At 62.7% G+C, this 94225-nt stretch carries 92 protein-coding genes and 4 tRNA genes (1 of these 96 only partly in view); 89 read left to right on the top strand and 7 right to left on the bottom strand.

Features of this window, described 5'->3' with window-relative positions; translation table 11 throughout:
• Positions 1-329 precede the first annotated feature (329 nt).
• The 21 genes from PSUB009319_RS16335 to recQ all read left to right on the top strand — a co-directional run bounded on the left by PSUB009319_RS16335 (position 330) and on the right by recQ (position 28236).
• Positions 330-415 (top strand) — tRNA-Tyr (locus PSUB009319_RS16335).
• 61 nt (positions 416-476) lie between these two features.
• Positions 477-550, top strand: a tRNA-Gly gene (locus PSUB009319_RS16330).
• A gap of 19 nt (positions 551-569) precedes the next feature.
• Positions 570-644, top strand: a tRNA-Thr gene (locus PSUB009319_RS16325).
• Positions 645-687: 43 nt separating this feature from the next.
• Complete coding sequence (gene tuf, locus PSUB009319_RS16320) at positions 688-1878, top strand: elongation factor Tu (protein ID WP_124383252.1); 1191 nt, start codon at positions 688-690, stop codon at positions 1876-1878.
• Between the two features lie 88 nt (positions 1879-1966).
• A tRNA-Trp gene (locus PSUB009319_RS16315) sits at positions 1967-2042 on the top strand.
• 59 nt (positions 2043-2101) lie between these two features.
• On the top strand, positions 2102-2482 hold the full coding sequence (secE, locus tag PSUB009319_RS16310; protein ID WP_024977901.1) for a preprotein translocase subunit SecE: 381 nt from the start codon (positions 2102-2104) through the stop codon (positions 2480-2482).
• Positions 2483-2494: 12 nt separating this feature from the next.
• Positions 2495-3079: a transcription termination/antitermination protein NusG gene (gene nusG / locus PSUB009319_RS16305; RefSeq protein WP_124383251.1), complete on the top strand. Its 585-nt coding sequence runs from the start codon at positions 2495-2497 to the stop codon at positions 3077-3079.
• A 184-nt stretch (positions 3080-3263) separates the two neighbouring features.
• On the top strand, positions 3264-3695 hold the full coding sequence (rplK, locus tag PSUB009319_RS16300; RefSeq protein ID WP_004634453.1) for a 50S ribosomal protein L11: 432 nt from the start codon (positions 3264-3266) through the stop codon (positions 3693-3695).
• A gap of 2 nt (positions 3696-3697) precedes the next feature.
• On the top strand, positions 3698-4393 hold the full coding sequence (rplA, locus tag PSUB009319_RS16295) for a 50S ribosomal protein L1 (protein WP_004634454.1): 696 nt from the start codon (positions 3698-3700) through the stop codon (positions 4391-4393).
• A 377-nt stretch (positions 4394-4770) separates the two neighbouring features.
• The gene (gene rplJ, locus PSUB009319_RS16290) at positions 4771-5277 is read left to right on the top strand and encodes a 50S ribosomal protein L10 (protein ID WP_124383250.1); all 507 of its coding nucleotides are present in this window, start codon (positions 4771-4773) and stop codon (positions 5275-5277) included.
• 63 nt (positions 5278-5340) lie between these two features.
• The gene (rplL, locus tag PSUB009319_RS16285; RefSeq protein WP_124383249.1) at positions 5341-5715 is read left to right on the top strand and encodes a 50S ribosomal protein L7/L12; all 375 of its coding nucleotides are present in this window, start codon (positions 5341-5343) and stop codon (positions 5713-5715) included.
• A gap of 450 nt (positions 5716-6165) precedes the next feature.
• Entirely contained in the window at positions 6166-10272 is a 4107-nt protein-coding gene (gene rpoB, locus PSUB009319_RS16280) for a DNA-directed RNA polymerase subunit beta (RefSeq protein WP_124383248.1), read from the top strand.
• Positions 10273-10408: 136 nt separating this feature from the next.
• On the top strand, positions 10409-14638 hold the full coding sequence (gene rpoC, locus PSUB009319_RS16275) for a DNA-directed RNA polymerase subunit beta' (protein WP_124383247.1): 4230 nt from the start codon (positions 10409-10411) through the stop codon (positions 14636-14638).
• Positions 14639-14863: 225 nt separating this feature from the next.
• A complete protein-coding gene (locus PSUB009319_RS16270) occupies positions 14864-16702 on the top strand; it encodes a DUF2138 domain-containing protein (protein ID WP_124383246.1) in 1839 nt (612 codons plus the stop codon).
• Entirely contained in the window at positions 16699-17418 is a 720-nt protein-coding gene (locus PSUB009319_RS16265) for a DUF1175 domain-containing protein (protein WP_124383245.1), read from the top strand. Before PSUB009319_RS16270 ends, PSUB009319_RS16265 begins: the two co-directional genes overlap by 4 nt.
• Positions 17419-17426: 8 nt before the next feature.
• The gene (locus PSUB009319_RS16260) at positions 17427-22229 is read left to right on the top strand and encodes an alpha-2-macroglobulin (RefSeq protein WP_124383244.1); all 4803 of its coding nucleotides are present in this window, start codon (positions 17427-17429) and stop codon (positions 22227-22229) included.
• A gap of 7 nt (positions 22230-22236) precedes the next feature.
• The gene (locus PSUB009319_RS16255; protein ID WP_124383243.1) at positions 22237-23958 is read left to right on the top strand and encodes a DUF2300 domain-containing protein; all 1722 of its coding nucleotides are present in this window, start codon (positions 22237-22239) and stop codon (positions 23956-23958) included.
• 8 nt (positions 23959-23966) lie between these two features.
• Positions 23967-24758: a YfaP family protein gene (locus PSUB009319_RS16250; RefSeq protein WP_260393008.1), complete on the top strand. Its 792-nt coding sequence runs from the start codon at positions 23967-23969 to the stop codon at positions 24756-24758.
• A gap of 5 nt (positions 24759-24763) precedes the next feature.
• Positions 24764-25603, top strand: a complete 840-nt coding sequence (locus PSUB009319_RS16245) for a YfaP family protein (RefSeq protein ID WP_124383241.1) — start codon at positions 24764-24766, stop codon at positions 25601-25603.
• Between the two features lie 25 nt (positions 25604-25628).
• Positions 25629-26219: a bifunctional 2-polyprenyl-6-hydroxyphenol methylase/3-demethylubiquinol 3-O-methyltransferase UbiG gene (locus tag PSUB009319_RS16240; protein ID WP_124383240.1), complete on the top strand. Its 591-nt coding sequence runs from the start codon at positions 25629-25631 to the stop codon at positions 26217-26219.
• Positions 26220-26322: 103 nt separating this feature from the next.
• Positions 26323-28236 (top strand): DNA helicase RecQ, encoded by a 1914-nt coding sequence (gene recQ / locus PSUB009319_RS16235; protein WP_124383239.1) that lies wholly within the window; start codon positions 26323-26325, stop codon positions 28234-28236.
• Here the strand turns inward: recQ and PSUB009319_RS16230 are convergent.
• A complete protein-coding gene (locus PSUB009319_RS16230) occupies positions 28233-29147 on the bottom strand; it encodes a LysR family transcriptional regulator (protein ID WP_124383238.1) in 915 nt (304 codons plus the stop codon). The two genes, recQ and PSUB009319_RS16230, sit on opposite strands and share 4 nt — an antisense overlap.
• Positions 29148-29246: 99 nt before the next feature.
• Here PSUB009319_RS16230 and PSUB009319_RS16225 point away from each other — a divergent pair, with 99 nt between their 5' ends.
• The 36 genes from PSUB009319_RS16225 (at position 29247) to dsbD (ending at position 52711) form a co-directional block, all read left to right on the top strand.
• Positions 29247-30506, top strand: coding sequence for an MFS transporter (locus PSUB009319_RS16225; RefSeq protein ID WP_124383237.1), 1260 nt, complete (start codon positions 29247-29249; stop codon positions 30504-30506).
• A 297-nt stretch (positions 30507-30803) separates the two neighbouring features.
• On the top strand, positions 30804-31181 hold the full coding sequence (gene rpsL / locus PSUB009319_RS16220; RefSeq protein ID WP_003265519.1) for a 30S ribosomal protein S12: 378 nt from the start codon (positions 30804-30806) through the stop codon (positions 31179-31181).
• A gap of 186 nt (positions 31182-31367) precedes the next feature.
• The gene (rpsG, locus tag PSUB009319_RS16215) at positions 31368-31838 is read left to right on the top strand and encodes a 30S ribosomal protein S7 (protein ID WP_004634470.1); all 471 of its coding nucleotides are present in this window, start codon (positions 31368-31370) and stop codon (positions 31836-31838) included.
• A 114-nt stretch (positions 31839-31952) separates the two neighbouring features.
• Positions 31953-34079, top strand: coding sequence for an elongation factor G (gene fusA / locus PSUB009319_RS16210; protein ID WP_124383236.1), 2127 nt, complete (start codon positions 31953-31955; stop codon positions 34077-34079).
• 83 nt (positions 34080-34162) lie between these two features.
• The gene (gene tuf / locus PSUB009319_RS16205) at positions 34163-35371 is read left to right on the top strand and encodes an elongation factor Tu (protein WP_102067425.1); all 1209 of its coding nucleotides are present in this window, start codon (positions 34163-34165) and stop codon (positions 35369-35371) included.
• 106 nt (positions 35372-35477) lie between these two features.
• Positions 35478-35789, top strand: coding sequence for a 30S ribosomal protein S10 (gene rpsJ, locus PSUB009319_RS16200; RefSeq protein ID WP_004634473.1), 312 nt, complete (start codon positions 35478-35480; stop codon positions 35787-35789).
• Positions 35790-36074: 285 nt separating this feature from the next.
• The gene (gene rplC / locus PSUB009319_RS16195) at positions 36075-36728 is read left to right on the top strand and encodes a 50S ribosomal protein L3 (RefSeq protein ID WP_004634474.1); all 654 of its coding nucleotides are present in this window, start codon (positions 36075-36077) and stop codon (positions 36726-36728) included.
• Positions 36729-36739: 11 nt separating this feature from the next.
• Positions 36740-37360 carry a 50S ribosomal protein L4 gene (gene rplD / locus PSUB009319_RS16190; protein ID WP_124383235.1) on the top strand — a complete coding sequence of 207 codons (621 nt, stop codon included), beginning with the start codon at positions 36740-36742 and terminating at the stop codon, positions 37358-37360.
• Positions 37357-37671 (top strand): 50S ribosomal protein L23, encoded by a 315-nt coding sequence (gene rplW / locus PSUB009319_RS16185; RefSeq protein ID WP_039598701.1) that lies wholly within the window; start codon positions 37357-37359, stop codon positions 37669-37671. The genes rplD and rplW overlap by 4 nt, the downstream gene beginning before the upstream one ends.
• Before the next feature lie 2 nt (positions 37672-37673).
• Positions 37674-38504 (top strand): 50S ribosomal protein L2, encoded by an 831-nt coding sequence (gene rplB, locus PSUB009319_RS16180; RefSeq protein ID WP_004634477.1) that lies wholly within the window; start codon positions 37674-37676, stop codon positions 38502-38504.
• Between the two features lie 21 nt (positions 38505-38525).
• A complete protein-coding gene (rpsS, locus tag PSUB009319_RS16175) occupies positions 38526-38801 on the top strand; it encodes a 30S ribosomal protein S19 (protein ID WP_004634478.1) in 276 nt (91 codons plus the stop codon).
• A gap of 9 nt (positions 38802-38810) precedes the next feature.
• Positions 38811-39140, top strand: a complete 330-nt coding sequence (gene rplV, locus PSUB009319_RS16170; protein ID WP_124383234.1) for a 50S ribosomal protein L22 — start codon at positions 38811-38813, stop codon at positions 39138-39140.
• Positions 39141-39149: 9 nt separating this feature from the next.
• The gene (gene rpsC / locus PSUB009319_RS16165) at positions 39150-39941 is read left to right on the top strand and encodes a 30S ribosomal protein S3 (protein WP_124383233.1); all 792 of its coding nucleotides are present in this window, start codon (positions 39150-39152) and stop codon (positions 39939-39941) included.
• A 2-nt stretch (positions 39942-39943) separates the two neighbouring features.
• The gene (gene rplP / locus PSUB009319_RS16160) at positions 39944-40360 is read left to right on the top strand and encodes a 50S ribosomal protein L16 (RefSeq protein ID WP_003264123.1); all 417 of its coding nucleotides are present in this window, start codon (positions 39944-39946) and stop codon (positions 40358-40360) included.
• Between the two features lie 12 nt (positions 40361-40372).
• A complete protein-coding gene (rpmC, locus tag PSUB009319_RS16155; protein ID WP_004634481.1) occupies positions 40373-40567 on the top strand; it encodes a 50S ribosomal protein L29 in 195 nt (64 codons plus the stop codon).
• On the top strand, positions 40564-40833 hold the full coding sequence (rpsQ, locus tag PSUB009319_RS16150; protein ID WP_004634482.1) for a 30S ribosomal protein S17: 270 nt from the start codon (positions 40564-40566) through the stop codon (positions 40831-40833). The genes rpmC and rpsQ overlap by 4 nt, the downstream gene beginning before the upstream one ends.
• A 267-nt stretch (positions 40834-41100) precedes the next feature.
• Positions 41101-41469, top strand: coding sequence for a 50S ribosomal protein L14 (rplN, locus tag PSUB009319_RS16145; protein WP_124383232.1), 369 nt, complete (start codon positions 41101-41103; stop codon positions 41467-41469).
• An 11-nt stretch (positions 41470-41480) separates the two neighbouring features.
• Positions 41481-41789 (top strand): 50S ribosomal protein L24, encoded by a 309-nt coding sequence (gene rplX / locus PSUB009319_RS16140; RefSeq protein ID WP_009241893.1) that lies wholly within the window; start codon positions 41481-41483, stop codon positions 41787-41789.
• Between the two features lie 26 nt (positions 41790-41815).
• Positions 41816-42358, top strand: a complete 543-nt coding sequence (gene rplE / locus PSUB009319_RS16135; protein ID WP_009241894.1) for a 50S ribosomal protein L5 — start codon at positions 41816-41818, stop codon at positions 42356-42358.
• Between the two features lie 9 nt (positions 42359-42367).
• Positions 42368-42673, top strand: a complete 306-nt coding sequence (gene rpsN, locus PSUB009319_RS16130; RefSeq protein WP_004634486.1) for a 30S ribosomal protein S14 — start codon at positions 42368-42370, stop codon at positions 42671-42673.
• Positions 42674-42700: 27 nt separating this feature from the next.
• Complete coding sequence (gene rpsH / locus PSUB009319_RS16125; RefSeq protein ID WP_004634489.1) at positions 42701-43096, top strand: 30S ribosomal protein S8; 396 nt, start codon at positions 42701-42703, stop codon at positions 43094-43096.
• A 12-nt stretch (positions 43097-43108) separates the two neighbouring features.
• Positions 43109-43642: a 50S ribosomal protein L6 gene (gene rplF / locus PSUB009319_RS16120; RefSeq protein ID WP_124383231.1), complete on the top strand. Its 534-nt coding sequence runs from the start codon at positions 43109-43111 to the stop codon at positions 43640-43642.
• Between the two features lie 11 nt (positions 43643-43653).
• Positions 43654-44010 carry a 50S ribosomal protein L18 gene (gene rplR, locus PSUB009319_RS16115; protein ID WP_124383230.1) on the top strand — a complete coding sequence of 119 codons (357 nt, stop codon included), beginning with the start codon at positions 43654-43656 and terminating at the stop codon, positions 44008-44010.
• A gap of 21 nt (positions 44011-44031) precedes the next feature.
• Complete coding sequence (gene rpsE, locus PSUB009319_RS16110; protein WP_004634493.1) at positions 44032-44550, top strand: 30S ribosomal protein S5; 519 nt, start codon at positions 44032-44034, stop codon at positions 44548-44550.
• Between the two features lie 22 nt (positions 44551-44572).
• Positions 44573-44755 carry a 50S ribosomal protein L30 gene (gene rpmD, locus PSUB009319_RS16105; RefSeq protein ID WP_003264137.1) on the top strand — a complete coding sequence of 61 codons (183 nt, stop codon included), beginning with the start codon at positions 44573-44575 and terminating at the stop codon, positions 44753-44755.
• Positions 44756-44773: 18 nt separating this feature from the next.
• Complete coding sequence (rplO, locus tag PSUB009319_RS16100) at positions 44774-45205, top strand: 50S ribosomal protein L15 (protein ID WP_124383229.1); 432 nt, start codon at positions 44774-44776, stop codon at positions 45203-45205.
• 57 nt (positions 45206-45262) lie between these two features.
• Positions 45263-46585 (top strand): preprotein translocase subunit SecY, encoded by a 1323-nt coding sequence (gene secY / locus PSUB009319_RS16095; RefSeq protein WP_009277656.1) that lies wholly within the window; start codon positions 45263-45265, stop codon positions 46583-46585.
• A gap of 26 nt (positions 46586-46611) precedes the next feature.
• A complete protein-coding gene (infA, locus tag PSUB009319_RS16090) occupies positions 46612-46830 on the top strand; it encodes a translation initiation factor IF-1 (RefSeq protein WP_003264140.1) in 219 nt (72 codons plus the stop codon).
• Positions 46831-46860: 30 nt separating this feature from the next.
• Positions 46861-46977: a 50S ribosomal protein L36 gene (gene rpmJ, locus PSUB009319_RS16085; RefSeq protein WP_003264141.1), complete on the top strand. Its 117-nt coding sequence runs from the start codon at positions 46861-46863 to the stop codon at positions 46975-46977.
• A gap of 21 nt (positions 46978-46998) precedes the next feature.
• A complete protein-coding gene (gene rpsM / locus PSUB009319_RS16080) occupies positions 46999-47364 on the top strand; it encodes a 30S ribosomal protein S13 (RefSeq protein ID WP_004634501.1) in 366 nt (121 codons plus the stop codon).
• A gap of 24 nt (positions 47365-47388) precedes the next feature.
• A complete protein-coding gene (rpsK, locus tag PSUB009319_RS16075; protein WP_003264143.1) occupies positions 47389-47790 on the top strand; it encodes a 30S ribosomal protein S11 in 402 nt (133 codons plus the stop codon).
• 203 nt (positions 47791-47993) lie between these two features.
• A complete protein-coding gene (gene rpsD / locus PSUB009319_RS16070) occupies positions 47994-48617 on the top strand; it encodes a 30S ribosomal protein S4 (protein WP_024977879.1) in 624 nt (207 codons plus the stop codon).
• A 239-nt stretch (positions 48618-48856) separates the two neighbouring features.
• Positions 48857-49837: a DNA-directed RNA polymerase subunit alpha gene (locus PSUB009319_RS16065; RefSeq protein WP_004634508.1), complete on the top strand. Its 981-nt coding sequence runs from the start codon at positions 48857-48859 to the stop codon at positions 49835-49837.
• A 141-nt stretch (positions 49838-49978) separates the two neighbouring features.
• Positions 49979-50377, top strand: coding sequence for a 50S ribosomal protein L17 (rplQ, locus tag PSUB009319_RS16060; RefSeq protein ID WP_124383228.1), 399 nt, complete (start codon positions 49979-49981; stop codon positions 50375-50377).
• A 144-nt stretch (positions 50378-50521) separates the two neighbouring features.
• Entirely contained in the window at positions 50522-50860 is a 339-nt protein-coding gene (cutA, locus tag PSUB009319_RS16055; RefSeq protein ID WP_124383227.1) for a divalent-cation tolerance protein CutA, read from the top strand.
• 18 nt (positions 50861-50878) lie between these two features.
• On the top strand, positions 50879-52711 hold the full coding sequence (gene dsbD, locus PSUB009319_RS16050) for a protein-disulfide reductase DsbD (protein WP_124383226.1): 1833 nt from the start codon (positions 50879-50881) through the stop codon (positions 52709-52711).
• Here the strand turns inward: dsbD and hemB are convergent, their stop codons facing one another.
• Both hemB and yihA read right to left on the bottom strand, forming a co-directional pair.
• Positions 52712-53707 (bottom strand): porphobilinogen synthase, encoded by a 996-nt coding sequence (gene hemB, locus PSUB009319_RS16045; RefSeq protein WP_124383225.1) that lies wholly within the window; start codon positions 53705-53707, stop codon positions 52712-52714.
• A 150-nt stretch (positions 53708-53857) separates the two neighbouring features.
• Entirely contained in the window at positions 53858-54559 is a 702-nt protein-coding gene (gene yihA, locus PSUB009319_RS16040) for a ribosome biogenesis GTP-binding protein YihA/YsxC (RefSeq protein WP_124383224.1), read from the bottom strand.
• 258 nt (positions 54560-54817) lie between these two features.
• On the opposite strand from yihA, the gene PSUB009319_RS16035 reads away from it, so the two are divergent.
• From PSUB009319_RS16035 to msrQ, 8 genes are all read left to right on the top strand, one after another.
• Entirely contained in the window at positions 54818-55477 is a 660-nt protein-coding gene (locus PSUB009319_RS16035) for a cytochrome c (protein WP_124383256.1), read from the top strand.
• 112 nt (positions 55478-55589) lie between these two features.
• On the top strand, positions 55590-57785 hold the full coding sequence (locus PSUB009319_RS16030) for a cytochrome c biogenesis protein ResB (protein ID WP_124383223.1): 2196 nt from the start codon (positions 55590-55592) through the stop codon (positions 57783-57785).
• Positions 57786-57792: 7 nt separating this feature from the next.
• Positions 57793-58992 carry a c-type cytochrome biogenesis protein CcsB gene (gene ccsB / locus PSUB009319_RS16025; RefSeq protein ID WP_124383222.1) on the top strand — a complete coding sequence of 400 codons (1200 nt, stop codon included), beginning with the start codon at positions 57793-57795 and terminating at the stop codon, positions 58990-58992.
• A 120-nt stretch (positions 58993-59112) separates the two neighbouring features.
• Positions 59113-59547, top strand: coding sequence for an ATP-binding protein (locus tag PSUB009319_RS16020; RefSeq protein WP_124383221.1), 435 nt, complete (start codon positions 59113-59115; stop codon positions 59545-59547).
• Between the two features lie 25 nt (positions 59548-59572).
• Positions 59573-60127 (top strand): RNA polymerase sigma factor, encoded by a 555-nt coding sequence (locus PSUB009319_RS16015; protein WP_124383220.1) that lies wholly within the window; start codon positions 59573-59575, stop codon positions 60125-60127.
• Positions 60128-60135: 8 nt separating this feature from the next.
• A complete protein-coding gene (locus PSUB009319_RS16010) occupies positions 60136-60996 on the top strand; it encodes an anti-sigma factor (protein WP_124383219.1) in 861 nt (286 codons plus the stop codon).
• 96 nt (positions 60997-61092) lie between these two features.
• On the top strand, positions 61093-62097 hold the full coding sequence (gene msrP / locus PSUB009319_RS16005) for a protein-methionine-sulfoxide reductase catalytic subunit MsrP (protein ID WP_124383218.1): 1005 nt from the start codon (positions 61093-61095) through the stop codon (positions 62095-62097).
• A 7-nt stretch (positions 62098-62104) separates the two neighbouring features.
• On the top strand, positions 62105-62761 hold the full coding sequence (msrQ, locus tag PSUB009319_RS16000) for a protein-methionine-sulfoxide reductase heme-binding subunit MsrQ (protein WP_124383217.1): 657 nt from the start codon (positions 62105-62107) through the stop codon (positions 62759-62761).
• Positions 62762-62827: 66 nt separating this feature from the next.
• Here the strand turns inward: msrQ and lysA are convergent, their stop codons facing one another.
• Positions 62828-64087, bottom strand: coding sequence for a diaminopimelate decarboxylase (gene lysA / locus PSUB009319_RS15995; RefSeq protein ID WP_124383216.1), 1260 nt, complete (start codon positions 64085-64087; stop codon positions 62828-62830).
• 70 nt (positions 64088-64157) lie between these two features.
• The gene (locus tag PSUB009319_RS15990; RefSeq protein WP_124383215.1) at positions 64158-64391 is read right to left on the bottom strand and encodes a lipoprotein; all 234 of its coding nucleotides are present in this window, start codon (positions 64389-64391) and stop codon (positions 64158-64160) included.
• Between the two features lie 136 nt (positions 64392-64527).
• Between PSUB009319_RS15990 and cyaY the strand changes: the two genes are divergently transcribed.
• Positions 64528-64872: an iron donor protein CyaY gene (gene cyaY, locus PSUB009319_RS15985; protein ID WP_124383214.1), complete on the top strand. Its 345-nt coding sequence runs from the start codon at positions 64528-64530 to the stop codon at positions 64870-64872.
• 70 nt (positions 64873-64942) lie between these two features.
• Here cyaY and PSUB009319_RS15980 read toward each other — a convergent pair whose 3' ends face one another.
• Positions 64943-67357, bottom strand: a complete 2415-nt coding sequence (locus tag PSUB009319_RS15980) for a penicillin-binding protein 1A (protein ID WP_124383213.1) — start codon at positions 67355-67357, stop codon at positions 64943-64945.
• A 450-nt stretch (positions 67358-67807) separates the two neighbouring features.
• Between PSUB009319_RS15980 and pilM the strand changes: the two genes are divergently transcribed.
• The 9 genes from pilM (at position 67808) to PSUB009319_RS15935 (ending at position 76686) form a co-directional block, all read left to right on the top strand.
• Positions 67808-68878, top strand: a complete 1071-nt coding sequence (gene pilM, locus PSUB009319_RS15975; protein ID WP_185453489.1) for a type IV pilus biogenesis protein PilM — start codon at positions 67808-67810, stop codon at positions 68876-68878.
• Positions 68879-68888: 10 nt separating this feature from the next.
• On the top strand, positions 68889-69521 hold the full coding sequence (locus tag PSUB009319_RS15970) for a PilN domain-containing protein (RefSeq protein WP_124383211.1): 633 nt from the start codon (positions 68889-68891) through the stop codon (positions 69519-69521).
• 2 nt (positions 69522-69523) lie between these two features.
• A complete protein-coding gene (locus PSUB009319_RS15965; RefSeq protein WP_124383210.1) occupies positions 69524-70183 on the top strand; it encodes a type 4a pilus biogenesis protein PilO in 660 nt (219 codons plus the stop codon).
• Positions 70180-70725 (top strand): pilus assembly protein PilP, encoded by a 546-nt coding sequence (locus PSUB009319_RS15960; RefSeq protein ID WP_124383209.1) that lies wholly within the window; start codon positions 70180-70182, stop codon positions 70723-70725. The genes PSUB009319_RS15965 and PSUB009319_RS15960 overlap by 4 nt, the downstream gene beginning before the upstream one ends.
• A 2-nt stretch (positions 70726-70727) precedes the next feature.
• Entirely contained in the window at positions 70728-72872 is a 2145-nt protein-coding gene (pilQ, locus tag PSUB009319_RS15955; RefSeq protein ID WP_306308034.1) for a temperature dependent type IV pilus secretin PilQ, read from the top strand.
• 139 nt (positions 72873-73011) lie between these two features.
• Positions 73012-73584 (top strand): shikimate kinase, encoded by a 573-nt coding sequence (locus tag PSUB009319_RS15950; protein ID WP_185453488.1) that lies wholly within the window; start codon positions 73012-73014, stop codon positions 73582-73584.
• The gene (aroB, locus tag PSUB009319_RS15945; protein ID WP_124383207.1) at positions 73581-74687 is read left to right on the top strand and encodes a 3-dehydroquinate synthase; all 1107 of its coding nucleotides are present in this window, start codon (positions 73581-73583) and stop codon (positions 74685-74687) included. The genes PSUB009319_RS15950 and aroB overlap by 4 nt, the downstream gene beginning before the upstream one ends.
• Before the next feature lie 19 nt (positions 74688-74706).
• On the top strand, positions 74707-75873 hold the full coding sequence (locus PSUB009319_RS15940; protein WP_124383206.1) for a deoxyguanosinetriphosphate triphosphohydrolase: 1167 nt from the start codon (positions 74707-74709) through the stop codon (positions 75871-75873).
• 84 nt (positions 75874-75957) lie between these two features.
• Positions 75958-76686, top strand: a complete 729-nt coding sequence (locus PSUB009319_RS15935) for a carbonic anhydrase (RefSeq protein ID WP_185453487.1) — start codon at positions 75958-75960, stop codon at positions 76684-76686.
• 145 nt (positions 76687-76831) lie between these two features.
• Here PSUB009319_RS15935 and PSUB009319_RS15930 read toward each other — a convergent pair whose 3' ends face one another.
• Positions 76832-77515 carry an OmpW family protein gene (locus tag PSUB009319_RS15930; RefSeq protein WP_124383204.1) on the bottom strand — a complete coding sequence of 228 codons (684 nt, stop codon included), beginning with the start codon at positions 77513-77515 and terminating at the stop codon, positions 76832-76834.
• Positions 77516-77764: 249 nt separating this feature from the next.
• Between PSUB009319_RS15930 and PSUB009319_RS15925 the strand changes: the two genes are divergently transcribed.
• From PSUB009319_RS15925 to murA, 14 genes are all read left to right on the top strand, one after another.
• Positions 77765-78490: a transposase gene (locus tag PSUB009319_RS15925; RefSeq protein ID WP_124383203.1), complete on the top strand. Its 726-nt coding sequence runs from the start codon at positions 77765-77767 to the stop codon at positions 78488-78490.
• Between the two features lie 261 nt (positions 78491-78751).
• Complete coding sequence (locus tag PSUB009319_RS15920) at positions 78752-83464, top strand: glutamate synthase-related protein (RefSeq protein ID WP_124383202.1); 4713 nt, start codon at positions 78752-78754, stop codon at positions 83462-83464.
• A 110-nt stretch (positions 83465-83574) separates the two neighbouring features.
• Positions 83575-85050, top strand: a complete 1476-nt coding sequence (locus tag PSUB009319_RS15915; protein WP_124383201.1) for a glutamate synthase subunit beta — start codon at positions 83575-83577, stop codon at positions 85048-85050.
• 173 nt (positions 85051-85223) lie between these two features.
• On the top strand, positions 85224-86267 hold the full coding sequence (locus tag PSUB009319_RS15910; RefSeq protein ID WP_124383200.1) for a tripartite tricarboxylate transporter substrate binding protein: 1044 nt from the start codon (positions 85224-85226) through the stop codon (positions 86265-86267).
• Between the two features lie 265 nt (positions 86268-86532).
• Positions 86533-87366 (top strand): ABC transporter ATP-binding protein, encoded by an 834-nt coding sequence (locus tag PSUB009319_RS15905; protein ID WP_124383199.1) that lies wholly within the window; start codon positions 86533-86535, stop codon positions 87364-87366.
• Positions 87363-88130 (top strand): lipid asymmetry maintenance ABC transporter permease subunit MlaE, encoded by a 768-nt coding sequence (gene mlaE / locus PSUB009319_RS15900; protein ID WP_124383198.1) that lies wholly within the window; start codon positions 87363-87365, stop codon positions 88128-88130. Before PSUB009319_RS15905 ends, mlaE begins: the two co-directional genes overlap by 4 nt.
• Positions 88131-88158: 28 nt before the next feature.
• On the top strand, positions 88159-88680 hold the full coding sequence (gene mlaD, locus PSUB009319_RS15895) for an outer membrane lipid asymmetry maintenance protein MlaD (RefSeq protein ID WP_124383197.1): 522 nt from the start codon (positions 88159-88161) through the stop codon (positions 88678-88680).
• A gap of 3 nt (positions 88681-88683) precedes the next feature.
• Positions 88684-89487, top strand: a complete 804-nt coding sequence (locus PSUB009319_RS15890; protein WP_124383196.1) for a VacJ family lipoprotein — start codon at positions 88684-88686, stop codon at positions 89485-89487.
• Between the two features lie 152 nt (positions 89488-89639).
• Entirely contained in the window at positions 89640-90275 is a 636-nt protein-coding gene (locus tag PSUB009319_RS15885) for a phospholipid-binding protein MlaC (protein ID WP_124383195.1), read from the top strand.
• Positions 90276-90349: 74 nt separating this feature from the next.
• On the top strand, positions 90350-90661 hold the full coding sequence (locus tag PSUB009319_RS15880; RefSeq protein WP_124383194.1) for a lipid asymmetry maintenance protein MlaB: 312 nt from the start codon (positions 90350-90352) through the stop codon (positions 90659-90661).
• 241 nt (positions 90662-90902) lie between these two features.
• Complete coding sequence (locus tag PSUB009319_RS15875; RefSeq protein WP_124383193.1) at positions 90903-91868, top strand: ABC transporter ATP-binding protein; 966 nt, start codon at positions 90903-90905, stop codon at positions 91866-91868.
• On the top strand, positions 91865-92653 hold the full coding sequence (locus PSUB009319_RS15870; RefSeq protein WP_124383192.1) for an ABC transporter permease: 789 nt from the start codon (positions 91865-91867) through the stop codon (positions 92651-92653). Before PSUB009319_RS15875 ends, PSUB009319_RS15870 begins: the two co-directional genes overlap by 4 nt.
• Before the next feature lie 58 nt (positions 92654-92711).
• Positions 92712-92948, top strand: coding sequence for a BolA family protein (locus tag PSUB009319_RS15865; protein ID WP_024542178.1), 237 nt, complete (start codon positions 92712-92714; stop codon positions 92946-92948).
• 83 nt (positions 92949-93031) lie between these two features.
• Positions 93032-94225, top strand: partial view of a UDP-N-acetylglucosamine 1-carboxyvinyltransferase gene (gene murA / locus PSUB009319_RS15860; RefSeq protein ID WP_124383254.1) — the 5' portion only. The gene runs 72 nt beyond the window's last position; 1194 of the gene's 1266 nt are visible here — the first part of the coding sequence; it begins with the start codon at positions 93032-93034; its stop codon lies beyond the right edge, outside the window.

The following is a 94225-nucleotide window of genomic DNA, read 5'->3' as shown; positions in this document are numbered from 1 at the left end:
GGTGTTTGCTTTACTGCTCCTCACCCCACAGCACTGTACCAACCAGTCACGGATCGCCGGCGCGAGCCCGTCCTGAATGGAGTGTCATCGGTCTGATCGCGCTGGCAAGCCTCTCCGGTCGCCGCAACGTAGACGGGTGATCTGTGCGGCTTCCGCAGTCTCTGTGCCGGCTATCCATCTCGGGCCTCGCACGTTGAAGTATTTCTTGTGCCGGGCTGTCGAGGCCTGATGCCGTATAGGATGAGAGCGTCAACGCTCGAAATCTGGCGATTTCATCAACCATCGCTTGACAGGGTGGCCTGATGGTCCCATAATCGCAAGTTCTCTTCGGAGAGGTGCCCGAGTGGCTAAAGGGGGCAGACTGTAAATCTGTTGGCTTACGCCTACGCTGGTTCGAATCCAGCCCTCTCCACCAGAATTAAGCAGTGAGTTCGATCCTTAGCCGGGATCGGGCGGCAAGGGAAGAAGTAACCCGGGCGGGTGTAGCTCAATGGTAGAGCAGAAGCCTTCCAAGCTTACGACGAGGGTTCGATTCCCTTCACCCGCTCCATTCACTGTTCGTAAGTTTCGCCCATGTGGCTCAGTGGCAGAGCACTCCCTTGGTAAGGGAGAGGTCGGCAGTTCGATCCTGCCCATGGGCACCACGCATCCACCAACGCAAATCGCTACCGAGACAGGAGTCGCGACATGGCAAAGGAAAAGTTCGAGCGGACTAAGCCGCACGTGAACGTTGGTACGATTGGTCACGTTGACCACGGCAAGACGACGCTGACGGCAGCGATCACGACCGTGCTGGCGACCAAGTTTGGTGGCGCCGCCAAGGCATACGACCAGATCGACGCAGCGCCGGAAGAAAAGGCACGCGGCATCACGATCAACACCGCGCACGTCGAGTACGAGACGGCTAACCGCCACTACGCGCACGTTGACTGCCCGGGCCACGCCGACTACGTCAAGAACATGATCACCGGCGCCGCCCAGATGGACGGCGCAATCCTGGTGTGCTCGGCCGCAGACGGCCCGATGCCGCAAACGCGTGAGCACATCCTGCTGGCTCGTCAGGTTGGCGTGCCGTACATCGTCGTGTTCCTGAACAAGTGCGACATGGTGGACGACGCTGAGCTGCTGGAACTGGTCGAAATGGAAGTGCGCGAACTTCTGTCGAAGTACGACTTCCCGGGCGACGACACTCCGATCATCAAGGGTTCGGCCAAGCTGGCGCTGGAAGGCGACAAGGGCGAACTGGGCGAAGTGGCCATCATGAACCTGGCCGACGCACTGGACACCTACATCCCGACGCCGGAGCGCGCTGTTGACGGCACGTTCCTGATGCCGGTGGAAGACGTGTTCTCGATCTCGGGTCGCGGCACGGTGGTGACCGGCCGTATCGAGCGCGGTATCGTCAAGGTCGGCGAAGAACTCGAAATCGTCGGTATCAAGGCTACGCAGAAGACCACCTGCACGGGCGTTGAAATGTTCCGCAAGCTGCTCGACCAAGGTCAGGCAGGCGACAACGTCGGTATTCTGCTGCGCGGTACGAAGCGCGAAGACGTTGAGCGTGGCCAAGTGCTGTGCAAGCCGGGTTCGATCAAGCCGCACACGCACTTCACGGGCGAGGTCTACATCTTGTCGAAGGACGAAGGCGGCCGTCACACGCCGTTCTTCAACAACTACCGTCCGCAGTTCTACTTCCGTACGACGGACGTGACCGGCTCGATCGCACTGCCGGAAGGCAAGGAAATGGTTATGCCGGGCGACAACGTGTCGATCACCGTCAAGCTGATCGCCCCGATCGCCATGGAAGAAGGTCTGCGCTTCGCTATCCGTGAAGGCGGCCGTACCGTTGGTGCCGGTGTCGTCGCTAAGATCATCGAGTAAACACCGTAAATCTTCCGTGCGGCTGCCAACCGGCCGCACGTGAAGTGCCAGAGTGGGGTTGACCGAATGGCAACCCTAAAGCTGTTTTAGGGGTATAGCTCAACTGGCAGAGCGTCGGTCTCCAAAACCGAAGGTTGGGGGTTCGATTCCCTCTGCCCCTGCCAATTCATCAGCCGCGTCGCGCAGGGAAACGCGCCACGCGGCTTAGTCTCGTTTGGGAAACATGGCCAATCCGAACGTCGAAACCGTCAACACCGCCAGCGGCAAATGGCTGCTGGCCTTGGCGTTCCTGTTGCTGGTCGCTGGGGTGATCGGTTTTTACCTGCTGGCACAACAGCCGAGCTATGTCCGTGCTGCCTCGCTAATCGGCGGGCTTGTGCTGGGCGCAGGAGTCGCTCTGGTGTCCGCACCTGGGCAAGGCTTTATCGAGTTCGCGCGCGAGTCGTATCGTGAAGTTCGCAAGGTGGTGTGGCCGACGCGCAAGGAAGCGGGGCAGATGACTGGCTTGGTGTTCGCGTTCGTCGTGATCATGGCCTTGTTCTTGTGGTCTGCGGACAAGCTCATCGAGTGGGTGATCTTCTCGCTCGTATTGGGCTGGAAATAATCGGGTGAAGCCATGACGGATAACGTAGCGAACAACACGTCCACGGATTCGTCCGCACCGGCCTCGAAGAAGCGCTGGTATGTCGTGCATGCCTACTCGGGCATGGAAAAGAGCGTGCAACGCGCGCTGCAGGAGCGCATCGAGCGCGAAGGCCTGCAACATCTGTTCGGTGAAATTCTGGTGCCGTCGGAAGAGGTGATGGAAAGCAAGAGCGGTCGCAAGACCGTGACCGAGCGCCGCCTGTTTCCCGGCTACGTCTTTGTCGAAATGGAGATGACCGACGAGACCTGGCACTTGGTGAAGAACACATCCAAGGTCACCGGGTTCATCGGAGGTACGGGCAATCGGCCATCGCCGATTTCGAAGAGCGAAGTCGACAAGATCATGGCTCAGATCCAGGAAGGGGTCGAGAAGCCACGTCCTAAGACGCTGTTCGAAGTGGGCGAAATGGTGCGCGTGAAGGAAGGTCCGTTCACCGACTTCAACGGCAATGTCGAGGAAGTGAATTACGAGAAATCGCGTCTGCGCGTTTCCGTGACGATCTTCGGGCGTGCGACGCCGGTCGAACTCGAGTTCGGTCAGGTCGAGAAGGTGTAAGAAATTCGGTGTGGCGGTGCAAGCCGTCGCGCTAATCGCCCGGTCCACAGGACTTGGCGGACAGCGGTGGCGCAATTCAATGCGCACCCGCGTCAACAGAGGAGCGTCAGTTTCGTGCTGATGCGTTACCACTCAACAGGATTGCCGCAGTTGTCTCAACTGGGCGATCTGGATTGGAGTCAAGATGGCCAAGAAAATTATTGGCTTTATTAAGCTGCAAATTCCGGCTGGTAAAGCAAATCCGTCCCCGCCCGTCGGCCCGGCCCTGGGTCAGCGCGGTCTGAACATCATGGAGTTCTGCAAGGCGTTCAACGCGCAGACTCAAGGTATGGAACCGGGCCTGCCGGTGCCGGTGGTGATCACCGCCTTCGCCGACAAGAGCTTCACCTTCGTGATGAAGTCGCCGCCGGCGACCGTGCTCATCAAGAAGGCGGCCGGTATCCAGAAGGGTTCCGCCAAGCCGCATACCGACAAAGTCGGCAAGATCACCCGCGCTCAGGCTGAAGAAATCGCCAAGGCGAAGAACGCAGACCTTACCGCAGCTGATCTCGACGCCGCCGTGCGTACGATCGCCGGTAGCGCCCGTTCGATGGGTATCACGGTGGAGGGCCTGTAATCATGGCAAAGATTTCGAAGCGTGCGGCCGCGAACAAGGCCAAGGTCGAGCGCACCAAGTTCTATCCGATCGACGAAGCGCTGAGCCTCGTCAAGGAATGCGCCAGCGCCAAGTTCGATGAGTCCATCGACGTGGCTGTGCAACTGGGCATCGATGCGAAGAAGTCGGACCAAGTGGTTCGTGGTTCGGTTGTGCTGCCTGCTGGTACCGGCAAGTCGGTGCGCGTGGCCGTGTTCGCCCAAGGTGACAAGGCTGAGCAAGCCAAGGCTGCTGGTGCAGAGATCGTCGGCATGGAAGACCTGGCCGAGCAGATCAAGGCCGGCAAGATGGACTTCGACGTGGTGATCGCTTCGCCGGACACGATGCGCGTGGTCGGTACGCTGGGTCAAATCCTGGGCCCGCGCGGCCTGATGCCGAACCCGAAGGTCGGCACCGTGACGCCGGACGTCGCTACGGCAGTGAAAAACGCCAAGGCCGGTCAGGTGCAATTCCGTGTCGACAAGGCCGGTATCATCCACGCCACCATCGGCCGCCGCTCGTTCGAGCCGGCAGCGCTGAAGAGCAACCTGGCTGCACTGCTTGACGCACTGACCAAGGCCAAGCCGGCATCGAGCAAGGGTGTGTACCTGCGCAAGGTCGCCGTCTCGTCGACGATGGGCGTGGGCGTGCGTGTTGACCAGGCAACTCTGGCTGCCTGATCGCTTTCGATCAATCACGCCGGGTGGCCCGATAACCATCCTGGCGGTAGCAGTTTTCTTGCGAGTGGCCTTGGCCACGCGAGCCCTTGAAACCTAAGGGACTGAACTTTGGGCAGTGGCAGACGTTTGTGTAAGCAGACCGACGCCGCTGGTTATCAAAGACCGTTGGCGGTCCAGGGCTCCTTTGGAGTCAGCGCCTTAATCGCAGCCCACTCCGGAAACGGAGGCGGTGCTTAGCCAACGCAGATGGCGCCCCCGAAGGGAATAAGTGACTTTGGTATTGCCGAAGTGATTTGTGCCAATCGGACGCCGTACTTTTGGACTGACCGAGGTGACTGCAGTGACTGTGGAAACCAAAGTCGTTTTGGAGCTTAACCGTGGCACTCAATCTCGAAGATAAGAAGGCCGTCGTGGCCGAGGTAACGGCGCAAGTCGCCAAGGCCTCGACCATCGTCGTTGCTGAATATCGCGGTATCACGGTTGGCGATCTGACCAAGCTGCGCGCGCAAGCGCGCCAGCAGGGCGTCTACCTGCGCGTTCTGAAGAACACGCTGGCACGCCGCGCTGTTGAAGGCACGCCGTTTGCCGAACTCGCCGAGCAACTGACTGGTCCGCTGATCTACGGTATTTCCGAAGACGCAGTGGCGCCGGCCAAGGTGCTGAACGATTTCGCCAAGGGCAATGACAAGCTGGTGCTGCGCGCCGGTTCGTACGATGGCAAGGTTCTCGACGTCAACGCCGTGAAGGCGCTGGCAACGATCCCGAGCCGCGAGGAACTGCTCAGCAAGCTGCTGTTCGTCATGCAGGCGCCGGTGTCGGGCTTTGCCCGCGCCCTGGGCGCCCTGGCTGCCAAGCAAGGCGAAGGCGAGGCTGCCGCAGCCTAATCCGCTGCTGCACCGCGTACAGATCGCACGATCGATACCGAATCACATTCTGGAGTTATTCAAATGGCAATCACCAAAGACGACATCCTCGAAGCCGTTGGCGCGATGTCCGTGATGGAACTGAACGACCTGGTCAAGGCGTTCGAAGAGAAGTTTGGCGTGTCGGCTGCTGCCGTGGCTGTGGCCGGTCCGGCTGCTGCTGGCGGTGCTGCTGCCGTTGAAGAGCAAACCGAATTCACCGTGACGCTGAAGAGCGCCGGCGCGAACAAGGTTGGCGTCATCAAGGCCGTGCGTGAAATCACCGGCCTCGGCCTGAAGGAAGCCAAGGACCTGGTCGATGGCGCACCGAAGCCCGTGAAGGAAGGCGTCGACAAGAAGACCGCCGACGAGCTGGTGAAGAAGCTGGTGGAAGCCGGCGCGGAAGCCGAAGCCAAGTAAGTGCAGGTCTCGCGTGCCGTACTCGGTACGCGATGGAGGCTGGCAAAGGGACATTTCCCGGCGCCAGCCTTTTTGCGCTTGTGGGACCGGTTGTTGAGCGATCCCGCAATCACGCTGTAAGTATCGTTAAAGTCTCTTTGCCGGGTTTTCCGGCGGCCGGCCGAGTCAAGAGCCAGCAGAGGCCAAACATCAGTGGCACACTAGGTAGTTCGCAGTCCGCTGATGTTTGTCTTCTGAACCGACTGCAGAAGGCAAGTTTGGTCGGGTACTCCCCCGTCCGTAGCATGGGCTCCATGGGCTCATGTGCGGGTGGCGCGCGCAGTACCGTCAGCCAGAGGTTGGTAGCGGCCAACCGCCAAATCCCGTCACCAGTCGCTGAACACCTCGAGTGCCAGGCGTGCTTTATCGCCTTAAGTCCGTCGCGCGCACTTGCGATGATTCGGAGATCCCATGGCGTACAGCTTTACCGAGAAGAAGCGTATTCGCAAGAGTTTCGCGAAGCGCGCAACGGTTCATCAGGTTCCCTTCCTGCTTGCCACCCAGATTCAATCGTATGCCCAGTTCTTGCAGGAGAACGCTCCTGTTGCACAACGCAAGACCGAAGGCCTGCAAGCGGCGTTCAACGCCATTTTCCCCATCGTGTCGCACAACGGTCTGGCACGTATGGAGTTTGTGTCGTACCACCTGTCCAACCCGCCGTTTGACGTCAAGGAATGTCAGCAGCGTGGTCTGACCTTCCACTCGGCGCTGCGCGCAAAAGTGCGCTTGATCATCAACGACCGCGAGAACCCCACCAAGGTCAAGGAGATCAAGGAGCAGGAAGTTTACATGGGCGAAATTCCGCTCATGACCTCCACCGGTTCGTTCGTGATCAACGGTACGGAACGTGTGATCGTGTCCCAGCTGCACCGTTCGCCTGGCGTGTTCTTCGAGCACGACAAGGGCAAGACGCACAGCTCGGGCAAGCTGCTGTTCTCGGCGCGCATCATCCCCTACCGCGGCTCGTGGCTGGACTTCGAGTTCGACCCGAAGGACATCCTGTACTTCCGCGTTGACCGCCGCCGCAAGATGCCGGTGACGATCCTGCTGAAGTCGATCGGCCTGACGCCGGAGCAGATCCTGGCGCACTTCTTCGTGTTCGACAACTTCACGCTCAAGACCGAAGGCGCACTGATGGAATTCGTGCCCGAGCGTCTGCGTGGTGAAGTCGCTCGCTTTGACATCTCCGACAAGAACGGCAAGGTCGTCGTCGAGAAGGACAAGCGCATCAACGCCAAGCACATCCGTGATCTGGACTCCGTCGGCACCAAGCTGATCAGCGTGCCGGAAGACTACCTGCTGGGCCGTGTGCTGGCGAAGAACATCGTCGATCCGGATACCGGTGAAGTCCTGGCCAACGCCAACGACGAACTGACCGAAGGCGTGATCGAGAAGCTGCGCGACGCCGGCGTGAAGGAAATCCAGACGCTGTACACGAACGACCTGGATCAGGGTCCGTACATGTCGGCCACGCTGCGCACGGACGACACGGCTGACCAGACCGCCGCGCGTATCGCGATCTACCGCATGATGCGCCCCGGCGAGCCGCCGACCGAAGACGCCGTCGAGGCGCTCTTCCAACGCCTGTTCTACAGCGAAGATTCGTACGATTTGTCCCGCGTTGGCCGCATGAAGGTCAACAGCCGCCTGAATCGCTCGGAAGGCACTGGTCCGATGGTGCTCACGGATGACGACATCCTCGAAACCATCAAGCTGCTGGTGAACCTGCGTAACGGCAAGGGCGAAGTGGATGATATCGACCACCTCGGCAACCGTCGCGTGCGTTGCGTCGGCGAACTGGCGGAAAACCAGTTCCGTGCTGGTCTGTCGCGCGTTGAGCGTGCTGTGAAGGAACGTCTGGGTCAGGCCGAGACGGAAAACCTGATGCCGCACGACCTGATCAACTCGAAGCCGATTTCGTCGGCGATTCGTGAGTTCTTCGGTTCGTCGCAGTTGTCGCAGTTCATGGACCAGACCAACCCGCTGTCGGAAGTCACGCACAAGCGTCGTATTTCAGCACTGGGCCCGGGCGGTCTGACGCGCGAGCGTGCGGGCTTTGAAGTCCGTGACGTGCACCCGACCCACTATGGCCGCGTGTGCCCGATCGAAACGCCGGAAGGTCCGAACATTGGTCTGATCAACTCGCTGGCACTGTATGCGCAGCTGAACGACTATGGCTTCCTCGAGACGCCGTATCGCAAGGTTGAGAACGGCAAGCTGACCGACCAGGTCGACTACCTGTCGGCCATCGAGGAAGGCAAGTACGTGGTGGCACAGGCCAACGCGACGGTGGACGAAGCCGGCAACCTGGTTGACGAACTGGTCTCCGCACGTGAAGGCAGCGAGCGTGAAACCCGTATGGTCACGCCGGACCGCGTGCAGTACATCGACGTGGCGCCGTCGCAGATCGTGTCGGCTGCTGCGTCGCTGGTGCCGTTCCTCGAGCACGATGATGCAAACCGTGCACTGATGGGCGCAAACATGCAGCGTCAGGCCGTGCCCTGCCTGCGTGCGGACAAGCCGCTGGTGGGTACCGGTGTCGAGCGCACCGTGGCCGTGGACTCGGGTACGGCTGTGCAGGCCACCCGTGGTGGCGTGGTTGACTACGTTGATGCGAACCGCGTGGTGATCCGCGTGAACGACGCCGAAGCCGTCGCAGGTGAAGTCGGTGTCGACATCTACAACCTGATCAAGTACACGCGTTCGAACCAGAACACGAACATCAACCAGCGTCCGATGGTCAAGGTGGGCGATATCGTTGCCCGCGGTGACGTGATCGCTGACGGCGCCTCGACCGACATGGGCGAGCTCGCGCTCGGCCAGAACATGCTGGTCGCGTTCATGCCCTGGAACGGCTACAACTTCGAGGATTCGATCCTGATCTCGGAGCGCGTGGTTGCTGAAGACCGCTACACCTCGATCCACATCGAGGAACTGTCGGTTGTTGCCCGCGACACCAAGCTCGGACCGGAAGAAATCACGCGCGACATCTCGAACCTGGCTGAAGCCCAACTGGCTCGCCTGGACGAATCGGGCATCACGTACATCGGCGCAGAAGTTGAGGCTGGCGACGTGATGGTCGGCAAAGTCACGCCCAAGGGCGAGACCCAACTGACGCCGGAAGAGAAGCTGCTGCGCGCGATCTTCGGTGAGAAGGCGTCCGACGTGAAGGACACCTCGCTGCGCGTGCCTTCGGGCATGAGCGGTACCGTGATCGACGTGCAGGTCTTCACGCGTGAAGGCGTGGTGCGCGACAAGCGCGCCCAGTCGATCATCGATGAAGAACTGAAGCGCTACCGCCTGGACCTGAACGACCAGCTGCGTATTGTGGAAGGCGACGCCTTCCAGCGTCTTGAGCGTCTGCTGGTGGGCAAGGTTGCCAACGGCGGCCCGAAGAAGCTGGCCAAGGGCGCTGCGCTCACGAAGGAATACCTGGCCGATCTGGACAAGTGGCATTGGTTCGACATCCGCCCGGCGGAAGACGAAGTGGCACTGCAACTGGAAGCCGTGAAGGTCGCCATCGAGCAGAAGCGCCACGACTTCGACCTCGCGTTCGAAGAGAAGCGCAAGAAGCTCACGCAAGGCGACGAACTGCCGCCGGGCGTGATCAAGATGGTCAAGGTGTACCTGGCCGTGAAGCGCCGTCTGCAGCCTGGCGACAAGATGGCCGGCCGTCACGGTAACAAGGGTGTTGTGTCGAAGATCACCCCGATCGAAGACATGCCGTACATGGCTGACGGTACGCCGGCGGACATCGTGCTGAACCCGCTGGGCGTGCCTTCGCGGATGAACGTGGGTCAGATTCTCGAAACGCACCTGGGCTGGGCCGCGCGCGGTCTGGGCGAGCGCATCGGCAACATGCTCAAGGCGCAAGCCAAGGCGGCCGAAGTGCGCAAGCTGCTCGGTCAGATCTACAACGAAAGCGGCAAGGTCGAAGACCTGGACAGCCTGTCCGACGCGGAAGTGCTGGAGTTGGCCGAGAACCTGAAGAAGGGCGTGCCGTTTGCGACGCCGGTGTTCGATGGTGCGCATGAGGACGAAATCCGCCGCATGCTGGACCTGGCCTATCCGGAAGACATCGCCAAGGAAAAGGGCCTGACCGCTTCCAAGCAACAGGTCACGCTGTTCGACGGCCGCACCGGTGAAGCCTTCGAGCGTCCGGTCACGCTGGGCGTGATGCACATGCTGAAGCTGCACCACTTGGTCGACGACAAGATGCACGCGCGTTCGACCGGTCCGTACTCGCTGGTGACGCAGCAGCCGCTGGGCGGTAAGGCCCAGTTCGGTGGCCAGCGTTTCGGTGAAATGGAAGTGTGGGCACTCGAAGCGTATGGCGCGTCCTACGTGCTGCAGGAAATGCTGACCGTGAAGTCCGATGACGTGAACGGCCGGACCAAGGTGTACGAGAACATCGTCAAGGGTGAGCACTCGATCGATGCCGGCATGCCGGAATCGTTCAACGTGCTGGTGAAGGAAATCCGCTCGCTGGGTATCGACATCGACCTCGAGCGCAACTAAGTGCCGATGCGGTGAGGGCATGGCAGCACGGGTTTCCCAACCTGCCATGCCCTGGTAACAGCAGCCATTGACGAAGATTTAGGGTCGGCGCCTTGGGTTACACCAAGACGTCAGCCTCAAACTCAAGGAGTTTGGAATGAAAGCATTGCTCGACCTATTCCGTCAGGTACAGCAAGAAGAGCAGTTTGACGCGATCAAGATCGGCCTCGCGTCGCCTGAGAAAATCCGTTCGTGGTCGTTTGGTGAAGTCAAGAAGCCCGAGACCATCAACTACCGCACGTTCAAGCCCGAGCGTGACGGCCTGTTCTGCGCCAAGATCTTCGGCCCGATCAAGGACTACGAGTGCCTGTGCGGCAAGTACAAGCGCCTGAAGCACCGTGGCGTGATCTGCGAGAAATGCGGCGTTGAAGTGACGCTGGCCAAGGTGCGCCGCGAGCGCATGGGCCACATCGAACTGGCTGCGCCGACCGCGCACATCTGGTTCCTGAAGTCGCTGCCGTCGCGTCTGGGCATGGTGCTCGACATGACGCTGCGCGACATCGAGCGCGTGCTGTACTTCGAAGCATTCGTCGTGGTCGAGCCGGGCATGACCGCGCTCAAGAAGAGCCAGATCATGTCGGAAGACGACTACCTGGCCAAGTGCGACGAGTACGGCGAGGGCGAATTCGTCGCCATGATGGGCGCCGAAGGCATTCGCGAGCTGCTGCGCGGCATCGATATCGAGAAGCAGATCGAGACGATCCGCGCCGAGCTGCAAGCGACCGGCTCGGAAGCCAAGATCAAGAAGTTCGCCAAGCGCCTGAAGGTGCTCGAGGCATTCCAGCGTTCGGGCATCAAGCCGGACTGGATGATTCTCGAAGTGCTGCCGGTGCTGCCGCCCGAGCTGCGTCCGCTGGTGCCGCTGGACGGTGGCCGTTTCGCCACGTCGGACTTGAACGACCTGTATCGCCGCGTGATCAACCGGAACAACCGTCTGAAGCGTCTGCTCGAGCTGAAGGCGCCGGAGATCATCGTGCGCAACGAAAAGCGCATGCTGCAGGAAGCAGTGGACTCGTTGCTGGACAACGGCCGTCGCGGCAAGGCGATGACCGGTGCCAACAAGCGTCCGCTGAAGTCGCTGGCTGAAATGATCAAGGGTAAGGGCGGCCGTTTCCGTCAGAACCTGCTGGGCAAGCGCGTGGACTACTCGGGCCGTTCGGTCATCGTGGTGGGCCCGACGCTGAAGCTGCACCAGTGCGGTCTGCCCAAGCTGATGGCGCTCGAGCTCTTCAAGCCGTTCATCTTCCACAAGCTGGAGACGATGGGCATCGCCACCACGATCAAGGCGGCGAAGAAGGAAGTGGAAAGCCAGACGCCGGTGGTGTGGGACATCCTCGAAGAGGTGATCCGCGAGCACCCGGTGATGCTGAACCGCGCGCCGACGCTGCACCGCCTGGGTATCCAGGCGTTCGAGCCGGTGCTGATCGAAGGCAAGGCTATCCAGCTGCATCCGCTGGTTTGCGCGGCGTTCAACGCTGACTTCGACGGTGACCAGATGGCTGTGCACGTTCCGCTGTCGCTCGAAGCGCAGATGGAAGCGCGCACGCTGATGCTGGCGTCGAACAACGTGCTGTTCCCGGCCAACGGCGATCCGTCGATCGTGCCGTCGCAAGACGTGGTGCTGGGTCTGTACTACACGACCCGCGACAAGATCAACGGCCGCGGTGAAGGCATGACGTTTGCCGACATCTCGGAAGTGATTCGCGCCTACGAGAACAAGGAAGTCGAACTGGCTTCGCGCGTGAACGTGCGCATCACCGAGTACGACCTGGTCAACCCGGAAGCCGATGGCGACGCACGCTTCGCACCGAAGATCACGCTGCAGGCCACCACGGTCGGCCGCGCGATCCTGTCGGAAATTCTGCCGAAGGGTCTGCCGTTCTCGGTGCTGAACAAGCCGCTGAAGAAGAAGGAAATCTCGCGCCTGATCAACACGGCATTCCGCAAGTGCGGTCTGCGCGAGACGGTGATCTTCGCTGACAAGCTGCTGCAGTCGGGTTTCCGCCTGGCAACGCGCGCCGGTATCTCGATCGCCATCGACGACATGCTGGTGCCGCCGGCCAAGGAGAAGATCATCTCCGACGCTGCCGCCAAGGTGAAGGAATACGACAAGCAGTACATGTCGGGTCTGGTGACCGATCAGGAGCGTTACAACAACGTCGTGGACATCTGGGGCGCCGCTGGCGACCAGGTGGGCAAGGCGATGATGGAGCAGCTCCAGACCGAAGACGTGGTCGACCGCAACGGCAAGACCGTCAAGCAAGAGTCGTTCAACTCCATCTACATGATGGCCGACTCGGGCGCACGGGGCTCCGCGGCGCAGATCCGTCAGTTGGCCGGTATGCGTGGCCTGATGGCCAAGCCGGACGGCTCGATTATCGAGACGCCGATTACCGCGAACTTCCGCGAAGGCCTGAACGTTCTGCAGTACTTCATCTCGACCCACGGTGCACGTAAGGGTCTGGCTGATACGGCACTGAAGACCGCAAACTCGGGTTACCTGACCCGTCGTCTGGTTGACGTGACGCAGGATCTGGTGGTGGTGGAAGACGATTGCGGCACCTCCAACGGCGTGGCCATGAAGGCGCTGGTCGAAGGCGGTGAAGTGATCGAAGCCCTGCGCGACCGTATCCTGGGCCGCGTGGTCGTCAACGACGTGGTGAACCCGGAAACGCAGGAAACCGCGATCGAAGCTGGCACGCTGCTCGACGAAGACTTGGTGGATCTGGTCGACGCGCTGGGCGTTGACGAAGTCAAGGTCCGCACGCCGCTGTCTTGCGATACGCGCTACGGCCTGTGCGCCAAGTGCTACGGCCGCGACCTCGGCCGCGGTGTGCTGGTGAACTCGGGTGAAGCAGTGGGTGTGATTGCTGCGCAGTCGATCGGTGAGCCGGGCACGCAGCTGACGATGCGTACGTTCCACATCGGTGGTGCGGCATCGCGTGCGGCAGTGGCATCGAGCGTGGAAGCAAAGGCGACCGGTACCGTGCGTTTCACGGCGACCATGCGTTACGTCACCAACGCGAAGGGCGAGCAGATCGTCATCTCGCGTTCGGGCGAAGCGCTGATCACCGACGACCACGGCCGTGAGCGTGAGCGCCACAAGATCGTCTACGGCGCGACGCTGCTGGTCAAGGATGGCCAGTCCATCAAGGCTGGTACGCAGCTCGCCACGTGGGATCCGCTGACGCGTCCGATCATTTCGGAGTACTCGGGCACGATCAAGTTCGAGAACGTCGAAGAGGGCGTGACCGTTGCCAAGCAGATGGACGAAGTGACCGGTCTGTCGACGCTGGTGGTGATCGATGCCAAGCGCCGTACTGCCGCCACGAAGGGCATCCGTCCGCAGGTGAAGCTGCTCGACTCGTCGGGTGCCGAGGTGAAGATCCCGGGTACGGATCACTCCGTGACCATCGGCTTCCAGGTGGGCGCGCTGATCACCGTGAAGGACGGTCAGCAAGTGCACGTGGGTGAAGTGCTGGCACGTATCCCGACCGAATCGCAGAAGACGCGCGACATTACCGGTGGTCTGCCGCGTGTGGCCGAGCTGTTCGAAGCGCGTTCGCCGAAGGACGCCGCCGTGCTGGCGGAGGTCACCGGTACGACGTCGTTCGGCAAGGACACCAAGGGCAAGCAGCGCCTGGTGATTACGGACCTCGACGGCAATGCCCACGAGTTCCTGATCGCCAAGGAAAAGCAGGTGCTGGTGCACGATGGCCAGGTGGTCAACAAGGGCGAGATGATCGTCGAAGGCCCGGCCGACCCGCACGACATCCTGCGTCTGAAGGGCGTGGAAGAGCTGGCGACCTACATCGTCGACGAAGTGCAGGACGTGTACCGTCTGCAGGGCGTGAAGATCAACGACAAGCACATCGAAGTGATTGTTCGTCAGATGCTGCGCCGCGTGCAGATCGCCGATGTGGGCGACACCCGCTTCATCCCGGGTGAACAGGTGGAACGCTCGGACCTGCTCGACGAGAACGACAAGGTGATCGCGCTGGGCAAGCGTCCGGCGACCTACGAAAACCTGCTGCTGGGTATTACGAAGGCATCGTTGTCGACCGACAGCTTCATCTCGGCGGCGTCGTTCCAGGAAACCACGCGCGTGCTGACCGAAGCCGCCATCATGGGCAAGGTCGACGACCTGCGTGGTCTGAAGGAAAACGTCATCGTTGGCCGTTTGATCCCGGCCGGTACCGGCTTGGCTTACCACCGCGCCCGCAAGGCGAAGGAAGTGGCCGACCGCGACCGCGCTGCGGCGATTGCCGAAGAAGAAGCCGCTTCGATCTTCGAAACGCCTGCTGTCCAGCAGGAAGGCGACGCGTAAAGCGAACCCTGGCAACACCATCAAAGCCCGGCCATGTGCCGGGCTTTTTTTTGTCCATCTTTTGGGCGCCCTGCGTGCAGACGCTGAACAACACCGGTGTCGACCGATTCCGATTTTCTCGAAACGTTAACCCGCCTTAACATGCCAGTCGCTATGATTTCGCGGTTATAGACCGGCACTTTTTACAATCTGCCGGCCCTCTCCAGTCTTGCCGACGATTCCTCCATGAAGCTCACACGCAAGCAGATCGCCGTTGGCGCGGTCGCTCTGGTCGCGGCCGGCGCGGCGGTGGTTCAGATGGTCTGGCACCCGTTTGGCCGCACGCGCGCGCTGCACGCCCGCCAGGTCCGGCTCGACCTGACTTACCCCGATGCTCTGATCGACAGCCAAAGCCTGTCGCAACTGCCGCGCGACGTGCTGCGCGTGCCGTTGCTGCGCGATGTTCTGACCGAAGATTTCGTCGCCTATTACGAAGGCAATGAAGATCGCCTCTCGGTGGCTGGCGCGTTGCGCCGCCTGGCCTACGAGCAGAAGCTTGACTTGGCGGAGACGGTGCTCAAGCACGTGTTTGACGAGCCCGCCCGTGTGATGCTGTGGCGAGGCCCGGATGACAAGCTGCGCTACTGGGTACTTTCCATGCAACGCAACGGCTTGGCCAAGGCACTGGAAGCCGTCGCTACCGTGGCCTCGGGCGATACGCAACTCAGCAAGGTCGCCGATGCGCTGGGTGACTCGGGTGCGCCGGTCTATGCGCTCAAGCTGTCGGGCACGCGCTCGATCCTGATCGCCAGCAAGGGCGACCGGCTGATCGCGCTGTCGGAGCCGGGCATCCTGCTGGACAAGGACGGCAAGCCTGTGCCCAAGCAGGCCAGCGCGCTGGCTGCGCTGCTGTCGGACGACGCCAGCAAACGCAACGTGCAGGGCACGGCGTACGCGCTGCCCGCGCAGGAGCCGACGGGCCACCACGTTGTGGTGAGCGCCAACTATCTATCGTTCGGTTATCAGCAGTATTTCCCGGGCATCGAAGCGTTGCGCTTCGACTTTGGCTCGGGCAAGGACTGGCAGAGCGCCGCCCTGATCGACCCGGGCCGCCTGAGCGGCAAGTGGGATAGCGCCGGCCTGTGGCGCGCGCTGCCGTCTGACCCGGCCGCCTGCGCCACACTGCCGGTCGACTGGAAAGCCGCCGGCGCGCTGCTGCGCTCCGTGGCTGGCGACGCGAAGGAGATCCGCGAAGCCGCCGGGAAGATCGGCGATGCGTTTGCGGGGCCGGCTGCGGCGTGCTGGTACGGCAAGTCGTCGCTGGTGGCGCCGCTGTTCGTGGCGAAGCTGTCGTCGGCGTCGCAGACGGAGGCGGTCAAGCCGGCGCTGGCTGCGCTGTTTGGCCAGATCGTTGGGTCGTACGAATCCAAGGCGCAAGCGGACGACAAGTCTGGCCCGTATAAACGCTTGCCGGTAACGACGCGCCAGGGTCCGGCCAACGCCACGCTGTGGCAGCGCCCGGTGAGCGCGCGCTACGGTACGGCGCAATCCGCTGGTGCACCGTTTGCGGCACAACTCTCGTCGGATCGCTATTTCCCGGTCACGCTGGCCATTGCGGGGGATGTGGTGGTGTTCTCGCCGGACGCCCGCCTCGTCGACGACGCACTGGCCGTGCTCGCCAAGCGCTTCCCGGCGGTGGCGGATAGCCTGCCGCGCGACAAGGCCGAGCGCATCGTGTTGACGATGACGCCGGCTGCGCTCGCGCCGCTCGTGCGCCGCGAAGCGGGTGCCGCGCTGCCCGCCGACCAGGAGGCCGTGTTCCTGAACGCCGCGCAGACCCATCTGTTCCCGAAGCTCAAGGCGCTGGCGCGTTATGCGCCGGTGTCGCTGGCGCTGGACGGCGGCGTGCCGCCGTCGCGTGGCTGGGCGCCGGTGACGTGGCTTTCGAGCGGACGCGGTCTGCCTGCCGGTGGCAACGGTACGCCACCGTCGGCTGACCCGGCAGCAGCGTTGGCGACGCCCGCTGAGGCGCCGACCACCGAGGCGGCGGCTCCGGTTCCTGCAGACAACACCAGCACGCAATGACGCTGCGCGCCCCCAGGGGCGTTCACACCCGTGCCGCGCTGAACCGCCGCCGTTGGTTGACGGCGGCGGGCGCCTGCCTGCTCGCTCCGTCGGTGCATGCGTTGTCCGGCTGGGCTGATGCCGCGCCGGTGGACGCTGATGCGCTCTCCCCGGATCAATCCAGCGTGTTCCGCGCGTGGTTCGTGCGAATCGTCAACGAGCAGCTTCGACAAGGCCCGACGCCGCGTTGGATGCATCGCGACTGCGCCGGGCTTGTGCGCTTTGCCGCCGGCGAAGCCCTGCGCACGCACGACGCCCGCTGGCTGCGTGCCAACGGCATGCGCGACGCGGAATCCGCACGCCAACTACCGCCGGAGCTGAACCTAACGCCCGCCCAGCGCACGCTCACACAGCGGTGGGCACGCATGGATGGCAGTACCGGCGCGTATGTCTCCGCGCTCGGGCTCATTCAGCAGAACAGCCGCTTCATCGCCCAGGATGTGAACCAGGCGCTGCCCGGCGATCTGCTCTTCTTCGATCAAGGCGACGACCAGCACCTGATGATCTGGATGGATCGCTACATCGCTTACCACACCGGCACCGTCACCCGCACCGACAACGGCCTGCGCGCGGTCCCGGTCTCTGAACTGATGCAATGGAAAGACTCGCGCTGGCGGCCGCAGAGCGGCAACCCCAACTTCATCGGCGTGTTTCGTCTGGCCTTTTTGACACGGTAGAAAAACGCATGCGCAACCGCGGATGGTCATTCATTTCGTTCAATCTCGTTGCCGTCGTCTGCCTGACGGTGTTGGCGTTCGCTGGCCCTGCGCACGCGGCTGACGCGCCCGAGACACCGAACCCCACACTCGCTGATGTGCCCGGCAGCGGCTATGAGCCGTTCAAGGGCCAGCCGTTCTTTCTGCTGTCGGATGCGAGCTACGGCACCGATCAGGAGGCGACGGTGCGCCTGGAAGCGCCGGGCCGCGAATACAGGGACGAGCTTTCCCGCTACGGTGGCGCCGACATCCTCGTCTATCGGGTGCCGCAGCCGCTCGAATTCCTGAAGGCGCAGAAGAACGTGCACCGTATCGACGTCAAGGCCAACTACACGGGCGAAGGCCTGGCCAACACGCTGGCGTATCTCTGGGACAACTGGACGCGCCAGGCCCGCCGCGCCTGGCAGCGCGTGCTGTCGTTTGCCACACGCAGCAAGGCCGTGGAGCGCGCACCGCAGTTCAGCATGGGCGACCAGATGACCGCGCCCACGCGCTTCTCCAACAACCCGCAGTACGCACCGCTCAAGGGTTATGCGCTGCTCGGCCGCTTCCGCTACCCGATCTGGGACGCCAAGCCCATTGCACCGCCCAAGGACGTGAAGCTCGAAGGCAGCAGCAGCGAGTGGATGCCGCAGAACGCCGGCAACGTGATGATTCCAGTCGGCAAACTGCCGGCGGGTTTGTATATCGTAGAAGCGGTGATTGGCGCGTACCGTGCGCACACGCTGCTGTTCGTGTCAGACACCGTGGCCGTCACCAAGGGCACCTCGCAAGGGATGATGGTGTGGACGGCCGAGCGCAAGAGCGGCAAGCCCGTCGGCGGCGCATCGGTGAACTGGACGGATGGCGTTGGCGTGCTGGCATCCGGCAACACCGAGGCGGATGGCACGGCCGACCTGCGCCACGTGTCGCCGGAGCGCAGCTACGTGATCGGCAACGATCGCGCGGGCGGTGTGTTCATCTCCGAGAATTTCTATTACGACAGCGAGATCTACAACACCAAGCTGTACGCTTTTACCGATCGCCCGCTGTATCGCCCGGGCGATGAAGTGCGCGTCAAGTTTATCGGCCGTCACTTCAAGAACGCGACCGAATCGACCGTGCCCGCAGCCGGCGACATCAAGCTACAGGTACTCGACCCGAACGGTGCGCCGGTGACCACTTCCACCACGCGTCTGGCTGGCGAGACTGGGGCCGACGCGCGCTTCACGCTGCCATCCAACGCACCGGCCGGCGGCTACAGCCTGCGCTTCGACTACAACGGCGGCACGTACGGCGGCGCCTTCCGCGTGGCCGAATACATCAAGCCGCACTTTGACGTGAACCTGTCGCTGGACAAGACCAGCTACGGCACGGGTGAAGCGGTCAAGGGCAAGATCAGCCTGCGCTATCCGGACGGCAAGCCGGTCAAGGGCGGCAAGGTGTCGGTCAGCCTGCGCGCGCAGCAGGTGACCATGGTGGAGGGCGAGCTGCGTTATGCGGGCCTGTTCCCCATCAAGCTCGAGCAGCAGGAGCTGACCACCGACAGCGATGGCAACGCCAAGCTGGACCTGCCTGCCGCCAAGGAACCGAGCCGCTATGTGGTGACAGTGTTTGCCAACGATGGTGCGGCCTACCGTGTGAAGGTCACGCGCGAGTTGCTGATCGCGCGCGGCGCCACGCCGTACAAACTGTCGAGCGTCTCGAACTTCACGACGCCCGGGCAGAACGTGTCCTTCACGCTCGTGCCGATGCCGGTTGCGGGCGGCGCAAGCGGTGGGATCGGTGCAAGCGCGCTGCCCGCCAAGTGGGATCTGGTGCGGCTTGAAACACGCGCCCGCACCGAAGGCACGCTGACGCCGGACGCCAGGGGCAACGCCACCTTCCCGGTCAAGTTTGACCAGCCAGGCTCATACACGCTGTCGGTGCGCGACGCTGCCGGCAACTTGCTCGCAGCATCAAGCCACTGGGTGGCCGGTGACGGCGTGCAGACTGTGCCCGGCAGCATCGAAATGGTGTTCGACCGCGATCGCTACCAGATCGGCGACACCGCCGAGGCGCTGATCACCTTCCCGCAGCCGGTGGACGACGCGTTGCTCACGCTGGAGCGTGACAAGGTCGAGCGCCACGCGCTGCTGTCGCATGGTGGCGAATGGCTCAGCCTGCAGAAGGTCACGCCATCGCAATACCGCGCGCGCATCAAGATCGGTGCCGAGTTCGCCCCGAACATGACGTTCTCGGTGCTCTACGTGCGCGACGGCGACATGGTGTTCCAGAACGCAGGCATCGTCGTCACGCAGCCGACGCTGGATTTGGGCGTGCATGCCGACAAGGCCGTCTATGCCCCGGGCGAAACCGTCACCCTGGACTTGACCAGCGCGCTGGCAGGCAAGCCCGTGCAAGCCAATCTGACCGTCTCCGTGGTCGACGAGATGATCTATGTGCTGCAGCCCGAAGTGGCGCCCAGCATCGTCGATTTTTTCTATCACCCGCGCCGCAACAGCGTGCGCACCACGTCGAGCCAGAGCTTCATCAGCTACGACCTGGCGCTCGCGTCGCTGCCGGGCAAGCCGGGCGGCACGTACGGCCGCCACAACGAGCGCGGGGTGAAGGTGCTCGAGCGGCCGCGCCGCGACGAGCAGGACACCGCAGCCTGGGTTGCCAACCTGCAAACGGGTGCTGATGGCCGGGCGCGCATGACCTTCAAGATGCCGGATTCGCTGGCGCGCTGGCGCATCACCGTGCGCGCAGTGTCGACGACCGGCGCATCGGACGGCATCGTCGGCCAGCGCACCGCGAGCATCCGCTCCGACAAGCCGCTGTACCTGAAGTGGACCGGCCCGCAGCGCTTGCGCGAGACCGACCAGCCGCGCCTGGACATGGTCGCCTTCAACCAGACCGACAAGGACATCACCGCCGACTGGATCGTCTCGGGCGCCGGCCTGAACATCAACCAGCGCGTGACGCTCAAGCGCGGTGCCAACTATCTGCGCGCGCCGCTGTCCGGTACTCATGCATTGCAGGCAGGCGTCGTCAATGCGGAACTGAAGCAGGGGGATGCGGTGTCCGACCGCCTGCAGACCACGCTCAAGCTGGATGCAACCGGCTGGCTGGCGGACCGCGAAAACGTCGTCCCGCTCACGCAGTTGCAAGGCACGCGCTTGCCGCTTGTTTTGCCCGCTGATGCGCGTGACGTGCGCTTGCGCGTGGTCGGCAATACGGCCAGCCAGTTCGCCCGCGTGGCCGATGACTTGATCGAGTATCCGTACGGTTGCGCCGAGCAGACCGCCAGCCGCCTGATCCCGCTGGCCCTCGCTCAACAGAGCCTGGCCGCCACGGGCACGCGCCTGAGCGACGGCGGCCCCGCCGGCACGCAAGGCGTCGACGCGCTGCTGCGCACGCAGCGTCAGCGTCTGGCCTTGCTGGCTGGCACCAACGGCACCTTCGGCTGGTGGGGCGAGCTGACCACCAGTAGCGCGCTGATCACGTCGTATGCGTATTACGCGGATTGGCTCGCCAGCCGCTCGGTCGGCATCAGCCTGCCGGCGGACAACTGGAAGCAGGTGCTCGAAGCCTACAAGCGCACCAGCCAGAACGAGCCACTGCTCCATCGCGCGCTGGCGCTGTGGTTTGCCAACGAGATGGGGCTGCCGGTAGCGACGCCGCTGTCCGGTGTGGCCAACGAACTCGCGCCTAATAGCATCAAGGCGGCCAAGGCCCCAGCCGATGCTGAACCCGCGGCGGGCGATAGCCTGATCTTCGTCGCGCCGGACTCCAGGCGCGGCCGCCAGGTGGCGGCGGTGCTGACGGCGCAGTTGATGCGTCAGATCGGCCAGCCGGTGCCTGAAACGCTGGTCTCGGCTGACATCGCCGCGCGCAACGCGTTGGCCGCCGACAACTCCCCGCTGGTACAGAGTCTGCTGCTGATGGGCGGTGGCCGTTCGGCCGCAGACCCGGCACCGCTGCTGGCTCGCGCCAGCGCCGCCACGCCGACCATGGACCGCGCCGTTGCGCTGGTCTGGTTGCAAAAGAGCTTGGGCGGCCTGCAGGGCGCAAGCGTCGCCGCGATCCAGCCGGTGGTTTCGGCAGGCGGCTGGCAGGCGACGCGTTCGCCGGTGGGTGTGCCGACGTGGCGCTGGACCGGCGCGCAAGCGCCCGCCGCGCTGGACCTGACGACCGCACCGACCGACGTGACCACACAATCGGCCATCGTGTCGTACCGCAGCCGTGCAGCGGAGGCGTCCAAGCTGCCGATTACGGTGGAGCGCAAGCTGTACCGCCTGGAGGCGATCGATTCGACGCTGGCCAAGCCGGACCCGAAGGCGTCCAGGAAGCCGGCGGCCGATGCCAACAACAGCGGCATTGCCTTCACGGCCAAGCCGGTCAAGCCGGGCGACACACTCGACAGCAACGCACTCTACGTCGACGAAGTTGTGTTGACGCCGCGCCAAGGCACGTACCGCTATGGCCTGGTCGAAGTGCCGTTGCCGCCGGGCGCCGAAGTGGAAGCCACCACCTGGGGCATCCAGATCGACGGCCTGAAAGGCGAGCCGAACGAAGGCAACGGCCCGCAGGCATTCGAGCGCAAGGCGGCTTACGAAATGGGCCAACTGTCTTACAACCAACCGGTGCCCGTGCTGGAGCGCCCGACCGTGCTGCGCCAGCTTGTGCGCTTTTCGCTACCGGGCCGCTTTGCGCTGCCCCCGGTGCGCTACTTCCGCATGTACCAGCCGGAAGCCAAGGCGTTCCAGGGCGACGGCAAGACGGTCAGCTATCCGTTCAAGGTGGAGTGATCTGGCGATGCGTTCCCGCCTGCTTGCGCGTGGTGTGCTGACCAGCCTGCTCTGGGCTGTCGGCACACTCGCGCTTGTTTGGCATGCTGAGCACGCCACCGCCGCGCCGGCTGGCGAGCCGCTTCGCTACGCCGCGCTGCAAGGCGACGAGGCCAGACTCTGGCAGTTCAGTGTGGAGCCCGCTGCCGGCATGCCGCAAGCGACTGCGTTGCCGCGCGATACCGAAACACCGCTCGGCAGCGTCTGGAAGCTTTTCGTCTACAGCTACCTCGTTTCGCGCCGCATCAGCACGCCCGACTACACATGCCACGGCAACGACGCAGAAGAGGTCTACTGCTGCACCGCAGGCAATAGCATCGACCGCGAACGTGCGCTCATCCAATCGTGCGGCCGCTATTTCGAGCCCGCACGTCTCGGTTTGGACCGCGCAGATTGGCGCCGCTTCTGGCAGCAGGCTGGATCGCCCATGTGGCTGCGTGACCTGCGCGCCATGCAGCCGACGCACCGCGTTCGTGTCACGGATCTGCTCACCGCGTTGCGCACCGTTCCCGCTGATGGTCGGGAGACCGCCGCGCAAACGCTCATCTCCGTGCTGACCGTTGGGCGCGGCGAGGGCACCGTGTCGAACTTCGGCGGTTTGCTGCGCGCCAAGACCTGGACAATGCCCGACCCGCAGCGCCCCGGAGCGTCTATCGGTGGCGCGGCCGGCTGGCTGGCCGATGGCACGCCCGTCTGGTTGGGCGGCGCAGGCTCGAGCAACCAAGTGCTGGCCGCCGCCGCACCACGCCTCACCCCGCTGATCGAGCAGACGCCCGTGCCCGACGACGATGCCTGCGTGGCGGTGGATTTCTTCGCGCGCTATCCCATCCGCGAAGTGCGCGACGCCAGCGGCAGACCGGTCGCTCCTGGCCGTCTGGAAGGCCGCTACGCCGTCCGCTTTGTCAACGGCAACACGTTGCCCATCGAGAGCAAGGGCGAATTGACGCTCGCCCGCGCGAACAACACACCCGTCATCACCGGTCGCCTGGGCATAAACGACTACGTGGCGCGCGTTGTCGAGCGCGAGGGCGAACTCGCTGAGCCGCAAGCCGCCCGCGCGCTGGCCGTGGCCGCACGCAGCTACCTTGTGCAACAGGCCTCGCGCGATAAGGGCTGCTACCGTATCGCCGACAGTTCGCGCACACAGCGCGTGCTGCCGCGCCCGCCGCGGACCAGCGCGCGCAACGCGGCCGAATTTACCGACACGCTGGTGTTGACCGGCCAAGCCGTGCAGTACCACGGCACCATCAGCGCACGCGGCCAGATGAGTTGGACCGCCGCGCGTGCCGCCGCTCAGCGCGGCCAGAGTTTCGACGCCATCCTCGCCCAGTGGTGGCCGCAGGCAACGCTTACGTCGTTCCAGAGCCCGGTGGCGGGGGATTGCTCGGCGGTGGCGGGCGCGCAGCGGTGGTTGCAGGCGCGCGCGCCGGGTTGGTCGGCGCGCTTGGTCGCCGAGCCCGGTTACGAGGCGCCGCCATTGCCCGCTGTATGCGTCGTGCACGAAGGCCGGCCGTACGCCGATGCGCGCCGCAACCGGCTCTATGTCCACCGGTTTGCCACCGAGGAGGACCGCATCGCGCTGACACACGAATATCTGCATCTGGCTTTTGCGCGACACCCGCGCGGCCAGGACGAACAGTTTGTCGAGGCGATGGCGCGTCGCCTGATCCGAGGGGAGGGTTTGCTGTGAAAAGTGGGATGACGCGCCTGGGGCTGGGGGCTGTCGCTTTGCTGCTTGGCGCCTCCGCGCTGGCTGAGCCGGTGGCTGATCTGGAGGGCCCGATCGGCGGCTGGCGTAACAGCAAGCTGACCAACGAGCTGGAGCAGTACACCGCCGCGTACCCGAAACCGCCGGTGGATCGGGGCGCGCAGAAGTACCGCACGCTCATCGCCGGGCGCATTCGTGCCGCCGGCAAGCAGCGCCGTCCGCCGGTGCTGGTCGTCAACGGCAACGCCATGCCGCTGTATGGCGACGGCGAAGGCCGCTTCGCGCGCCCGTGGGCATTCGGCCCTGGCTCGAACAGTGTGGAGATCGTCAGCCCCGACGGCCAGTCGCACCAGCGCCTGCAGTTCTATGAGGCCGACACCACCAAGACGTCGGCCAAGCTGCGCGCCATCCTCACCTGGGACGACCCGCGCGCTGAAGTCGACATGCACGTCATCTCGCCGATTGGCGATCACGCGTTCTGGGCGCAGCCGTTGCTGTCTGACGGCGGTGGGCTCGACGTTGACAGCGTCGATGGCGCCGGCCCCGAGATTTTCTCCACCGCAGCCCCGCGCCCCGGCGTCTGGCTGTTCTACGTGAACTACTGGGGCAACTTCAACGCCGGCGGCTACAACTTCGATGAAAAAGCGCACGACCGCGATCTCATCACCGCGCAACTGACGCTGATCTATAACGAGAACACGCCCAACGAGCGGCGCGAGTTCGTCAGCGTGCCGCTGCGCAAGATCGGCGAGCTGGCGCTGATGAGATCGATCCGCTTCTGACGCACATGACGCTTTTCACTTTCCGCCTCGCCGTTGCCATCGCATTCGCCACGCTTGGTGTGGGCAGCGTTTTTGCGCAAAACGATGCCGGCAACGTCGAGATCACCGCGCCGCTCAACGGCTGGCGCAACTCGGCCGGCGACGATTCACGCTACACGCAGGATGTGCATTACCCAGCCGTGTCGGTCTCGACGCCGCAGGGGCAAGGCACCGCCTCCATGATCGCTGGGCGCATCCGCAACCAGCCCAAGGCTGCCGCAGCAACGGATGACAGCAAGCCGCGCCGCCGCCGTGGTGCAGACGGTTCGTCGGTCGGCACGCTGGTCGTCAACGGCGTGGCGATGCCGCAGCGCATCGAGGCCGATGGCGCGTTCTCACGCCCGTACGCATTTGGCGCCGGCAGCAACAGCGTCGAGGTGCGCAGCGCGCGCGGCGACGCCAAGCGCGTGCAGTTCTACGACAGCTACGCTGGCAAACAGCGTCCGCGCCTGCGCGTGGTTCTATCATGGGACACCGATGGCACCGACCTCGACCTGCACGTCATCTCGCCCGACGGCCAGCACGCCTGGTACGGCAACCGCGTAGTCGAAAACGGCGGCGCGCTCGACGTGGACGTCACCACCGGCTACGGCCCCGAGATCTATTCGAACCCGGCGCCCGTGCCCGGCACGTACCTCGTCTACGTGAACTACTACGGCAGCGGCAATGATCGCAGCGCCATCACCACCGCCACCGTTACCATCATCACCGACGAGAACACGCCGTCCGAGCGCCAGCAGACCTTTGTTGTGCCGATGCGCAAGGCCGGTGATCTGACGCTGTTACGCAGTTTCACGATGAAATAGGAACCCAGGCACAGGAGCCGCCGCCATGGACACGCAGACCGTTGCCACCTACGACACCCTCGCCGAGACCTTCGCGCAGGAATGGCGCGAGCAGCCGGTGCCGGAAGACATGTACGCGCTGCTGCGACGCGAGTTCACGGTGGGTGGTGCCACCGCCGATATCGGTTGCGGCAGCGGGCGCGAGGTAGCGTGGCTCAATGCCAATGACTATCCGGCCGTCGGCTACGACGCCTCCGCAGGGCTGCTCGAAGCGGCGCGCACGCAGTATCCGGGGCTGTCGTTCCGGCAGGCGCAGTTGCCGGAGCTGGTGGGCATCGCCGAAGGTGCGTTCGACAACGTTGTCTGCGAGACCGTCATCATGCATCTGCCGCCCGAGCAGATCGGCACGGCGGTGCAGCGGCTGGTGTCGTTGCTCCGCCCGGGCGGTACGCTGTATCTGAGCTGGCGCGTGACGCCCGATGCCGATCAGCGCGATGGGCGCGGCCGGCTGTTCACGTCATTCGATGCGGCGCCTGTGCGTGAGGCGCTGGCCGGCACCGAGCTCGTTTTCGACGAGGCGGCCGTCAGCCAATCGTCGGGGCGGACGATCCATCGGATCGTTGCGCGCAAGGTTTGAGCGGCATCATCCGATTCCCCTGATTGACCACCCCTCGGCGGGGTTTGTCACAATAGCGGTTTCGCCCAGCCCGCGCGTGACATCGCGCGCACCCGCCGTCCCGATGTACGACTCTCCCGCCATAGATAACGCGCTGCAGGCGCTGCCCGAAGACACCGCCGCCGCCACGCACGCGGTGCTGCACGACGTGTTCGGCTATAGCGCCTTCCGCGGCCCGCAGGCGGAGATCGTCACGCACGTGGCCGACGGCGGCGATTGCCTGGTGCTGATGCCGACCGGTGGCGGCAAATCGCTCTGCTATCAGATTCCGGCGCTCGTGCGGCATCGGCGCGGGCAGGGTGCGGGCATTGTCGTTTCGCCGCTGATCGCGCTGATGCAGGATCAGGTGGCCGCGCTGGAAGAAGCCGGCGTGCGTGCGGCGTACCTCAACTCCGCGCTGACGGGTGCCGAGGCCGCCCAAGTCGAGCGGGATCTGGCGGCGGGGCGGCTGGATCTCGTCTACGTCGCGCCCGAGCGGTTGATGACGCCGCGCTTTCTGGATCTGATTGAACGTTCCCGCATTGGCCTGTTTGCCATCGACGAGGCGCACTGCGTGTCGCAGTGGGGGCACGATTTCCGCCCCGAGTACATCCAGCTCTCGGTGCTGCACGAGCGCTTTGCGCACGTGCCGCGCATCGCGCTCACGGCCACGGCCGATGCCGTGACGCGCGACGAAATCGTTGAGCGGCTGGCGTTGACGGATGCGCGCGTCTTTCTCTCCAGCTTCGACCGCCCGAACATCCGCTACACCATCGTCGAGAAGGACAGCGCGCGCAACCAGCTCCTGCGCTTCATCCGCGCCGAGCACATGGACGGCGATACCTGCGACGCCGGCATCGTCTACTGCCTGTCGCGCAAGAAGGTGGAAGAAACCGCGCAGTGGCTGGCCGAGCAGGGCATCCGCGCGCTGCCGTATCACGCCGGGATGGACTCTGAAGTGCGTGCCCGCCATCAGGCGATCTTCCGCAAGGAGGAGGGCGTTGTGATGGTGGCGACCATCGCCTTCGGCATGGGCATCGACAAGCCCGACGTGCGTTTCGTTGCGCATCTCGACCTGCCCAAAAGCCTGGAAGGCTATTACCAGGAAACGGGCCGCGCTGGCCGCGATGGCATGCCTGCCAACGCGTGGATGGCTTACGGTCTGGCTGATGTGGTGCAGCAGCGCCGCATGATCGATGAATCTGATGCCGACGACGTGCACAAGCGTGTATCGACGGCCAAGCTCGACGCGCTGCTCGGTTTGGCGGAATCGGCCGGCTGCCGGCGCGTGGCGTTGCTCGCCTACTTTGGTGAAGCGAGCGAGCCGTGCGGCAACTGCGACACCTGCCTCACACCGCCGCAAACGTGGGATGCCACACGCGAGGCGCAGATGGCGCTGTCCTGCGCGTACCGCGTGCAGCAGGCCAGCCGCATCAGCTTCGGCGCGGGGCAGCTCATTGACATCCTGCGCGGCAATGCCACCGAGCGTGTCAAGCAATGGCATCTCGAAACAGTGTCGACCTTCGGCATAGGCAACGAATTGTCGGAAGCCGCGTGGCGCAGTGTGTTTCGTCAATTGGTCGCGCAGGGTTTGTTCGCTGTCGACCACGGTGGCCATGGCGCGCTGATCCTGACGGATGCGGCACGCCCGGTGCTCAAGGGGGCGCAGTCGGTGATCCTGCGCCGCCAAGCCGAGAAGGTGCGCGGCTCGTCGGCGTCCTCGTCGAAGAGGGAGCGTCGCGCTGATCCGGCCGCAGAGCTTTCGGCGGACGCGCAGGTGCGCTGGCAGGCGTTGCGCGCCTGGCGCACGCAGGCTGCGCGCGAGCACAGCGTGCCGGCCTATGTGATCTTTCACGACAGCACGCTCGCACGCATTGCGGAGACTGATCCGGATTCGCGCGAGGCGCTTGGCGAGCTGCCGGGCATCGGAATGGCCAAACTGGACCGCTACGGACAAGCGCTGCTCGACGTGCTGGAGAAGTGCCGGGAAGCCGCCTAGTCCGGCAGCGGCCCCATCACCCCGGTGTGAGCCAGATGCTCCGCCAGGAAATCGACGAACGCCCGCACCTTTGGCAGCAGATGCACGCGCTGCGTGAACACCGCATGCAGCGGCACCTCGCGCGCCGCGTAATCCGTCAGCACCGCCTGCAACTGTCCTGCCGCAATGTCATCGCGCACCAGATACGCCGGCCCCAGCGATACTCCCAATCCTGATCGCGCCGCCTCGCGTAGCACGAGGCTGTTGTTGGCCAGCATCGAACCGCTCACGTGCGCAATGTGCCGCTGTCCGGCCGCGTCCGTCAGCGCCCAATCGTACGGCCCATCGTAGTTGGCGTAGACGAGGCAGTTGTGGTCGCGCAGCTCGTCCGGTGTTTTCGGAATGCCCCGCTCACGGAAGTACGTCGGCGCGCCGTAAATGACGTGGGCGCAGTTCGCCAGCCGCCGTGCCACGAGCGAGGAGTCCTCCAGCATGCCGATGCGGATTGCCACATCGATCCGGCCCGCTACGAGATCGGCGTAGCGGTCGTTCATGTCCAGATCGATCTGGACAGCGGGGTAGCGCGCTTGGAATGCGCCCAGCAACGGTGCCAACAGCGTCACCGCAAACGACGCTGGCGCCGACACCCGTAGCGTGCCGCGCGCCTCATCACGCAAAGCGGTGACCGTTTGCTCGGCCGTGTCGATCAGTGCCAGGCCCTCGCGGCTTTTCTCGAAGAACGCGGCGCCCGCTTCGGTCAGCGATAGGCGCCGCGTGGTGCGTTGCAGCAGGCGCGTTTCCAGCCGCGCCTCCAGCCGCGCCAGCGCCTTGCTGATGACGCCGCGCGAGACACCCATCGCATCGGACGCACCCGACAGGCTGCCGCGCTCCACCACCTGCACGAAGATCACCACATCGGAGAGCCGGTCCATATTTGCTCGCTTATGGAAACAATATGGCGCCAGAGGCTACCTTATTCTGCGCGAATCGATTGGCTACGATGGGGCGCTCTGACTCCTCGTCCCGACATCATGACGACCGAAGCGCCTGCTGTTGCCGTTTCCAACGCCCCGCCTATCGACCGGCTGCCACGCAGCGCCACGCCACTGTTTGCCGCTGCCGTCGGGCTGATCGTCATTAACCTGTTCGGCATCCAGCCGCTCGTCGCCGAAATTGCCACCAGCATCGGCTGGAGCACCGCCGCCACCGGGCTGCTGGTGACCGCCACGCTCATCGGCTACGGCATCGGCCTTTTGCTGCTGATGCCGCTGACCGATCTGCTGGACAATCGGGCGCTCGCCTCGCGCACGTTGTGGGGCGCGGTAGCGTCGCTGGCCCTGACCACCATCGCACACAGCGGTCAGGTGCTGATGCTGGCTGCCTTCGCCATCGGTCTCACGTCAACCGTCATTCAGATGCTGATTGCGCTGGCCGGGCGCCTGGCCGCCGACCACCGGCGCGGGCGCGTGCTCGGCGACATCATGATCGGCCTGAATCTGGGCATCCTGCTGTCGCGCCCGGCCGCCAGCCTGATTGCGGCGCAGTGGGGCTGGCGGGCGTTTTATGCTGCGTCGGCGGTGGCGATTGCCGCGCTGGCCGTCCTGCTGCCGCGCGTGATGCCGACCTTCGTGCCGCCGCGCACACTGTCGTACGGCGCACTGCTGGGTTCGTACGGTCGACTACTGCGCAACGAGCCATTGTTGCGCCGTCGCGCCACCATCCAGGCCCTGCTGATGGCTGCGTTTACGCTGTTCTGGACGGCCGTGGCTTTGCGGCTCGCAGCGGCGCCGTTCCATCTGTCGCAGAACGGCATCGGTATCTTCGCGCTGTGCGGGGCGGCGGGTGTCGTGGCGGCGCCCATTGCCGGGCGACTGGCGGATCGCGGGTTGGTACGCATGGGTACGCTGCTCGCGCATGGCAGTGCAGCGATGGGGCTGCTGCTGGCGTTGGCGTCGGCGCTGGTGCCCGGCCTGAGCGTCCCCGTCTTGTTGGCGATGCTGGTGGGCGCCGCTTTGCTGCTCGATTTCGGCGCCATTGGCGACCAGGCGCTCGGCCGCTACATCGTCAACACGCTGCCGCCGGAGATTCGCGGGCGCGTGAATGGCCTGTACACGGGGGCGTTCTTCTTTGGCGCAGCCGCAGGCGGCGGTTTAGCCGGAGTGGCTTGGGCGCGAGCCGGCTGGGTCGGTGTATCTGTTCTGGCGCTTGGGTTTGTGGCGACGGCCGCACTCGTATTCGTGTGGCCCGCACGTGTGCCGCGTGCCATTAGCACCACACCGCGCCGCTGCTGACCTGCATCGCGCGCCGTCAGACTGGTGGCGCGCTTGACGCTTGCCAGACAGGTCGCTATAGTGCCAGATTCGAGTTTTTGGCTTCTGGCTTCGCACGTCCATGCCCGGCAAAGCGCTGTGCAAGGCATCTGAACCAGACGGGCTCGCGCTCTTTGGTCTTGATCTGTTCCCGCAGATCCTCCCTCCAGAGCGTTCTGCTCGCCACTTCCATCAACTCGATTGCGCCGTCCGCCTCACAAATGAGGCGTTCACGTTATGTGAGCCGGCGATTTTTCAAAAACCAAGCTGGATTGAACAATGCCAACCATCAATCAACTGGTTCGCAAGCCCCGCGTCTCTGAAAAGCTGAAGAGCAAGAGCCCGGCACTTGAGAACTGCCCGCAGCGTCGCGGCGTGTGCACCCGCGTGTACACCACGACGCCGAAGAAGCCGAACTCGGCACTGCGTAAGGTCGCCAAGGTGCGCCTGACCAACGGTTTCGAAGTCATTTCGTACATCGGCGGTGAAGGCCACAACCTGCAAGAACACAGCGTCGTGCTGATCCGCGGCGGCCGTGTGAAGGACTTGCCGGGTGTGCGTTACCACATCGTGCGCGGCTCCCTTGACCTGCAAGGCGTCAAGGACCGTAAGCAAGCGCGTTCGAAGTACGGCGCGAAGCGTCCGAAGGCGGCCTAAGCCGTCACTGGGATCGGCCCGCGTTTGCGGTCACGGTCTTGTCATGAGCAGGCGGTACAACGGTGCGTTTTTTGACCGCACTGGCACCGTCGAGTAAGTGGTCACCCGGCTCAGATTGTTGGAAAACAAGCTAGTTGGTGGCCGGAGAACCGAAACGGTTCTCAACTGAACAGAGAAGGAAAGAAGATGCCACGTCGTCGTGAAGTCCCCAAGCGGGAAATTCTGCCGGACCCGAAGTTCGGCAATGTGGAAGTCGCCAAGTTCATGAACGTCCTGATGCTGGACGGCAAGAAGTCGGTGGCTGAGCGTATCGTCTACGGTGCGTTCGACCAGATCGAGAAGAAAGCAGGCAAGGCGCCCATCGAGGTGTTCACGCTGGCAATCGGCAACATCAAGCCGGTGGTCGAAGTGAAGAGCCGCCGCGTTGGTGGTGCTAACTATCAGGTGCCGGTCGAAGTCCGGCCGTCGCGTCGTCTGGCATTGGCGATGCGTTGGCTGCGGGAAGCTGCGAAGAAGCGCAGCGAGAAGTCGATGGCCCTGCGTCTGGCTGGTGAACTGCTCGAGGCCTCGGAAGGCCGTGGCGGCGCCATGAAGAAGCGCGACGAAGTGCACCGTATGGCGGAAGCCAACAAGGCGTTCTCGCACTTCCGCTTCTAAGCGACTCACGCACGTTGTTGGTTGCTGGGCGGGCTGTGTGCGCACATCTCGCCCATTTGTATTAGGGGCGTTCGCCATGTGGTGGCGCCCCGTTGACGAATCAGAGGATTAACCGTGGCTCGTAAGACCCCCATTGAGCGCTACCGTAACATCGGTATTTCCGCTCACATCGACGCCGGCAAGACCACCACGACCGAGCGGATCCTGTTCTACACCGGTGTGAACCACAAGATCGGTGAAGTGCATGATGGCGCTGCCACCATGGACTGGATGGAGCAGGAGCAGGAGCGCGGCATCACCATCACCTCGGCTGCTACCACCGCCTTCTGGAAGGGCATGGGCGGCAACTACCCCGAGCACCGCTTCAACATCATCGACACCCCGGGCCACGTGGACTTCACCATCGAGGTGGAGCGTTCGATGCGTGTGCTGGACGGCGCGTGCATGGTGTACTGCGCAGTGGGTGGCGTGCAGCCGCAGTCGGAAACCGTCTGGCGTCAGGCCAACAAGTACAAGGTGCCCCGTCTGGCGTTCGTCAACAAGATGGACCGTACCGGTGCGAACTTCTTCAAGGTCTACGACCAACTGAAGACCCGCCTGAAGGCCAATCCGGTGCCCGTGGTGGTGCCGATCGGCGCCGAAGACGGCTTCCAGGGCGTCGTCGATCTGCTGGAAATGAAGGCGATCATTTGGGACGAAGCCAGCCAGGGCGTGAAGTTCGAATACCAGGACATCCCGGCCGAACTGCAAGCCACCGCTGAAGAATGGCGCGAGAAGATGGTCGAGTCCGCCGCCGAAGCCAGCGAAGCGCTGATGGAAAAGTACCTGGGCGGCGAAGAGCTGACCCGTGCTGAGATCGTCAAGGCACTGCGCGATCGCACCATCGCCTGCGAAATCCAGCCGATGCTGTGCGGCACCGCGTTCAAGAACAAGGGCGTGCAGCGCATGCTCGACGCCGTGATCGATTTCCTGCCGTCGCCGGTCGACATTCCGCCGGTTCAGGGTATCGACGAAAACGACGAAGAGAAGAAGCTCGAGCGCAAGGCTGACGACAACGAAAAGTTCTCGGCGCTGGCGTTCAAGATCATGACCGACCCGTTCGTTGGTCAACTGATCTTCTTCCGCGTCTACTCGGGCAAGATCAATTCTGGCGACACCGTGTACAACCCGGTGAAGCAGAAGAAGGAGCGTCTGGGTCGTATTCTGCAGATGCACGCCAACCAGCGCGAAGAAATCAAGGAAGTGCTGGCCGGTGACATCGCCGCGGCGGTGGGCTTGAAGGACGCCACCACGGGTGACACGCTGTGCGATCCGAGCGCGCCGATCATTCTCGAGCGCATGGTGTTCCCGGAGCCGGTGATCTCGCAGGCTGTCGAGCCGAAGACCAAGGCTGACCAGGAAAAGATGGGTATCGCCCTGAACCGCCTGGCCGCTGAAGATCCGTCGTTCCGCGTGCGTACCGATGAAGAATCGGGTCAGACCATTATTTCGGGCATGGGCGAGCTCCACCTCGAAATTCTGGTCGATCGCATGAAGCGCGAGTTCGGAGTTGAAGCCAACATCGGCGCGCCGCAGGTTGCCTACCGCGAAACCATCCGCAAGAAGGTTGAAGACGTCGAAGGCAAGTTCGTCAAGCAGTCGGGCGGCCGCGGTCAGTATGGTCACGCAGTGATCACGCTGGAACCGGCAGATGACGAGGCGAAGAAGGCAGGCAAGAACTTCGAATTCGTCGACGCCATCAAGGGCGGTGTGATTCCTCGCGAATACATCCCGGCGGTTGAGAAGGGTATCGTCGACACGCTGCCGGCCGGTATTCTGGCGGGCTTCCCGGTGGTGGACGTGAAGGTCACGCTGACCTTCGGTTCGTACCACGATGTGGACTCGAACGAAAACGCGTTCCGCATGGCTGGCTCCATGGCTTTCAAGGAAGCCATGCGCCGCGCCACGCCGGTTCTGCTCGAGCCGATGATGGCTGTGGAAGTGGAAACGCCGGAAGACTACACGGGTACCGTGATGGGCGACTTGTCGTCCCGCCGCGGCATCGTGCAGGGCATGGACGACATGGTGGGCGGTGGCAAGATCATCAAGGCCGAAGTCCCGCTGTCGGAAATGTTCGGTTATTCGACGTCGCTGCGCTCGCAAACGCAAGGCCGCGCCACGTACACCATGGAATTCAAGCAATACGCTGAGGCACCGAAGAACATCGCCGAAGCTGTGATGGCTGCCAAGGGTACGAAGTAATCAACGTGTTTTGGGCGACGCGCGCGTGCGTGCCGCCCCCATCTAAATCTAGCAATTAGCCCATTCCGAATTGAGGAGCTGACATGGCAAAGGAAAAGTTCGAGCGGACCAAGCCGCACGTGAACGTTGGTACGATTGGTCACGTTGACCACGGCAAGACGACGCTGACGGCAGCAATCGCAACCGTGCTGTCGAGCAAGTTTGGTGGTACCGCCAAGAAGTACGACGAAATCGACGCAGCGCCGGAAGAAAAGGCACGCGGCATCACGATCAACACCGCGCACATCGAGTACGAGACGGCCAACCGCCACTACGCGCACGTTGACTGCCCGGGCCACGCCGACTACGTCAAGAACATGATCACCGGTGCCGCCCAGATGGACGGCGCAATCCTGGTGTGCTCGGCCGCAGACGGCCCGATGCCGCAAACGCGTGAGCACATCCTGCTGGCTCGTCAGGTTGGCGTGCCGTACATCATCGTCTTCCTGAACAAGTGCGACATGGTGGACGACGCTGAGCTGCTGGAACTGGTCGAAATGGAAGTGCGCGAACTTCTGTCGAAGTACGACTTCCCGGGCGACGACACTCCGATCATCAAGGGTTCGGCCAAGCTGGCGCTGGAAGGCGACAAGGGCGAACTGGGCGAAGTGGCCATCATGAACCTGGCCGACGCACTGGACACCTACATCCCGACGCCGGAGCGCGCTGTTGACGGCACGTTCCTGATGCCGGTGGAAGACGTGTTCTCGATCTCGGGTCGCGGCACGGTGGTGACCGGCCGTATCGAGCGCGGCATCATCAAGGTCGGCGAAGAAATCGAAATCGTCGGTATCGCCATGGACGGCGACAAGCCGAAGATCGACAAGACGACGTGCACGGGCGTGGAAATGTTCCGCAAGCTGCTCGACCAAGGTCAGGCAGGCGACAACGTCGGTATTCTGCTGCGCGGTACGAAGCGCGAAGACGTTCAGCGCGGCCAAGTGCTGGCCAAGCCGGGTTCGATCAAGCCGCACACGGAATTCACGGGCGAGGTCTACATCCTGTCGAAGGACGAAGGCGGCCGCCACACGCCGTTCTTCAACAACTACCGTCCGCAGTTCTACTTCCGTACGACGGACGTGACCGGCTCGATCGCACTGCCGGAAGGCAAAGAAATGGTTATGCCGGGCGACAACGTGTCGATCACCGTCAAGCTGATCGCCCCGATCGCCATGGAAGAAGGCCTGCGCTTCGCTATCCGTGAAGGCGGCCGTACCGTTGGTGCCGGCGTCGTCGCCAAGATCCTCAAGTAAAAGGCGGACCGATGCGCCGTTCCTCGTAAGGGGCGCGGCGCATGCCTGTTGCATCGCTCTTTCAATCTACCGGCGGCCCAGCCGCCACGCTCTTTAAGGAAACATCATGCAAAACCAGAAGATCCGTATCCGCCTCAAGGCTTTCGACTACCGTCTGATCGATCAATCGGCCGCTGAAATCGTTGAAACCGCGAAGCGCACTGGCGCGATCGTCAAGGGCCCGGTGCCCCTGCCGACTCGCATCCAGCGTTTCGATGTTCTGCGTTCGCCGCACGTCAACAAGACCAGCCGCGATCAGTTCGAAATTCGCACGCATCAGCGTTTGATGGACATCGTCGATCCGACGGACAAGACCGTTGACGCGCTGATGAAGCTGGACCTGCCGGCCGGCGTGGACGTCGAGATCAAGCTGCAGTAAGCACCTCAACGCTGTCGGGTCATTCCGGCAACGTGCAAACGGCGAGCCAAGTGCTCGCCGTTTCGCTTTTTGGTTGTCGTTTCGTGCCGTGTGCCACATCGGTACGCGCTTGACGCCAATCGTGCTTGCACATAGCCCGTAGCCGGGATATAGTGTAGGGCTACCCCTTTAGTCAGGGGAGTGGGCTGGCCATTTGGCCGCGCGCCGTCTCTTTAGGCGCAGTCCAGTTCAAGATTCGTAGTATCAATCAGCCCCGGCCAATCGCAGCTGGGAATGGAGCAAACCATGAGCCTTGGCCTTGTAGGTCGCAAGGTTGGCATGACCCGTATTTTCACGGACGACGGCGATTCGATTCCCGTCACCGTGCTCGAGGTCGGCGACAACCGCGTGACGCAAATCAAGACGGACGAGACCGACGGTTACACCGCGGTGCAAGTCACCTTCGGCACCCGACGCGCCAGCCGCGTCACCAAGCCGCTGGCGGGTCATCTCGCCAAAGCCGGCGTGGAAGCGGGCGAAGTCATCAAAGAATTCCGAGTGGATGCCGCTCGTGCCGCTGAATTCCAGCCGGGCGCGAACATCAGCGTCGACCTGTTCGAAGTCGGTCAGAAGATTGACGTTCAGGGCGTGACGATTGGTAAGGGCTACGCCGGTACCATCAAGCGTTACAACTTCTCGTCGGGCCGCGCCTCGCACGGTAACTCGCGCTCGCACAACGTGCCGGGCTCGATCGGTATGGCGCAGGATCCGGGCCGCGTGTTTCCGGGTAAGCGCATGACCGGTCATATGGGTGACGTCACCCGTACCGTCCAGAACCTGGAAATCGCCAAGATCGATGCAGAACGCAAGCTGTTGCTGGTCAAGGGTGCGATTCCGGGCGCCAAGGGCGGTCAAGTCATCGTCACGCCGGCCGTGAAGGCCCGCGCCAAGAAGGCATAAGGAGCAAACGCATGGAACTGAAGCTGCTCCAGGACAACGGTCAACTCGGCGCAAGCGTTGCTGCTTCGCCGGAAGTGTTCGGCCGTGACTACAACGAAGCCCTCGTTCACCAAGTCGTCGTCGCTTACCAGGCCAACGCTCGCAGCGGTAACCGTAAGCAGAAGGACCGTGAAGAGGTCAAGCACACGACCAAGAAGCCGTGGCGTCAAAAGGGTACGGGCCGCGCCCGTGCAGGTATGAGCTCCTCCCCGCTGTGGCGCGGGGGTGGTCGTATCTTCCCGAACAGCCCGGAAGAAAACTTCTCGCAGAAGGTCAACAAGAAGATGTACCGCGCCGGCATGCGCTCGATTTATTCGCAGCTTGCCCGTGAAGGTCGCATCAACGTCGTTGACAGCCTGTCCGTCGAAGCGCCCAAGACCAAGCTGCTGGCCGACAAGTTCCGCGCCATGGGCCTGGATTCGGTGCTCGTGATTACCGATAACCTGGACGAAAACCTCTTCCTGGCATCGCGCAACCTGGCGCATGTGCTCGTGGTTGAGCCGCGTCACGCCGACCCCCTGTCGCTCGTGCACTACAAGAAGGTGCTCGTGACGAAGGGTGCCGTCGCGCAGATCGAGGAGTTGCTGAAATGACGCAAGTTGCCAAGAACGACCATCGCCTGATGCAGGTGCTGCTGGCGCCTGTGGTGTCTGAAAAGGCAACCCTCGTGGCCGAGAAGAACGAACAGGTCGTGTTCGAAGTGGCTCCCGACGCCAACAAGATCGAAGTGAAGGCCGCCGTCGAACTGCTGTTCAAGGTGGAAGTCGCGTCCGTCCAGATCCTGAACCGCAAGGGCAAGCAAAAGCGCTTCGGTCGCTTCATGGGTCGCCGTAACCACGTGAAGATGGCCTATGTCTCGCTGAAGCCGGGCCAGGAAATCAATTTTGAAGCGGAGGCCAAGTAATCATGGCACTCGTCAAAACCAAACCGACATCGCCGGGCCGCCGCTCGATGGTGAAGGTCGTCAACCCCGACCTTCACAAGGGTGCGCCGCACGCTCCGCTGCTGGAAAAGCAAATCCAGAAGTCGGGTCGTAACAACAACGGCCACATCACCACCCGTCACAAGGGCGGTGGTCACAAGCATCACTATCGCGTCGTCGATTTCAAGCGTAACGATAAGGACGGTATCCCGGCCAAGATCGAGCGCCTGGAATACGACCCGAACCGTAGCGCCAACATCGCGCTCGTGCTGTTCGCTGACGGTGAGCGCCGCTACATCATCGCCCCGAAGGGCGCTGTGGTTGGCCAAGCCATCGCCAACGGCTCGGAAGCGCCGATCAAGGCCGGTAACAACCTGCCGATTCGCAACATTCCGGTCGGTACGACGATCCACTGCGTGGAAATCCTGCCGGGCAAGGGCGCTCAAGTTGCCCGTTCGGCTGGTACGTCCGCCGTGCTGCTGGCTCGCGAAGGCATCTACGCTCAAGTGCGCCTGCGCTCGGGTGAAGTGCGCCGCGTGCATATCGAGTGCCGCGCGACCATCGGTGAAGTCGGCAACGAAGAGCACAGCCTGCGCCAGATCGGCAAGGCCGGTGCAACCCGTTGGCGCGGTATTCGCCCGACCGTTCGCGGTGTGGTGATGAACCCGGTGGATCACCCGCACGGTGGTGGTGAAGGTAAGACCGCTGCTGGCCGCGATCCGGTGTCGCCGTGGGGTACCCCGACCAAGGGTTACCGCACCCGTCGTAACAAGCGCACGGACAGCATGATCGTTCAGCGCCGTCACAAGCGTTAATCGGCAGGTAGGAGCTTAGATATGACTCGTTCCGTAAAAAAGGGTCCTTTCATTGACGCCCACCTGTTGAAGAAGGTTGAGGCGGCAGTGCAAACGAAGGACAAGAAGCCCATCAAGACGTGGTCGCGTCGTTCGACCATTCTGCCGGACTTCATCGGCCTGACGATCGCCGTTCACAACGGCCGTCAGCACGTGCCCGTGTATGTCACGGAAAACATGGTTGGCCACAAGCTCGGCGAATTTGCGCTCACGCGTACGTTCAAGGGCCACGCTGCCGACAAGAAAGCGAAGCGATAAGGGGCAATCATGGAAGTTAAAGCGATTCATCGCGGCGCCCGTATCTCTGCACAGAAGACGCGTCTGGTTGCTGATCAGATCCGCGGCCTGTCGATCGAGCGTGCACTCAACGTGCTGACGTTCAGCCCGAAGAAGGCGGCTGGCATCGTGAAGAAGGTGGTTGAGTCCGCCATCGCGAACGCCGAGCACAATGAAGGCGCCGACATCGATGAACTGAAGGTCAAGGCGATCTGCATCGACAAGGCCACCTCGCTCAAGCGCTTCACCGCGCGTGCGAAGGGCCGTGGCAACCGCATCGAGAAACAAACCTGTCACATCACTGTGACGCTGGGCAACTAAGGGGTCACGATGGGACAGAAGATTCATCCGACTGGCTTCCGTCTGGCTGTCAGCCGTAACTGGGCATCGCGCTGGTACGCCAGCAACACCCAGTTTGCGGGCATGCTCAAGGAAGACATCGAAGTTCGCGAGTTTCTGAAGAAGAAGCTGAAGAACGCTTCGGTGGGCCGCGTGGTCATCGAGCGTCCGGCCAAGAATGCACGTATCACGATTTACAGCTCGCGTCCGGGCGTGGTGATCGGCAAGAAAGGCGAGGATATCGAACTGCTGAAGGCTGAGCTGCAGCGTCGCATGGGCGTGCCTGTGCACGTGAACATCGAAGAAATCCGCAAGCCGGAAGTCGATGCACAACTGATCGCCGATTCGATCACGCAGCAGCTTGAGCGCCGCATCATGTTCCGCCGCGCAATGAAGCGCGCGATGCAGAACGCGATGCGTCTGGGTGCCCAAGGCATCAAGATCATGAGCTCGGGCCGTCTGAACGGCATCGAAATCGCCCGTACCGAATGGTACCGCGAAGGTCGTGTGCCCCTGCACACGCTGCGCGCCGATATCGACTACGGCTTCTCCGAAGCGGAAACCACCTACGGCATCATCGGTGTCAAGGTGTGGGTGTACAAGGGCGACCACCTCGGTCGCAATGACGCGCCCGTCGTGGAAGAGCCGAAGGAAGATGAGCGCCGCCGCCGTCCGGGCCGTCCGGAAGGCCGTCGCCGTGAAGGCGAAGGTCGCCCGGCAGGTCAGCGCCGCGGTGCTGGCGCGGGTGCCCGTCGTGGCGCCGACGCCAAGACTGGAGAATAAACATGCTGCAACCTAAGCGCAGAAAGTACCGCAAGGAGCAGAAGGGCCGTAACACCGGTATCGCGACGCGCGGCAACGCAGTCTCGTTCGGCGAATTCGGCCTGAAGGCGATGGGCCGCGGCCGTCTGACCGCGCGTCAGATCGAGTCGGCCCGTCGTGCGATGACCCGTCACATCAAGCGTGGCGGTCGCATTTGGATCCGGATTTTCCCGGACAAGCCGATCTCGAAGAAGCCTGCCGAAGTCCGTATGGGTAACGGTAAGGGCAACCCGGAATACTACGTGGCTGAAATTCAGCCGGGCAAGATGCTGTACGAAATGGACGGCGTTGGCGAAGAACTGGCACGCGAGGCGTTCCGCCTGGCAGCTGCCAAACTGCCGATCGCGACCAGCTTCGTGGTGCGTCAGGTCGGAACGTAAGGAGTACACACCATGAAAGCATCCGAACTGCGCGACAAAGATGTCGCCGGGCTGAATCAGGAGCTCTCCGAGCTGCTGAAGGCTCAATTTGGCCTGCGCATGCAAAAAGCGACGCAACAGCTGCAGAACACCAGCCAGCTGAAGAAAGTGCGTCGTGACATCGCACGCGTCCGCACTGTGCTGGGCCAGAAGGGGAACCAGAAATGACTGAAGCCGCAACGTCCCTGAAGCGCACGCTCGTCGGTCGCGTTGTCAGCAACAAGATGGACAAGACCGTCACGGTCCTGATCGAAAACCGCGTCAAGCATCCGCTGTACGGCAAGTACGTGGTGCGCTCAAAGAAGTACCATGCGCACGACGAAGCCAACCAGTACAACGAAGGCGACAAGGTTGAGATCACGGAATCGCGTCCGCTCTCCCGCACCAAGTCGTGGGTGGTGTCGCGGCTGCTTGAAGCTGCGCGCGTGATCTAAAACAACAGCAGAGTAGTTTGCTGTTGCAAGACCGGGATTATGTGATATAGTCTCGGTCTTTCCCTTTGTGAGGGTTGCCGGCGGATATGCTGGTGGCTCAGATAAAGGAAAAAGCGAATGGGCCAGGCGGCAATCGCCGTCGGGCAGCTACCGACTTCAAGTTGATCAACCCAATCGCAGTTGGCGCAATGCCAGCAGCCGGCGGGACCAAGACTGATCGCCTCTGCGCATTGTGCGTTTGGCGAATTAAGTTGGGACGAGAACACCATGATTCAGACAGAAAGCCGGCTCGAAGTGGCCGATAACACGGGTGCACGTGAAGTCATGTGCATCAAGGTGCTGGGCGGCTCGAAGCGCCGCTACGCCAGCGTCGGCGACATCATCAAGGTCAGCGTCAAGGATGCTGCTCCGCGTGGTCGCGTGAAGAAGGGCGATATCTATAACGCCGTGGTGGTGCGTACCGCCAAGGGCGTGCGCCGTCCTGACGGTTCGCTCATCAAGTTCGACGGCAATGCCGCCGTGCTGCTGAACACCAAGCTTGAGCCGATCGGCACCCGTATCTTCGGGCCGGTCACTCGCGAACTCCGTAACGAGCGCTTCATGAAGATCGTGTCGCTCGCGCCGGAAGTGCTGTAATCGGAGGCCGCATGAACAAGATTCGCAAGGGCGATCGCGTCATCGTCCGCACCGGTAAAGACAAGGGCAAGCAGGGTACCGTGCTGGCTGTGCTCGCTGAGCACGTGACGGTGGAGGGCGTGAATGTTGCCAAGAAGCACGTGCGCCCGAACCCGATGCTGGGTACCACGGGTGGTGTGGTCGACAAGGTCATGCCCATCCATATTTCAAACGTTGCGCTCGTGGATGCCAATGGCAAGCCGTCGCGCGTCGGCATCAAGGTTGAAGGCGGCGTGAAGACGCGCGTGCTGAAGACCACCGGTGCTGCCGTCGGCGCTTGATTCTGGGCAATAGAGAGGAGTTGAGCATGACTGCACGTCTGCAAGAGTTTTACAAAGAGAAGGTTGTGCCCGAACTAATCAAACAGTTCGGTTACAAGTCCGTGATGGAAGTGCCGCGCATCACCAAGATCACCCTGAACATGGGTCTTGGCGAAGCCATCAATGACAAGAAAGTCATTGAGCACGCCACTGGTGACCTGATCAAGATCGCTGGCCAGAAGCCCATCGTGACGAAAGCCCGCAAGGCTATCGCCGGCTTCAAGATTCGCCAGGGTTACCCGATCGGCACGATGGTCACGCTGCGTGGCCAACGCATGTACGAATTCCTGGACCGCTTCATCACTGTGTCGCTGCCCCGCGTGCGCGATTTCCGTGGTGTGTCGGGTAAGGCTTTCGATGGTCGTGGCAACTACAACATCGGTGTGAAAGAGCAAATCATTTTCCCCGAAATCGAGTACGACAAGATCGACGCACTCCGTGGTCTGAACATCAGCATCACGACGACTGCGAAGAACGACGAGGAAGCGAAGGCGCTCCTCAACGCGTTCAAGTTCCCGTTCCGTAATTAAGGGGTTACCGTGGCTAAATTGTCTCTGATCGAACGCGAGAAGAAGCGTGCCAAGCTCGTGGCCAAGTACGCTGAGAAGCGCGCCGCTCTCGAAGCCATCGTGGCAGACCAAAGCAAGTCGGAAGAAGAGCGTTACGAAGCGCGCCTGAAGCTGCAGGCACTGCCGCGCAACGCGAATCCGACTCGTCAGCGCAACCGCTGCTCGATCACCGGTCGTCCCCGCGGTACGTTCCGTAAGTTCGGCCTGGCGCGTAACAAGCTCCGTGAAATCGCCTTCAAGGGCGAGATCCCGGGTCTGACGAAAGCCAGCTGGTAATCACGCACAGGCTACAGGAGAAACAGTATGAGCATGAGCGATCCGATCGCCGATATGCTGACGCGTATCCGCAACGCGCAAGCGGTGGAAAAAGCGTCGGTGGTCATGCCGTCGTCGAAGCTGAAGGTGGCAATCGCCAAAGTCCTGAAGGACGAAGGCTACATCGACGAATTCGCCGTGACCGAGCAGGGTGGTAAGTCCACGCTGACGATTGGTCTGAAGTACTACGCTGGCCGTCCGGTCATCGAGCGCCTGGAGCGCGTCTCGAAGCCTGGTCTGCGTGTGTACAAGGGCCGCAATGAAATTCCGCAAGTGATGAACGGCCTGGGTGTTGCCATCATCTCGACCCCTCAGGGTCTGATGACGGACCGCCGCGCCCGCGCAACCGGTGTCGGTGGCGAAGTCATTTGTTACGTTGCCTAAGGGAGGGGAACCATGTCTCGCGTAGGTAAGGCTCCCATCGCGCTGCCCAAGGGCGCCGAAGTCAATTTCGCTGGTGGTCTGCTGACCGTCAAGGGCCCGCTGGGCACACTGACGCAGCCGATTCACTCGCTGGTCAAGGTCAACACCGACAACGGCACGATCACGTTCGCGCCGGCAGATGAGTCGCGTGAAGCCAATGCGCTGCAAGGTACGATGCGCGCCCTGACGGCCAATATGGTCAAGGGCGTGACGACGGGTTTCGAGCGCAAGCTGAACCTGGTCGGCGTGGGTTACCGTGCTTCGCTTCAAGGCTCCGCCCTGAAGCTGCAACTCGGTTTTTCGCACGACGTGATCCATGAGATGCCGGAAGGCGTGAAGGCGGAAACGCCGACGCAGACCGAAATCATCATCAAGGGTTCGGACAAGCAGAAAGTTGGTCAGGTCGCCGCTGAAGTGCGTGCATATCGTCCGCCTGAGCCCTACAAGGGCAAGGGTGTGCGCTACGCCGATGAGCGTGTGATCCTGAAGGAAACCAAGAAGAAGTAAGGGTGCACATCATGAACAAAAATGACTCGCGTCTGCGCCGTGCACGTCAGACCCGCCTGAAGATTGCGGAACTGAGCGTCGCCCGTCTGGCTGTGCACCGTACGAACCTGCACATTTATGCGCAGGTCTTCTCGGAAGACGGCACCAAGGTCCTGGCTTCGGCCTCGACGGCGGAAGCCGAAATCCGCAAGGAACTGAACGGCAACGGTGGCAACACCGCTGCTGCCACCTTGGTGGGTAAGCGCATCGCTGAGAAGGCGAAGGCTGCCGGCATCGAAGCCGTGGCGTTCGATCGCTCGGGTTTCCGTTATCACGGTCGCGTGAAGGCTCTGGCCGACGCGGCACGCGAAGCTGGCCTGAAGTTCTAAGCCGGCATAGAGGATATCGTCATGGCAAAAATTCAACCTAAGGTCCAAGGGGACGAACGCGACGACGGTCTTCGCGAGAAGATGATCGCGGTCAACCGTGTGACCAAGGTGGTCAAGGGCGGCCGGATTCTCGGTTTCGCTGCTCTGACTGTGGTCGGCGACGGCGACGGCCGTATCGGCATGGGCAAGGGTAAGGCTAAGGAAGTCCCTGTGGCCGTGCAGAAGGCAATGGACGAAGCCCGTCGCAAGATGGTCAAGGTCCCGCTGAAGAACGGTACGCTGCAACACGAAGTGGTTGGCAAGCATGGCGCCGCAAAGGTGCAGATGATGCCCGCGAAGGACGGTACTGGCGTGATCGCCGGCGGCCCGATGCGCGCCATCTTCGAAGTGATGGGCGTGACGAACATCGTGACCAAGTCGCACGGTTCGACCAATCCTTACAACATGGTGCGCGCAACGCTGGATGGCCTGCGCAAGATGAGCACCCCGGCCGAAGTTGCCGCCAAGCGTGGCAAGTCGGTCGAAGAGATCCTCGGCTAAGCCGAAGGGATAGGTGAACGATATGTCGCAGAAAACCGTGAAAGTCCAACTCGTGCGCAGCCTGATCGGTACGCGCGAAGACCACCGCGCCACGGTGCGCGGCCTGGGCCTGCGCCGCATGAACTCGGTGTCCGAATTGCAGGACACGCCCGCAGTGCGCGGCATGATCAACAAGGTGTCCTACCTAGTCAAGGTCATCGGCTAAGGCAAGACGGAGAAGAACATGCAACTGAATAACCTGAAGCCGGCAGCTGGCTCCAAGCACGCCAAGCGCCGCGTTGGTCGCGGTATTGGTTCGGGCCTGGGTAAGACAGCTGGCCGTGGTCACAAGGGTCAGAAGTCGCGTTCGGGTGGTTTCCACAAGGTCGGCTTCGAGGGCGGTCAGATGCCCCTGCATCGTCGTCTGCCCAAGCGCGGTTTTACCTCGCTGACCAAGGAATTCACCGCTGAAGTGCGTCTGGGCGACCTGGCGGGCCTGCCGATCGAAGAAGTCGATCTGCTGTCCCTCAAGCAAGCCGGCCTTATTGGCGAGATGGTCAAGAGCGCCAAGGTGATCCTGTCGGGCGAAATCGACAAGAAGGTAACTCTGAAGGGTATCGGCGCGACGGCTGGGGCGAAAGCCGCAATCGAAGCAGCTGGTGGCTCGCTGGCCTAATAGCCTGCTGTTTCACACTGACGGAGCATCCGTTTGGCCACGGCGAAACCTAATGTGATGGCCCAGGCCAAGAACACGGCCAAGTACGGCGATCTTCGCCGTCGGCTTGTGTTCCTGGTCCTGGCACTGCTGGTGTATCGGATCGGCGCGCACATTCCTGTGCCCGGCATCGATCCGGATCAACTGGCGCAGCTTTTCCAACGGCAATCAGGCGGCATCCTCGGGATGTTCAACCTGTTTTCCGGCGGCGCGCTGTCGCGTTTTACGGTGTTTGCGCTGGGGATCATGCCGTACATCTCGGCGTCGATCATCATGCAACTGCTGACGATCGTGCTGCCGCAGCTGGAGTCGTTGAAGAAGGAAGGCCAAGCCGGCCAGCGCAAGATTACGCAGTACACGCGCTACGGTACGGTCGTCCTTGCAACGTTCCAGGCGCTGGGGATTGCAGTGGCGCTCGAAGCACAGCCGGGTCTGGTGTTGGACCCGGGCCTGATGTTCCGAGCTACCGCGGTGATTACGCTGGTGACAGGTACGATGTTCCTGATGTGGCTGGGTGAGCAGATCACCGAGCGTGGGCTGGGCAACGGGATCTCGATCATCATCTTCGGCGGGATCGCTGCAGGTCTGCCCAACGCAATTGGTGGTCTGTTCGAGCTGGTGCGTACGGGTTCGATGGGGATTTTCTCCGCGATCCTGGTGGTGGCGATTATTGGTGCGGTGACGTTCGTGGTTGTGTTCATCGAACGCGGCCAGCGCAAGATCCTCGTCAACTACGCCAAGCGGCAGGTTGGTAACAAGATTTATGGCGGTCAGTCGTCGCATTTGCCGCTGAAGTTGAATATGGCCGGGGTGATTCCGCCGATCTTTGCATCGTCGATCATTCTGTTCCCGGCTACGATCGCGGGCTGGTTTACAGCCGGCAACTCGACGAATCCGGTTGCACGGGTCGTCAAGGACTTGGCAGCAACGCTGTCTCCAGGTCAGCCGGTGTACATCCTGCTGTATGCGGCGGCGATCATCTTCTTCTGTTTCTTCTACACAGCGCTGGTCTATAACAGCCGCGAAGTAGCGGATAACCTGAAGAAGAGTGGGGCGTTCATTCCGGGTATTCGTCCGGGCGAGCAAACCACACGGTATATCGACAAGATTCTGGTGCGGCTGACGTTGGCTGGTGCGATCTACATCACGCTGGTGTGTCTGTTGCCGGAGTTCTTGGTGCTGCGCTGGAATGTGCCGTTCTACTTCGGGGGGACGTCGCTGTTGATCATCGTGGTTGTTACGATGGACTTCATGGCGCAAGTGCAGTCCTACGTGATGTCTCAGCAGTACGAGTCTTTGATGAAGAAGGCGAATTTCAAGGGAAACCTGACGCTCCGCTAGGAGTGATCGCACGAACCTGAAGGGACATGGCTAAAGATGACGTGATCCAGATGCAGGGCGAGGTGCTGGAAAACCTCCCCAACGCAACGTTTCGCGTCAAGCTAGAGAACGGCCACGTAGTGTTAGGCCATATTTCCGGCAAGATGCGTATGCATTACATCCGCATCCTGCCCGGGGACAAGGTGACGGTCGAATTGACCCCGTATGATCTGTCCCGCGCGCGCATCGTATTCCGGGCGAAGTGAGCGGACTGGAATTGAAGGAAGAGGAAAATCATGAAAGTGCTGGCTTCTGTTAAGCGCATTTGCCGCAACTGCAAAATCATCAAGCGCAAGGGCGTGGTGCGTGTGATCTGCTCGTCGGACCCGCGTCATAAGCAGCGCCAAGGCTAATTTCGCAAAGAGGATTGACGAATGGCACGTATCGCAGGGGTCAACATCCCCAACCACAAACATACCGTGATTGGCCTGACGGCGATCTACGGTATCGGCCGCTCGCGCGCTCAGAAAATTTGCGAGGCTACTGGTATCCCGACCGACAAGAAGGTCAAGGACCTGACGGATCCGGACCAGGACGCGCTGCGTAAGGAAATCGAGAAGTTCCTCGTCGAAGGCGATCTGCGCCGTGAAACGACGATGAACATCAAGCGCCTGATGGATCTGGGCTGCTACCGTGGCGTGCGCCATCGCAAGGGCTTGCCGATGCGTGGTCAGCGTACCCGCACCAACGCCCGTACCCGTAAGGGTCCGCGTAAGGCCGGCGTTGCGCTCAAGAAGTAATCCGTCGGGTAAAGGATAGAAACTATGGCAAAAGCAGCGAATACCGCCGCCCAGCGCGCGCGCAAGAAGGTTCGCAAGAACGTCGCCGACGGCATCGCGCACGTTCACGCGTCGTTCAACAACACGATCATCACGATCACCGACCGTCAGGGCAATGCTCTGTCGTGGGCGACGTCGGGCGGCCAAGGCTTCAAGGGCTCGCGCAAATCGACGCCGTTCGCCGCTCAGGTGGCTGCTGAAAGTGCTGGCCGCGTTGCGCAGGACCAAGGCATCAAGAACCTGGAAGTCCGTATCAAGGGCCCGGGCCCTGGTCGCGAGTCGGCCGTGCGTGCACTGAACAACTTGGGTATCAAGATCCAGTTGATCGAAGATGTGACGCCCGTCCCGCATAACGGCTGCCGTCCGCCGAAGCGTCGTCGTATCTAAGTAAGTTGACCGGCCGCGCCAGTTATTGGTGAGGTCGGTCTGCGGGTGCTATAATTGCCCGCTTGCCTGTCTTCCGGGTTTCCCGGAAGGCGGGTTTCGTCTTTTCATAAGCCCACTGTTCGCTGCGGTCTCGTTGTTGGGACTGATCAGGCGGACCATCCGAGGCCCTATGCCACGGATGACTGATAACGAAGGAACACAACGTGGCACGCTATACCGGCCCCAAGGCGAAACTGTCTCGCCGCGAAGGTACTGACCTTTTCCTGAAGAGCGCACGCCGCTCGCTCGCCGACAAGTGCAAGCTGGACAGCAAGCCTGGTCAGCATGGCCGCACCTCTGGCGCTCGCACCTCCGACTACGGTAACCAACTGCGTGAAAAGCAGAAGGTCAAGCGCATCTACGGTGTGCTGGAGCGCCAATTCCGCCGCTACTTTGCTGAAGCCGACCGTCGTAAGGGCAACACGGGTGAGACTCTGTTGCAACTGCTGGAATCGCGCCTGGACAACGTCGTCTACCGCATGGGCTTCGGCTCGACCCGCGCTGAAGCGCGTCAGCTGGTATCGCACAAGGCGATCCTGGTGAACGGTCAGGCTCTGAACGTGCCGTCGGCCCAGGTCAAGTCGGGCGACGTGATCGCCATCCGCGAAAAGTCGAAGAAGCAAGTGCGTATTGCTGAATCGCTGACCCTGGCTGAGCAAACTGGCTTCCCGATCTGGGTTGCCGTGGATGCCAAGAAGATGGAAGGCACCTTCAAGCAAGCCCCGGATCGCGCGGATATCGCCGGCGACATCAACGAAAGCCTGATCGTCGAACTGTATTCGCGTTAATGACGACGCCCGTGCCGCAAGGTGCGGGCTCGTGCGCCTTTTGGGGATGCTCATCGTCAACGACATTGAGTTCGTGCGCTGGCAATATTCCGGCGCCGATCCAATCCGAATCGTTACGTGCCGCAACGCGATTGCGGCACGCGCGTCTTCCGTCGCGAGTTTCGCGATGGGACCTTTCCAGTCCAATCCGTCAGCCTTATCGGTGTAACGAGCCGAGGGTATTGAAATAGGACAACCTAATGCAAACAGCACTCCTGAAGCCCAAAATTATTGCGGTTGAGCCGCTTGGCGATCATCACGCGAAGGTCGTCATGGAACCGTTCGAGCGCGGCTACGGCCACACGCTCGGTAACGCGCTGCGCCGCGTGCTGCTGTCGTCGATGGTCGGTTATGCCCCGACCGAAGTCACGATCGCAGGGGTCGTCCACGAATATTCCACCATCGATGGCGTGCAGGAAGACGTCGTCAACCTGCTGCTGAACCTGAAGGGCGTGGTGTTCAAGCTGCACAACCGTGATGAAGTCACGGTGTCGCTGCGCAAGGAAGGCGAAGGTGTGGTGACCGCTGCCGATATCGAGCTGCCGCACGATGTCGAGATCATCAACCCGGGTCACGTGATCGCCAACCTGTCGGCTGGCGGCAAGCTGGACCTGCAACTGAAGGTCGAACAAGGCCGCGGCTACGTGCCGGGCAACGTGCGCAAGTTCGGCGATGAGTCGAGTAAGGTCATCGGCCGCATTGTGCTGGACGCCTCGTTCGCGCCGGTGCGCCGCGTGTCGTACGCGGTGGAATCTGCCCGTGTGGAGCAGCGCACTGACCTCGACAAACTGGTGATGAACATCGAGACCAACGGCGTGATCTCGCCGGAGGAAGCGATCCGCCAGTCGGCTCGCATCCTGGTGGACCAACTGTCGGTGTTCGCCGCGCTGGAAGGCACCGAGAGCGCCGCTGAAGCTGCTGCTGCCCGCGCACCGCAGATCGATCCGATCCTGCTGCGCCCGGTCGACGACCTGGAGCTGACGGTGCGTTCGGCCAATTGTCTGAAGGCCGAAAACATCTACTACATCGGCGACCTGATCCAGCGTACCGAGAACGAACTGCTCAAGACTCCGAACCTGGGTCGCAAGTCGCTCAACGAGATCAAGGAAGTTCTCGCATCGCGTGGCCTGACGCTCGGCATGAAGCTCGAGAACTGGCCGCCGGCGGGTCTCGAGAAGTAAGTTGAAATTGTCGGCCGGTGCGTGTGCATCGGCCGGTTTTCCCGCCGTTCCTATCTGGACGGCTTATTGTTAAGGCTACCGGCCCGCGCCGCGCAAGCGGTGATAGAAGAGCTGGTCAAACACTCTTAAGAAGGAATCATCATGCGTCACCGTCATGGTTTGCGGAAACTGAACCGCACCTCGTCGCACCGTCTCGCGATGCTGCGCAACATGTCTAACTCGCTGCTGCAGCACGAGCTGATCAAGACCACCGTGCCTAAGGCGAAGGAGCTGCGCAAGGTTGTCGAGCCGCTGATCACGTTGGCCAAGAAGGACACCGTTGCCAACCGCCGTCTGGCGTTCGCCCGCCTGCGTGATCGCGATATGGTCACCAAGCTGTTTACCGAACTGGGCCCGCGTTTCGCCACCCGTCCGGGCGGCTACACCCGTATTCTGAAGTTCGGCTTCCGTCAGGGCGACAATGCGCCGATGGCACTGGTCGAGCTGCTCGATCGTCCGGAAGTTGCCGAGGCTGTGGAAGTCGACGGCGCTGCCGAATAAGGTCAGTCCAGGTTTGTTGGTGCGACATGGTGTCGCGTCGAGCAAGCCGATGAATGCGTGATTCTGAGCGCATTACAATGAAGCCAGGATTTGTATCCTGGCTTTTTTGTTGCCCGCTTTCGGCGTTCGCGCCCTGGAGTACTTATGTCTGCCGAAACCGAAGTGCTGCTTGTGCTGACCAACCTGCCCGACGCTGACAGCGCGGATCGCGTGACCAAAGCGGTGCTGGAATCTCGCTCAGCGGCGTGCGTCAATCGCTTGCCGGCGTGTGCATCAACTTACCGGTGGCATGGCGTGATCGAGCATGCGACCGAGATCACGCTGCTGGTCAAGACCACGCGCGATGCATACCCTGCGTTGGAAGTTGCATTGCGCGAGGCACATCCGTACGAGGTGCCCGAGATCATCGCCGTGCCGGTGGCAGCAGGTTTGCCGGCGTATCTTGCGTGGGTGGCCGACGAAACGCGTCAGCCTTCCGTTTAATGTCCGATTGCTGGTGATATGACCTTCTCTTCGTTCTTGTCGGTGCGACGCGTGCTGCAGTTGCTGATGCTGCTCGTTGCTATGGCGATGCTTTGGGCCCCTGCCCGTGCTGCTGATGATTTTCTGCCGCCCGAACAGGCGTTCCGCTTCTCCGCCACGCAGCTCGACGGCCAGACGATCGCGGTCAAGTTCGACATCGCCGACGGCTATTACATGTATCGCGAGCGTTTTGCCGTGACGGCCGATCCGAGCACCGTCACGCTGGCGCCACCGGATATGCCGGCGGGTAAGGTCAAGTTTGACGAGACCTTTAACAAGAATGTCGAGACCTACCGGCATGAAGTCGCATTCCGCGTGAAGGCACAGAGCGCCACTGCGCCATTCACGCTCATCGTCACATCGCAAGGGTGCGCCGACCAAGGGTTGTGCTATCCGCCGATGAAGAGCCGGTTCCAAGTGCAACCTGCAACGGCATCGTCGACCCCGTTGACGGCAAGCAATGGTGAGGCAAATTCTGGTGACGCGCTCGGACGTATCGCCAGCACGCTCGGCAGTGGCAATCTTGGCGCGATTGCGGTGCTGTTCTTCGGGCTGGGGTTGCTGCTGACCTTCACCCCGTGCGTGCTGCCGATGCTGCCGATTCTGTCGGCCATTGTGGTCGGCGAGCACGCAACGCGCTCGCGCGCGGCGATCGTGTCGGTTGCTTACGTGCTTGGCATGGCGTTCGTCTATACCGCCGTGGGTGTGGCGGCAGGGTTGGCGGGACAGGGCCTGCAAGCCGCGCTGCAGAACGCCTGGGTGCTGGGCGCGTTTGCTTTGCTGATGGTGGTGCTGTCGCTGTCGATGTTTGGGTTATACGAACTGCAGTTGCCGGCGGCTTGGCGAGATCGCTTGACCGCGGCCTCGAGCAAGCGCAGCGGTGGCCAGATTGCCGGTGCGGCGGTGATGGGTGCGCTCTCGGCACTGATTGTGTCGCCGTGTGTGACACCGGCGTTGGCCGGCGCCCTGGCCTACATTGCTCAGACCGGCAATGCCGCAATCGGCGGTATGGCGTTGTTTGCGATGTCGATCGGCATGGGCGTGCCGCTTGTGCTCGTGGGCATTGGCGCAGGCAATTTGCTGCCGCGCGCTGGTCACTGGCTGATCGTCACCAAGGTGGTGTTTGGTTTCGTTCTGCTGGCCGTGGCACTGTGGATTCTGCAGCCGGTGTTGCCGACGTGGGCGGCGATGGTCGCGTGGGGCGCGTTGCTGATTGGCGCCGCTGTGTTCCTGCGGACATTCGATTCGCTGCCGGACGGCGCTGGCAACGTGCAGCGTTTGGGCAAGGTCGCGGGTGTGGTGCTCGCGCTGGCGGGCGCCGCGCAACTTGTCGGTGTCGCCGCAGGCGGCCGCGACCCATTACAACCGCTGACCGGATTGATTCGCGCGTCGGCGGGCGCATCCGCGCAAGCCGAAACACACGGCGTGACGTTCAAGCGCGTGAAGAGCATCGCCGAACTCGATGCTGAAGTGCGTAACGCGAGCACATCGGGCCGTGCGGTGATGCTCGATTTTTATGCCGACTGGTGCGTGAGCTGCAAGGAGATGGAGCGCCTGACCTTTACCGATGCGCGGGTGCGCCAGGTGCTTGCGGAGGTTGTGCTGTTGCAGGCCGATGTGACGGCCAACAATGCCGATGACCAGGCACTGCTCAAGCGCTTCGGTCTGTTCGGCCCGCCGAGCACGATTTTCTTCGATACGCAGGGCCGGGAAATGAAGGGTCGCGTGGTCGGTTTTGAGCGCGCCGACACCTTCCTGGAAAGCCTGCGCCGCACGATCGGCACGGCACAGGTGGTCAAGCCAACGGCCTGATTACGCGCGCAGCAGACGGGCGGCGTCTAGCGCGAAGTACGTCAAGATGCCATTTGCACCCGCCCGCTTGAACGCCAGCAGCGATTCCAGCACGACTTTATCGTGATCCAGCCAGCCGTTCTGCGCGGCGGCTTTTAGCATCGCGTATTCACCGCTGACTTGATAGACGTAGGTCGGAAAGCGGAACTCATCCTTCACGCGGCGCACGATATCGAGGTACGGCATGCCGGGCTTGACCATCACCATGTCGGCGCCCTCGGCGATGTCGAGCGCCACTTCGCGCAGCGCTTCATCCGAGTTGGCCGGGTCCATCTGGTAAGTCATCTTGTTGCTCTTGCCCAGATTGGCCGCCGAGCCCACTGCATCACGGAATGGGCCATAGAACGCTGAAGCGTACTTTGCCGCGTAGGCCATGATGCGTGTGTAGATGTGATCGTCGTTCTCCAGCGCCAAGCGGACCGCGCCGATGCGGCCGTCCATCATGTCCGACGGCGCGACGATATCCACACCGGCCTCGGCCTGCACCAGCGCCTGGCGCATCAGAATCTCGACGGTCTCTTCGTTGAGCACATAGCCGTTGGCGTCGAGCACGCCGTCCTGGCCGTGGCTCGTGTAGGGATCGAGCGCCACATCAGTCAGGATGCCCAATTCGGGAAAGCGTGCCTTGAGCGCCTTCACCGCGCGCGGGATCAGGCCATCCGCGTTGGCAGCTTCGATGCCATCCGGCGTCTTGAGCGACGGCTCAATAACCGGGAACAGCGCCAGCACCGGAATGCCAAGCTGCACGCACTGCTCGGCGACGCTCAGCAGCACATCGATCGACACCCGCTCGACGCCCGGCATTGACGGCACGGCCTGGCGCACATTGGCGCCTTCGAGGATGAAGACGGGGTAGATCAGATCGTCGGGAGTGAGGCGCGACTCGCGCATCATGCGGCGGGAGAAGTCGTCGCGGCGCATGCGGCGCGGACGATGGTCGGGGAAGCTTGCGATCATTTCAGCAGACCCTAAGAACACACTGTGAAGTTTCGAAACCTTTGTCACGATTATCCATCCTATGCACGGACAATGCGCCAGCGACGCTGACGCAGCGTCCCCCGCGGCTCCTCCCTGACGCGGGTTCCCATCGATGGCTCGATGGGGTCGTTACCCCCGTTGCGCGTTTGGCGACGGGGTTTTTTTTGCCTGTTCGGTCTGCGGCTCCGGCTCCAGCGCTTCGGGCAAGCACAGCCAGCCTGCGACAATTCGCTGCGCCTCTTCGATGCCGCGACGCTTCAGGCTGGAGAACAACTGCACCGTGAGCGACACGTCACCGTCGATCTGTGCGCGGTAATCGGCCAGCACCTTGCGTGCCGCCATAAGCGCGCGCGAGGCATCGTTGTTGGTCAGCTTGTCCGCCTTCGTGAGCAGCACGTGGATCGGTTTGCCGGTCGGCAGGAACCACTCGACCATCTGGCAATCGAGGTCGGTGAAGGGACGGCGCGCGTCCATCATGATGACCAGGCCGGCGAGCTGCTGCCGTGCCTTGACGTAATCGCCCAGCAGGTGGACCCAATGAGATTTGGTCTCGCCCGGCGCTTCGGCATAGCCGTAACCGGGCAGATCGACCAGGAAGCCGAGCGGGTCTTCCGCCTTGGCGGGCATCACCGAGAAATAGTTGATGTGCTGCGTGCGGCCGGGCGTCTTACTGGAGAACGCCAACCGCTTCTGATTGCACAGGATATTGATCGCGGTGGACTTGCCTGCGTTCGAGCGGCCCGCAAACGCGACTTCAGGCACGGCGGTCGCCGGTAAATCGCGCAGATGATTGACGGTGATGAAGAAACGGGCTTGATGCAGGAGCGACATGCGCGGCAGTACCTGTAAACTGCAGTTCAGAACTGCGTGGTTGCTGCGCCGCGAGGTCGCATTGCAGAGGTGTTATTGTACAATACGCCGGTTTACGGACGTCCCCCACCAGATCCGTCGCAGGACCGCCCCGAGGCCCGGGCCGGTCCGTTTTCATGCGCTGAATCTGGCACGAGGAGAGGGGGATGCCCGGCGCCGCAGGATCCCACATTGGGCGGCGCACGCAGCATTCGAAAACAATCTAAACAAGGTGTGCGAATGAACCGCATCGCGAACGTTTTTGCTGTCGCAGCGCTGTCCCTGGCATCGGTCTTTTCCATGGCCCATGCCGAAGAGCAAAAAGTCGCCAAGGCCGACGCCGCGCGCGGCGAAACAATCTTCAACACCGGTGTCCCCGCCAATGGCGTGCCCGCGTGTACCAGTTGTCACGGCGCCGGCGGCAACAGCGCCATGAACGCCAACCCGAAGCTTGCTGGCCAACACGCCGAATATATCGAGAAGCAGCTCAAGGACTTCAAGGCCAAGACCGAGCGCAACCAGCCGGTCATGTCGCTGTACGCCGGCGCATTGTCGGATCAGGATATGAAGGACATCGGCGCCTACCTGGGCAAGCAAGCTGCCTGGAAGCCGGGCTCGGCCAAGGGCAAGGACACCATCGAACTGGGTCAGAAGCTGTATCGCGGTGGCGACGCCAAGCGCGGTATTGCAGCATGTGCTGGATGCCACGGCCCGACGGGTGCCGGTATCCCGGCGCAGTATCCACGTATCGCGGGTCAGTTCTCTGAATACACCGAAGCTCAACTGGTGGCGTTCCAGGATGGCACCCGCAAGAACAGCGTACAGATGCACGACTTGGCCGGACGCATGACGACCCAGCAGATCAAAGCGGTGGCCGACTACATTGCGGGCCTGCGCTAATCTGCCGCACCCGGCCGTCATGTGACGGTCGCACAATCAATAAGAAAAACAGGGTGGCAATGCGCCTGGCATCGCCACCCTGTTTTCGTTTCTGAACAGGTTTTTATCCCGCATGTCTTCGGTCTCCACTTCTGGCGTGCAGATACGCTCCCGCCGCCGCGCGTTGCGCGAAACGGTTGAGTTGCTGTCGTCGATGCGCTTTGCGATCAGCTTGCTGACGGTGATCGCCATTGCCAGCGTCATCGGCACGGTGCTCAAGCAGAATGAGCCGTACCCGAACTACGTCAATCAGTTCGGGCCGTTCTGGGCCGATGTGTTCCGCTCGCTGACGCTGCCCACGGTCTACAGCGCGTGGTGGTTCCTGCTGATCCTGACGTTCCTGGTGGTGTCGACCTCGCTGTGCATCGTGCGCAATGCGCCGAAGATGCTGGCCGACATGCGCGCCTGGCGCGAGAACGTGCGCGAAGGCAGCTTGCGTGCGTTCCATCACAAAGACGAGTTCGATGCGCCGGCGGATACGGCCACCGTGACCGCGCGTTTGGCTGCGCTCGCGCAGAACCGCGGCTTTCGCATCAAGGCGTTCGCGCGCGACGGCGGCGCCACGCTCATCGCGGCCAAGGCGGGCGCGGGCAACAAGATCGGCTACATCCTGGCGCATACGGCCATCGTCGTGATCTGTATCGGCGGCCTATTGGACGGCGACATGATGATCCGCGCGCAGATGTGGTTTGGCGGCAAGTCGCCCATCAAGGGCAATGCAGTCATCAGCGACATCGGGACGGAGCACCGGCTGTCGGCCTCTAACCCTGGCTTCCGCGGTAACGCGTTCGTGCCGGAAGGTTCGACCGTCAGCACGGCGATCTTGAACATTGCCGATGGGGCGCTGATCCAGGATTTGCCGTTCATGATCACGCTCAAGAAGTTCACCGTTGAGCATTATTCGACCGGCATGCCAAAGCTGTTCGCCAGCGACATCGTGGTGACAGACCGCCGTACCGGCAAGCAGACCGATGCGCGCGTCGAGGTGAACAAGCCGTTCGTGTATGACGGCGTGGCGATCTACCAGTCGAGCTTTGAAGACGGCGGCTCGAAGCTCAAGCTGACCGGCTTCCCGATGCACGGTGATAACGCCAAGACGTTCGACATGTCGGGCGTGGTGGGCGAAAGCTCGAAGCTCACCGGCAAGGGCGGCGACTACACGGTGGAGTTCTCCGACTTCCGCCTCATGAACGTCGAAACGGTCACGGACGCCTCGGGCAAGCAGGACGCGCGCGGCGTCGGCAAGAAGGGCGGTGCGCAGAGTGGCCTGAGTGCGGAGCTTGGCAACGTCACCAAGATGACCCACGACCGCGACCTGCGCAACGTCGGCCCCTCGGTACAGTACAAGCTGCGCGACGCCAACGGCCAGGCGCACGAATTCAGCAACTACATGCTGCCGGTTACGCTGGATGGGCAATCGGTGTTCCTGGCTGGCATGCGCTCGCAGCCGGACGAACCGTTCCGCTATCTGCGCATTCCGGCCGATGCACAAGGCACCGTGAACGACTGGATGCGCCTGCGTGCCGCGCTGCAGAACCCGGCGATGCGCGGCGAAGCGGCACGACGGTTTGCGCTGCTCTCCATGCCCGGTGAACAGCGTGCGGAACTGCGCAACCAGTTGACGGAAAGCGCCCGTCGCGCGCTCGATCTCTTTGCTGGCGCCGCCGACGTGAAGGACGGTGCCGCTGATGCACAAGGCGGCTTTGCCGCAGTCGCCACGTTCCTGCAGAAGTCGGTGCCAGAGGGCGAGCGCGAGAAAGCCGCCGATGTACTGATGAAGATCATCAACAGCTCGATGTGGGAGCTGTGGCAACTGGCCCGCGCGCAGGATGGCCTGCCCGCCCCCACCGTGGATGCCGCCAGCAGCCGGTGGTTGCAGAGCGCGATCAACGCGCTGTCAGACAACGTTTTCTACGGCGCACCGGTGTATTTGCAGCTCACCGACTTCCAGCAGGTGCAGGCCAGTGTGTTCCAGCTCACGCGTGCGCCGGGCAAAAACATCGTGTATCTTGGGTCGTTGCTGCTGGTGCTGGGCGTATTCTCGATGTTCTATGTGCGTGAGCGCCGCTGGTGGCTGTGGATCAAGCCGCAATCCGGGGATGCCACTTCAGGCGCACATGTGCTGACCGCCATGTCGACCACGCGCCGCACGCTCGACTTCGACCGCGAGTTCGAGCGTCTCAAGCACGATGTCCGCGCCGTCACTGGCATGACGGACACAAGCGGCGCCGCCAGTGCAGCGAGCGCCGAGTCCAACCCAACGAAGTGAGCAGGTGATGGAAGCGACCAATCCTCCGCAAACGTCCGTGGCGTCCAGGGCGACCGCTGATCTCGGTGCGCTGCAGCGCCCATCGTATTTCCGTCGCCTGGGCTGGTTTGACTGGCTGTTCGCCGCAATGCTGGCGGCCGGCGCCGGTTATGCCTTCTCGCGCTACGGCGCCTATATGGACGGCTACGAGCGCGGCATCCTCGTTGCTGCCGTGCCGGCCTTTGCATGGCTGGGCTGGACGTGGAAGCCGGTGCGTGCGCTGATGATCGGCATTGCGGTGCTGTCGCTGTTCGGCATCTCGCAGTATGCCGGCGCCAATGGCCCCGACCTCGCTCGCGCCGAGCACGCGTTCTTCCTGAAATATTTCCTCGCCAGCCAGTCGGCCATCCTGTGGATGAGTGCGCTGATCTTCCTCTCCACGCTGTTCTTCTGGACGGGATTCCTGCTGCGCTGGGAAGCGGGCGGGTCGATCGGCAGCAAGCTGTGCTGGGCGGCCGTGGTGCTGGGCCTGACGGGGATGCTGGTGCGCTGGTACGAGTCGTACCTGGTAGGCGCGGATATCGGCCACATCCCCATCTCGAATCTGTACGAGGTGTTCATTCTCTTCACGCTGATCACCTCGCTGTTTTATCTGCACTACGAGCAGCGTTACAAGACGCGCGCCCTGGGGCCGTTCGTGATGCTGGTGGTGTCGGCCGCAGTGGGCTTTCTGCTGTGGTACACGGTGTCGCGCGGCGCGCAGGAGATCCAGCCGCTGGTACCGGCGCTGCAGAGCTGGTGGATGAAGATCCACGTGCCGGCCAACTTCATCGGCTACGGCACCTTCGCGCTGTCGGCCATGGTCGGCGCAGCTTACCTGCTCAAGGAGCACGGCATCCTGGTAGACCGGCTGCCCTCGCTCGAGGTGCTGGACGATGTGATGTACAAGGCCATCACCGTCGGCTTTGCGTTCTTCACCATCGCCACGATTCTCGGTGCGCTGTGGGCGGCTGATGCCTGGGGCGGCTACTGGAGCTGGGACCCGAAGGAAACCTGGGCGCTGATCGTCTGGCTGAACTACGCTGCTTGGCTGCACATGCGCCTGATGAAGGGGTTGCGCGGGCGCATGGCGGCCTGGTGGGCGCTGATTGGCCTGCTGGTGACGACGTTCGCCTTCCTGGGGGTGAACATGTTCCTCTCGGGCCTGCACAGCTACGGCGAGCTGTAAGCTGCACGGCACAAAAATCCTCGACGGACTGGAATAAAGACGCGCCCAGCGTGTTTACTGCTCTGTGAGGGCGCCCCGTGTTTCCCCTTTTTGCGCGCCCCTCCATCCAAGGAGAACAAGATGAGCCAGTCCGCAGTTTCCCCCAAGATGTTCAATCCGCGCATGGCATTGGCCGGTGCTGCGCTGCTTGTATCGCTTTCGGCACTCGGTTTGGCGGGTTGCAGCAGCATGGGCATGGGGGCGTCTACGCCGTCGGCCGTTAAGGTGACCAACGGCACGCTCACGGATCAGCACGGCATGGCGCTCTACACGTTCGACCGTGACGCCACGGCCGGCAAGAGCGCCTGCAATGGCAAGTGCGCCGATAACTGGCCGCCGCTGGCCGCCAATGATGCCGACAAGCCGTCCGGCGACTACACCATCATCACCCGCGAAGACGGCAAGAAGCAGTGGGCCTACCACGGCAAGCCGCTCTATCTCTGGACGAAGGACAAAATGCCCGGCGACCAGACCGGTGACGGCTTTATGAACCTGTGGCACATCGCCAAACCGTAAGCACGCCGCCCTCGCTCACGCCTGTATGTCCGATCTGGCCAGCCGGCTGGTCACGCTCACGCCACGACTGCGCCGTCACGCGCGCGGCCTCTTGCGTGATGCCAGCCGCGCCGATGATCTCGTCCAGGACACCCTGGAACGCGCTTGGCGCTATCGCTGGCGCTTCCAGTTGCGCCCCAGATTAGGCGCTGCGGGCGAGAGCGACGGGTTGTTTGCCTGGCTGCTCACCATCATGCATCGCCTGCATTTGAACGCCGTGCGCCGGCCCGATCGCCTCGAGTTGAGCGACGCGCCGCTCGAGATTCCCGTCGACGATGACCCCGGCCTGCGCCGCGACCTGCTGCGTGCCCTGGCGACGCTGCCGGAAGACCAGCGTGCAGTCTTGCTGCTCGTCGGCCTGGAGCAGTTTGCCTACAAGGAAGCTGCTGACGTGCTCGGCGTGCCAGTGGGCACCGTGATGTCGCGGCTGTCGCGGGCGCGTGAGCGGATGCGTGTGGCGCTTGACGGTTCGCCCGCTGCGGCGAGTGCATCCGCGACCTCTGGCGGCGGCGGCAACACTGCGCTGCACCGTGTGAAGTGAGGCTCGCCATGTCCTCCCATTCCATCCATATCGACGAACTCCACGCCTACGCTGACGGTCGTCTGCCTGCCGCACGACGTGCCGCGGTGGAGGCGTACCTTGCCGCGCACCCCAGCGCCGCCGCCGAAGTGGCCGGCTGGCGCAAAACGGACGCGGAATTGCATCGCGCGCTCGATCCGCTGCTCAACGAGCCGGTGCCGCAGCGTCGTATTCCGGCTGTGATCTTGGCGGCCGCGCAGCGCCCCCCGGCAACCGGCTTTGGCGCAATGCGCGGCTGGAGTATTGCGGCGCTGGGCATCGCCTGTCTTGCCATTGGTTCGGGAGCCGGTTGGCTCAGTCGAGGTGCCGTTGAACGCACTCTGCCCATGCAGCGTTTCGCCAGCGACGCGCTCGTATCGCACGTCGTGTTTTCTCCCGAGTCGAAACACATGGTGGAGGTGCCGGCCGACGAAGAGGCGCATCTCGTCACATGGCTGTCGCGGCGCATGGATGCGCAATTGCGTGTTCCCGACCTGACATCGCTCGGCTACCGGCTCATCGGTGGGCGCCAGACCGTTTCGGCCGATATGCCCACGGCCATGCTGATGTATGAAGGGCCGGGCGGGGCGCGTATCTCTGTGCAGTTGCGGCGCATGCCGAACAACCACGACACCGGTTTCCGGCTGGAGACGCTGTCCCCCGACAACCGTGTGCTGCAGGCAATCCACCCGGCTGTCGATCATCCGGCGCCGATGGCGTTCTACTGGGCCGATCACGGTCTTGGGTTTGCGGTAGCGGGCCCGTTGGCGCGGCCCCAACTGCTGGAAGTGGCCCAGGTGGTCTACCAGCAGTACAGCGAATTCACGGGGCCGGTGCCCAAGAAGGAATAGCGACACACATTTTTTTGTCGCGTGCTGTCAGGTTGGCAGCGCGGGCACGACCAACACACACGGGGCAGCGTTCCCGCACAACGAGGACCACGAATCATGTTGATCAAGACCGACCGCTGGCTGTGTGGTGAAGACATCCCCGCCAGCGAGATCACTCCACAGCACATCTTCGAGCAGCGCCGCCGCTTCTTGGCTGCTGCCGCCATGGGCGCCGCCGGCGCAACGCTGATGCCGTGGGCATCGCGCGAGGCCTGGGCTGCCAATGGCGCCAACCCGCCGCTGGCCAAGCTGGCAGGCAAGCCCAATCCGGCTTACACGACTGTCGAGAAAGCCACGCCCTACGACCAGGTCACCACGTACAACAACTTCTACGAGTTTGGTACGGACAAGGCTGATCCGGCCCGCTATGCCAGCACGCTGCGGCCCCACCCATGGCAGGTCAGCGTGGAAGGGCTGGTGAAGACGCCCAAGACATATGATTTGGACGACCTGATGAAACTCGCGCCGATGGAAGAGCGCGTCTACCGCCTGCGCTGCGTCGAGGGTTGGTCGATGGTGATTCCGTGGGTGGGCTTCCCGCTGGCCGAGCTGATCAAGCGCGTGGAGCCCCAAGGCAGTGCCAAGTACATCCAGTTCATCTCGCTGGCCGACAAGCGCCAGATGCCCGGCATCAGCAGCCCGGTGCTGGAATGGCCTTACAGCGAGGGCCTGCGCCTGGATGAGGCGATGCACCCCCTGGCGCTGCTGACTTTCGGCCTCTACGGTCAGGTGCTGCCGAACCAGAACGGCGCGCCGGTGCGTGTGATCGTGCCGTGGAAGTACGGTTTCAAGAGCGCCAAGTCCATCGTCAAGATCCGCTTTGTCGACAAGCAGCCGCCCACCAGCTGGAACATTGCCGCGGCCAACGAATACGGCTTCTATTCCAATGTGAACCCGACCGTGGATCACCCGCGCTGGAGCCAGGCGTCCGAGCGCCGCATCGGCGAGGACAAGGGAGGCTTCGGGGGGCTGTTCGCACCCAAGCGCAAGACATTGATGTTCAACGGCTACGACCAGGTTGCTCCGCTTTACGCGGGCATGGATCTGCGCAAGAACTTCTGAGGACTTCATGACATTGCTGCCGCCAATGTTGCCACCCAAACAACTGCGCGTCGTGAAGATCGCCGTGTGGCTGCTGGCGCTCGTGCCCTTTCTGCGCATCGTCTTCCTGGGCGCGACCGACCAGTTCGGGCCGAATCCGCTGGAGTTCGTCACACGCTCGACCGGCACGTGGACGCTGGTGTTGCTGTGCTGTACGCTGGCCGTCACGCCGCTGCGCAGGCTCACGGGCATGAACTGGCTTATCCGCCTTCGCCGCATGCTGGGGCTGTACACGTTCTTCTATGGCGCCATCCACTTCCTGATCTGGCTGCTGGTCGACCGCGGGCTCGATCCGGCGTCGATGCTCAAGGACATCGTCAAGCGTCCTTTCATCACCGTGGGTTTTGCGGCTTTCGTGCTGATGATTCCGCTGGCAGCCACATCCACCAACGCGATGGTCAAGCGCCTGGGCGGCAAGCGCTGGCAATGGCTGCATAGGCTTGTGTATGTGACGGGCGTGCTCGGCATCCTGCACTACTGGTGGCACAAGGCCGGCAAGCATGATTTTGCCGAGGTGTCGATCTACGCGGCGGTGATGGCGGTGCTGCTGGGGCTGCGCGTGTGGTGGGCGTGGCGTTCGCCGCGCAGCGCGATGGCGGGAGGCGCGATGCCTGCCCGCGATTGACGTTGATCGCGCCCACGAAAAAAGCCGACGCACAAACGTCGGCTTTTCCTTTGCGGTGACGCAGGCTTACGCCGGGAACAGATGCTCGCCGCGGATCAGGTCTTCAAAGCACTCACGCTCGCGTGCCAAATGGATCTTGTCGCCATCGACGATGACCTCGGCCGCGCGATTGCGCGTGTTGTAGTTCGAGCTCATCGTGAAGCCGTACGCGCCGGCCGACAGGATCGCCAGCACGTCACCCGGCTGCACGGCCAGTGAACGGTCGCGGCCAAGCCAATCGCCCGATTCGCACACGGGGCCGACCACGTCATAGACGACCGGCGCGCTCTGGCTCTCGCGCACCGCCACGATGTGGTGGTACGCCTCGTACATCGCCGGCCGGGCCAGGTCATTCATGGCCGCATCGACGATGCAGAAATTCTTGCTGGCACCCGGTTTGAGGTATTCGACGCGCGTGAGCAGCAGGCCGGCGTTGCCTACCAGCGAGCGGCCCGGCTCGAACAGCACCGTGCGATCGCCGAAGCCGCGCTGCTCAACGCGGTCAAGCAGCGTGCGCGCGAAGGCGGTGATGTCCGGCGGCGTCTCGTCGGTGTAGGTGATGCCCAGACCGCCGCCCACGTCGATGTGCGATAGGCGAATGCCCTCGGCATCCAGCTTGGTCACCACGTCGAGCACCTTGTCCAGCGCATCCAGATACGGCGACACCTCGGTGATCTGCGAGCCGATATGGCAATCAATGCCGACCACACGCAGGTTGGGCATCGCGGCCGCCGCGCGGTAAGTTGGCAGCACCTCGTCAAAGGCCACGCCGAACTTGTTCCCTTTCAGACCCGTCGAGATGTACGGGTGCGTCTTGGCGTCCACGTCCGGGTTGATGCGCAGCGACACGGGCGCGATCTTGCCCAGGGAAGCGGCCACATCATTGAGGCGGTGCAGCTCGGGAATCGACTCCACGTTGAAGCACGCCACACCGACTTCCAGCGCGAAGCGCATTTCGTCGGCGCTTTTGCCCACGCCCGAGAACACCACCTTCGCGGCCTGCGCACCGGCAGCCAGCACGCGCTTGAGTTCACCGGCGGACACGATGTCAAAGCCCGCGCCCAACTGCGCGAACACCTGCAGCACGGCAAGGTTCGAGTTGGCTTTCACCGCGTACTGCACATGCGCGTTGCGACCGTCGCACGCGGCGGCGTAGGCGCGATAGTTGGCTGTGAGCGCAGCACGCGAATACACGTAAGTAGGCGTGCCGAACTGTGCGGCAATCGCATCAAGCGCGACGCCTTCGATCATCAGCGCGCCTTCCTGGCGGATCAGGGACTCGGACATGAGTAGGAACATTCAGGGCGCCGCATCAAACGGGGGCGGGCGGCGCCGGTTGAGCAAAAAACGGGCGGGATCAGCGGTTCGCGGGTACCGCGCTGGCGGCGCCAGTGGCAGCAGGTTTGGCGCCTGGCACTGGCGGCTGCGGCACGGCATTCGGGCCGGCGATGCCGGGGTCGGTGGTGGTGGGCGCGGTTGGCGCCGGCGGCACCTTGGGCATGTACAGCGGCCCGCGAATCCCGCAGCCGGATAGGCCTGCGACCGTCAGGGTCAGGCCGACAGTGGCTACAATGGCGGCGGTTCGTATCATCGGATGATGGTGCAGAAAGAGCCCCAAGGGCGTGGCCCTTGCGGTGATCGGAGTCATATGGGACGAGGCGCCTGCTGGTCAGGACGGGCCGCAAATGGCGGCCACGCAGCGTCCGCGCAAGATTTTGGAGTGTAGCATGCCCCCCCTGAGCGAATCGGAGTTCCTGGCGCTGGCCGACGCGGAACTGACCCGCATCGAAAGCATTGTCGAGACTGCCGCCGACGAGGCTGACGCCGACATCGAGATCAACCGTACCGGCAATGTGCTGACGCTCGAATTTGACGACGGCTCCAAGATCATCATCAACAGTCAGGCGCCCATGCAGGAGTTGTGGGTGGCCGCACGTGCCGGTGGCTTCCACTTCCGCCGTGGGGACGATGGCCGCTGGACCGACACGCGCAGCAAGGAGGAACTGTATGTTGCACTGTCGCGCTATGTCAGCCAGCAAAGCGATGTGGATGTGACACTGGCCGCCGATTGAGCGCAGCGTTCTCGGCGAACATCAATAGGAAAGCCGCCCGGAAGGGCGGCTTTTTCGTTGGCGGCGAAGCTCAGTTGCCGCGGAACATGTCGAGAATTTTCTGCTTCTCCTGTTCCTGCGTCGGCGCCAGATTGACGCCGGGCTGCTGCGGTTGCTCGCCGGCCGGCGCCGTTGCTCCCGGCATCGCATCGCCCAAGCCCACCGAGGCGACACCCTGACCGTTGGCGTATTCCTCGTAAGCCCAGTCGCCGGCCATTTGCACGACGCCTTCGGGCGGCTGGCGATCCGTTTGAGGTTCACCCTTGAGCGCGTAACTCATGTAGTTGATCCAGATCGGCAAGGCCAGGCCGCCACCGGTTTCGCGATCGCCCAGGCTGCGCGGGTTGTCGTAGCCCATCCAGGCCACGCCAACCAGCTTGGGCGTGTAGCCGCAGAACCACGCATCGAACGAGTCGTTGGTGGTGCCGGTCTTGCCCGCCATGTCGTTGCGGCCCAGCTTGACCTTGGCCTGATAGCCCGTGCCGTTCGACACCACGCTGCGCAGCAGCGAATCCATGATGAAGTCGTTGCGCGGATCAATCACGCGCACGGCGTCTTTGCCCGCAGTCATCGGATGGCTCTGCTGCACCACCGTGCCGCGCGCATCTACCACGCGGTCGATGATGTACGGGTTCACCCGATAGCCGCCGTTGGCGAATACCGAATACCCGCTGGCCATCTGCAGCATCGTCACTGAGCCCGCGCCCAGCGCCATCGGCAGATAGGCCGGATGCCGGTCGGCATCAAAGCCGAAGCGTGTGATGTATTGCTGCGCATATTGCGTACCGATCGAGCGCAGGATGCGCACCGACACCAGGTTCTTCGACTTCTGCAGCGCGCGGCGCATCGTCATCGGGCCGTCATAGCCGCCGCCGTAGTTCTTCGGTTCCCACACCTGGCCGCCGGTGTCACCGGTCGGGATCGACAGCGGCGCATCGTTGATGACGGTAGACGGCGAGAAACCCTTGTCCACCGCCGCCGAATAGATAAACGGCTTGAAGCTCGAACCCGGCTGGCGCCAGGCCTGCGTGACATGGTTGAACTTGCTGCGGTTGAAGTCGAAGCCGCCGACCATCGAATAGATCGCGCCCGTCTGCGGGTCGAGCGAGATAAAGCCCGAGGCCACTTCCGGCAGTTGCGTGATCGACCACTTCTGCGTCTTGGTGTCCTGAATCACGCGGATCACCGCGCCCGGACGCAGCTTGATCTTCGGCTGCGCATTGTTCGACAGTGCGGCTTGTGCAAAGCGCAGGCCGTCGCCTGCCAGATCGATCGTCTCGCCGGTCAGCATGGTCGCGCGCACCAGTTTGGGCGCCACGCTCACCACCACGGCGGATTGCAGATCGTCGCTGTTCGGGTGTTCGAGCAGCGCGTCGTCGATCGCCTGTTCGCGGTCATCCGCATCGGAGGGCAGATCGATGAACGCTTCGGGGCCGCGGTAGCCGTGACGGCGCTCGTAGTCGAGAATGCCGCGTCGCACCGACTGATAGGCGACGTCCTGGTCGGCCTTGCGCAGCGTCGTGTAGACGTTCAGGCCGCGCGTATAGGTTTCTTCGCGATATTGCGCATACATGAGCTGGCGCACCATTTCGGCCACGTACTCGGCATGCACGTCGAACTCATGGCCCTCGCCGCGCACCGGCAACTGCTCGTTGATGGCCTGGGTGTACTGCTCCGGCGTGATGTAGTGCAGGTCGCGCATGCGCTGCAGGATGTATTCCTGGCGGACCTTGGCGCGCTTCGGATTCACCACCGGGTTGTACGCCGACGGCGCCTTCGGCAGGCCGGCCAGCATGGCGGCTTCGGCCAGGGTGATGTCTTTGATGTTCTTGCCGAAGTAGATCTGCTCGGCGCTGGCAAAGCCGTAAGCGCGCTGGCCGAGGTAGATCTGATTCATATACAACTCAAGAATCTGATCCTTCGAGAGGCTCGCCTCGATCTTGTACGAGAGCAGCATCTCGTAGATCTTCCGCGTATACGTCTTCTCGCTCGAGAGGAAGAAGTTGCGCGCCACCTGCATGGTGATGGTCGACGCGCCTTGTGACAGGCCGCCGTGCAGATTCGCCAGGCCCGCGCGCAGCACGCCGATGAAGTCGACGCCGCCGTGCTCGTAGAAGCGGTCATCCTCAATGGCAAGCACCGCGCGCTTCATCACGTCGGGCATCTGCGTGATCGGCACGAAGCTGCGGCGCTCTTCACCAAATTCGCCGATGAGGACGTTGTCGGCGGTGTATACGCGCAGCGGAATCTTCGGGCGGTAATCGGTGATGGCGTCGAGCGACGGCAGGTTGGGCGCGGCCACCAGCAGGGCATAGCCCAGCAGCAGCGCCCCGACGACTCCCATGGCAACGAACAGGCCGAGCATCCAGAGAAGCAGTCGCGTCCACAACGGGCGACGGGCTTTTGGCGGCTTGGGCGAAGCTGGGGTGGTTTGGGCAGTAGCCATTACAGGGGGCACCGGGGGTGTCAGTCAGCGTGGCGGCGATTATATCGTCGAGGCTTCCGGGGTCTGGCCGCATCGGACGTAACAGCACGTAACCACTGTCACGTCAGCGCGCCGTGCCGCACTTGTGCGCCGCGTCATGCGCGGGACGCGTGCGGATTGTGCGTCCGCCGTACCGTGATTCAAGGTGGCAAAGAATCCGCCGTTAGAAGTAGACGGAGCGGAAATCAAGTCAGACGAAAGGGGTATCCCCCGACCGTGGGGTTTTGACAACGCTTTGCGAATCGGCGCCAGCGAAATGCATCGCGGTCCGCCGGAGCGTTTGCCTGTTCTAAAGGATTTTGTGAGAATCCAGCAGCAAATCTAAGCAGGCTATGGCGCACGTTGGATTTGCGGCGGGCGCCAGGGTTCAAAAACTATAAACGGTGGGGTGTCTCTGTGCGACGGGGTTTGTTGTCCGGCCTGCTGCGCCGCAATATCGTCGGGATAGATATCGGGTCTTCCAGCGTCAAGGTGGTGGAGTTATCCGCCAACGGCAAGCAGGGGGATTTCCGTCTCGAAAAATGCGCCAGCGAGCTGATTGAACGCAGTGCCGTTGCTGACGGCAATCTGGTGAATATCGACGCGGTGGGCAATGCGCTCAAGCGTGCCATCGCCAAGGCCGGCATTCGCGGTAAGGAAGCCGTGCTCGCCATTCCTGCGAGCCTGACGGAATCGCAAACCGTCAGCCTGCCCGACAACCTGACCGAAGACGAGCTCTTCGTGCAGGTCGAGAGCGAGGCCAACCGGCTGTATCCGCCCTCGCAGAACGTCAATTTCGACTACGTTGTGATCGGCCCGTCCGAAACCGAGGGCGGGATCGGCGTGCGCGTGACGGCAACTGTTTCGGAGCGCGTGACCGAACGCGTGACCGCCGCCGAGATGGCCGGTCTGAAAGCGATCGTCATGGACGTGGAAGAGAACGCCATCCAGCGCGCCATGACGCACATGCTGGCCGTCAAGCCGGACGCCACTGAAATCGAGACACGTGACATGCCTGTCGTGGCGATGTTCCACCTCGGCGGTGCGCGCTCGCATGCGCTGTTCTACCAAGGCTGGAAGGAACTGTACGAACAGCCGATGTCCGGTTCGGGTGATCAGCTCACGCAAAGCATTTCTCGGCTGTTCTCGTTCGACCTGCTAAAGGCCGAGGTGAAGAAGCGCAAAAACACACTGCCCGACGAATACCGCAGCCAGTTGCTCAAGCCTTCGCTCGAGACGCTGGCCATGGAAGTCGGCCAGGCGATCCAGAATTTCCTGTCGACCTCAAGCGTCGGCCGCGTCGACGAGATCGTGCTCTCGGGCGGTCACGCATCGTTGCTGGGCGTGCAGACTGCCATCCAGCAGCAGACGCAGATCAACACGACGCTGGCCAACCCGTTCGCCAACATGGGCGCGGCCAAGAACGTCAATGCGCGCTATCTGCAACGCGATCTGCCGGCTTACATCGTCAGCGCGGGCCTTGCCCTGCGCGGGCTGCAATAAGGAGCGGACGATGGCCAATGAAAGCGCGAACGCTGTGAATACGCTCCCCAACGTCAACCTGCTGCCGTATCACGCAGAGCGACGTGCCGGTAAGCGCAAGAAAGTCTTCATGAGCCTGGGCGGCGCCGCCGTTGCAGGCGCGGTGGTGGTGTTCCTGGGCGGCATGGTGATCGATCACCAGACCGAAGAGGCGCAACGCATCAACGACATCCTCACGCAGAAGAACGCGGAGATGGACAAGCAGATCGCCGAAGTTAATAGCCTTAAGAAAGACATCGACGACCTGCTGCAACGTCAGCAAGCGGTGGAAAGCCTGCAGAACCAGCGTAACCGCCCGGTGCAGTTGCTTGAGGAATTGGTGCGTCAGGTACCGGACGGCATCTATCTGACCTCGCTCAAGCAGGATGGCGAGCGTTACACCGTATCGGGTGTGGCGCAGTCCAACGAACGCGTGTCGGATCTGCTGCGCAACCTGGGTGCCGTGTCCTGGCTTGATCATGCTGAGCTGGGCGAATCGGTGGCCACCACCATGACGAACAACCTGAAGGAACAGCGTCGCCTGTTCAACTTCACCATCCGCTTCCAGTGGAAGGCCGAGCAGGCAGCACCGGCCAAGCCGGGCGCGGCCACGGCGGGGAAATAACCATGGCGCTCTCGACCGAAATTTCGCTGGAAGATCTGGTCAGCCAGTTCCGTGGGCTGAACCTGAACGAGCCGGAAACGTGGCCGATCGCGCCGCGCATTCTGTTCATGATTCTCTCCGCCGTCCTGGTGATTGGACTCGGCTGGCAGTTTTACTGGAGCGGCAAGTTTGACGAGCGCGACGCCAAGCGCACCGAACAGAGCAACCTCAAGTCTGCCTACCAGAGCAAGCTCGCGCAGGTGGTGAACCTCGAGGCGCTGCGCAAACAGAAGGCTGAGGTGGAGCAGCGCGTCGCCAAGCTCGAGCTGCAACTGCCCAACAAGACCGAAATGGATGCGCTGTTGGCTGACGTCAACCATGCCGGTATCGCGCGCGGTTTGACCTTCGACCTGTTCCGTCCTTCCAGTGCCGTGATCAAGCCCTATTACGCCGAGATCCCGGTGTCGGTGAAGGTGAACGGCCGTTATCACGACATGGCGTTGTTTGCAGCCGACGTGGCGGCGCTGTCGCGGATCGTCACGCTGCAGAACATCTCGCTGACGGGGACCAAGGATGGCGGCATGGTGATGGAAACGCGCGCAGAGGCTTACCGTGCGCTCGACGCCGATGAGCAGGCTGCCCAGCGCAAGGCGAATGCGGCCGCCAAGGGAGGCGCCAAATGAGAGGCCGCACCGTGAGCCGTCGCCGCATGTCGCTCGTTCTGCGTCTGTCGCCGCTGTGCCTGGCCGTCGTGCTGACGGCCTGCGGTGCGAGCGAAGACGATGAATTGCAGCAATGGATGCAGCAAGCGCGCCAGAGCGTCAGTACGACCGTGCCGCCGCTGCCTGAGCCCAAGCCTTACGCGCCGCGTGAATACACGACCACCAAGCAGACTGATCCGTTCAGTGTGCAGAAGGTGGCAGAACTCTCGCGCGCGCAGAACGAATCGCCGGAACCGAATCGCCGTCGCGAGCCGCTGGAAGACTATCCGCTGGAAGCCTTCAAGCTGGTCGGGACGATGAAACGCAATGGCGAGACGGAAGCCGTCGTGTCTGTCGGGGACAAGACGCAGCATGTGCATGTGGGGCAGTACATCGGACAAAACTATGGTCGCATCGTCCGCATCGGAGACCAGGAACTCACCCTGCGTGAGCTGGTGCGCGAAGGCACGACCGAATGGAAAGAAAAAATGACGACCCTGAAAGTTCAGGAGAGCGCGCAATGACGATGCGTCTTGTGAAGGGCGGCCTGTCGCAGGCAACCCGAGTGGCCCGGGGGGGCGCGGTGGCATGGCTTTCGCTGTGTCTGTTCATGGTGGCTGGTCAAGCCGTCGCTCAGCAGGCAGCGCCTGCGGCGGCCGTTTCCGGCAACACGATCGAGAAGGTGGAGCAGGCCACGGCCGGCGAATCCACCGTGGTAACGGTCACGCTCAAGAGCGCGCCGACGCAGAAGCCGGTTGAGTTCAGCACGCAGCAGCCTGCGCGCATCGCCATCGACTTCTTCGGCGCGGGCTTCGCACAAGGCCGTGCTAATTACCAATACGGCGGCAAGCTGCTGCGTTCTGCGAACGTCGTGCAGATCGGCGACCGTACCCGCGTCGTGCTCGATCTGTCGCGCCAGACGCAGTACAAGTCGGAGGTGCGCGGTAACCAGTATGTGCTGACGCTGGAAGCGGCGCCGGTTGCGGCGGCCACCCCCGCCCCGACCTTCGCAGCTCCGGCCCCAGTCGCCGGTGCCGAGCGCCCGGCTGTGCGCAATGTCGACTTCCGCCGCGGCGAGGATCTTGCCGGCCGCGTGGTGGTTGACCTGTCGACGGCCAATTCGGCGATCAACATCGCGCAGCAAGGTCAAAACCTTGTGGTGGACTTCGTTGGCGCGACGCTGCCGCAATCGCTGCGCCGCCGCTACGACGTAAGCGATTTCGGTACGCCCGTGCAGGCTATGCGCGCCACCGACAACGGTACCGGCGCACGCCTGATCATCGAGCCGCGTGGCAACTGGCAGTACAGCTCGTACCAGACCGACACGCAGTTTGTGGTGGAAGTGCGTCCGACCAAGGAAGACCCGAACAAGCTGATTTCTGGCCCGGGCTACCGCGGGGAGCGCCTGTCGCTGAACTTCCAGAACATCGACGTGCGTTCGTTGCTGCAGGTCTTTGCTGATTTCACGAACCTCAACATCGTCACCAGCGACAGCGTGACGGGCACCCTCTCGCTGCGTCTGAAAGACGTGCCTTGGGACCAGGCTCTGCAGATCGTGCTGGATTCGAAGGGCTTGGCATCGCGTCGCAACGGCAATGTGTTGTGGGTTGCCCCGCGCGGTGAACTGGCTACGAAGGAAAAGGCCGAGCTCGAGTCGCAGCAGCAAGTGACCGAGTTGGAGCCGCTGCGCAGCCAAGTGTTCCGTCTGAACTATCAGAGCGCCGGTGACGTGCGCAACATGCTGCTGGGCGCCGGTGCTGGTGCTGGTGCTGGTGCTGCGGGCGGTGTCGCAACTTCACGGATTCTGTCCAAGCGCGGCTCGCTCACGGCAGACACGCGCACGAATCAGCTGTTTGTCTCCGACATCCCGAGCAAGCTGGAGGAAGTGCAGGCCTTCCTCCAAAAGATCGACATCCCGGTTCGCCAGGTGATGATCGAGGCGCGCATTGTCGAAGCGGACGATGGGTTCAGCCGCAACCTGGGAGCCAAGTTGGGTTTTGCGTCCAACACCAATGGGGCGAGATACGGCAACACATACACCAACGTGCTTCCGGGTGCGACATCGGACAACAGCCCGGCGATCAGCTTGCCCGCCAATGGCATCAACGGCGTGAACGCAGCCAGCGTGGCCGTCAGCTTGTTCAACGCCGGTGCCGGCCGATTCCTGGCGCTGGAGCTGTCTGCGCTTGAGGCAGATGGCCGCGGCAAGATTGTCTCCAGCCCGCGCGTGGTCACCGCTGACAACATCAAGGCGCTGATTGAGCAGGGCACGGAAATTCCGTACCAACAGGCGACGTCTTCCGGTGCGACTTCGGTGCAGTTCAAGAAGGCCAACCTGAAGCTCGAGGTGACGCCCAAGATCACGCCGGATGGCAACATCTTCCTGGACGTGGACGTCAACAAGGACAGCGTGGGTATCCAGACCACCAACGGTTTCGCCATCGACACCAAGCACGTGCAGACGCAGGTGCTGGTCGAGAACGGCGGCACGGTCGTGATCGGCGGTATCTACACGCAGAACGAGCGGACCGATATCAACAAGGTGCCGCTGCTGGGTGACATTCCGGTGTTGGGCAACTTGTTCAAGAGCACCGCCAAGATGAACAAGCGCACGGAGTTGCTGGTCTTCCTGACACCGCGCGTGCTGTCCGATCAACTGTCGCTGAAGTAACCAGCAGCGGCATTGCATTTCTGAAAGCCCGGCCTCCTTCAGGGAGTGCCGGGCTTTTTTGCGTCTTGCGGTCAGGTTTGTGCAGGATGGTGAGCAAATGCCACTACAATCAGGCTCAAATTCCTGATTTCACGCGATTTTGTCTGTTTCCAACGTTTTTTTCGTCGGCTTGATGGGCGCGGGCAAGACCACGGTCGGCCGGGCGGTGGCGCGTCGGCTCGACCTGCCGTTCTTCGATTCTGACCATGAGATCGAAGCACGCTGCGGCGTGCGTGTGCCGATCATTTTCGAACACGAGGGCGAAGTGGGCTTCCGTGATCGAGAAACCCAGATGATCGATGAACTCACCGCACGCGATGGCGTGGTCGTGGCCACCGGCGGCGGCGCCGTATTGCGCGCCGAGAACCGCGCTTTCCTGCGCGAGCGCGGCACCGTGATCTATCTGCGCGCCAATCCGCATGATCTGTATTTGCGCACGCGCCATGACAAGAACCGGCCGCTGCTGCAGACTGAAAATCCGCGTGCCAAGCTCGAAGAGCTGCATGCGATCCGTGATCCGCTGTACCGCGACGTGGCGCACTTTGTCATCGAAACCGGCAAGCCCACCGTCGCCCAGCTTGTTAATATGGTGCTGATGCAACTTGAAGTGGCCGGCATTGTGGCCCCGCCCGCAGGTTCCACCACCTCCTCGCAAGTCTCTTCCCAGTCATGATTACCGTTGATGTTGACCTTGGCGATCGCGCCTATCCGATCCATATCGGCTCGGGGCTGCTGTCCAAGGCCGAGTTGTTTGCCCCCCACATTCGCGGTGCGCGTGCCGTGATCGTCACCAACGAGACCGTTGCGCCGCTGTACGCAGCCAAGGTCGAAGAGGCTATTCGCTCGCTTGGCAAGACCGTCAATACGGTTGTGCTGCCCGATGGCGAGTCGTTCAAGAAGTGGGATACGCTCAACCGCATTTTTGATGCGCTGCTGACGGCAGGCGCGGACCGCAAGACCACGCTCGTCGCCCTGGGCGGCGGTGTGATTGGCGACATGACCGGGTTTGCCGCTGCCTGCTACATGCGTGGCGTACCGTTCGTCCAGGTGCCAACAACGCTGCTGTCGCAAGTCGATTCTTCGGTGGGTGGCAAGACGGGCATCAATCACCCGCTGGGCAAGAACATGATTGGCGCGTTCCACCAGCCGCAGGCGGTGCTGGCCGATATCGATACGTTGCGCACCTTGCCGGCGCGCGAGTTGGCTGCCGGCATGGCCGAAGTCATCAAGCACGGCGCGATTGCCGATGCGGATTACTTCGCCTGGATCGAGCAGAACATCAAGGGCCTGAACCACTGCGATACCGATCTGATGGCCGAAGCCGTGCGCGGCTCGGTGCGCATCAAGGCTGCTGTGGTGGCGCAAGACGAGCGCGAGACCGGTCTGCGCGCCACCCTCAATTTCGGGCACACCTTCGGCCACGCCATTGAGGCCGGTCTGGGCTACGGCGAATGGTTGCACGGCGAGGCCGTCGGCTGCGGCATGGTGATGGCGGCTGACCTGTCGCATCGGTTGGGCTTTATCGACATCGACACGCGCAACCGCATTACCGGGCTCACACGTGCGGCCAACCTGCCGACGGTGGCGCCTGACCTGGGCGTTGATCGCTTCATTGAGCTGATGCGCGTCGACAAAAAAGCCGAAGCCGGTGAGATCAAATTTGTGCTGCTGCGCAAACTGGGTCAGGCGTTCGTGACCACGGTGCCCGATGCCGACTTGCGTTCCACCTTGCAGCACGCCGTGCTGCGACCGCCGACCGAAGCGCCCGTCGCCTGAAGCAGGAAGAGATGGCCCGATGAACGACCGATTTGATTTGCCGCCCGCACCGTTCGATCTCGAAGGCCATCTCGCACCCTACGCCGCGCATGCGGCGCAAACGCGCGGCCGCGTCCACGCAGAGCCGCCTTCCACCTCGCGCTCCGAGTTCCAGCGCGACCGTGATCGCATCGTCCACAGCACCGCCTTCCGCCGGCTCGAATACAAGACGCAAGTCTTTGTGAACCACGAGGGCGACCTGTTCCGCACGCGCCTCACGCACAGCCTGGAAGTCGCGCAGATTGCCCGTTCGATCGCGCGCAGCCTGCGCCTGAATGAGGATCTCGTCGAGGCGATTTCGCTGGCACACGATCTGGGTCACACGCCGTTCGGCCACGCGGGGCAAGATGCGCTTAACGACTGCATGAAGCCTTACGGGGGCTTCGAGCACAACCTGCAGAGCCTGCTGGTGGTCGACCGGCTGGAAGAGCGCTATGGCGGTTTCGACGGGCTGAACCTTACGTTCGAAACGCGCGAGGGCATCCTCAAACATTGCTCCCGCAACAATGCGGCCACACTGGGTGACCTGGGGCGGCGCTTTCTCGAGGGGCAACAGCCCTCACTCGAGGCGCAGCTTGCCAACCTTGCTGACGAGGTCGCGTACAACAACCACGATATTGACGATGGCCTGCGCTCCGGCCTGATCACGCTCGAGCAACTCGAAGATGTGCCGTTGTGGGCCATCCACCGCCGCGAGGCCGAAGCGCTATTCCCAAACGCGGGCGGGCGGCGCCTTATCAATGAAACCATCCGCCGCATCATCAACGCGCTGATCGTCGATTTGATCGGTGCCACGCACGCCAGCATTGCCGAGATTGCGCCGCAATGTATCGACGATGTGCGCGCCGTGCCGGCGCTCGTCGCATTTTCTGAACCGATGCGCGAAGAGGCGCGCGTGCTCAAGCGCTTTCTGTTCGACAACCTGTATCGGCATTACCTCGTGATGCGCATGGCCGCGAAAGCGCACCGCATCATCGACGATCTGTTTCGCGCGTTTATGGATGATCCGCGCCTGCTACCGCCGCAATATCAAGCCAAGACGAATCCCGGAGAGCAGCCGCGCTGGATTGCGCACTACATCGCTGGCATGACCGATCGCTACGCCATCAAGGAGCATCGACGCATCTTTGCGGTCGATGCGGTCTGAGTTCTTATCGGATTAATCTGAATGACCGGGCGTTAGGCGAACCCTATGATCGTGGTGTTCTCACCATTGCTGCGGGTTAACCTTATGTACCGTCTGTTGCCGCTCCTGCTGGCCGTTTCGGCCTTCAATGCCCACGCCGCCAGCCCGGCTGACCATTTCGATTATCAGCACCAGTCCGAATGGCATGCGGTGCATGACGCGTTTCAATCGCCCGTCGATATCCGCACGGCCGACACCGTTGCGCCCGACGGCGATGAACCGGATGTCATCCGCTCGCAATACGGTGAAGTCAAGGCCACGGCGGTCGACACGGGCCACGCGCTGCAGGTGAATGTGCCTGGCGGTGACGTGAAGATCCGCGGTCGGCATTTCACGTTGCGCCAGTTCCACTTTCACGCGCACAGCGAGCACACCATCGACGGACGGTGGTATCCGGCCGAGGTGCATTTGGTGCACATCGCCAAGGACGGCCGCATGGCCGTGATCGGGGTGATGCTGGTGCCTGGCGATGCCAATCCAGTGCTGGATTCGGTGCTAAAAGCCGCGCGCAAGGGCGAAGCGCATGAGGTGCCCGGCGTGATCATCCCCGGCAAGTTGCTGCCGCGAAGCGACGTCTACTACCACTACCTGGGTTCGCTGACTACGCCGCCGCTCACGGAAAACGTCGAGTGGTATGTGCTCAAGCAGCCGATCACGGCGTCGCCGGAACAGCTCGATGCGTTGCGCGGTTTCTATGCGGACAACTTTCGCCAGCCCCAGCCGCTTGAAGGCCGGGTCGTGACGCAGTTCGATCCGGCGTTGCTTAAAAAGTAAGCGCCCAAAAAAAATGCCCGGCCGCCCCAACGCATGCCGGGCCGAACGCGCCAACCACCGCCGACGAGCGCCCCCGCCGTCGACGGCCCCTGCGGCACGCCGGTAAAAGTCGATCAGGACAGTGTCAGTTCGCTGATCGTCTCCCTTAAAAGCGATAGCCCAGGCCCGCGCCCAGCAGCCACGGGTCGACCTTGACTTTGCTGATGGTCTGGCCGGCCATCTTCAAGTCGGCGCTGATCCAGGTTTTCTTCAGGTCGACGTTGAAATAGAGGCGTTCGGTCAGGCGATAGTCGAAGCCGACCTGCAGCGCGGGGCCGAAGCTGTTCTTGCTGAGATCCAGCGAACCGACGCCCGGCACCTGCAAGTTCACGTTCGAGATGCGCGTGTAGTTGATGCCCGCGCCCACGTACGGCTTGAAGCGCGGAAGTTCCGCTGGGGGCGTGAAGTGGTACTGCATCGTCAGAATCGGCGGCAGATGGCGGAAATTGCCGATCTTGGTCGGGCCGCCCAGCGCGCTCTGCATGACCGTCACGTCCTGCTGTTGTGGGTAGGTCAGGATCAGTTCGGCTGCCAGATGCGGCGTAAAGAAGTACGAAATGTCCAGCTCGGGCAGGACTTTGTTGTTGATCTGAATGGCGTCAGCGGGAGTGGCCAACGCGTTCACAGGGTCCGATTTATTGGCGGCGGTCAGATTGACGGCGCGCAGACGCACCATCCAGTTGCCGGTGGCGGGCGGCAAGTCCGCGTTCTGCGCAAAGGCGGTCTGGCTGAAGCCAGCGGCAAGCATGCCTGTGGCTGCGGCTACGGCGGCTAGGCGGTAAAGAGCCATGAATCGCTTCCCCTCGTGTCGTCCCGTGATGTGATGAAGACCAGTCTCGCGGGGAAGCCGCTTTGCTGATTTGTTTGGGATCAAGTTCGACCGGTCGTCGGGCGTGTGTAGGCTGGCCGATTTGACGGCACGCAAATTCCGCCGTTGCGTCGTGGCGACAGACGACATGCAAGCGTTTGCTCGCAAAAATTGGGGACAGATTAACCGGGCTCAGGCTACGATGATGCTTTTCGCTGCCCCGTTTTTCCCATGGCTCGTCTGCCTCGCCTCAGCCCCACCGATGTTCCTGTGCATGTGTTGCAGCGCGGCAACAATCGCCAGGTCGTGTTTCGCGGCGATGAGGACTACGCGTTCTACCTTGACACGCTGCGCATGGCGGCCCGCGAACACGATTTCGCCATCCACGGTTTCTCGCTGATGCCGAATCACGTCCACCTTGTGGGCACGCCCAAGGTGGCGGACAGCCTGTCGCGCACGCTGCAGGCCGTGGGGCGTCGTTATACGCGGTACTTCAATGCCGCCGCGAATCGTAGCGGCACGCTATGGGAAGGGCGCTTTCGCTCGACCGTGCTCGACCCCGCCGAGTGGGTCATGCCAGTGCTGCTGTACGTGGAGTCCAACGCGGTTCGTGGTGGGCTTGTCAGCACGCCGGAAGAGGACCGATGGAGCACGTACCGCCATCACACGGGTATCCAATCCATTCCGTGGGTAAGTGATCACTATTGCTATTGGCGTCTCGGCAACACGCCGTTTGAGCGCCAATCGCGCTATCGGGCGCTCTGGCACGAAGGTTTGGGTTCGGACCAGCTCGCGCAGATCCGGGAGCATGTTCACAGCGGCTGGCCACTCGGAAGCGAAGCGTTTCTGACGACGCTGGCACGCGCGGGCGGCCGTCGGGTGGCGCCGTTGCCCAAAGGGCGGCCGCCGAGGGCGCAAGCGGAAGCCGGGGCGGAGGACGGCGCCATCGCCGAATAATCGTTCGTCTAGCGCGCCTGCCGACGCACATCATTGCGCACCAAAGTAATCTGTCCCCACTTATAAAGCCGTGTTGATGACGCGTATTTATTAATTTATTCCGACCCCATTTAAAATCTTTTGCCTGTTCCGGAGCGCTCTTTTATATTCGTTCCACCCCGCATTCATGGTGCGGCGCGCCATTGTTTTTTTGCCCACCGCATCCGCACCATCGCGAGGGCCTTCTGCGGCGCGCCGAACCCACAACATCGGAAGATCGCCGTGGAACAACATTCCTTCCCCCTCACGCCGTCGGCCCAGGGTCTGTACGACCCGACCAATGAACACGACGCTTGCGGCGTCGGCTTCGTCGCCCACATCAAGGGCAAGAAGAGCCACGAGATCGTTCAACAGGGCTTGCGCATTCTGCATAACCTCGACCACCGGGGCGCTGTCGGTGCCGATCCGCTGATGGGCGACGGCGCGGGCATCCTGCTGCAGATTCCCGACCAATTCTTCCGTGAGGAGATGGCGAAGCAGGGCATCAACCTGCCGCCGGCCGGCGAATATGGCGTCGGCATGATCTTCCTGCCGAAGGAACACGCGTCGCGCCTGGCCTGCGAGCAGGAGCTTGAGCGCACCGTGCGCCTGGAAGGGCAGGTCGTGCTGGGCTGGCGCGATGTGCCGGTCGACAAGACCATGCCGATGTCGCCCACGGTGCAGAAGACCGAGCCGGTGATTCGCCAGATCTTCATCGGGCGCGGCCGCGACATCATGACCACCGATGCGCTGGAGCGGAAGCTGTACGTGATCCGCAAGACCGCCAGCCACGCTATCCAGGCACTCAAGCTCAAGCACGGCAAGGAATACTTCGTGCCGTCGATGTCGGCGCGCACGATCGTCTACAAGGGCCTGCTGCTGTGCGAACAGGTTGGCCGCTACTACCAGGATCTGGCCGACCCGCGCACGGTGTCGGCGCTGGCGCTGGTGCACCAGCGTTTCTCGACCAACACGTTCCCCGCCTGGGAACTGGCGCACCCGTACCGCATGGTGGCGCACAACGGCGAAATCAACACCGTCAAGGGCAACGTCAACTGGATCAACGCACGCACGGGCGGTATCTCGTCGCCGGTGCTGGGTGAAGACTTGCCGAAGTTGTGGCCGCTGATCTATCCGGGCCAATCGGATACGGCATCGTTCGACAACTGCCTCGAACTGCTGACGATGGCCGGCTACCCGCTGGCCCAGGCGATGATGATGATGATTCCGGAAGCGTGGGAACAGCACACGCTGATGGACGACAACCGCCGCGCCTTCTACGAATACCACGCCGCGATGATGGAGCCGTGGGACGGCCCCGCCGCCATCTGCTTTACCGACGGCCGCCAGATTGGTGCAACGCTCGACCGCAACGGCCTGCGCCCCGCCCGCTACTACGTGACCGACGACGACATGGTCGTGATGGCCTCGGAAGCGGGCGTGCTGCCGATCCCTGAGTCGCGCATCGTCAAGAAGTGGCGCCTGCAGCCGGGCAAGATGTTCCTGATCGATATGGAGCAGGGCCGCATCATCGACGACAAGGAACTCAAGGACAACCTGGCCAACGCCAAGCCCTACAAGAGCTGGATCGACGCCGTGCGCATCAAGCTCGATGAGCTTGAAGTCAAGGCCGAAGACGTTGCCGCCGAGACCAAGCCGGCCGCCAAGCTGCTGGACCGTCAGCAAGCCTTTGCCTACACGCAGGAAGACGTCAAGTTCCTGATGGCCCCGATGGCCGCCAACGGCGAAGAGGCTGCCGGTTCCATGGGCAATGACAGCCCGCTGGCCGTGCTGTCGAGCAAGAACAAGACGCTCTACAACTACTTCAAGCAGCTCTTCGCGCAGGTCACCAACCCGCCGATCGACCCGATCCGCGAAAACGTGGTGATGTCGCTCGTCTCGTTCATCGGGCCGAAGCCGAACCTGCTTGAGCTGAACAACATCAACCCGCCGATGCGTCTTGAAGTGAGCCAGCCCGTGCTGGACTTCAAGGACATGGCGAAGATCCGCAACATCGAGCACTACACCGGCGGCAAGTTCATGGCTTACGAGCTGAACATCTGCTACCCGGTGGCGTGGGGCAAGGAAGGCATCGAAGCGCGCCTGGCCTCGCTGTGCGCCGAGGCGGTGGATGCCGTCAAGTCGGGCTACAACATCCTGATCGTGTCGGACCGCGCGGTCGATGAAAAGCAGGCCGCCATTCCGGCGCTGCTGGCGACGTCCGCCATCCACCATCACCTGGTGGATGCGGGCCTGCGCACGAGCACCGGTCTGGTGGTCGAAACGGGTTCGGCGCGTGAAGTGCACCACTTCGCCCTGCTGGCAGGCTACGGTGCAGAAGCCGTGCACCCGTACCTCGCGATGGAAACGCTGGCCGAGTTGGCACCGAGCCTGGGCGTGACGGCTGACAAGGCGGTCTACAACTTCACCAAGGCAATCGGCAAGGGTTTGCACAAGGTGATGTCCAAGATGGGCATCTCGACGTACATGTCGTACACCGGCGCGCAGATCTTCGAGGCGATCGGGCTGTCGCGCGAGTTGGTGGACAAGTACTTCCACGGCACCGCATCGAACGTGGGCGGCATCGGCATCTTCGAGGTGGCTGAAGAAGCGCTGCGCCTGCATCGCGACGCCTTTGGCGATGCGCCGGTGCTGGCCAACATGCTGGACGCCGGCGGCGAATACGCCTACCGCGTCCGCGGCGAAGAGCACATGTGGACCCCGGATTCGATCGCCAAGCTGCAGCACGCCACGCGCGCGAATTCGTACCAGACGTACAAGGAATACGCCAACCTGATCAACGACCAGAGCAAGCGCCACATGACGCTGCGCGGCCTGTTCGAGTTCAAGGTCGACCCGGCGCGTGCGATTCCGCTGGAAGAGGTGGAATCGGCCAAGGAGATCGTCAAGCGTTTCGCCACCGGTGCGATGTCGCTGGGCTCGATCAGCACGGAAGCGCACACCACGCTGGCCGTGGCGATGAACCGCATTGGCGGCAAGTCGAACACGGGCGAAGGCGGCGAAGACGAGCGCCGCTATCGCAACGAACTGCGCGGCATCCCCATCAAGCAGGGCACCAAGCTGTCGGACGTGATCGGCCGCGAAGTGGTTGAGCGTGACCTGGAGTTGCAAGAGGGCGATTCGCTGCGCTCGAAGATCAAGCAGGTGGCATCCGGCCGCTTTGGCGTGACGGCCGAGTACCTGGCCTCGGCCGACCAGATCCAGATCAAGATGGCTCAGGGCGCCAAGCCTGGCGAAGGCGGTCAACTGCCCGGCCACAAGGTCACGGAATACATCGGCAAGCTGCGCTATGCGGTGCCGGGCGTGGGCCTGATCTCGCCGCCGCCGCACCACGACATCTATTCGATTGAAGATCTGGCGCAGCTCATCCACGACCTGAAGAACGTGAACCCGGCATCGGATGTGTCGGTCAAGCTGGTGTCGGAAGTGGGCGTGGGCACGGTGGCCGCAGGTGTGGCCAAGGCCAAGGCCGATCACGTGGTGATCGCCGGCCATGATGGCGGCACGGGCGCTTCGCCGTGGTCGTCAATCAAGCATGCCGGCACGCCGTGGGAACTGGGCTTGGCCGAGACGCAGCAGACGCTGATGCTCAACGGCTTGCGCAACCGCATCCGCGTGCAGGCTGATGGTCAGATGAAGACCGGCCGCGACGTGGTCATCGGCGCGCTGCTGGGTGCGGATGAATTCGGCTTTGCAACCGCGCCGCTGGTGGTCGAGGGCTGCATCATGATGCGCAAGTGCCACCTGAACACCTGCCCGGTGGGCGTGGCGACGCAGGATCCGGTGCTGCGCAAGAAGTTCTCGGGCAAGCCGGAGCACGTGGTGAACTACTTCTTCTTCGTGGCGGAAGAAGTGCGCGAGATCATGGCGCAACTGGGCATCCGCTCGTTCAACGAACTGATCGGCCGCGCAGACCTGCTCGACACCAAGGCCGGCATCCAGCACTGGAAGGCACGCGGTCTGGACTTTGCGCGCATCTTCTATCAGCCGGCCAAGAAGGAAGGCGAGCCGTGCTATCAGGTCGATGTGCAAGACCACGGCCTGGACCGCGCGCTGGATCATCAACTGATCGAGAAGGCCAAGGCGGCAATCGAGAAGGGTGAGCGCGTGTCGTTCATCCAGCCGGTGCGCAACGTCAACCGCACCGTGGGCGCGATGCTCTCGGGCGAAGTCGCCAAGCGCTACGGCCATGAGGGCCTGCCGGATGATTCGATCCACATCCAGATGCAGGGCACGGCTGGCCAGTCGTTCGGCGCGTTCCTCGCGCACGGCGTGACGCTGGACTTGGTGGGCGACGGCAACGACTACGTGGGCAAGGGCCTGTCGGGCGGCCGCGTGATCGTGCGCCCGCCGCACGAGTTCCGCGGCGAGCCGACCAATAACATCATCGTCGGTAACACCGTGCTGTACGGTGCGCTGGCCGGTGAGGCGTTCTTCAACGGCGTGGCCGGCGAGCGCTTCGCGGTGCGTAACTCCGGTGCCACCACCGTGGTGGAAGGCACGGGCGACCACGGCTGCGAGTACATGACTGGCGGCACCGTCGTTGTGCTGGGCGCCACTGGCCGCAACTTCGCGGCAGGCATGTCGGGCGGCGTGGCCTACGTCTATGACGAAGACGGCCTGTTCGACAAGCGCTGCAACACCGCGCAGGTCGCGCTGGAGTCCGTGCTGTCGGCGGCAGACCAGGAGAAGGCGCATACGCAATCGACTTGGCACAAGGTGAACGGCGAGCGCGTGCTCGACGAGCAACTGCTCAAGGCGCTGGTGGAAAAGCACTTCCGCTACACCGGCTCTGAGCGTGCCAAAGAACTGCTGGCCGACTGGAACAACGCACGCCGCCGCTTCGTCAAGGTCTTCCCGACCGAGTACAAGCGCGCACTGACCGAGATGTACGAGCGCGAACAGGAAGCAGGCCGCGAGCAGATTGCGGCCTGAGCGGAATCCAAGCGACTTGGCGGTTGGTTAGGCTAACCAACCGCCGCCACTGAACAACGCAACTGATAAGACGGCTTGATGCGCGAGCGCATCGGGTCAGGAAGGACACCATGGGCAAGGCGACCGGTTTTCTCGAATTTCCCCGCCAGAGCGAGGCATACGAAGCGCCCGAAGCGCGCGTGAAGCATTACAAGGAGTTCGTGTTCGCGCTGGCGGACAACGAAGCCAAGATCCAGGGCGCACGTTGCATGGACTGCGGCATTCCGTTCTGCAACAACGGCTGCCCGGTCAACAACATCATCCCGGACTTCAACGACCTGGTGTATCGCCAGGACTGGAAGGCCGCGATCGAGGTGCTGCACTCGACCAACAACTTCCCCGAGTTCACGGGCCGCATCTGCCCGGCACCGTGCGAAGCGGCTTGTACGCTGGGCATCAATGAGCTGCCGGTCGGCATCAAATCGATCGAGCACGCCATCATCGACAAGGCGTGGGAAGAAGGCTGGGTGGCACCGCAGGTGCCCAAGCACAAGACCGGCAAGACAGTGGCCGTGGTCGGCTCGGGCCCCGCTGGCATGGCCGCTGCGCAGCAACTGGCACGCGCCGGGCATGACGTGACGCTGTTCGAAAAGAACGATCGCATCGGCGGCCTGCTGCGTTACGGCATTCCCGACTTCAAGCTGGAGAAGGCGCAGATCGACCGCCGCATGCAGCAGATGGAAGCCGAAGGTGTGACGTTCCGTACGGGCGTGATGGTCGGTCCGAAAGGTAACGATGGGGCCGTGCCCGCCGGCATCGTCAACGACGCACGCGAAGTCATCTCCGCTGACGACATCCTCAAGCAGTTCGACGCCGTGGTGCTGACGGGCGGCTCGGAAGTGCCGCGCGATCTGCCGGTGCCGGGCCGTGATCTGGATGGCGTGCACTACGCGCTCGAGTTCCTGATCCCGCAGAACAAGGAAGTGGCCGGCGACGCACCGAACCCGATCCGCGCTGATGGCAAGCACGTCATCGTGATCGGCGGTGGTGATACGGGTTCGGACTGCGTGGGCACGTCCAACCGCCATGGCGCTGCATCGGTCACGCAGTTTGAGCTGCTGCCGCGTCCGCCCGAAGAAGAGAACAAGCCGCTGGTGTGGCCGTACTGGCCGATCAAGCTGCGCACGTCGTCGTCGCATGATGAAGGTTGCGAGCGCGACTGGTCGGTCGCCACCAAAGCGCTCATCGGCGAGAACGGTCGTGTAACCGGCCTCAAGGCGGTGCGCCTGGAATGGAAGGACGGAAAGATGGCCGAGGTCGCGGGCAGCGAGTTCACGCTCAAGGCCGATCTCGTGCTGCTGGCGATGGGCTTTACCAACCCGGTCGGCGGCGTGCTGGATGCCTTTGGTGTGACCAAGGATGCCCGCAACAACGCGCGCGCTTCCACCGAAGGCGACAACGCCTACGCCACCAACGTGCCGAAGGTGTTTGCCGCTGGTGACGTGCGCCGCGGCCAGTCGCTGGTCGTGTGGGCCATCCGCGAAGGCCGTCAGGCGGCCCGCTCGGTCGATGCGTTTCTCATGGGCCATACGGAACTGCCGCGCTGACCACGCGGTTGACCGTTTGACTCAGGCCCGCCTTGGCGGGCCTTTTTCTTTGCGCCGCGCGGGTTGCGGCACGCGCGTTATGCCTCATGGTTTACGTCGACATGGTTTACATGAGTGCAGGGCGGGCAGGTGGATTTCTAGAATGAGATATCCCCCGTCATCCCTGCCGTCTCATGCGACCTCGTGCCCGCAATGTGCCTGTAGATGTGCCCCACGCGCCCGATGACGTGCCGGATTGGCTACGGCGGCGCGCGCTGGCTTGGCTAGGGGTGTTGCCCGCAATGCTGGCATCGCCGGCGCACGCATTGTTGCAGGGGTATCCCTCGCAATCGCTGCGTTTGATTGTGCCGGCTGCCGAGGGCAGTGCGTTTGATGCGCTCGCCCGGGCACTGGCGACGCAGCTGCAACAGCAAGTCGGCCGTGAGGTCGGTGTGGAAGATCGCCCCACTGCCAATGGCATGGCCGCTGGTGAAGCCGTCGCCCGCGCGCCGTCGGATGGTCACACTTTGCTGCTCCAGCAGACAACGTTCGTCGCCCAGCCCGCGCTGGAGCCGGCGTCTTATGACCCGCTGCGCGACTTCCAGCCCGTGGCGATGGTCGCGACGCTGCCGTTATTCCTCGCCGTCGATGCGCGTTTGCCGATGCATTCCATCACCGAGCTGCTCGCCCGGGCGCGCGGTGAATCCGTCACCGTCAATTGCGGGTCGGACATCGTTGGCACCTGGTCGCACCTTGTCGCAGAGCAGTTCGTGCGTGACTACGCTTTCCATGCGCCGCATGTGGCCGTTCGGGGTGAGGCGGGGCTCGTGCAACAGGTTTTGGCGGGGCGCATGGCGGCGTGCTTCGCCTGCTATCCGAGCGTGGCGGCCGCGGTGACCAATGGCCAACTGCGGCTGCTCGGCGTGACGGGCGGGGCGCGCTCGCGTTTTGCGCCGGCCGTACCGACGTTGCGCGAAGGCGGTCTTGCCGGATTTGACCGCAGCGCCTGGATTGGTACCTTCATGCCGGCGCGCACGCCTCGACCTCTCTCGATGCGCGCAGCGGCCGAGTTGCGCCGCGCCGTCACTTCAAGCGATGTGCAAGCGACCTTGCGCGCCGGTGGCTTCGAGCCGGAATGGGACGCCCCCGACACGTTCGCCCAAGCAGTTCGCCGCGATGCCACCCACTGGCAGGCGGTAATTCGCCAAGCCGATTTGCGGCTCGATAGCGGCGAATAAGTCACTTTTGTGCCGGCTGCACCATCACTTTCAGCGCCGCGCGCACCATTTCAACAACCCCGCAAGGCCCGACAACCCGTAGCGCGGCGAACAAGCCACACAAACTGTAGGTAAGCGTGGCGTGACTGACGGGCTACGCGGGTTTCCACCTATAATGGCGGGCCGCGCGAAGCCGCCTCAATTGGCGAGCCGGCGGTAATCAAGACAACAAGATGCGGCAGCATGAAGCCGCCAACCTGCCGAGCCCTCAGCACCGACCTCAACCGTGCCCACCCAGCCTTCCACCGCCGTTGTCGAACTCGATCAGGTCGATTTCGCCTATCAGCCAGGCGCGCGGCGCATCCTGTCCGGCCTGTGCATGCGCGTGCCCAAGGGCAGGGTGGTGGCCGTCATGGGCGGTTCGGGCTGCGGCAAGACGACGATCCTGCGGCTGATTGGCGGCCAGGTCGGCGCAGCTGCGGGCACCGTGCGCGTGCATGGCCAGGACATCGGTGCCATGGACAAGCGCGCGCTGTACGCCGCACGCCGCCAGATGGGCATGCTGTTTCAGTTCGGCGCGCTGTTTACCGATATGTCCGTGTTCGACAATGTGGCATTCCCACTGCGCGAACACACCGGGTTGCCTGAGCCCCTCATCCGCGATCTGGTGTTGATGAAGCTCAACGCCGTCGGCCTGCGCGGTGCGCGTGACCTCATGCCCTCGGAGATTTCGGGCGGCATGGCCAGGCGCGTGGCACTGGCGCGAGCGATTGCGCTGGACCCATCGCTCATCCTCTACGACGAACCGTTCGCGGGGCTGGACCCGATCTCGCTGGGCCTGACCGCCTCGCTCATCCGCAGGCTGAACGACGCCCTGGGCGCGACCAGCATCATCGTCTCGCACGATGTGCAAGAGACGTTCCGTATTGCCGACTACGTCTACTTCATTGCCAACGGTGGCATCGCCGCCGAGGGCACACCGGCTGAACTGACTGTGTCGACTGACCCGTTTGTGCGCCAGTTCGTGCACGGCGAGGCGGACGGCCCCGTGCCGTTCCACTACCCAGGCGTGCCGCTGGCCGATGACTTCGGCCTGGACAAGAACGGAGGCGCGCGGTGATCTCCACCATCGGCTTCCTCGTTCGCACGCTCATTGGCCGTCTCGGTTATGCGGCGCGCATGCTGGTGACGCTGTTCGGGGCGTCGGGCGACGTGCTGCGCCGCCCGCGCCTGCTGGTCGAGCAATTGCGCTTCATTGGCAACGATTCGTTCATCATCATCGCCGTGTCGGGGCTGTTCGTTGGCTTCGTGCTCGGCTTGCAGGGTTACTACACGCTTAATCGCTACGGTTCAGAGCAGGCGCTGGGCTTGCTGGTGGCGCTGTCGTTGGTGCGCGAACTGGGCCCGGTGGTGACGGCGCTGCTGTTTGCGGGCCGCGCCGGTACGTCGCTCACGGCTGAAATCGGCTTGATGAAGGCCGGTGAACAATTGATTGCCATGGAAATGATGGCCGTCGACCCGCTGGCCCGCGTGCTGGCGCCGCGCTTCTGGGCAGGCTTTATTGCCATGCCGCTGCTGGCGGCAATCTTCAGCGCGGTCGGCATTATGGGCGGATACTTTGTCGGCGTGGGCCTGATCGGTGTCGATGCCGGTGCGTTCTGGTCGCAAATGCAGGCCGGTGTGGATGTGGTGAACGACGTCGTCAACGGCGTTATCAAGAGTGTGGTGTTTGGCGTGGCCGTGACTTTCATCGCGCTGTATCAGGGCTATGAGGCCAAGGCGACGCCCGAAGGTGTGTCGCGTGCCACCACGCGGACGGTGGTGATCGCGTCGCTGGCCGTACTGGCGCTGGACTTTGTGCTGACCGCGCTGATGTTCAGCTGACGCGCCGCCTCTTCAACGAGAAAGAACTATGCGTAAGAGCCTCCTCGATTTCTGGGTCGGACTGTTCGTGCTGGTGGGTATCGTGGCGCTGCTGTTCCTGGCGCTCAAGGCCGGCAACATGAGCGCGTTCTCCTTTGCCAGGAGCTACCAGGTGAAGGCGTCCTTCGACAACATCGGTGGTCTGAAAGTGCGCGCGCCGGTCAAGAGCGCGGGCGTCGTGGTTGGCCGTGTGTCGCAGATCCTGTTCGATGACAAGAGCTACCAGGCCGTCGCCGTGCTCGACATGGACCAGCGCTATCACTTTCCGAAAGACAGCTCGGCCAAGATCCTGACCTCGGGTTTGCTGGGTGAGCAATATATTGGCATTGAGCCGGGCGGCGACTCGGCCATGCTGGCCAGCGGCAGCAAGATCACCATGACACAGTCTGCGGTGGTGCTGGAGAACCTGATCAGTCAGTTCCTCTACAGCAAGGCGGCGGATGCCGGTGCTGGCAGCAGCAATGGCGGTGCCGGCGGAGCCAAGCCGGCTGAGGGCAGTGGGAGTAAATAAACCATGAAAACAACAACATCCATTCACACGCTGCGCGGCTTCGTGCTGGCAGTGGCTGCCGGCGCCACGTTGCTGGCAGGCTGCGCCACGGGGCCGAACGCCAATCCGGCCGATCCGATTGAGCCGTTCAACCGTGAAGTCTTCCGCATTAACGAAGACCTCGACAAGGGCGTCCTGAAGCCGGTCGCGCAAACGTATGTTGACGTCGTGCCATCGCCGGCGCGCACGGCGGTGTCCAACTTCTTCTCGAACGCGGGCGATGTCTATTCCGCCGTCAATAACCTTCTGCAGTTGAAGGGCACGGCCGCGCTGGAAGACACCATGCGTGTGGCGATCAACACCGTGTTGGGTTTGGGCGGCCTGATCGACATCGCGTCGGACGCTGGCCTGCCCAAGCACAAGGAAGACTTTGGCCAGACGCTGGGCGTATGGGGTGTGCCGGCGGGCCCGTACGTAGTGTGGCCGCTGCTCGGCCCGAGCACCGCACGTGACACCGTGGGCTTCCTCGTCGATTGGCAGATGGACCCGCTCACGTACTGGCATGACAGCACGGTTACGTACTCGCTGGCCGCGCTGCGTGTGGTGGACGTGCGCGCCAACCTGCTCGGCGCCAGCAATGTGTTTGAACAGGCCGCCGTCGACAAGTACACGTTCTTGCGGGACGCCTACTTGCAACGCCGCCGCTATCTGATCTATGACGGCAACCTGCCGGAAGATCAGGACAACAAGACGTCGCCGGAGACCGGTGACGCCACGGTCTCGCCGTACCAACGCTTCACGCCGAACTGGCCGGTCTTTCGCCGCTGATCGGTATACGTAACAACATCGCCTCAAAGGTGACAAGGCGTAAAACTGGCCGGCCCGCGCGAACTCGCCCGCGGCCGGTCTGTTCTAATGGCCAGCAAGATTGCGGCGAATGTGCCGCAAGCGACCCGAAAATCACACCATAAGGACGCGTTATGTTGAAGAAGCTTCTCCGCTCCCTGTTCGCCGGCCTCACGCTGACGGCTGCCGTGGCAGCCGCGCCCGTCCACGCCCAGGAAGCCGACGCACAATCCACCGTCAAGACGGCCGTGGATGACGTGCTCGCCACCATCAAGAACGATCCGGAACTGCGCGGCGGCAACATGACAAAGGTCTACCAGCTGGTCGACCAGAAGATCGTGCCGCGCGCTGATTTTAAGCGCACCACGCAGATCGCCATGGGCCGTTTCTGGAACCAGGCATCGCCGGAGCAGCAGCAACAGATTCAGGAAGGCTTCAAAACGCTGCTGATCCGCACCTACGCTGGCGCGCTGTCGAATGTGAAGAACCAGACCGTCTCGTACAAGCCGTTCCGTGCGGCTGCCGATGACACTGACGTGGTGGTGCGTTCGACTGTGAATAACAACGGCGAACCCGTGGCCCTGGACTACCGCCTGGAAAAGACGGCCGGCGGCTGGAAGGTGTATGACATCAACATCAGTGGCCTGTGGCTGTCTGAAACCTACAAGAATCAGTTTGCCGATGTCATCAGCAAGCGCGGTGGCGTCGCCGGCCTGGTGAGCTTTCTGAGCGAGCGCAATGCACAGCTCGAGAAGGCGCCGGCAAAGTAAGCGGCCTTCCGGTAGAATCACCGCAGCGGTCAACTCTGACCGCTGTTTCTTTTTCTGACGCATTCATCTTCGCCATGTTGACCTTGTCCGGCCCGCTGACCCAGCTCGAAGCGTCGCGCGTTCTGCGCGAGGGCGAGGCGCAGCTTGGCCAAGCGCGCGAAGCTGGTCTTGCCGCGTTGCACGTCGATTGCGCCGGCTTGTCGCAGGTCGATTCGTCTGCGCTGGCACTGCTGCTATCGTGGCAGCGCACGGCGCAGGATGCCGGTATCGCGCTCGATATCACAGGCGCGCCGCAGGCGCTGTCCAACCTTGCCACGCTGTACGGCGTGGAATCCCTGCTGGCCATTGCGCCGGCCACCGCAGAACACCATCACGCACGACATTGAGGCGGCGTCCGGTGCTGCGGGGTGGTTTCCCCAACATCGCGATGCCGCGCTCCGGCCGGGGCGCCGCGCGCGCTTCTGGCACCCTCGGTGCGACGCCGCAAGCAGTCCCGTCGTCTGTTGGTGCAGTTCCCCTATAATCCCCGGTTTGTCGCTCTGCTGCCGCCGCGTGCGGCGTCCAAGACCGCGCTGATCATGTCGATTGGCAGTCACGCGATGCGCAGAGTAGTTCACTTTGTCGGCCATGAAAGCCATCGAAATCGCTGACGTCCGCAAGCGCTACAAGTCGTTGCAAGCGCTCAAGGGCGTGAGCCTGTCTGTCGAGCAGGGCGAGTTTTTCGGCCTGCTGGGCCCCAACGGCGCGGGCAAAACCACGCTGATCTCCATTCTCGCGGGCCTGAATCGTGCCGATTCCGGCAGCGTGCGCGTGCTCGGCCACGACGTTGTTTCCGATTACCGCACTGCGCGCCGCAAGCTTGGCGTGGTGCCGCAAGAGCTGGTGTTCGATCCGTTCTTCACGGTGCGTGAAACGCTGCGCCTGCAGTCGGGCTATTTCGGCCTGACCAACAATGACGACTGGATCGACGAGGTCATGGCCAACCTGGACCTCACCAGCAAGGCTGATGCCAACATGCGCGCGCTCTCGGGCGGCATGAAGCGTCGCGTGCTGGTGGCGCAGGCATTGGTACACCGCCCGCCGGTGATCGTGCTGGACGAACCGACCGCCGGTGTGGACGTTGAGCTGCGCCAGACGCTGTGGAAATTCATTTCGCGCCTGAACCGCGAGGGCCACACCGTCGTGCTGACCACGCACTATTTGGAAGAGGCCGAATCCTTGTGCGATCGCATCGCCATGCTCAAGTTTGGCGAGGTGGTGGCACTGGACCGCACGGCCAATCTGTTGTCGCAATTTGCGGGGTTGCAGCTTGTGCTGAGCTTCTCGCAGGGTGCGCTGCCCGCGTCACTCGAAGCGCTGCGCCTGCCGGGCAACCACGGCGAGCGCGGCGTGCGTTTGCGCCTGTCGGGTTACGGCGAGGTCGAGCAGATTCTCTCCACCTGCCGCCTGGCTGGCTGCGAATTCGACGACATGGAAGTCGCCAAGGCCGATCTGGAAGATGTGTTCGTACAGATCATGCGCCGCGAGGGCGGGCTTCCCGCTGGCTCGCAGACGCCTGCGATTCCTGATTCTGCGCTGGAGCCTGCAGCATGAGTGCCATTCCTGAAAGTCTCCCCGGCCGCTGGACCGGGTTCCGCACGCTGCTGTACAAGGAAGTGCTGCGCTTCTGGAAGGTGAGCTTCCAGACCGTGGCCGCGCCGGTGCTGACCGCGTTGCTGTATCTGCTGATTTTCGGCCACGTGCTGGAAGACCGCGTGAAGGTGTTCGATCAACTGAGCTACACCGCCTTCCTGGTGCCCGGTCTGGTGATGATGAGCGTGCTGCAGAACGCGTTTGCGAACAGCTCGTCGTCGCTCATCCAGTCGAAAATTACCGGCAACCTGGTGTTCATCATGCTGCCGCCGCTGTCGCACTGGGAGATGTTTGGCGCTTACGTAGGCGCTTCCATCATCCGCGGTCTGGCCGTCGGCACGGGCGTGCTGGTGGTGACGACCCTGTTCGCGCATCTGCACTTTGCACAGCCGCTGTGGATCATCGTGTTTGCCGTGTTGGGCGCAAGTGTGCTCGGTACGCTGGGCTTGATCGCCGGCATTTGGGCTGAGAAGTTTGACCAGCTCGCGGCGTTCCAGAATTTTCTGATCGTGCCGGCCACTTTCCTGGCGGGCGTGTTCTACTCGATCCATTCGCTGCCGCCGTTCTGGCAGGCGGTGTCCCACGCCAACCCGTTCTTCTACATGATCGACGGCTTCCGCTACGGCTTCTTCGGCGTGTCCGATGTGCCGGTGGCGACGAGCCTCGGCGTGATGCTGATCGCGCTGGTCGTGGTGGGGGGGATTGCCCTGCAGATGCTGCGCACGGGCTACAAGCTGCGCCATTGATGCGTCAATAAAACAACCGCGACGCACTACCCTAACGTTTTGCAGGAGAGGGAAGGCCATGTTGCCCACACCCGAACAAGTCAAGCAGTACATCGAAACCGGCCTGCCGTGCGAGCACCTCGAAGTCGAGGGCGACGGCCAGCATTTTTTTGCCACCATCGTCAGCGCGCAGTTTGAAGGCAAGCGGTTGATCCAACGTCACCAGCTCGTCTACGCGGCGCTGGGTGAGCGGATGCGTGCGGAGATTCACGCGCTGTCCATGAAGACGCTCACCCCGGCGGAGTGGCAGTCCTGATGGCTGAGCTTGATCCCAATCCGGTTGCTGTTTCCACTGATTCCGCGCTCGCCGAGCGCTCTGAACGACGTGACGTCTCGCTCATGGACAAACTGCTGATCGAAGGCAATGGCCCCCTGTCGGGCGAAATCCGCGTGTCTGGCGCCAAGAATGCCGCGCTGCCCATCATGTGTGCTGCGCTGCTGACGGCCGAGCCGCTGGTACTGAGCAACGTGCCCAACCTGCAGGACGTGCGCACGATGCTCAAGCTGCTGCGCCAGATGGGCGTCGAGGGCACGCAGGATGGCAACAACGTGACGCTGGACGCGGCCACCATCGACTCGCCGGAAGCGCCGTACGATCTGGTGAAAACCATGCGCGCGTCGATTCTGGTGCTGGGCCCGCTGCTGGCACGCTTTGGCCATGCGCGCGTGTCGCTGCCGGGCGGCTGCGGTATCGGCGCACGTCCGGTGGATCAGCACATCAAGGGCCTGCAGTTGATGGGCGCCGAGATCGTCATCGACCACGGCTACATCGAAGCCAAGCTCGCTGACGGCGCCAAGCGCCTGCATGGCGCACGCATCGTCACCGACATGGTGACCGTGACCGGCACCGAGAACCTGCTGATGGCCGCCGCGCTGGCCGACGGCGAGACCGTGCTGGAAAACGCCGCGCGCGAGCCGGAAGTGACCGACCTCGCCAACCTGCTCGTGAAGATGGGTGCGCGCATCGAAGGCATCGGCACCGATCGCCTGGTGATCCAGGGCGTTGAAGTATTGCGTGGCGCCGAGCACACCGTGATTGCCGATCGCATCGAAGCTGGCACTTTCCTGTGCGCCGTTGCTGCGGCCGGCGGTGACGTGACGCTGCGCGGCGTACCGCCGGGCATCCTCGATGCCGTGCTCGACAAGCTGCGCGAAGCGGGCGTGACGCTCACCACAGGCGATGACTGGATCCGCGCCCAGATGACGGGCCGCCCCAAAGCCGTGAGCTTCCGCACGTCGGAATACCCGGCGTTCCCGACCGACATGCAGGCGCAGTTCATGATGCTCAACGCCATCGCTGAAGGCTCTGCCACGGTGACGGAGACCATCTTCGAAAACCGCTTCATGCACGTGCAGGAACTCAACCGTCTGGGCGCCAATATCGTGATCGACGGCAAGACGGCGGTGGTGACGGGCGTCGAGCAACTGTCGGGCGCGACCGTCATGGCGACCGACCTGCGTGCTTCGGCCAGCCTGGTGATCGCCGGCCTGATTGCGCAGGGCGAAACGCTGGTTGATCGCATCTATCACCTC

It is taken from the genome of Ralstonia sp. SET104, from assembly GCF_003851545.1.
In the GTDB taxonomy this organism is placed as follows: domain Bacteria; phylum Pseudomonadota; class Gammaproteobacteria; order Burkholderiales; family Burkholderiaceae; genus Ralstonia.
Note: the sequence above shows the minus strand (reverse complement) of the source record. Positions and strands in the feature narration are given on the sequence as shown.

What these genes read in the sequence shown, in the direction of transcription:
- tuf (WP_124383252.1), top strand. Translation starts at nt 688, where the DNA reads ATGGCAAAGGAAAAGTTCGAGCGGACTAAGCCGCACGTGAACGTTGGT.
- secE (WP_024977901.1), top strand. Translation starts at nt 2,102, where the DNA reads ATGGCCAATCCGAACGTCGAAACCGTCAACACCGCCAGCGGCAAATGG.
- nusG (WP_124383251.1), top strand. Translation starts at nt 2,495, where the DNA reads ATGACGGATAACGTAGCGAACAACACGTCCACGGATTCGTCCGCACCG.
- rplK (WP_004634453.1), top strand. Translation starts at nt 3,264, where the DNA reads ATGGCCAAGAAAATTATTGGCTTTATTAAGCTGCAAATTCCGGCTGGT.
- rplA (WP_004634454.1), top strand. Translation starts at nt 3,698, where the DNA reads ATGGCAAAGATTTCGAAGCGTGCGGCCGCGAACAAGGCCAAGGTCGAG.
- rplL (WP_124383249.1), top strand. Translation starts at nt 5,341, where the DNA reads ATGGCAATCACCAAAGACGACATCCTCGAAGCCGTTGGCGCGATGTCC.
- rpoB (WP_124383248.1), top strand. Translation starts at nt 6,166, where the DNA reads ATGGCGTACAGCTTTACCGAGAAGAAGCGTATTCGCAAGAGTTTCGCG.
- rpoC (WP_124383247.1), top strand. Translation starts at nt 10,409, where the DNA reads ATGAAAGCATTGCTCGACCTATTCCGTCAGGTACAGCAAGAAGAGCAG.
- PSUB009319_RS16270 (WP_124383246.1), top strand. Translation starts at nt 14,864, where the DNA reads ATGAAGCTCACACGCAAGCAGATCGCCGTTGGCGCGGTCGCTCTGGTC.
- PSUB009319_RS16265 (WP_124383245.1), top strand. Translation starts at nt 16,699, where the DNA reads ATGACGCTGCGCGCCCCCAGGGGCGTTCACACCCGTGCCGCGCTGAAC.
- PSUB009319_RS16260 (WP_124383244.1), top strand. Translation starts at nt 17,427, where the DNA reads ATGCGCAACCGCGGATGGTCATTCATTTCGTTCAATCTCGTTGCCGTC.
- PSUB009319_RS16255 (WP_124383243.1), top strand. Translation starts at nt 22,237, where the DNA reads ATGCGTTCCCGCCTGCTTGCGCGTGGTGTGCTGACCAGCCTGCTCTGG.
- PSUB009319_RS16250 (WP_260393008.1), top strand. Translation starts at nt 23,967, where the DNA reads ATGACGCGCCTGGGGCTGGGGGCTGTCGCTTTGCTGCTTGGCGCCTCC.
- PSUB009319_RS16245 (WP_124383241.1), top strand. Translation starts at nt 24,764, where the DNA reads ATGACGCTTTTCACTTTCCGCCTCGCCGTTGCCATCGCATTCGCCACG.
- PSUB009319_RS16240 (WP_124383240.1), top strand. Translation starts at nt 25,629, where the DNA reads ATGGACACGCAGACCGTTGCCACCTACGACACCCTCGCCGAGACCTTC.
- recQ (WP_124383239.1), top strand. Translation starts at nt 26,323, where the DNA reads ATGTACGACTCTCCCGCCATAGATAACGCGCTGCAGGCGCTGCCCGAA.
- PSUB009319_RS16230 (WP_124383238.1), bottom strand. Translation starts at nt 29,147, where the DNA reads ATGGACCGGCTCTCCGATGTGGTGATCTTCGTGCAGGTGGTGGAGCGC.
- PSUB009319_RS16225 (WP_124383237.1), top strand. Translation starts at nt 29,247, where the DNA reads ATGACGACCGAAGCGCCTGCTGTTGCCGTTTCCAACGCCCCGCCTATC.
- rpsL (WP_003265519.1), top strand. Translation starts at nt 30,804, where the DNA reads ATGCCAACCATCAATCAACTGGTTCGCAAGCCCCGCGTCTCTGAAAAG.
- rpsG (WP_004634470.1), top strand. Translation starts at nt 31,368, where the DNA reads ATGCCACGTCGTCGTGAAGTCCCCAAGCGGGAAATTCTGCCGGACCCG.
- tuf (WP_102067425.1), top strand. Translation starts at nt 34,163, where the DNA reads ATGGCAAAGGAAAAGTTCGAGCGGACCAAGCCGCACGTGAACGTTGGT.
- rpsJ (WP_004634473.1), top strand. Translation starts at nt 35,478, where the DNA reads ATGCAAAACCAGAAGATCCGTATCCGCCTCAAGGCTTTCGACTACCGT.
- rplC (WP_004634474.1), top strand. Translation starts at nt 36,075, where the DNA reads ATGAGCCTTGGCCTTGTAGGTCGCAAGGTTGGCATGACCCGTATTTTC.
- rplD (WP_124383235.1), top strand. Translation starts at nt 36,740, where the DNA reads ATGGAACTGAAGCTGCTCCAGGACAACGGTCAACTCGGCGCAAGCGTT.
- rplW (WP_039598701.1), top strand. Translation starts at nt 37,357, where the DNA reads ATGACGCAAGTTGCCAAGAACGACCATCGCCTGATGCAGGTGCTGCTG.
- rplB (WP_004634477.1), top strand. Translation starts at nt 37,674, where the DNA reads ATGGCACTCGTCAAAACCAAACCGACATCGCCGGGCCGCCGCTCGATG.
- rpsS (WP_004634478.1), top strand. Translation starts at nt 38,526, where the DNA reads ATGACTCGTTCCGTAAAAAAGGGTCCTTTCATTGACGCCCACCTGTTG.
- rplV (WP_124383234.1), top strand. Translation starts at nt 38,811, where the DNA reads ATGGAAGTTAAAGCGATTCATCGCGGCGCCCGTATCTCTGCACAGAAG.
- rpsC (WP_124383233.1), top strand. Translation starts at nt 39,150, where the DNA reads ATGGGACAGAAGATTCATCCGACTGGCTTCCGTCTGGCTGTCAGCCGT.
- rplP (WP_003264123.1), top strand. Translation starts at nt 39,944, where the DNA reads ATGCTGCAACCTAAGCGCAGAAAGTACCGCAAGGAGCAGAAGGGCCGT.
- rpmC (WP_004634481.1), top strand. Translation starts at nt 40,373, where the DNA reads ATGAAAGCATCCGAACTGCGCGACAAAGATGTCGCCGGGCTGAATCAG.
- rpsQ (WP_004634482.1), top strand. Translation starts at nt 40,564, where the DNA reads ATGACTGAAGCCGCAACGTCCCTGAAGCGCACGCTCGTCGGTCGCGTT.
- rplN (WP_124383232.1), top strand. Translation starts at nt 41,101, where the DNA reads ATGATTCAGACAGAAAGCCGGCTCGAAGTGGCCGATAACACGGGTGCA.
- rplX (WP_009241893.1), top strand. Translation starts at nt 41,481, where the DNA reads ATGAACAAGATTCGCAAGGGCGATCGCGTCATCGTCCGCACCGGTAAA.
- rplE (WP_009241894.1), top strand. Translation starts at nt 41,816, where the DNA reads ATGACTGCACGTCTGCAAGAGTTTTACAAAGAGAAGGTTGTGCCCGAA.
- rpsH (WP_004634489.1), top strand. Translation starts at nt 42,701, where the DNA reads ATGAGCATGAGCGATCCGATCGCCGATATGCTGACGCGTATCCGCAAC.
- rplF (WP_124383231.1), top strand. Translation starts at nt 43,109, where the DNA reads ATGTCTCGCGTAGGTAAGGCTCCCATCGCGCTGCCCAAGGGCGCCGAA.
- rplR (WP_124383230.1), top strand. Translation starts at nt 43,654, where the DNA reads ATGAACAAAAATGACTCGCGTCTGCGCCGTGCACGTCAGACCCGCCTG.
- rpsE (WP_004634493.1), top strand. Translation starts at nt 44,032, where the DNA reads ATGGCAAAAATTCAACCTAAGGTCCAAGGGGACGAACGCGACGACGGT.
- rpmD (WP_003264137.1), top strand. Translation starts at nt 44,573, where the DNA reads ATGTCGCAGAAAACCGTGAAAGTCCAACTCGTGCGCAGCCTGATCGGT.
- rplO (WP_124383229.1), top strand. Translation starts at nt 44,774, where the DNA reads ATGCAACTGAATAACCTGAAGCCGGCAGCTGGCTCCAAGCACGCCAAG.
- secY (WP_009277656.1), top strand. Translation starts at nt 45,263, where the DNA reads ATGGCCCAGGCCAAGAACACGGCCAAGTACGGCGATCTTCGCCGTCGG.
- infA (WP_003264140.1), top strand. Translation starts at nt 46,612, where the DNA reads ATGGCTAAAGATGACGTGATCCAGATGCAGGGCGAGGTGCTGGAAAAC.
- rpmJ (WP_003264141.1), top strand. Translation starts at nt 46,861, where the DNA reads ATGAAAGTGCTGGCTTCTGTTAAGCGCATTTGCCGCAACTGCAAAATC.
- rpsM (WP_004634501.1), top strand. Translation starts at nt 46,999, where the DNA reads ATGGCACGTATCGCAGGGGTCAACATCCCCAACCACAAACATACCGTG.
- rpsK (WP_003264143.1), top strand. Translation starts at nt 47,389, where the DNA reads ATGGCAAAAGCAGCGAATACCGCCGCCCAGCGCGCGCGCAAGAAGGTT.
- PSUB009319_RS16065 (WP_004634508.1), top strand. Translation starts at nt 48,857, where the DNA reads ATGCAAACAGCACTCCTGAAGCCCAAAATTATTGCGGTTGAGCCGCTT.
- rplQ (WP_124383228.1), top strand. Translation starts at nt 49,979, where the DNA reads ATGCGTCACCGTCATGGTTTGCGGAAACTGAACCGCACCTCGTCGCAC.
- cutA (WP_124383227.1), top strand. Translation starts at nt 50,522, where the DNA reads ATGTCTGCCGAAACCGAAGTGCTGCTTGTGCTGACCAACCTGCCCGAC.
- dsbD (WP_124383226.1), top strand. Translation starts at nt 50,879, where the DNA reads ATGACCTTCTCTTCGTTCTTGTCGGTGCGACGCGTGCTGCAGTTGCTG.
- hemB (WP_124383225.1), bottom strand. Translation starts at nt 53,707, where the DNA reads ATGATCGCAAGCTTCCCCGACCATCGTCCGCGCCGCATGCGCCGCGAC.
- yihA (WP_124383224.1), bottom strand. Translation starts at nt 54,559, where the DNA reads ATGTCGCTCCTGCATCAAGCCCGTTTCTTCATCACCGTCAATCATCTG.
- PSUB009319_RS16035 (WP_124383256.1), top strand. Translation starts at nt 54,818, where the DNA reads ATGAACCGCATCGCGAACGTTTTTGCTGTCGCAGCGCTGTCCCTGGCA.
- PSUB009319_RS16030 (WP_124383223.1), top strand. Translation starts at nt 55,590, where the DNA reads ATGTCTTCGGTCTCCACTTCTGGCGTGCAGATACGCTCCCGCCGCCGC.
- ccsB (WP_124383222.1), top strand. Translation starts at nt 57,793, where the DNA reads ATGGAAGCGACCAATCCTCCGCAAACGTCCGTGGCGTCCAGGGCGACC.
- PSUB009319_RS16020 (WP_124383221.1), top strand. Translation starts at nt 59,113, where the DNA reads ATGAGCCAGTCCGCAGTTTCCCCCAAGATGTTCAATCCGCGCATGGCA.
- PSUB009319_RS16015 (WP_124383220.1), top strand. Translation starts at nt 59,573, where the DNA reads ATGTCCGATCTGGCCAGCCGGCTGGTCACGCTCACGCCACGACTGCGC.
- PSUB009319_RS16010 (WP_124383219.1), top strand. Translation starts at nt 60,136, where the DNA reads ATGTCCTCCCATTCCATCCATATCGACGAACTCCACGCCTACGCTGAC.
- msrP (WP_124383218.1), top strand. Translation starts at nt 61,093, where the DNA reads ATGTTGATCAAGACCGACCGCTGGCTGTGTGGTGAAGACATCCCCGCC.
- msrQ (WP_124383217.1), top strand. Translation starts at nt 62,105, where the DNA reads ATGACATTGCTGCCGCCAATGTTGCCACCCAAACAACTGCGCGTCGTG.
- lysA (WP_124383216.1), bottom strand. Translation starts at nt 64,087, where the DNA reads ATGTCCGAGTCCCTGATCCGCCAGGAAGGCGCGCTGATGATCGAAGGC.
- PSUB009319_RS15990 (WP_124383215.1), bottom strand. Translation starts at nt 64,391, where the DNA reads ATGATACGAACCGCCGCCATTGTAGCCACTGTCGGCCTGACCCTGACG.
- cyaY (WP_124383214.1), top strand. Translation starts at nt 64,528, where the DNA reads ATGCCCCCCCTGAGCGAATCGGAGTTCCTGGCGCTGGCCGACGCGGAA.
- PSUB009319_RS15980 (WP_124383213.1), bottom strand. Translation starts at nt 67,357, where the DNA reads ATGGCTACTGCCCAAACCACCCCAGCTTCGCCCAAGCCGCCAAAAGCC.
- PSUB009319_RS15970 (WP_124383211.1), top strand. Translation starts at nt 68,889, where the DNA reads ATGGCCAATGAAAGCGCGAACGCTGTGAATACGCTCCCCAACGTCAAC.
- PSUB009319_RS15965 (WP_124383210.1), top strand. Translation starts at nt 69,524, where the DNA reads ATGGCGCTCTCGACCGAAATTTCGCTGGAAGATCTGGTCAGCCAGTTC.
- PSUB009319_RS15960 (WP_124383209.1), top strand. Translation starts at nt 70,180, where the DNA reads ATGAGAGGCCGCACCGTGAGCCGTCGCCGCATGTCGCTCGTTCTGCGT.
- pilQ (WP_306308034.1), top strand. Translation starts at nt 70,728, where the DNA reads ATGCGTCTTGTGAAGGGCGGCCTGTCGCAGGCAACCCGAGTGGCCCGG.
- aroB (WP_124383207.1), top strand. Translation starts at nt 73,581, where the DNA reads ATGATTACCGTTGATGTTGACCTTGGCGATCGCGCCTATCCGATCCAT.
- PSUB009319_RS15940 (WP_124383206.1), top strand. Translation starts at nt 74,707, where the DNA reads ATGAACGACCGATTTGATTTGCCGCCCGCACCGTTCGATCTCGAAGGC.
- PSUB009319_RS15935 (WP_185453487.1), top strand. Translation starts at nt 75,958, where the DNA reads ATGTACCGTCTGTTGCCGCTCCTGCTGGCCGTTTCGGCCTTCAATGCC.
- PSUB009319_RS15930 (WP_124383204.1), bottom strand. Translation starts at nt 77,515, where the DNA reads ATGGCTCTTTACCGCCTAGCCGCCGTAGCCGCAGCCACAGGCATGCTT.
- PSUB009319_RS15925 (WP_124383203.1), top strand. Translation starts at nt 77,765, where the DNA reads ATGGCTCGTCTGCCTCGCCTCAGCCCCACCGATGTTCCTGTGCATGTG.
- PSUB009319_RS15915 (WP_124383201.1), top strand. Translation starts at nt 83,575, where the DNA reads ATGGGCAAGGCGACCGGTTTTCTCGAATTTCCCCGCCAGAGCGAGGCA.
- PSUB009319_RS15910 (WP_124383200.1), top strand. Translation starts at nt 85,224, where the DNA reads ATGCGACCTCGTGCCCGCAATGTGCCTGTAGATGTGCCCCACGCGCCC.
- mlaD (WP_124383197.1), top strand. Translation starts at nt 88,159, where the DNA reads ATGCGTAAGAGCCTCCTCGATTTCTGGGTCGGACTGTTCGTGCTGGTG.
- PSUB009319_RS15890 (WP_124383196.1), top strand. Translation starts at nt 88,684, where the DNA reads ATGAAAACAACAACATCCATTCACACGCTGCGCGGCTTCGTGCTGGCA.
- PSUB009319_RS15885 (WP_124383195.1), top strand. Translation starts at nt 89,640, where the DNA reads ATGTTGAAGAAGCTTCTCCGCTCCCTGTTCGCCGGCCTCACGCTGACG.
- PSUB009319_RS15880 (WP_124383194.1), top strand. Translation starts at nt 90,350, where the DNA reads ATGTTGACCTTGTCCGGCCCGCTGACCCAGCTCGAAGCGTCGCGCGTT.
- PSUB009319_RS15875 (WP_124383193.1), top strand. Translation starts at nt 90,903, where the DNA reads ATGAAAGCCATCGAAATCGCTGACGTCCGCAAGCGCTACAAGTCGTTG.
- PSUB009319_RS15870 (WP_124383192.1), top strand. Translation starts at nt 91,865, where the DNA reads ATGAGTGCCATTCCTGAAAGTCTCCCCGGCCGCTGGACCGGGTTCCGC.
- PSUB009319_RS15865 (WP_024542178.1), top strand. Translation starts at nt 92,712, where the DNA reads ATGTTGCCCACACCCGAACAAGTCAAGCAGTACATCGAAACCGGCCTG.